This is a genomic window from Streptomyces sp. NPDC050504 (assembly GCF_044458065.1).
GTDB lineage: Bacteria > Actinomycetota > Actinomycetes > Streptomycetales > Streptomycetaceae > Streptomyces.
This window is the reverse complement of sequence record NZ_JBITHO010000004.1, coordinates 551,374-664,946: the sequence shown is the minus strand read 5'-3', so window position 1 is coordinate 664,946 and position 113,573 is coordinate 551,374. Positions and strand designations below refer to the sequence as shown.

General features: G+C 72.5%; 100 protein-coding genes and 2 pseudogenes (2 of these 102 only partly in view). 62 read left to right on the top strand and 40 right to left on the bottom strand.

Annotation, left to right across the window (positions count from 1 at the left end):
• Positions 1 to 251, bottom strand: partial view of an IS5 family transposase gene (locus ACIBNE_RS18240; RefSeq protein WP_399272597.1) — the start only. 532 nt of this gene lie to the left of the window's left edge; the window shows 251 of its 783 coding nt (coding positions 1-251); it begins with the start codon at positions 249 to 251; its stop codon lies off the left edge, out of view.
• Positions 252 to 1,077: 826 nt separating this feature from the next.
• Here ACIBNE_RS18240 and ACIBNE_RS18235 point away from each other — a divergent pair.
• Positions 1,078 to 3,288 (top strand): DEAD/DEAH box helicase, encoded by a 2,211-nt coding sequence (locus ACIBNE_RS18235; protein WP_399272973.1) that lies wholly within the window; start codon positions 1,078 to 1,080, stop codon positions 3,286 to 3,288.
• 98 nt (positions 3,289 to 3,386) lie between these two features.
• Here ACIBNE_RS18235 and ACIBNE_RS18230 read toward each other — a convergent pair whose 3' ends face one another.
• Positions 3,387 to 4,016, bottom strand: coding sequence for a DUF6000 family protein (locus ACIBNE_RS18230; protein ID WP_399272971.1), 630 nt, complete (start codon positions 4,014 to 4,016; stop codon positions 3,387 to 3,389).
• Between the two features lie 38 nt (positions 4,017 to 4,054).
• Positions 4,055 to 4,249: pseudogene (locus ACIBNE_RS18225) on the bottom strand (Uma2 family endonuclease); the annotation flags it as partial.
• Positions 4,250 to 4,314: 65 nt separating this feature from the next.
• Between ACIBNE_RS18225 and ACIBNE_RS18220 the strand changes: the two are divergent.
• Positions 4,315 to 6,603 (top strand): DEAD/DEAH box helicase, encoded by a 2,289-nt coding sequence (locus ACIBNE_RS18220; protein ID WP_399272595.1) that lies wholly within the window; start codon positions 4,315 to 4,317, stop codon positions 6,601 to 6,603.
• Positions 6,604 to 6,671: 68 nt separating this feature from the next.
• Here the strand turns inward: ACIBNE_RS18220 and ACIBNE_RS18215 are convergent, their stop codons facing one another.
• Positions 6,672 to 7,919 carry an MFS transporter gene (locus tag ACIBNE_RS18215; RefSeq protein ID WP_399272593.1) on the bottom strand — a complete coding sequence of 416 codons (1,248 nt, stop codon included), beginning with the start codon at positions 7,917 to 7,919 and terminating at the stop codon, positions 6,672 to 6,674.
• A gap of 158 nt (positions 7,920 to 8,077) precedes the next feature.
• Here ACIBNE_RS18215 and ACIBNE_RS18210 point away from each other — a divergent pair, with 158 nt between their 5' ends.
• The gene (locus ACIBNE_RS18210; RefSeq protein ID WP_399272591.1) at positions 8,078 to 8,587 is read left to right on the top strand and encodes a MarR family winged helix-turn-helix transcriptional regulator; all 510 of its coding nucleotides are present in this window, start codon (positions 8,078 to 8,080) and stop codon (positions 8,585 to 8,587) included.
• A 127-nt stretch (positions 8,588 to 8,714) separates the two neighbouring features.
• On the opposite strand, the gene ACIBNE_RS18205 is transcribed toward ACIBNE_RS18210, so the two are convergent.
• Complete coding sequence (locus ACIBNE_RS18205) at positions 8,715 to 11,303, bottom strand: glycosyl hydrolase family 65 protein (protein ID WP_399272590.1); 2,589 nt, start codon at positions 11,301 to 11,303, stop codon at positions 8,715 to 8,717.
• A 556-nt stretch (positions 11,304 to 11,859) separates the two neighbouring features.
• On the opposite strand from ACIBNE_RS18205, the gene ACIBNE_RS18200 reads away from it, so the two are divergent.
• The 6 genes from ACIBNE_RS18200 (at position 11,860) to ACIBNE_RS18175 (ending at position 19,030) form a co-directional block, all read left to right on the top strand.
• Positions 11,860 to 13,446 (top strand): S8 family peptidase, encoded by a 1,587-nt coding sequence (locus tag ACIBNE_RS18200; protein WP_399272589.1) that lies wholly within the window; start codon positions 11,860 to 11,862, stop codon positions 13,444 to 13,446.
• Between the two features lie 270 nt (positions 13,447 to 13,716).
• Positions 13,717 to 14,469: a GntR family transcriptional regulator gene (locus tag ACIBNE_RS18195; RefSeq protein WP_399272587.1), complete on the top strand. Its 753-nt coding sequence runs from the start codon at positions 13,717 to 13,719 to the stop codon at positions 14,467 to 14,469.
• 217 nt (positions 14,470 to 14,686) lie between these two features.
• The gene (locus tag ACIBNE_RS18190) at positions 14,687 to 14,866 is read left to right on the top strand and encodes an SPOR domain-containing protein (protein ID WP_399272585.1); all 180 of its coding nucleotides are present in this window, start codon (positions 14,687 to 14,689) and stop codon (positions 14,864 to 14,866) included.
• A gap of 101 nt (positions 14,867 to 14,967) precedes the next feature.
• Complete coding sequence (locus tag ACIBNE_RS18185; protein WP_399272583.1) at positions 14,968 to 15,378, top strand: (deoxy)nucleoside triphosphate pyrophosphohydrolase; 411 nt, start codon at positions 14,968 to 14,970, stop codon at positions 15,376 to 15,378.
• A gap of 550 nt (positions 15,379 to 15,928) precedes the next feature.
• Positions 15,929 to 16,336: an ATP-binding protein gene (locus ACIBNE_RS18180; RefSeq protein WP_399272581.1), complete on the top strand. Its 408-nt coding sequence runs from the start codon at positions 15,929 to 15,931 to the stop codon at positions 16,334 to 16,336.
• A 156-nt stretch (positions 16,337 to 16,492) separates the two neighbouring features.
• The gene (locus tag ACIBNE_RS18175) at positions 16,493 to 19,030 is read left to right on the top strand and encodes a SpoIIE family protein phosphatase (RefSeq protein WP_399272580.1); all 2,538 of its coding nucleotides are present in this window, start codon (positions 16,493 to 16,495) and stop codon (positions 19,028 to 19,030) included.
• A 202-nt stretch (positions 19,031 to 19,232) separates the two neighbouring features.
• On the opposite strand, the gene ACIBNE_RS18170 is transcribed toward ACIBNE_RS18175, so the two are convergent.
• From ACIBNE_RS18170 to ACIBNE_RS18140, 7 genes are all read right to left on the bottom strand, one after another.
• On the bottom strand, positions 19,233 to 19,943 hold the full coding sequence (locus ACIBNE_RS18170) for a PspA/IM30 family protein (RefSeq protein ID WP_399272579.1): 711 nt from the start codon (positions 19,941 to 19,943) through the stop codon (positions 19,233 to 19,235).
• A 53-nt stretch (positions 19,944 to 19,996) separates the two neighbouring features.
• Entirely contained in the window at positions 19,997 to 22,102 is a 2,106-nt protein-coding gene (locus ACIBNE_RS18165) for a TPM domain-containing protein (protein ID WP_399272577.1), read from the bottom strand.
• A gap of 100 nt (positions 22,103 to 22,202) precedes the next feature.
• Entirely contained in the window at positions 22,203 to 23,051 is an 849-nt protein-coding gene (locus ACIBNE_RS18160; protein ID WP_399272574.1) for an arylamine N-acetyltransferase, read from the bottom strand.
• Between the two features lie 81 nt (positions 23,052 to 23,132).
• Complete coding sequence (locus tag ACIBNE_RS18155) at positions 23,133 to 23,909, bottom strand: succinate dehydrogenase/fumarate reductase iron-sulfur subunit (RefSeq protein ID WP_399272573.1); 777 nt, start codon at positions 23,907 to 23,909, stop codon at positions 23,133 to 23,135.
• Positions 23,906 to 25,837, bottom strand: coding sequence for a fumarate reductase/succinate dehydrogenase flavoprotein subunit (locus tag ACIBNE_RS18150; protein WP_399272571.1), 1,932 nt, complete (start codon positions 25,835 to 25,837; stop codon positions 23,906 to 23,908). Before ACIBNE_RS18150 ends, ACIBNE_RS18155 begins: the two co-directional genes overlap by 4 nt.
• A 15-nt stretch (positions 25,838 to 25,852) precedes the next feature.
• Entirely contained in the window at positions 25,853 to 26,677 is an 825-nt protein-coding gene (locus ACIBNE_RS18145; protein WP_399272569.1) for a hypothetical protein, read from the bottom strand.
• 17 nt (positions 26,678 to 26,694) lie between these two features.
• Positions 26,695 to 26,961: a hypothetical protein gene (locus ACIBNE_RS18140; RefSeq protein WP_399272567.1), complete on the bottom strand. Its 267-nt coding sequence runs from the start codon at positions 26,959 to 26,961 to the stop codon at positions 26,695 to 26,697.
• A 337-nt stretch (positions 26,962 to 27,298) separates the two neighbouring features.
• On the opposite strand from ACIBNE_RS18140, the gene ACIBNE_RS18135 reads away from it, so the two are divergent.
• The 13 genes from ACIBNE_RS18135 (at position 27,299) to ACIBNE_RS18075 (ending at position 45,145) form a co-directional block, all read left to right on the top strand.
• A complete protein-coding gene (locus ACIBNE_RS18135) occupies positions 27,299 to 29,755 on the top strand; it encodes an ABC transporter family substrate-binding protein (protein ID WP_399272565.1) in 2,457 nt (818 codons plus the stop codon).
• A gap of 429 nt (positions 29,756 to 30,184) precedes the next feature.
• A complete protein-coding gene (gene typA, locus ACIBNE_RS18130; protein WP_399272563.1) occupies positions 30,185 to 32,092 on the top strand; it encodes a translational GTPase TypA in 1,908 nt (635 codons plus the stop codon).
• Between the two features lie 405 nt (positions 32,093 to 32,497).
• Positions 32,498 to 34,138, top strand: a complete 1,641-nt coding sequence (locus ACIBNE_RS18125) for an ABC transporter substrate-binding protein (RefSeq protein WP_399272561.1) — start codon at positions 32,498 to 32,500, stop codon at positions 34,136 to 34,138.
• Positions 34,139 to 34,284: 146 nt separating this feature from the next.
• Positions 34,285 to 35,211 carry an ABC transporter permease gene (locus tag ACIBNE_RS18120; RefSeq protein WP_399272560.1) on the top strand — a complete coding sequence of 309 codons (927 nt, stop codon included), beginning with the start codon at positions 34,285 to 34,287 and terminating at the stop codon, positions 35,209 to 35,211.
• Positions 35,204 to 36,169, top strand: coding sequence for an ABC transporter permease (locus tag ACIBNE_RS18115; protein WP_399272558.1), 966 nt, complete (start codon positions 35,204 to 35,206; stop codon positions 36,167 to 36,169). Before ACIBNE_RS18120 ends, ACIBNE_RS18115 begins: the two co-directional genes overlap by 8 nt.
• An 11-nt stretch (positions 36,170 to 36,180) precedes the next feature.
• A complete protein-coding gene (locus ACIBNE_RS18110; protein WP_399272556.1) occupies positions 36,181 to 37,239 on the top strand; it encodes an ABC transporter ATP-binding protein in 1,059 nt (352 codons plus the stop codon).
• Positions 37,232 to 38,380: an ABC transporter ATP-binding protein gene (locus ACIBNE_RS18105; RefSeq protein WP_399272553.1), complete on the top strand. Its 1,149-nt coding sequence runs from the start codon at positions 37,232 to 37,234 to the stop codon at positions 38,378 to 38,380. The genes ACIBNE_RS18110 and ACIBNE_RS18105 overlap by 8 nt, the downstream gene beginning before the upstream one ends.
• A gap of 63 nt (positions 38,381 to 38,443) precedes the next feature.
• Positions 38,444 to 38,590: a hypothetical protein gene (locus tag ACIBNE_RS18100; RefSeq protein WP_399272552.1), complete on the top strand. Its 147-nt coding sequence runs from the start codon at positions 38,444 to 38,446 to the stop codon at positions 38,588 to 38,590.
• 959 nt (positions 38,591 to 39,549) lie between these two features.
• A complete protein-coding gene (locus ACIBNE_RS18095) occupies positions 39,550 to 41,169 on the top strand; it encodes an ABC transporter substrate-binding protein (RefSeq protein WP_399272550.1) in 1,620 nt (539 codons plus the stop codon).
• 65 nt (positions 41,170 to 41,234) lie between these two features.
• Positions 41,235 to 42,158, top strand: a complete 924-nt coding sequence (locus ACIBNE_RS18090; RefSeq protein ID WP_399272549.1) for an ABC transporter permease — start codon at positions 41,235 to 41,237, stop codon at positions 42,156 to 42,158.
• A complete protein-coding gene (locus ACIBNE_RS18085; protein WP_399272547.1) occupies positions 42,151 to 43,128 on the top strand; it encodes an ABC transporter permease in 978 nt (325 codons plus the stop codon). Before ACIBNE_RS18090 ends, ACIBNE_RS18085 begins: the two co-directional genes overlap by 8 nt.
• Positions 43,129 to 43,137: 9 nt before the next feature.
• Complete coding sequence (locus ACIBNE_RS18080; protein WP_399272545.1) at positions 43,138 to 44,112, top strand: ABC transporter ATP-binding protein; 975 nt, start codon at positions 43,138 to 43,140, stop codon at positions 44,110 to 44,112.
• On the top strand, positions 44,105 to 45,145 hold the full coding sequence (locus tag ACIBNE_RS18075) for an ABC transporter ATP-binding protein (RefSeq protein WP_399272543.1): 1,041 nt from the start codon (positions 44,105 to 44,107) through the stop codon (positions 45,143 to 45,145). The genes ACIBNE_RS18080 and ACIBNE_RS18075 overlap by 8 nt, the downstream gene beginning before the upstream one ends.
• 4 nt (positions 45,146 to 45,149) lie before the next feature.
• On the opposite strand, the gene ACIBNE_RS18070 is transcribed toward ACIBNE_RS18075, so the two are convergent.
• From ACIBNE_RS18070 to ACIBNE_RS18045, 6 genes are all read right to left on the bottom strand, one after another.
• Positions 45,150 to 46,427, bottom strand: a complete 1,278-nt coding sequence (locus ACIBNE_RS18070) for a hypothetical protein (protein ID WP_399272541.1) — start codon at positions 46,425 to 46,427, stop codon at positions 45,150 to 45,152.
• Positions 46,428 to 46,561: 134 nt separating this feature from the next.
• Entirely contained in the window at positions 46,562 to 47,626 is a 1,065-nt protein-coding gene (locus ACIBNE_RS18065; protein WP_399272539.1) for an ABC transporter ATP-binding protein, read from the bottom strand.
• A 13-nt stretch (positions 47,627 to 47,639) separates the two neighbouring features.
• Positions 47,640 to 48,683: an ABC transporter ATP-binding protein gene (locus tag ACIBNE_RS18060; protein WP_399272537.1), complete on the bottom strand. Its 1,044-nt coding sequence runs from the start codon at positions 48,681 to 48,683 to the stop codon at positions 47,640 to 47,642.
• 14 nt (positions 48,684 to 48,697) lie between these two features.
• Positions 48,698 to 49,675, bottom strand: a complete 978-nt coding sequence (locus ACIBNE_RS18055; protein ID WP_399272536.1) for an ABC transporter permease — start codon at positions 49,673 to 49,675, stop codon at positions 48,698 to 48,700.
• An 81-nt stretch (positions 49,676 to 49,756) separates the two neighbouring features.
• A complete protein-coding gene (locus tag ACIBNE_RS18050; protein ID WP_399272534.1) occupies positions 49,757 to 51,562 on the bottom strand; it encodes an ABC transporter substrate-binding protein in 1,806 nt (601 codons plus the stop codon).
• A gap of 45 nt (positions 51,563 to 51,607) precedes the next feature.
• Complete coding sequence (locus ACIBNE_RS18045) at positions 51,608 to 52,642, bottom strand: ABC transporter permease (protein ID WP_399272532.1); 1,035 nt, start codon at positions 52,640 to 52,642, stop codon at positions 51,608 to 51,610.
• Between the two features lie 352 nt (positions 52,643 to 52,994).
• Between ACIBNE_RS18045 and ACIBNE_RS18040 the strand changes: the two genes are divergently transcribed.
• Positions 52,995 to 54,122 carry a hypothetical protein gene (locus ACIBNE_RS18040; protein WP_399272530.1) on the top strand — a complete coding sequence of 376 codons (1,128 nt, stop codon included), beginning with the start codon at positions 52,995 to 52,997 and terminating at the stop codon, positions 54,120 to 54,122.
• 58 nt (positions 54,123 to 54,180) lie between these two features.
• On the opposite strand, the gene ACIBNE_RS18035 is transcribed toward ACIBNE_RS18040, so the two are convergent.
• The gene (locus tag ACIBNE_RS18035) at positions 54,181 to 56,340 is read right to left on the bottom strand and encodes a prolyl oligopeptidase family serine peptidase (protein ID WP_399272528.1); all 2,160 of its coding nucleotides are present in this window, start codon (positions 56,338 to 56,340) and stop codon (positions 54,181 to 54,183) included.
• A gap of 157 nt (positions 56,341 to 56,497) precedes the next feature.
• Here ACIBNE_RS18035 and ACIBNE_RS18030 point away from each other — a divergent pair, with 157 nt between their 5' ends.
• The 8 genes from ACIBNE_RS18030 to ACIBNE_RS17995 all read left to right on the top strand — a co-directional run bounded on the left by ACIBNE_RS18030 (position 56,498) and on the right by ACIBNE_RS17995 (position 64,176).
• Positions 56,498 to 56,692 (top strand): hypothetical protein, encoded by a 195-nt coding sequence (locus ACIBNE_RS18030; RefSeq protein WP_399272527.1) that lies wholly within the window; start codon positions 56,498 to 56,500, stop codon positions 56,690 to 56,692.
• A 94-nt stretch (positions 56,693 to 56,786) separates the two neighbouring features.
• Positions 56,787 to 57,731, top strand: coding sequence for an N-acetyl-1-D-myo-inositol-2-amino-2-deoxy-alpha-D-glucopyranoside deacetylase (mshB, locus tag ACIBNE_RS18025; RefSeq protein ID WP_399272525.1), 945 nt, complete (start codon positions 56,787 to 56,789; stop codon positions 57,729 to 57,731).
• Positions 57,728 to 58,141 carry a DUF6113 family protein gene (locus ACIBNE_RS18020; protein WP_399272523.1) on the top strand — a complete coding sequence of 138 codons (414 nt, stop codon included), beginning with the start codon at positions 57,728 to 57,730 and terminating at the stop codon, positions 58,139 to 58,141. Before mshB ends, ACIBNE_RS18020 begins: the two co-directional genes overlap by 4 nt.
• A 176-nt stretch (positions 58,142 to 58,317) precedes the next feature.
• Entirely contained in the window at positions 58,318 to 60,579 is a 2,262-nt protein-coding gene (locus ACIBNE_RS18015) for a hypothetical protein (RefSeq protein WP_399272521.1), read from the top strand.
• Between the two features lie 135 nt (positions 60,580 to 60,714).
• Positions 60,715 to 61,671 carry an ABC transporter ATP-binding protein gene (locus ACIBNE_RS18010; protein WP_399272519.1) on the top strand — a complete coding sequence of 319 codons (957 nt, stop codon included), beginning with the start codon at positions 60,715 to 60,717 and terminating at the stop codon, positions 61,669 to 61,671.
• Positions 61,668 to 62,408: an ABC transporter permease gene (locus ACIBNE_RS18005; protein WP_399272518.1), complete on the top strand. Its 741-nt coding sequence runs from the start codon at positions 61,668 to 61,670 to the stop codon at positions 62,406 to 62,408. Before ACIBNE_RS18010 ends, ACIBNE_RS18005 begins: the two co-directional genes overlap by 4 nt.
• Positions 62,405 to 63,556: a sensor histidine kinase gene (locus ACIBNE_RS18000; protein ID WP_399272516.1), complete on the top strand. Its 1,152-nt coding sequence runs from the start codon at positions 62,405 to 62,407 to the stop codon at positions 63,554 to 63,556. Before ACIBNE_RS18005 ends, ACIBNE_RS18000 begins: the two co-directional genes overlap by 4 nt.
• Positions 63,553 to 64,176 carry a DNA-binding response regulator gene (locus ACIBNE_RS17995; RefSeq protein WP_399272513.1) on the top strand — a complete coding sequence of 208 codons (624 nt, stop codon included), beginning with the start codon at positions 63,553 to 63,555 and terminating at the stop codon, positions 64,174 to 64,176. The genes ACIBNE_RS18000 and ACIBNE_RS17995 overlap by 4 nt, the downstream gene beginning before the upstream one ends.
• Positions 64,177 to 64,192: 16 nt before the next feature.
• On the opposite strand, the gene ACIBNE_RS17990 is transcribed toward ACIBNE_RS17995, so the two are convergent.
• A complete protein-coding gene (locus tag ACIBNE_RS17990) occupies positions 64,193 to 64,960 on the bottom strand; it encodes a GNAT family N-acetyltransferase (protein ID WP_399272969.1) in 768 nt (255 codons plus the stop codon).
• Positions 64,961 to 65,145: 185 nt separating this feature from the next.
• Here ACIBNE_RS17990 and ACIBNE_RS17985 point away from each other — a divergent pair, with 185 nt between their 5' ends.
• Positions 65,146 to 65,370 carry a hypothetical protein gene (locus ACIBNE_RS17985; RefSeq protein ID WP_399272511.1) on the top strand — a complete coding sequence of 75 codons (225 nt, stop codon included), beginning with the start codon at positions 65,146 to 65,148 and terminating at the stop codon, positions 65,368 to 65,370.
• 35 nt (positions 65,371 to 65,405) lie between these two features.
• Here ACIBNE_RS17985 and ACIBNE_RS17980 read toward each other — a convergent pair whose 3' ends face one another.
• Positions 65,406 to 65,771, bottom strand: a complete 366-nt coding sequence (locus ACIBNE_RS17980; protein ID WP_399272509.1) for a MerR family transcriptional regulator — start codon at positions 65,769 to 65,771, stop codon at positions 65,406 to 65,408.
• A gap of 148 nt (positions 65,772 to 65,919) precedes the next feature.
• Here ACIBNE_RS17980 and ACIBNE_RS17975 point away from each other — a divergent pair, with 148 nt between their 5' ends.
• A complete protein-coding gene (locus tag ACIBNE_RS17975) occupies positions 65,920 to 66,969 on the top strand; it encodes an aldo/keto reductase (RefSeq protein ID WP_399272507.1) in 1,050 nt (349 codons plus the stop codon).
• Between the two features lie 185 nt (positions 66,970 to 67,154).
• Here the strand turns inward: ACIBNE_RS17975 and ACIBNE_RS17970 are convergent, their stop codons facing one another.
• Positions 67,155 to 68,111: a transglutaminase-like domain-containing protein gene (locus ACIBNE_RS17970; RefSeq protein ID WP_399272505.1), complete on the bottom strand. Its 957-nt coding sequence runs from the start codon at positions 68,109 to 68,111 to the stop codon at positions 67,155 to 67,157.
• A gap of 17 nt (positions 68,112 to 68,128) precedes the next feature.
• Entirely contained in the window at positions 68,129 to 69,181 is a 1,053-nt protein-coding gene (locus ACIBNE_RS17965) for a GNAT family N-acetyltransferase (RefSeq protein ID WP_399272503.1), read from the bottom strand.
• Positions 69,182 to 69,296: 115 nt separating this feature from the next.
• Between ACIBNE_RS17965 and fdxA the strand changes: the two genes are divergently transcribed.
• Positions 69,297 to 69,617, top strand: coding sequence for a ferredoxin (fdxA, locus tag ACIBNE_RS17960; protein WP_399272501.1), 321 nt, complete (start codon positions 69,297 to 69,299; stop codon positions 69,615 to 69,617).
• Positions 69,618 to 69,702: 85 nt separating this feature from the next.
• Complete coding sequence (gene dapC / locus ACIBNE_RS17955; RefSeq protein ID WP_399272499.1) at positions 69,703 to 70,803, top strand: succinyldiaminopimelate transaminase; 1,101 nt, start codon at positions 69,703 to 69,705, stop codon at positions 70,801 to 70,803.
• A gap of 122 nt (positions 70,804 to 70,925) precedes the next feature.
• Here the strand turns inward: dapC and ACIBNE_RS17950 are convergent, their stop codons facing one another.
• The gene (locus tag ACIBNE_RS17950; RefSeq protein ID WP_399272498.1) at positions 70,926 to 71,402 is read right to left on the bottom strand and encodes an ATP-binding protein; all 477 of its coding nucleotides are present in this window, start codon (positions 71,400 to 71,402) and stop codon (positions 70,926 to 70,928) included.
• A gap of 305 nt (positions 71,403 to 71,707) precedes the next feature.
• The gene (locus ACIBNE_RS17945; RefSeq protein WP_399272968.1) at positions 71,708 to 72,691 is read right to left on the bottom strand and encodes a hypothetical protein; all 984 of its coding nucleotides are present in this window, start codon (positions 72,689 to 72,691) and stop codon (positions 71,708 to 71,710) included.
• A gap of 31 nt (positions 72,692 to 72,722) precedes the next feature.
• Here ACIBNE_RS17945 and dapE point away from each other — a divergent pair, with 31 nt between their 5' ends.
• Together dapE and ACIBNE_RS17935 are read left to right on the top strand one after the other, a co-directional pair.
• Complete coding sequence (gene dapE / locus ACIBNE_RS17940) at positions 72,723 to 73,802, top strand: succinyl-diaminopimelate desuccinylase (RefSeq protein ID WP_399272496.1); 1,080 nt, start codon at positions 72,723 to 72,725, stop codon at positions 73,800 to 73,802.
• Positions 73,803 to 73,898: 96 nt separating this feature from the next.
• Positions 73,899 to 74,654, top strand: coding sequence for a TIGR00730 family Rossman fold protein (locus tag ACIBNE_RS17935; protein ID WP_399272494.1), 756 nt, complete (start codon positions 73,899 to 73,901; stop codon positions 74,652 to 74,654).
• 157 nt (positions 74,655 to 74,811) lie between these two features.
• Here the strand turns inward: ACIBNE_RS17935 and folP are convergent, their stop codons facing one another.
• Positions 74,812 to 75,672 (bottom strand): dihydropteroate synthase, encoded by an 861-nt coding sequence (gene folP, locus ACIBNE_RS17930; protein ID WP_399272966.1) that lies wholly within the window; start codon positions 75,670 to 75,672, stop codon positions 74,812 to 74,814.
• A gap of 140 nt (positions 75,673 to 75,812) precedes the next feature.
• Between folP and ACIBNE_RS17925 the strand changes: the two genes are divergently transcribed.
• Both ACIBNE_RS17925 and ACIBNE_RS17920 read left to right on the top strand, forming a co-directional pair.
• On the top strand, positions 75,813 to 76,172 hold the full coding sequence (locus ACIBNE_RS17925; RefSeq protein WP_399272492.1) for a hypothetical protein: 360 nt from the start codon (positions 75,813 to 75,815) through the stop codon (positions 76,170 to 76,172).
• The gene (locus ACIBNE_RS17920; protein ID WP_399272490.1) at positions 76,169 to 76,747 is read left to right on the top strand and encodes a DNA-3-methyladenine glycosylase I; all 579 of its coding nucleotides are present in this window, start codon (positions 76,169 to 76,171) and stop codon (positions 76,745 to 76,747) included. The genes ACIBNE_RS17925 and ACIBNE_RS17920 overlap by 4 nt, the downstream gene beginning before the upstream one ends.
• A gap of 16 nt (positions 76,748 to 76,763) precedes the next feature.
• On the opposite strand, the gene ACIBNE_RS17915 is transcribed toward ACIBNE_RS17920, so the two are convergent.
• Entirely contained in the window at positions 76,764 to 77,579 is an 816-nt protein-coding gene (locus tag ACIBNE_RS17915; protein WP_399272488.1) for an enoyl-CoA hydratase/isomerase family protein, read from the bottom strand.
• Between the two features lie 319 nt (positions 77,580 to 77,898).
• Here ACIBNE_RS17915 and ACIBNE_RS17910 point away from each other — a divergent pair, with 319 nt between their 5' ends.
• Positions 77,899 to 78,066, top strand: a complete 168-nt coding sequence (locus tag ACIBNE_RS17910; RefSeq protein ID WP_003966491.1) for a DUF3117 domain-containing protein — start codon at positions 77,899 to 77,901, stop codon at positions 78,064 to 78,066.
• Positions 78,067 to 78,216: 150 nt separating this feature from the next.
• Here the strand turns inward: ACIBNE_RS17910 and ACIBNE_RS17905 are convergent, their stop codons facing one another.
• Complete coding sequence (locus ACIBNE_RS17905; RefSeq protein ID WP_399272487.1) at positions 78,217 to 78,882, bottom strand: O-methyltransferase; 666 nt, start codon at positions 78,880 to 78,882, stop codon at positions 78,217 to 78,219.
• Between the two features lie 143 nt (positions 78,883 to 79,025).
• Between ACIBNE_RS17905 and sigE the strand changes: the two genes are divergently transcribed.
• From sigE to ACIBNE_RS17880, 5 genes are all read left to right on the top strand, one after another.
• Positions 79,026 to 79,793 carry an RNA polymerase sigma factor SigE gene (gene sigE, locus ACIBNE_RS17900; RefSeq protein WP_399272485.1) on the top strand — a complete coding sequence of 256 codons (768 nt, stop codon included), beginning with the start codon at positions 79,026 to 79,028 and terminating at the stop codon, positions 79,791 to 79,793.
• The gene (locus tag ACIBNE_RS17895; RefSeq protein WP_399272483.1) at positions 79,790 to 80,773 is read left to right on the top strand and encodes an anti-sigma factor family protein; all 984 of its coding nucleotides are present in this window, start codon (positions 79,790 to 79,792) and stop codon (positions 80,771 to 80,773) included. Before sigE ends, ACIBNE_RS17895 begins: the two co-directional genes overlap by 4 nt.
• Before the next feature lie 130 nt (positions 80,774 to 80,903).
• Entirely contained in the window at positions 80,904 to 83,063 is a 2,160-nt protein-coding gene (locus ACIBNE_RS17890; protein WP_399272481.1) for a trypsin-like peptidase domain-containing protein, read from the top strand.
• Positions 83,064 to 83,231: 168 nt separating this feature from the next.
• Positions 83,232 to 83,726, top strand: coding sequence for a sec-independent translocase (locus tag ACIBNE_RS17885; RefSeq protein WP_399272479.1), 495 nt, complete (start codon positions 83,232 to 83,234; stop codon positions 83,724 to 83,726).
• A gap of 120 nt (positions 83,727 to 83,846) precedes the next feature.
• The gene (locus ACIBNE_RS17880) at positions 83,847 to 84,497 is read left to right on the top strand and encodes a hypothetical protein (RefSeq protein ID WP_399272478.1); all 651 of its coding nucleotides are present in this window, start codon (positions 83,847 to 83,849) and stop codon (positions 84,495 to 84,497) included.
• A 140-nt stretch (positions 84,498 to 84,637) separates the two neighbouring features.
• Here ACIBNE_RS17880 and ACIBNE_RS17875 read toward each other — a convergent pair whose 3' ends face one another.
• From ACIBNE_RS17875 to ACIBNE_RS17865, 3 genes and pseudogenes are all read right to left on the bottom strand, one after another.
• Positions 84,638 to 85,771 carry an Mrp/NBP35 family ATP-binding protein gene (locus tag ACIBNE_RS17875; protein ID WP_399272476.1) on the bottom strand — a complete coding sequence of 378 codons (1,134 nt, stop codon included), beginning with the start codon at positions 85,769 to 85,771 and terminating at the stop codon, positions 84,638 to 84,640.
• A 44-nt stretch (positions 85,772 to 85,815) separates the two neighbouring features.
• Positions 85,816 to 86,346: pseudogene (locus tag ACIBNE_RS17870) on the bottom strand (DUF1003 domain-containing protein); the annotation flags it as partial.
• Positions 86,318 to 87,592, bottom strand: coding sequence for a magnesium transporter MgtE N-terminal domain-containing protein (locus ACIBNE_RS17865; RefSeq protein ID WP_399272474.1), 1,275 nt, complete (start codon positions 87,590 to 87,592; stop codon positions 86,318 to 86,320). The gene ACIBNE_RS17865 and the pseudogene ACIBNE_RS17870, both read right to left, overlap by 29 nt.
• A 173-nt stretch (positions 87,593 to 87,765) precedes the next feature.
• Between ACIBNE_RS17865 and ACIBNE_RS17860 the strand changes: the two genes are divergently transcribed.
• Entirely contained in the window at positions 87,766 to 88,551 is a 786-nt protein-coding gene (locus tag ACIBNE_RS17860; protein ID WP_399272472.1) for a hypothetical protein, read from the top strand.
• Between the two features lie 75 nt (positions 88,552 to 88,626).
• Here the strand turns inward: ACIBNE_RS17860 and ACIBNE_RS17855 are convergent, their stop codons facing one another.
• Together ACIBNE_RS17855 and ACIBNE_RS17850 are read right to left on the bottom strand one after the other, a co-directional pair.
• Positions 88,627 to 89,145, bottom strand: coding sequence for a hypothetical protein (locus ACIBNE_RS17855; RefSeq protein ID WP_399272470.1), 519 nt, complete (start codon positions 89,143 to 89,145; stop codon positions 88,627 to 88,629).
• Positions 89,146 to 89,177: 32 nt separating this feature from the next.
• Positions 89,178 to 90,293: a magnesium and cobalt transport protein CorA gene (locus ACIBNE_RS17850; RefSeq protein WP_399272468.1), complete on the bottom strand. Its 1,116-nt coding sequence runs from the start codon at positions 90,291 to 90,293 to the stop codon at positions 89,178 to 89,180.
• A gap of 493 nt (positions 90,294 to 90,786) precedes the next feature.
• Between ACIBNE_RS17850 and ACIBNE_RS17845 the strand changes: the two genes are divergently transcribed.
• The 4 genes from ACIBNE_RS17845 to ACIBNE_RS17830 all read left to right on the top strand — a co-directional run bounded on the left by ACIBNE_RS17845 (position 90,787) and on the right by ACIBNE_RS17830 (position 94,241).
• On the top strand, positions 90,787 to 91,371 hold the full coding sequence (locus ACIBNE_RS17845; RefSeq protein ID WP_399272466.1) for a suppressor of fused domain protein: 585 nt from the start codon (positions 90,787 to 90,789) through the stop codon (positions 91,369 to 91,371).
• Positions 91,372 to 91,795: 424 nt separating this feature from the next.
• The gene (locus ACIBNE_RS17840; RefSeq protein WP_399272464.1) at positions 91,796 to 92,431 is read left to right on the top strand and encodes a DUF6758 family protein; all 636 of its coding nucleotides are present in this window, start codon (positions 91,796 to 91,798) and stop codon (positions 92,429 to 92,431) included.
• A 206-nt stretch (positions 92,432 to 92,637) separates the two neighbouring features.
• On the top strand, positions 92,638 to 93,507 hold the full coding sequence (locus ACIBNE_RS17835) for a PHP domain-containing protein (protein WP_399272462.1): 870 nt from the start codon (positions 92,638 to 92,640) through the stop codon (positions 93,505 to 93,507).
• Between the two features lie 125 nt (positions 93,508 to 93,632).
• Positions 93,633 to 94,241 (top strand): MarC family protein, encoded by a 609-nt coding sequence (locus ACIBNE_RS17830; RefSeq protein ID WP_399272460.1) that lies wholly within the window; start codon positions 93,633 to 93,635, stop codon positions 94,239 to 94,241.
• Positions 94,242 to 94,319: 78 nt separating this feature from the next.
• Here the strand turns inward: ACIBNE_RS17830 and ACIBNE_RS17825 are convergent, their stop codons facing one another.
• Complete coding sequence (locus ACIBNE_RS17825; protein WP_399272458.1) at positions 94,320 to 94,472, bottom strand: hypothetical protein; 153 nt, start codon at positions 94,470 to 94,472, stop codon at positions 94,320 to 94,322.
• Positions 94,473 to 94,630: 158 nt separating this feature from the next.
• Here ACIBNE_RS17825 and ACIBNE_RS17820 point away from each other — a divergent pair, with 158 nt between their 5' ends.
• Positions 94,631 to 95,509 carry an NYN domain-containing protein gene (locus ACIBNE_RS17820; protein WP_399272456.1) on the top strand — a complete coding sequence of 293 codons (879 nt, stop codon included), beginning with the start codon at positions 94,631 to 94,633 and terminating at the stop codon, positions 95,507 to 95,509.
• Positions 95,510 to 95,561: 52 nt separating this feature from the next.
• Here the strand turns inward: ACIBNE_RS17820 and ACIBNE_RS17815 are convergent, their stop codons facing one another.
• Together ACIBNE_RS17815 and ACIBNE_RS17810 are read right to left on the bottom strand one after the other, a co-directional pair.
• Positions 95,562 to 96,458 (bottom strand): alpha/beta fold hydrolase, encoded by an 897-nt coding sequence (locus ACIBNE_RS17815; RefSeq protein WP_399272454.1) that lies wholly within the window; start codon positions 96,456 to 96,458, stop codon positions 95,562 to 95,564.
• A 176-nt stretch (positions 96,459 to 96,634) separates the two neighbouring features.
• Positions 96,635 to 98,170, bottom strand: a complete 1,536-nt coding sequence (locus tag ACIBNE_RS17810) for a DEAD/DEAH box helicase (protein ID WP_399272452.1) — start codon at positions 98,168 to 98,170, stop codon at positions 96,635 to 96,637.
• Between the two features lie 460 nt (positions 98,171 to 98,630).
• Here ACIBNE_RS17810 and ACIBNE_RS17805 point away from each other — a divergent pair, with 460 nt between their 5' ends.
• Positions 98,631 to 99,422 (top strand): ferritin-like fold-containing protein, encoded by a 792-nt coding sequence (locus ACIBNE_RS17805; RefSeq protein WP_399272450.1) that lies wholly within the window; start codon positions 98,631 to 98,633, stop codon positions 99,420 to 99,422.
• 17 nt (positions 99,423 to 99,439) lie between these two features.
• Here ACIBNE_RS17805 and ACIBNE_RS17800 read toward each other — a convergent pair whose 3' ends face one another.
• From ACIBNE_RS17800 to ACIBNE_RS17785, 4 genes are all read right to left on the bottom strand, one after another.
• Positions 99,440 to 99,724 (bottom strand): hypothetical protein, encoded by a 285-nt coding sequence (locus ACIBNE_RS17800; protein ID WP_399272448.1) that lies wholly within the window; start codon positions 99,722 to 99,724, stop codon positions 99,440 to 99,442.
• A 152-nt stretch (positions 99,725 to 99,876) separates the two neighbouring features.
• The gene (locus ACIBNE_RS17795) at positions 99,877 to 100,104 is read right to left on the bottom strand and encodes a DUF3107 domain-containing protein (protein ID WP_399272445.1); all 228 of its coding nucleotides are present in this window, start codon (positions 100,102 to 100,104) and stop codon (positions 99,877 to 99,879) included.
• Positions 100,105 to 100,285: 181 nt separating this feature from the next.
• Positions 100,286 to 100,927, bottom strand: coding sequence for a TetR/AcrR family transcriptional regulator (locus ACIBNE_RS17790; RefSeq protein WP_399272443.1), 642 nt, complete (start codon positions 100,925 to 100,927; stop codon positions 100,286 to 100,288).
• A gap of 197 nt (positions 100,928 to 101,124) precedes the next feature.
• On the bottom strand, positions 101,125 to 101,367 hold the full coding sequence (locus ACIBNE_RS17785; protein ID WP_399272441.1) for a hypothetical protein: 243 nt from the start codon (positions 101,365 to 101,367) through the stop codon (positions 101,125 to 101,127).
• 92 nt (positions 101,368 to 101,459) lie between these two features.
• Here ACIBNE_RS17785 and ACIBNE_RS17780 point away from each other — a divergent pair, with 92 nt between their 5' ends.
• The 10 genes from ACIBNE_RS17780 to ACIBNE_RS17735 form a co-directional block, all read left to right on the top strand.
• Positions 101,460 to 102,419, top strand: a complete 960-nt coding sequence (locus ACIBNE_RS17780; protein WP_399272439.1) for an alpha/beta fold hydrolase — start codon at positions 101,460 to 101,462, stop codon at positions 102,417 to 102,419.
• Between the two features lie 8 nt (positions 102,420 to 102,427).
• Entirely contained in the window at positions 102,428 to 103,756 is a 1,329-nt protein-coding gene (locus ACIBNE_RS17775) for a DUF3152 domain-containing protein (RefSeq protein WP_399272437.1), read from the top strand.
• 56 nt (positions 103,757 to 103,812) lie between these two features.
• Positions 103,813 to 103,908: an Ms4533A family Cys-rich leader peptide gene (locus ACIBNE_RS17770; RefSeq protein WP_399272435.1), complete on the top strand. Its 96-nt coding sequence runs from the start codon at positions 103,813 to 103,815 to the stop codon at positions 103,906 to 103,908.
• Positions 103,909 to 104,098: 190 nt separating this feature from the next.
• Positions 104,099 to 105,823, top strand: coding sequence for an ABC transporter substrate-binding protein (locus ACIBNE_RS17765; RefSeq protein ID WP_399272433.1), 1,725 nt, complete (start codon positions 104,099 to 104,101; stop codon positions 105,821 to 105,823).
• 2 nt (positions 105,824 to 105,825) lie between these two features.
• On the top strand, positions 105,826 to 106,815 hold the full coding sequence (locus tag ACIBNE_RS17760) for an ABC transporter permease (protein ID WP_399272431.1): 990 nt from the start codon (positions 105,826 to 105,828) through the stop codon (positions 106,813 to 106,815).
• Positions 106,812 to 107,807 carry an ABC transporter permease gene (locus ACIBNE_RS17755; RefSeq protein ID WP_399272429.1) on the top strand — a complete coding sequence of 332 codons (996 nt, stop codon included), beginning with the start codon at positions 106,812 to 106,814 and terminating at the stop codon, positions 107,805 to 107,807. Before ACIBNE_RS17760 ends, ACIBNE_RS17755 begins: the two co-directional genes overlap by 4 nt.
• On the top strand, positions 107,804 to 109,513 hold the full coding sequence (locus tag ACIBNE_RS17750) for a dipeptide ABC transporter ATP-binding protein (RefSeq protein WP_399272427.1): 1,710 nt from the start codon (positions 107,804 to 107,806) through the stop codon (positions 109,511 to 109,513). The genes ACIBNE_RS17755 and ACIBNE_RS17750 overlap by 4 nt, the downstream gene beginning before the upstream one ends.
• Positions 109,514 to 109,697: 184 nt before the next feature.
• The gene (locus tag ACIBNE_RS17745; RefSeq protein ID WP_399272425.1) at positions 109,698 to 111,320 is read left to right on the top strand and encodes a glycosyltransferase; all 1,623 of its coding nucleotides are present in this window, start codon (positions 109,698 to 109,700) and stop codon (positions 111,318 to 111,320) included.
• A complete protein-coding gene (locus ACIBNE_RS17740) occupies positions 111,317 to 112,612 on the top strand; it encodes a hypothetical protein (RefSeq protein ID WP_399272424.1) in 1,296 nt (431 codons plus the stop codon). The genes ACIBNE_RS17745 and ACIBNE_RS17740 overlap by 4 nt, the downstream gene beginning before the upstream one ends.
• Positions 112,613 to 112,771: 159 nt before the next feature.
• A protein-coding gene (locus ACIBNE_RS17735) for an NAD-dependent epimerase/dehydratase family protein (RefSeq protein ID WP_399272422.1) crosses the window boundary here: on the top strand, positions 112,772 to 113,573 show its 5' portion. Its footprint extends 182 nt past the window's final position; only the first 802 of its 984 coding nucleotides appear in the window; the start codon lies at positions 112,772 to 112,774; the stop codon falls past the right edge of the window.

Below are 113,573 nucleotides of genomic sequence, written 5' to 3'. Positions count from 1 at the left end.
CGCTCCCGCAGCCGGTCGTGGAACTCGGCTGTCCAGCCCTTGTCGCGCCAGCGTCGAAAGAAGGCGTAGACGCGGTCCCACGCGGGGAAGTCCGCGGGCATCGCCCGCCAGGAGACACCGCCCGCGACCAGGTAGCGGACCGCGTCGACCATCTGCCGGTGGCAATAGCCCTCCGGCCGCCCGCCCCGGCCCTCCAGCCATCCCGGCACTGGCAGAGCGGCACGGACCTCGGCCCATTCCACGTCCGTCATATCCGACGGATACCGGGGCTCCCGGCCGGGACGATCACCCGCATTCCCGTACACGTGGGCGAGACAGTCACACGATCGGGAAGACGCAGTGGACGACGCGGTAGACAGCACGAAAGACTGCAGCACCAGGGTCTCCTGACGCTCGGATGGATTCGACACCCACGAGCTGTTCGGGAGGCCCTGCCTTCATGCCCAGACCACCGGAAGATCACCCGGCCGGGCACCCACACTCGAACTCACACCCAACGTGATCGATAGAACAACGGCTTCTTAGAAGACGCCTGCTCCATCCTTTGAGGCTGTGCAGGGTGAATTGCGAAAACGGAGAAGCTCCTGGCTGTGTCCTTGCGGACCGGGGGACGTATATAGGATCCCTGGGCACCCGCGCGGGCCCCGAGGTCCAGACGTTAGATTCTGGGCTGTGGCCGGGCGATGGAGCTGGCCGCCGGTGTCCCAGGAGACATTTGGCGAGCGTGGTGCTGTGCTGCCCTGCGGGGATCAGAGAGGTGGCACCAGCCTGATGTGGCGTGTGAGAGGTTCTGCAGACTTCGGAAACTGTGGGTCATGCCGGGTAGCGTTGGCGCCCCTGGGCCGTTCTTGTACTTTGTCGCGGCTGCCGGTGCTGGGATGGTGCTGGGATGAGCCCGCATTTTCGCAGGTCACAGCCTTGTGGGGTAGTTCCGCTTCAACGTCTGACGTCATGCCGTCGCCTGTGCCCGGCCCGCCTGTTGGTGGGTCGGGCACAGGTGTCTGTCCGCGGTGAGTGCGGCTGGTGACGTGGTGGACGTCGACGGGGGAGAGGACCCATCCGGCGCCGGTCGGGTGGATGCGGGCCGGGTCGGAGGGGGCGGGGAGTGTGGGGCGTGGTGAGCGGGACGTGGTCGCGAGGGGAGCGCGACTGCACGAGGCGGCGCAGGCCGTGGTCGGTGACCACGCAAGGGCGGTGGAGGCGGTACGGGCGGCGCTGAAGCCGATCCACGACGCGGCGGTGAAGCGGGAGCTCGACGCCATTCCCGTCGCCCGGCTCCAGGACGTCACCGAAGGGCGGCTTCGGCTGGGGAGCGTCGAGAAGAGCGGACTGCGCACCCTGGGCAGTGTTCTCGAAGCGGGCCCCTACCGGCTGCGGCAGATCCCCGGCGTCGGGCAGCGCACCGTCGACCAGATGCTCGCCGCCGCCCGCCGGCTCTCCGAGGCCGTGCACGAGACCGTGGCCGTCCACATCGACGTGGACCGGCCGGAACCGCGCACCACCGCGCTCGTCACGACCCTGCACGTCCTGGTGGAGGCCGGTCCGGACGCCCGGCGCGCGGTCGACAAGGCCACCGCCCTGGCGGAACGGCTCGGCCCTTCGCTGGCCGACGCGAGGCCCGCCGCCGGAAGGATCCGGATGCTCCTGGCCGGCCGGGAGAAGAAGGCCCGCGCGTTGGCGGCGGTCGCCGAGACCCGGGCGCTGGTGGACGAGGCGGAGCGGGCCGGCCTGCCGGAGTTGCTCGCCCAGGCGTCGGTTGACCTGCTCCGGGGACCCTCGTCCGACGTCGCCGCCCGGGTGGACTTCGAGCTGCGCTCGGCCGAGTACTACAGCCTGCTCGCCGAGATCTCCGGGCGGCTGCCGGACACGGCGGCCGCAGAGGGCTTCCTGCCGGACGAGATCGCGGAGCGGGTGCGGACCCAGCACCTCGACGACACGCACCGGCGGGTCTCCCTGCGCGGCTACCAGGCGTTCGGCGCACGGTTCGCGCTTGCGCAGCGCAAGGTGGTGCTCGGCGACGAGATGGGCCTGGGGAAGACCATCCAGGCGATCGCGGTCCTCGCGCACCTGGCCGCCGAGGGGCAGAGCCACTTCATGGTGGTCTGCCCGGCGAGCGTCCTCGTGAACTGGACGCGGGAGGTCGAGGCCCGCAGCGCCCTGCGCGTCATGGTGCTGCACGGTCCTGACCGGCACGACGCGTTCGCCGACTGGAAGGGGCGGGGCGGCGTCGGGGTGACCACGTTCGACGCGCTGCGCGGCTTTCCCGCACCGGGCGGCGGGGAGGTCGGGCTGCTGGTGGTCGACGAAGCGCACTCCGTGAAGAACCCGAAGGCCAAGCGGTCCCAAGCGGTCGGCCTGTGGGCGGAGCGTTGCGGGCGCACCCTCTTCATGACCGGAACCCCGATGGAGAACAGGGTCGCGGAGTTCCGCAACCTGGTCCGGATGCTCGACGGCGGCGTCGCGGACTCCCTCGGCGAACGGGACGCGCTGGCCGGATCGGTCGCCTTCCGCAAGGCAGTGGCCCCGGTCTACCTGCGGCGCAACCAGGAGGACGTGCTGACGGAACTCCCGAGCCTTCAGCACACCGACGAGTGGGAAGAGTTGAGCGCTTCGGACGAGGAGGCCTACCGCGAGGCCGTGCGCTCGGGCAACTTCATGGCGATGCGCAGGGCCGCGTACACGAGACCCGGGAAGTCGGCCAAGCTGGAACGGCTGCGGGAGATCGTTCGGGAGGCGGGCGAGAACGGGCAGAAGACGGTGGTCTTCTCCAACTTCAAGGACGTACTGGCCGTGGTGAAGGAGGCCCTGGTGGACGGAGCCGCCGGGGGCGCTCCGGTGTTCGGTCCGCTGACCGGCGGCGTCCCGGCCCAGCGCCGCCAGGAGATCGTCGACGACTTCGCCGCTGTCCGGGGCCCGGCGGTGCTCCTGGGGCAGATCCAGGCGGCGGGCGTCGGCCTCAACATGCAGGCCGCCTCCGTCGTCGTCATCTGCGAACCCCAGATCAAGCCGACCATCGAACACCAGGCGGTGGCTCGGGCCCACCGCATGGGTCAGGTCAGGCCGGTTCGCGTGCACCGGCTCCTCGCCACCGGAGGCGTGGACGAACGCATGGTGAAGATGCTGGAGACCAAGACGCGCCTGTTCGATGCCTATGCCCGCCGCAGTGCCGTGGCCGAAGCCACCTCGGACGCGGTCGACGTGTCGGACACCGAGCTGGCACGTCGGATCGTCGAGGAGGAACAGGCTCGCCTGGGGATGGCGGACGAGAGGCCCGTGTCGGCCGAGTGAGTCGGGCCGAGGGCCGGCCGGGGCGTTGCCCGCAGCGTGGGTCCGCCACCTCTTCGATCTTTTCGAGGCTTCGAGGCTTCGAGGCTTCGAGGGTCCGACTACGGGCGGGTCCAGCCGTTGGCGAAGTCGCACTGGAGGTCCGCCCGGCGGCGCTGTTCGGCGGGGGCGTGGCTGGGGTCGCCGAAGCCTGCGACGCCTTTGGCCCAGTTGTCCCAGAGGCCGTCGTGCTCCGTGAAGCGGTCGGCATGCTGGGTGCCGAGGCGGGCGTCGAGGCGGAGGAGCGCACCGAGGGCGGCCGGTTGGTCGTAGTGGAGGTCGGTGCGGGGCAGGTAGCGGTCGAGGTAGGCGGTGAGGATCTCGGCGTCCGCGTGCGTGCCGAAGCGGGCCAGGGCGAAGCAGTAGGCGCTGCCCGAGTGGCCGACCTCACTGGCCAGGAGCAGGTCGCCGACGCGTGACCGGAACCGTTCGCGGCGGTCGACGCCGATCAGCCAGGCGGCGGTGAGGCGCGAGCGCCATTCGTGGGCGAGGAGCGCTGCCAGTTCCTCGTCGGTGATCGCGGCGGCGTCGTCGATCAGGTGCCGGGTGAAGCGTCTGGTGTGCCACCACCGGGGGCCCAGGAAGCGCCCGCTGTTCAGTACGAGGTAGCGCGGGAGGCCCGAGTACGTCCGTGTCACGTAGCTCTTGACCACGTGTCCGTGGCCGGTTTCCGCAGGGTGCTGGGACGGCATCGGCATCGGCATCGGTATCGGCGTCAGGCTCGGCGCGGCGGAGTCGGGGGCGGGGTCGCGGTCGTCAGGGTGGTGGCGAGGCGGCTGTGTCGGGCCCGCTGCGGCGACAGTGGGGGAACGAGCGCTCCGTCGATCAGCTCGGTGTGGCGCGGGGCCTCGGGGAGGTGGTCCAGGTCCTCCGCGGACCAGCCCTCCGCGCGCGGCGGACGCATCCGGTCGGGCAGTGCGGTCATGGGGCAAGCCTAGCGATTGCCGCGGTCGGTAGCGTGGGGACGACGGTGCGCGGAGGGGGCGGGGGATGCGGGACCGGCTTGAGGTCGTGGCGTGCGGGGCCCGGTTGGACGCTGCCGCTCGGGAGGTGGTTCGGGATCACGAGCGGGCCGTTCGGGCCGTGCGGGACGCGCTCGCGCCGCTTGAGGACGCCGAGGTGCGGCGGCAGCTCGGTGCCGTGCCCGTCGCCCGGCTCCAGGAGGTTTCCCGGGAGCAGTTGAGGGTGGGGAGCGTCGAGCGGGGCGGGCTGGAGACGGTCGGGCAGGTCCTGGACGCGGGGGCGGACCGGCTGCGGCAGCTGCCCGGCATCGGGGACCACAGCGCCGGTCGGATCGTGCGCGCCGCCCGGGAGTTCGCCGACGCCGTGCGCGGGACCGTGGCCGTCCGCATCGACGTCGACCGGCCAGAGCCCGGGACCGACGACCTTCTCATGGCCCTGTACGTACTGGTGGAGGCCGGGCCCGACGCCTGGCGCGCGGTCGGCAGGGCCGTCGAGTTGACGGGGCGGCTCGGGCCGCTGCTCGTCGGGGCGGAGCCCGGTACCGGGCTGCTGCGGATGCTCGTCGCCGGGCAGGACAGGCGGGCCCGTGCCCGCGCCGCGGTCAGCGAGATCCGCTCGCTGGTGGCGGAGGCCGAGCGCGGGGACGCCCGCACGCTGTTCGCCCGGGTGTCGGTCGACCTGCTGCGCCGCCCGCCGGCCGGGATCGCGGCCCGGGTCGACTTCGAGCTGCGCTCCGCCGAGTACTACGGTCTGCTCGCCGAGGTCTCCGGGCGCCTGCCGGACGCCTCCGCCGCCAGGGGGCACCTGCCCGACGAGATCGCCGAGCGGGTCGGGGAGCAGCCTCTCGACGACTCCCACTGCCGCGTCGCGCTCCGCGGCTACCAGGAGTTCGGCGCGCGGTTCGCCCTCGCCCGGCGGAAGGCGATCGTCGGCGACGAGATGGGGCTCGGCAAGACCGTTCAGGCCGTCGCCGTGCTGGCGCACCTGGCCGCCGAGGGCCACCGGCGCTTCCTGGTCGTCTGTCCCGCGAGCGTCCTGGTCAACTGGGTACGGGAGATCGAGGCCCGCAGCACCCTGCGCGCCGTACTGCTCCACGGGCCCGACCGGCACGCCGCGTACGCGCGGTGGCGGGAGCGGGGCGGTGTCGGCGTCGCCACCTTCGACGCGCTGCGCAGCCTCCCGGAAGGGCCTGTAGCGCTCGGGGCGTTCGTCGTCGACGAGGCCCACCGCGTGAAGAATCCCGGGGCCCTGCGCTCCCAGGCCGTCGCCCGCTGGGCCGCGGCCTGCGACCGGGTGCTCTTCCTGACCGGCACCCCGATGGAGAACCGCGTCGCGGAGTTCCGCAACCTGGTCCGGATGCTCGACCCCGCGGTCGCCGAAGTCCTGGGCGGGCACGACGCGTTGGTCGGCTCCGCCGCGTTCCGCAGGGCCGTCGCCCCGGTCTACCTGCGGCGCAACCAGGAGGACGTGCTCGCCGAACTGCCCAGTCTTCAACGCACCGACGAGTGGGAAGAGTTGAGCGCGTCCGACGAGGACGCCTATCGCGAGGCCGTGCGCTCGGGCAACTTCATGGCGATGCGCAGGGCCGCGTACGCGCGCCCGGAGAAGTCGGCCAAGCTGCGGCGGCTCGTGGAGATCGTCCGGGAGGCGGGCGAGAGCGGGCAGAAGACGGTGGTCTTCTCCTGCTTCAAGGACGTGCTGGGGGTGGCGGGGCAGGCGCTGGGCGGTCGACTTCCCGGCGGTACGCCCGTGTTCGGGCCGTTGGACGGGGGCGTCGACGTCGGGCGGCGGCAGCGGACCGTCGACGGGTTCACCGGGACGCGGGGCCCTGCGGTGCTGCTCGCGCAGATCCAGACGGCGGGCCTCGGCCTCAACCTCCAGGCCGCGTCCGTCGTCGTCCTCTGCGAGCCCCAGGTCACACCGACCGCCGAGCACCAGGCGATCGCGCGCGCCCACCGCATGGGCCAGGTCAGACCGGTCCAGGTGCACCGCATCCTCGCCACCGGCGGCGTGGACGCGCGGGTGGTGGAACTGCTGGAGAACAAGGACCGGCTGTTCGACGCCTACGCCCGCAGGAGCGCGGTGGCAGAGGCGGAGGCGGCCCACGGCACGGTCGGCGACTCGGTTCGCGATGCGGTCGGCGGCGCGGTCGGCGGCGCGGTCCACGACTCGGTCGACTCGGTCCACGACTCTGTTCGCGACGCGGTCGACGCGGTCCACGCGTGGGACGGCGGGCTCGCCCGCAGGATCGTCGAGGCGGAACGGGAGCGCCTGGGCGTGGGCGGGCGACCGAAGCCGGGGCCGTACGGACGGTAGGGCGTCAGGCGTCCCAGGGCTGAGCCCCGGGCCTCGGCCCGGGGCTCAAGCGGCGTACGGCCCGTCGGTCAGAGCGTCAGGAGGGCCGCGATCACCGGGCCGAAGGCGCCGCCCAGTTGGTACGCGAGGTTGACCAGGCCGATCGCGGTCGGGCGCTGCGTCGGGTTGGCCGCCGCCTTCGCCGCGTACGAGGAGAGCGTGGCGTTGCCCGCGACCGCCGCGAGGACCGCGGTCGTCGCGACCGGGAGCAGCAGGCCGGGCCAGGGGGTGAGCCAGGCGGTGAGCGGGGCGGCGGCGCCCAGCGCGAGCAGGACGGTCAGCACCGCGCCGCGCGGCATCCGTGCCGAGGCCGCCGAGAGCAGCCAGGAGAGCACGGATCCGGTGAGCAGCGCGAGCAGTTGGGCCGTCGCGATGGTCGTGGTCGACCATTCGGTGCCGGAGGCGAGGAGCCTGGGGACCGCGAAGAGCAGGGCGAAGTACGAGGTGGAGACCGCGCTGGCGAGGAGTGCCGAGGCGAGGAAGGACGGGGTGCGCAGCAGTGCGGTGGGCACGAAGCCGTCCGGGCGGGCGCGCAGGTGGGCGGCGAGCAGGGCGGCGGCGCCGAGGGCGGTGACCGCGCCGGGCAGCGGGGCCGTCGGGATCAGTACGAGGCCGGTCACCAGGGTGACCAGGAGTGCGGCGCCGCGGCCGTCGAACGGCTCGTCGGTGCGCGGGAGTTCGGGGTCGCGGCGGTACACGGCGGGCACCGCGGCGAGCGCCACCGCCGAGGCCAGCAGCGACACCCGCCAGGACGCCGCGTCCGCGAGCGTCGAGCCGAGGAGCGGGCCGGTCGCGCCGAGCACGCCGAAGCCCGCGGTGACGGCGCCGAGCCTGCGCGGCGTACCCGCGAGGTTCATCGCGACGCCGATCAGTGCGGCGCCGCCGAGCGCCTGCGCGGCGCGGCCCGCGACGGCCAGCGGCAGCCAGGGCGCGGTGGCGACGAGCACCGATCCGACGGTCACCAGGGCCGCGCCCAGCTTCAGCGTGGTGCGCACTCCGGCGCGCCGCAGCAGCCCGCCCGCGAGCGGGGTGCCGACGGCCATGGCCCAGGCGAAGACGGTGACGAGCCAGGTCGCGGTGGTGGTGGGGACGCCCAGCGAGCGGGCCATGTCGGGGAGGATCAGGACGGGGGCGTTGGCGCCCGCGGCTATCGGGGTGGCGAGCAGGACCAGCCAGCCGACGGGGACCGGGCGGCGCGGCGCGGCGGGTGCGGCGGCGGCAGGGGCGGCGGCGGGGGTGGAGGTGGGGCGTGACGCGGCAGGGGGTGCGGAGGGCATGGCAGGGCTCCCGTGAGGCAGGCATCGCTCAAGATTGATAATCTCAACGTTGAGATAAAAACAGTCAGGTCTTCTCAACGTCAAGTGTCTTAACGTTGAGAAGACGTACGTTGAGGCATTACGGGACCAGGGATGGCGATGAGGGACCAGGGATGGCGATGAGCGACGCGATCGACGAGATCATCGGGCAGTGGACGGCCGAGCGGCCCGACCTGACGGACGACCTGTGGCCGGTCGAAGTGCTCGGCAGGCTCCAGCGCCTCGGCCGCGTCCTGGACAAGGAGTTCAAGGCGTTCGCCGCCGAGCGCGGCCTGGAGCTGGGCGAGGTCGACGTCCTCACCACGCTCCAGCGTTCCGGCGCCCCGTACGAACTCACCGCGGGGGCCATCCTCAAGGCCTCCATGGTCACCTCGGGCGCCATCACCAACCGCATCGACCGCATGGAGGCCAAGGGCCTCGTCGAACGGGTCCGCGACGGCGCCGACCGGCGCAGCGTCAAGATCCGCCTCACCGACCACGGTCATCGGGTCACCCGCGACTACATGCGCGACCACCTCGCCAACGAGGCCCGCATGCTCGCCGAGCTGGGCGGGCGCGAGGAGGGCGCGCGGCTGGCCGGGATGCTGCGCACCCTCCTCGTCTCCTTCGGGGACACCTCGCTGAAGTAGCCGCCGTACGGTCCGGGGGCGCCGAACCCCACGGTGCAGGGCTCCGCAGCGCCCCCGGGCCGGGCCCCGCACCGCCGAATCCCGCACCGCGGTGCCACCCCCGGGCCGGGCGCCCCCCCCGGCCGCCTCACTCGACCCCGCGCACCGTCAACTCCCGCAGCCCCGCCGGGCCCGAGACCCGCAGCCGCACGTGGCTCACCCGCGCGCCGGGCCGCAGCGGGCCCCAGTGCGCCGCGTCCCGCGACGTCTCCACGGCGTACGCGGCGGGCGCCGCGCCCTTCCACGACGGCGTCACCGACGCGACCGGCACGGCCCTGCCGAGCGCCACCGTCAGCGCGGCGGCCCGCACCGCCCGCGTCCCCCCGGCGCCGCCCGCGTCCGGCCGCCACACCGTCGCCCGGCTGCCGTCCACGGCCGCCTCCGCGTACGCCCCCGGCTGCTCGGAGTCGGCCCGCGCCGGACGGCACCGCGCGAGGTTCGCCGTCGGCGCCAGGTCGGGGCGGCGCGTGGGCAGTTCCAGGGTCCCGGTCAGCTCCTTCGGCCCCCGCGGGGTGTGCACGGTGAACGGCCGCCCGGAGAGCAGCCGCACCCGCGTGGTGCGGGGTCCGATCTCCACCGCGTACGCACTGCCCCGGTACCGCAGCGCGCGCAGCGTCACGCCCGGCGCGAGCTGCGGCGGCAGCAGGGGGTCGAGCGCGATCCCGTCTTCCCGCAGCCGCAGCCCCGTCAGACCCTGGGTGAACACCTGCAACAGGCCGCCCTTCCCGGTCAGGAAGTCCTCGGCGGGGGAGCCCGCCAGGGGGTCGGCGGCGCCCGCCTTCGCGCCGCGCGCCTCCGAGAAGAGCGCGAAGGGCCCGCGCACGAAAGGACGGACGGCCCGCTGGAGGTAGGTGTGCGTGGCGCAGCCCGGCTCCCCGACGGACGCGGCGGCGACCGCGTTCACCGAGTCGGTCATGGCCGGGCCGTCGGGGTCGGTGCGCTCGGCGTAGTGGTCGAGCGTCGCCGCCGCCGCGCCCTTCGGCATGGGCCACCGCAGGGGGTGGATCAGCAGGACGGCGTCGGCCTGCTTGATGACGGAGCCGGAGTAACCCGCGTACTGGAGGTAGACCTTGCGCGCACGGTCGTACGGAATGCGCAGCCGGTCGGCGAGCGCCGGCCACTCGGCGGGCGCCGGCTCGCCCAGCAGGCGCGCCGCGCTCGCCGCGTGCCGCAGTGCCGTGGCGGCCACGGCGTTGGTGTAGACGCCGTCGTCCACGCCGTTGCTGTACTCGTCGGGGCCCGCCACGTCCTTGATCGAGCGGCTGCCGTCCGGGTTCCGCACCGCGCGCGAGGTCCAGAACTCCGCGATGCCCTTCAGCAGCGGCCAGCCGCGCCCGCGCAGCCACGCCAGGTCGCCGGTCGCCTGCCAGTACTGCCAGACGGCCAGCGCGATGTCGCCCTGGAGGTGGATCTGGGTGACGCAGTGCGGCGGGTTCCAGCTCTGGCACTCCGTCCACAGGTCGCCCGCCGAACCGCTCGTCCACGGGTAGAACAGGCCCCGCAGCCCCAGCTCGGCGGCGTTGCGGGCGGCGGCGCCGCGCGTGCGGAAGCGGTAGTCGACGACCGTGCGCGCGAGGTCGGGGCGGGTGGCGAGCAGGGCGGGGAACATCCAGGTCTCGGCGTCCCAGAAGACCATGCCCGCGTAGTTGTCGCTGGTCAGACCCGCAGGGGCGATGCTGTTCGCGGAGCGCGCGCGGGAGCCGGCGAACAGCCCGTACTGCGCCGAGCGCACCCACGTCTGGAGCTCGGGCGCGCCCGGCACGTCGATGCGCGCCCGCCACAGGTCGCGCCAGGCGGCGGCGTTCGCCGCGCTCATGGTCCGCCAGCCGCGCTTGGCCGCGCGCTGGGCCGCGGTGCGGGCGGCGGTGTGCGGGTTCCGCGAGGTCAGGGCGGTGTCCACGCCGACGTACTTGGTGAAGGCGTACGTGTCGCCCGCGCGCACCTGGACCCCGTCGCGCGCCGGGCGCGGCACCAGCACCTGGGCGACCGCGCCCGCCGTGCCCGTGCCCAGGGTGCGGAACGTCTCGGGGCCCGTCCGCTCCAGGCGCCGCGCACCGCGCCAGTCGAGCCCGCCCGTGAGGTGCGCGGTGCCGTTCCAGCGGGGGGTGAGGGTGAGGCGTACGGCTCCGGTGTGCGGGTCGGAGCGGTCGGCCAGGACCTCGTACGTCACGTCGGTCGCGCGGCCGTCGGCGGTCGTCCAGCGGAAGGCGGTGGTGACGGTGCCGGTGCGCAGGTGCAGGGTCTGGCGGTAGCGGGTGAGGCGGGCGGCCGGGCCCGGCGTCTCGCCGTCCACGCTGACGTCGAGCCGCGTCCAGGTGGGGAGGGCGGCGAGGACGTCGCGGCCCGCGGCGGTGGCCGCTTCGCGTCCGTAGAGGCCGGAGACGAAGGCGCCTTCGTAGCGCGGGGTGTAGAGCGGCCAGCCGGTGCGCTCGGCGGACTCGGCGTATCCGGCGCCCAGGGGCGGGACGCGGTGCCCCAGGTAGCCGTTGGCGACGTAGGGGGAGTGACCCCGGGACCCGGTGGGGGAGGTGGCCGTCAACTCCCACGGAGACGGGGACGGTTGGGCTGCCGGTGAGGGGGGTGGTGCGGCGGTGCTCGGTCCCGTCGGGGCCAGGGCGGCGACGGTGGCGAGGGCGAGGGCGAGGCGGGTGCGGCGGGTGCGGCGCGGGATTCTCACCGTACGAAAGTAGGAAGCGCGGCCCGGCGGGCGGGGGCGGCGCGCGGGCGGGTCGCCCGGCCGTGTGGCGCGCGGTGCGGAGTTGCCGGGGGCCGGGCGGGTACGGGGGCGGGGCGTGACGTGCCCACGGGGCGGGGCGCGGCGTGCCCACGTGCCCCGGGCGGCCCCCGCCCCGCCCGCGTGCGGTAGATCCTCTTCGTAACGGCACGGTGAATTGGTGCACGAGACAAGGGACTTGGGATCCGGGACGGGCGTCGGCGTGGCGCCGGTGCGCCGAACGGCGCGGCGGACGGAACAGCGGCAGGTCAGTGCGGTGACGGCCCCGGGGCGCCGTCCGCTGAGCGGACCTCCGTGGCCATGGTCATGTGGATGTCGGGAGTGTGGCTGCCGGATGTCGCCCCTCCGCTGCCTCTTGTGGTCTTCATGGAGGTCCGTCAATCTTTCGCTGGCGGCAGGGTGGACGAGCGGCGAACATCGGCGCACCCGCAGGTCGATGGATTTGTCATGCACCTGCCTCCCCCCACCAGGAGCACCACCGATGAGGAGGATCCCTCACATGTCAGTGCTGCGAATCCACGGCGCACCAGGGCGAAGAGTGACCACGATCGGCGTCACCGCGGCCGCCTTCCTCGCCCTCGGCGCCGTCGGCGCGCTCCCCGCGACCGCGGCCCCGGCCCCCGCCCCGACGGGCGTCGTCGAGAACCTGGGCGCTCCGGGCTCGGTCCCGGGCAGCTACATCGTGACGCTCGACGCCGGTGCTCCCGCCGCGTCGTCGAAGGCGGGCAAGGCGCTCGCCGCCGAGTACGGCGCGAAGATCCAGCGGACCTACGGCGCCGCCCTCAACGGCTACAACGTCCAGCTCTCCGAGGAGCAGGCGAAGCGCTTCGCGGCCGACCCGGCCGTCAAGTCGGTCGTGCAGAACCGGACCTTCACGGTCTCCGGCACCCAGCCCAACCCGCCCTCCTGGGGCCTGGACCGCATCGACCAGCGGGCCCTGCCGCTCAACCAGAGCTACACCTCCCCGGACTCGGCCGGGCAGGGCGTGACCGCGTACATCATCGACACCGGCGTGCGCATCACGCACAGCGACTTCGGCGGCCGCGCCTCCTACGGCTACGACGCCATCGACAACGACAACACCGCGCAGGACGGCCACGGCCACGGCACGCACGTCGCGGGCACGGTCGCGGGCAACGCGTACGGCGTCGCCAAGAAGGCGAAGATCGTCGGCGTGCGCGTGCTCAACAACTCAGGCTCCGGCACGACCGCGCAGGTCGTCGCGGGCATCGACTGGGTCACCAAGAACGCGGTGAAGCCGGCCGTCGCCAACATGAGCCTCGGCGGCGGGGCCGACTCGGCGCTCGACACGGCCGTGCGCAACTCCATCGCGTCGGGCATCACGTACGGCGTCGCGGCGGGCAACGACGGCGCGAACGCCTCCAACTACTCGCCCGCGCGCGTCACGGAGGCCATCACGGTCGGCTCCACGACGAACACCGACGCCCGCTCCAGCTTCTCCAACTACGGCAGCGTCGTGGACATCTTCGCCCCCGGCTCCGGCATCACGTCCTCCTGGAACACCAGCGACAGCGCCACCAACACCATCTCCGGCACGTCGATGGCGACCCCGCACGTCGTGGGCGCCGCGGCGCTCTACGCCGGCCAGAACCCGACCGCGACGCCCGCGCAGGTCGCCAACGCGCTGACGACGGCGGCCACGCCGAACGTCGTCGGCAACCCGGGCACCGGCTCGCCGAACAGGCTGCTGTACGTCGGCGACGGCGGCACCCAGCCCCCCGGCAAGCGCTTCGAGAACGCCGCGGACTACGCGATCAACGACAACTCCACGGTCGAGTCGCCCGTGACCGTCACCGGCATCGCGGGCAACGCCCCCTCGGCCCTCCAGGTCCCGGTCGACATCAAGCACACCTACATCGGCGACCTCCAGGTCCAGCTGATCGCCCCCGACGGCTCGGCGTACACGCTCAAGGGCTTCGGGACCGGCGGCAGTTCGGACAACATCAACACCACGTACACGGTGAACGCCTCGTCCGAGACGGCCAACGGCACGTGGAAGCTGCGGGTCACGGACAACGCCAACGCCGACGTCGGCAAGATCGACCTCTGGGCGCTCCAGTTCTGACGGTCTCCCGGTGAGCGGGCGGTGGGCGGCGCGTGCGATCGCGCCGCCCACCGCTTTCGCGTCCGGTGCTCCTCGCGTCCGACGTCCACGAGGTGACGCCGGGTGACGTCGGGCGATGCCGCGGGGAGGGCCCGGGGTCGGGGGTATACCGCCGGTATCCCCCTGCGTAAAGCACTGTCATCACATCGGGTGAAACTCTGGCCTTCGCTTGCCCGCAACAACCCTCGGTTGCCACGCTGTTGCTGTCTGTCAACCTGTTGGGAGTGGCCAGTGACTTTCGGTGAGCAGCCCGCCTATCTGCGCGTTGCGAGCGAGCTTCGGAAGAAGATCGTCAACGGCACGCTGCCGCCGCACGCCCGTCTGCCCTCGCAGGCCAGGATCCGCGAGGAGTACGGGGTCTCCGACACCGTCGCGCTGGAGGCCCGCAAGGTCCTCATGGCCGAGGGCCTGGTGGAGGGCCGCTCGGGCTCGGGGACGTACGTCCGCGAGCGCGTCGTCCCGCGCCGCATCGCCCGCTCCGGCTTCCGTGCCGCGAAGGGCGCGAGCCCCTTCAGGCAGGAGCAGGCCGACGACGCGGCGCGCGGCACCTGGGAGTCGCGCAGCGAGCAGCGGGAGGCGGACGAGGAGATCGCGGAGCGCCTGGCGATCGAGCCGGGCGAGCGCGTGATGCGCACGTCGTACGTGTTCCGGGAGGCGGGCGAGCCGATGATGCTCTCCACCTCGTGGGAGCCGCTGGCCATCACGGGCCGCACCCCCGTGATGCTGCCCGAGGAGGGGCCGCTGGGCGGCTGCGGGGTCGTCGAGCGGATGGAGGCCATCGAGGTCGTCGTGGACAACGTGGTCGAGGAGGTCGGCGCGCGCCCCGGGCTGGCCGAGGAGCTGGAGGAACTGGGCGGGGTCCCGGGCCACGTGGTGATGGTGATCTCGCGGACCTACTACGCGTCGGGCCGCCCGGTCGAGACGGCCGACGTGGTGATCCCCGCGGACCGGTACAGACTGGCGTACCACCTTCCGGTGAAGTGAGCCCCCTTCCCGCGGAGTGAGTCGTGTGCGGGGGCGCGCCCGCCGGGCGCGCCCCCGCGGGCACGTCCGCCCCGTGGCCGGATGCGTATCTCTTCGTGAAAACACGTATCCGCTGAGTGAAGGTCAGGCGTAAGCTCGGGCATATGCGTACTGCGGTTTCCTGGGGATCTTTAGCCGATTCAGCAGAAGTGCCCGCCGGCCTGGGGAGGGGTGCCCGATGAGCGACAGTGGTGCGGTGCTCGCATGGCTGGTGATACGGCAGGACGACGGCGGCAACCGCTACCGCGTGGGTCGGTACGCGACCAGGGACGAGGCGCAGAAGATCGTCGACAGTCTCGGTGACAGGGCGCACAAGCAGCTCTACTGGGTGGAGCGGATCGGGCAGCCCGCGCGCTGAGCGGGCCGCCCGGGGCCGCATCGGGCGGCCCCGGGGCGTGCCGGGTCCGGGGCGCGCCCCGTGTCGCGCCCCGGACCGCACCCCGCGTTACGCTCCGGCGCATGAGCGATCGTGTCGTGGTGGCCGGAGCCGTGTTCGACCGGGGGCGGCTGCTGGCCGCGCGCCGCAGTGCCCCGCCCGAGCTGGCCGGCCGCTGGGAACTGCCCGGCGGCAAGGTGGAACCGGGGGAGAGCGCCGAGGAGGCGCTGGTACGGGAGTTGCGCGAGGAGCTGGGGGTGCGGACGCGCCCCGTCGAGCGGATCCCCGGGGAGTGGGCGCTGAAGCCGGGGTACGTGCTCCGGGTCTGGACGGCGGTCCTCGCGCCGGGCGAGGGAGCGCCGCGGCCGCTGGAGGACCACGACGAGCTGCGCTGGCTCGGGCCGGGCGAGGTCGACTCCGTGGACTGGCTGGAGCAGGACCGGGAGGCGGTGGCGGAGGCGGCGCGCCGCTTGCGGGAGCGGGAGCGCGACTGAGGGGCGTGGTTCCCTCGCGGGGGTCGGTGCCCGTTGCGCGGGGGCGCCGTTTTTCGCCTGCGGCGGGCAAGTCCCCTCCCCGCGCCTTCCCGAAACCCTGCCGGGGGCTGGGTGGGGTGGCTTGTGGCGAGCCCGCTCGGGGTGGGTGGGTCGGTGCGGCGTGTGCCCCACTCTCGCGCAGTTCCCCGCGCCCCTGGCGGGGCGCACCTGTGCTCGCGCCCGCGCGGCGGAGCCGCACATCGGACACAGCCCCGCGCCCCTAGCGGGGCGCCCCCGGGCTCGCGCCCACGCGGCGGAGCCGCACAGTGGGCACGGCCCCGCGCCCCTGAAGGGGCGCGGGGCCGTGCGCGGCCAGCCCACCACCGGGCCGCAGGTCGGCACCCCGCCCCCGCCCCCCGGAGGGGGAGTCCGGGGCGGGGGATACGCCGTTCGTGCCACCGTGCGCCCACTCGCTCTTTCGCAGGGATATCTGACCCCGAATATCGGGTATGTGCTGATTAACCCCCCGAAATAGGACGCGGTACCCCGCTGCCTCTTCTGGTCTTGGGAAGTGATCGGCGTGATCGACACCGAAGGCGACTGCGCCGAGTGGACCTTCCCCGCTGAGCCGGGCGCGGTCAGGACGGCCCGGCACGCCGTCCGCGACGCCCTCCGGTCGTGGGGCCTCGACGCAGCCGTGGGGGACATCGCGGTCCTGCTGGTCAGCGAGCTGGTGACCAATTCCCTGCGTTACGCGTCGGGACCGATCGGCGTCCGCCTGATGCGCGGCGTCCCCGGCGCCGCGCTCCTCGTGGAAGTCTCCGATCCCCTTCCGGATCCACCCCGCGAACGCGTGGCCGGGCCCGATGACGAGGGGGGCAGGGGGTTGCAGATGGTGGCCTGCTCGTCCCGCCGCTGGGGGACGCGTCGCGGAAAGACGGGCAAGACGGTGTGGTTCGAGCTGGCCCTACCTGGTTAGAAGTGGGGATGGGACATGTCGATCACTTGGATGCGAAGTCTGGCTGAAACAGACTGAGATCGTCCTGTGATCGTGAACGCCGTGCCGGTGGGGGCCGTGGTGCTGAATACTTCGGGCAAGGCCGGTCCGGTGCGGTGAGCTGGAGGGGACGGTCGCGTGAGCGAAATACCTGAGACTGCGGTGGCTGCGGGCGACATCGTGTGGCAGAGCAGCCCACCCGGCTCGATGTACGACTACATCAAGGTCGCCTCCTTCTCGATCGGATCCGACGGACTGGTCGAGCAGTGGAGCAGGCGCGCCGCCGACCTGTTCGGGCTGTCCGCGGAAGAAGTCGTGGGCAAGGACCCGGTCGAGGCGTTCCTGCCCGCCGAGTTGCGCACGGGCGGGCACCGCAAGGTCGCCGAGATCCTGGACGGCAAGGAGTGGACCGGCCTGGTCCCGTTCCGGATGCCGGGCGGCCGCAGGGCGCACGGCGTCGCCGAGGTCTACGTCATGCCGAGCGAGGTCCGCGGCGGCGAGCGGGCCGCGCTCTGCGTCGTCGTCGACGTCAGGGCCCTCCAACAGATCGAGACGGACCTCGCCGCCTCGCAGGCAATTTTCGGCCAATCTCCCTTCGGCTTCCTGTTGTTCGGCCCCGACCTCACGGTCCGCCGCGCCAACCGGCGCTTCGCCACCGTCTTCGGCGGCGACCCCGACGCACACAAGGGCCGCACCGTCCACGACTACCTGCCCCGCCCCGAGGCGGAGCGGATGACCGCCGCGCTCAAGCGGGTCCTGGAGACCGGGGAGGCCGTCAACGACCTCCAGATCATCGGCACGGCCCCTGGCTCCACCGACCGCAGGCACTGGTCGATCAACCTCTACCGGGTGCACAGCGCCTCCGGCCGCGCCATCGGCGTCGCCGGCCTGGGCACCGACGTCACCCGCCGCCAGATCGCCGCCCGCGAGGCCGCGTCCACCCGGCGCAACCTCGCCCTCCTCAACGAGGCGAGCGCCCGCATCGGCAACTCCCTCGACCTGGAGAGCACCGCGCGCGAACTCCTCGACGTCGCCGTGCCCGGCTTCTGCGACCTCGCGTCCGTCGACCTCTTCCAGGGGCTGCTCATGGGCGACGAGGCGCCGCCCGGACGCGTCGACGGCAGCGCCGAACTGCGCCGCGTCGCCTTCGCCAGCGCGGTCTCCGACGTCCCGCTCGCCTCGGCAGGCTGCCCGGACTCCGGCGCGACCGAGGTCGGCGCCGTCCACCGCTACCCCTTCGGCTCGCCCTGCGCCCGCGCCCTGCGCGCCGGGCGGATCAAGGTCGTGCCCGGCGCGGACGGCAGCCTCGTGCAGTCCACGCTCGCCGTGCCGATGGTCGCGCACGACACGGTCGTCGGGCTTGCCCAGTTCTCCCGTACGAAGGGCAGCGAGCCCTTCGGCGAGCGCGACCTCGCCCTCGCCGTCGAACTGGCCGCCCGCGCCGCCGTCTGCATCGACAACGCCCGCCTCTACCGGAGGGAGCACGAGCGCGCGCTGATCCTCCAGCGCAGTCTGCTCCCGCCCGGCGACCCCGAGGCCGCCGGGCTCGACATCGCCTGCCGCTACCTCCCGGGCAACACCGCGACCGAGGTCGGCGGCGACTGGTTCGACGTCATCGAACTGCCGGGCCACCGCACCGCGCTGGTCATCGGCGACGTCATGGGCCGCGGCCTGCGGGCCGCCGTCGCCATGGGCGAACTGCGCACCGCCGTGCGCACCCTCGCCCTCCTCGACCTGGAGCCCGCCGAAGTGCTCTCCGCGCTCGACGAGATCGCCCGCGGCCTCGGCACGCCCGGCGGCACCCAGCAGGCCTCCCGCGTCGCCCGCGGGTCGCGCGACGCCGACCTCTCCGAGGTCTACCTCGCGACGTGCGTCTACGCCGTGTACGACCCCGTCACCCGGCGATGTACGTTCGCCAACGCCGGGCACCTCCCGCCCGTCCTCGTCGAGCCGGGCGAGGCCGCGCTCATGCTGGACGTGCCGCCCGGGATGCCGCTGGGCGTCGGCGGCGAGCCCTTCGAGGAGGTCGAGGTCGAACTCCCCGAGGGCGCGCTGCTCGCCCTCTACACCGACGGGCTCGTCGAGTCCCGCGACCATCCCCTGGACGAGGGGCTGCGGGCCTTCCGAGCCGCCCTCACCGGGCCCGCCGAGCGGCCCCTGGAGGACGTCTGCGACCACGTCCTGAACACCCTCGACACCCGGCACGGCGAGGACGACATCGCGCTCCTCATGGCCGAGGTGCGGGGCATGCCGACGGAGGCCGTCGGGGACTGGCAGCTGCCCCGCGAGCCCCGCTCGGTCGGGCGCGCCCGCGAGCTGTCCCGGGGGCAGCTCATCGCCTGGGACCTGGAGCCGCTGGTCGACACCGTCGAACTGCTCGTCAGCGAACTCGTCACCAACGCCCTGCGGTACGGGGAGGGCGAGATCCGGCTCCGGCTGCTGCGGGACCGGACGCTGGTGTGCGAGGTCTGGGACGCGGGGCTCGTACAGCCGCGGCGGCGGCGGGCGCGGGACACCGACGAGGGCGGGCGGGGACTGCAGTTGGTGGGGCTGTTGAGCGCGGCGTGGGGGGCGCGGAGGACTCCTCGGGGGAAGACGGTGTGGTTCGAGTTGCCGTTGCCCGACGGCGAGGGGTCGGCGGAGCCGACGGTTGAGCAGCTCCTGAGCATGTTCTAGGGCGGCGCCCTGGGGCTGCCCTGGGGCCCCGTTGCGCGGGGTTCTGGGGCGAGCCCGCTCGGGGTGGGTGGGTGTGTGCGGCATCTGCCCCACTCTCGCGCAGTTCCCCGCGCCCCTAGCGGGGCGCACCTGTGCTCGCGTCCGCGCGGCGGAGCCGCACATCGGACACAGCCCCGCGCCCCTGGCGGGCCCAGGGCGACTTCTATGGGTTCTTCAGGGCTGCCAGTCTTGCTGCTACCTCTGCCTCGTCGCCCAGGCCCTCCAGTTCCTCGAACTGGGCGTCCAGGGACGACGACGCCAGTTCCTGGCTGCCCAGGGCCCTGGCCTCCTCCCGTCGGACCTTGTCCTCGAAGCGGCTCAGTTCGCTCGTCGGGTCCAGGACGTCGATGCTCTTGACCGCGTCCAGCATCTGGTTCTGCGCCTCGGCCGACCGCGCGCGGGCCACCAGCTCGTCGCGCTTCGCCGTCAGTTCGCCCAGCTTGGACTTCATGCGGGTCAGGCCCGTCTTCAGCTGGTCGACCACCTCCGTCTGCGCCGCGATCGTCGGCTCCGCCGCCTTCGCCTCGCGCTCGGACTGGAGCTGGCGCTGGAGCGCGACCTTCGCCAGGCCGTCGAACCTGTCCGCCTCCGCCGCCGCGCCCGACCGCCGCAGCTCGTCCGCCTTCCCGCTCGCCGCCAGCGCCTTCTCGCCCCACTCCCGGGCGGCCGCCACGTCCTCCCGGTGGTCCTGCTCCATCAGACGCAGGCCGCCGATGGTCGTCGCCACCGCCTGCTCGGCCTCGCCGATGTTCGCCGTGTAGTCGCGGATCAGCTGGTCCAGCATCTTCTGCGGGTCCTCCGCCTGGTCCAGCAGCGCGTTGATGTTGGCCTTCGCGAGCTGGGTCACACGGCCCAGGATCGTCTGCTTGGTCATCGGGTGGCTCCTTGCGAGCGGTGGGTGGTGAGAACGTGGACGTGGACGTGCCGTCAGAAGCGGCCGCCGCCTCCCAGACGGCCGCGCGTCCCCCCGCCCCCGAAGCTCCCGGGACCGCCGCCGCCCCCGCGTCCCTGTCCATGGCCCCCGCCCCTCCCGCCCCCGTTCAGGAGGCCGCCGAGAATGATTCCGCCGAGGACCGCGCCGTTCAGTCCGCCGCCCGGTTGAAGTACACCGCCCGACCCGTTCGGGTTCCCGAATCCGCGCACCTCGTTCTCGGCCAGCTCCTGCGCCTGCCGGGCCAGGGCGTCCGCCGTCCGGGCGTCGGCCAGCGCCTCCCGCGCGTCACCGGACTCCGGCGCGCCCGACGACCCCGCCCGCTCCAGCCTCCGCTGCGCCTCCGCCAGCCGCGTCCTCGCCTCGCTGCCGACCGCGCCCCGGTGCGTCGCGATGTAGTCCGCCGCCGCCCCGACGCTGGAGCGCGCCGCCAGCAGCGCCTGGTCCAGCAGGTCGCGGGCGCGCCGCTGCCCCTGCTCCCGTTCGCGCGCCCCGGCCAGCGCCTCGTCGAGCGCCGCGTCCGCCTCCTCGACCCTGCGCAGCGCGTCGATCGGGTCGTGCCGCCCCGCGGCCAGCTCGCCGCGCACATCGGCCAGTACGGACTCCGCACGGGCGATCCGGCCCCGCAGGTCCGCCGTCGGCGCGTCCGGTGCCGTCCCCGTCAGCAGCCCGCGCGCGTCCGCCAGATCGGTCTCCGTCTCGGTGAGCGCGCCCGGCAGCCGGTCCGCCGCGTCGGCCAGCTCCCGCGCGCGCCGCTCGACGGCCGCCACGAGCGTGCCCGCCTGGTCGACGGCGCCCTCGACCGCCCGTACGTACACCGCAGCCCTGCCGTTGTCGCCCTCGTCCAGCGCCTGGCGCGCGCTGCCCAGACCGGTCGTCGCGAAGACGAGGCGGTCCGTGGCCTGCTCGACGTCGTCCGCGACGGGCGCCGCCGCCGAGTCCGCGTACCGCTCGCGCATCGCCGCCAGCGTCGAGTCCGCCGCCGCGACCCGCCCCGTCAGCTCCCGGAACGCCGCCTCGGCCGCCGCCACCGCCCGCGGCGCGTTGCGCTCCAGCGCCCGCAGCCGGTCGAAGGCGTCCGACTCGGAGTCCAGGCGGCCGTGCGCACCGGCACACCTGGTCAGGATCTCGTCCAGCATGCGGCGCCGGGTCGCGTCGTCCTCGGGGAACGCGTCGTCGAGCTGCTGGCGCAGCCGGAACGCCGCCGTCAGCTCGCCCTTGGCGTACGCCAGCGCGTCCGTGAACGGCTTCGCCGCGGCCTCCCCGAACTGGGCGGTGGCGAAACCCAGTTCCTCCTCGCTGGTGCGCACCGCGTCGTCGGTCTCCACCAGCGCCGTCCTGGCCCGCCTGTCCAGCTCGGGCAGTGGTTCGAGCGGTTCCCCCGCGGCCGCGGGCCGCCCCCGGGTGCCCCCGGGCGAGCCGTCCGCGCCCTTCTTCCTGCGCCTGCTGTACGCGTACGTCGCGACCGCGCCCGCCCCGCCGACCGCGACCAGCGGCACCACCAGGTCGCCCGCGCCCGACGAGCCGCCCCCGGCGGAACCGCCCGGGTCGGCCTCGCCCGGAGTGATCGCGGGGGCGGGCACCGGCTTCCCGGCGAGCACCGCGCGGAAACCGTCCGCCGCGCCGATCGCCGCGCCCGCCCAGTCGTTCTGCCGCAGCGCGGGCACGATCGCGGCGGACGCGACCTCGTCCAGCCGGGCCTGGGTGAGCGGGCCGCCGGACTCGGCGGAGTAGGCGTAGGTACGGTCGCCCGTGGCGACCGCGAGGAGCACGTCCGCGCGCCCCAGCCCGTTGCGGGCGGCCGTCGCGTCGGCCCAGCTCTGCCCGGGGCGGCCGGAGAAGCTCCGTACGTACACCACGAAGAGCTGGACGCGCCGGTCCTCGTACAGCCGGTCGAGCGCGGCCGCCACCTGCGCCCCGCGGTCGCCGAGCGCGCCCGTCCTGTCGGTGATCTGGCCCTGCTTCGAGAGCGCGACCGGATCCTCCGCGCGGGCCTCGCCGGGCGCGGACAGGACCGTCAGGCACAGCGCGGCGAGCACGGCCGGCAGGAGCCTGAGGGCCAGGGCCGTGCGGGCGCGGAGACTGCCGGGGGCCTGCGTCACATTTCGGAGCCTATGCCGCCGAATCGGGCGCCGCGACCGGGAGGCCGGGCACCCCTCGCCGGGACGGGGGAGGCCCGGTGGCCCGCCCCTCGGCGCGCTCTCAGACCAGCTTCGTCAGGAGCAGCTCCGCGTCCTCGGGCGTCAGCTCGATGCCGAAGACGTCCGCGAGGACCTTGGGCACCTCGGTCGCCTCCAGTTCCCGCCGCTCGTGCGACGGCTCGGCGCCGGGCGCCAGCGTGTAGAGGGTGCGGTTGTCGAGGACGTACTGGCGGTCGGGGTGGATCCGCTGGACGAAGAGGCGGTGGCTGAACGGGGAGTGCGGGTTCGAGGCCACGTAGTGGTTTCCGACGCGGTAGTCGACCGGGTAGTGCGGCGCGAGCGTGAAGGTGTGCCGCAGCGTCCAGCCGTCGCCGGTGTTGTCGGTCTCGCCCTCGCGTGCGGGGTGGTAGAGCGCGTAGCCGTCGGCGCCGGGGGTGATCTCGCGGCGGCGCAGCCGGTAGCGCCAGACGCCGTCCGACACGTCGGTGGAGTCCGTCAGCTCGATCGGCACGAGCGGGCTCGTACCGAAACCGACGTCGCTCAGCCACCGCTTGCCGTCCACCTCGATCAGCAGCATGGCGTGCGTCTTGGGCCTGGCCTGCTCGGCGCCCATCTGCACGCGGCCCTGGATGCCGTGGAACGCGAAGCCGATGCGCTCCAGCGCGGCGGCGTACAGCAGGACGTGCTCGTAGCAGTAGCCGCCGCGCGCGCCGTCGACCAGCTTCGCCTGGAGGCGGTCCAGGGCCAGGTCGACGTCCTGGCGCAGCACCGCGTCGATGTTCTCCCAGCGCAGCGTGAGCACGTGGGCGCGGTGCAGCGCGCGCAGCGTCTCCAGGGTGGGGGTGCGGTCCCCTTCGTAGCCCAGGCGTGCCAGATAGGCGTCCAGATCGAATGCGTCGCCGTGCCACATGGCGGACTCTCCCCGTGTCGTGTCGTGATCCTCAACCGCGCGTACGACACGTGCAGCGCCCGCCGATCCGCCGGTATTCCGTCAGTCGCGGCGCCGCCTGATCTTGTCGCCGAGCCAGACCAGCGGGTCGTACTTGCGGTCCACGGTCCGCTCCTTCAGCGGGATCAGGGCGTTGTCGGTGATCCTGATGTGCTCGGGGCAGACCTCCGTACAGCACTTGGTGATGTTGCAGTAGCCGAGCCCGTGCTCGTCCTGCGCGGTCCGCTTGCGGTCCAGGCCGGTCTCGGCCGCCGCGTCCAGCGGGTGCATGTCCAGCTCGGCGACGCGCATCAGGAAGCGGGGCCCGGCGAAGGCCGTCTTGTTCTCCTCGTGGTCGCGCACGACGTGGCAGGTGTCCTGGCACAGGAAGCACTCGATGCACTTGCGGAACTCCTGCGGGCGGTCCACGTCGACCTGCCGCATCCGGTACTCGCCGGGCGCGACGCCCTCGGGCGGCACGAAGGCGGGGACCTCGCGGGCCTTCTCGTAGTTGAACGAGACGTCGGTGACCAGGTCCCGTACGACGGGGAAGGCCCGCAGCGGGGTGATCGTGACCGTCTCCGCGGGGTCGAAGACCGACATGCGGGTCATGCACATCAGCCGGGGTCTTCCGTTGACCTCGGCGCTGCACGAACCGCACTTGCCCGCCTTGCAGTTCCAGCGCACGGCCAGGTCGGGGGCCTGGGTCGCCTGGAGCCTGTGGACGATGTCGAGGACGACCTCGCCCTCGTTGACGTCGACCGCGAAGTCCTGGAGGCCGCCGCCCTTCGGATCGCCGCGCCACACCTTGAAGGCCGCTCGGTAGGAGGTCCCGGTCACTCGTACAACTCCTCGTCGGCGAGGTACTTCACCAGCTCCTCCTTCTCGAACAGGGAGAGCAGATCGGCACGGATGGGTTCGGTGGTCCTGCGCACGAGCTCGATCTGGCCGCGTACGGGGTCGGTCGCGGCGAGCCCGCCGGTCGGGTCGGCGAGGCGGCAGTGCAGGTTGACCCGCCGCCACTGCCGGTCCATCGCGGGCCGGTCCTCGCGGGTGTGCCCGCCCCGGCTCTCGGTGCGCTCCAGGGCGGCGCGCGCGATGCACTCGCTGACCAGCAGCATGTTCCTGAGGTCCAGGGCGAGGTGCCAGCCCGGGTTGAACTGCCGGTGGCCCTCGACCCCGGCCCGCCTGGCGCGGACCCGGAGCGCGGCCAGCTTCTCCAGGGCCAGCTCCATCTCGGGCTCGCGCCTGATGATGCCGACCAGGTCGTTCATGGCCTGCTGGAGTTCCTGGTGGAGGGTGTACGGGTTCTCCGGCAGCGCCCCCTCGTCGGCGGCGGGCTCGGCGCTGAACGGGCGCAGCGCCTCGGCAGCCGCCGTGTCGATCTGCGTCTCGTCGACGACGGGGCGCACCGGCAGGCCCAGCGCGTACCCGGCGGCGTGCAGTCCCGCCCGCCGCCCGAACACCAGCAGGTCGGAGAGGGAGTTGCCGCCGAGCCGGTTGGAGCCGTGCATGCCGCCGGCGACCTCGCCCGCCGCGTACAGCCCGGGGACGTCCAGGGCGGCCGCGGTGTCGGAGTCGACGGCGATGCCGCCCATCACGTAGTGGCAGGTGGGGCCCACCTCCATCGCCTCGGCGGTGATGTCGACGTCCGCCAGTTCCTTGAACTGGTGGTACATGGAGGGCAGTCGGCGCTTGATGGTCTCGGCGGGCATCCGGGTCGACACGTCGAGGAATACGCCGCCGTGCGGGGAGCCGCGACCCGCCTTCACCTCGGCGTTGATGGCGCGGGCGACCTCGTCGCGCGGCAGCAGTTCGGGCGGGCGCAGGTTGTGGTCCGGGTCCTCGTACCAGCGGTCGCCCTCCTCCTCGGTGCTCGCGTACTTCTCCTTGAACACGTCGGGGACGTAGTCGAACATGAACCGCTTGCCCTCGGAGTTGCGCAGGACGCCGCCGTCGCCGCGCACCGACTCGGTGACCAGGATGCCCTTCACGGACGGCGGCCAGACCATGCCGGTCGGGTGGAACTGCACGAACTCCATGTTGAGCAGCGGCGCCCCGGCGAGCAGTGCCAGCGCGTGGCCGTCGCCGGTGTACTCCCAGGAGTTCGACGTCACCTTGAAGGACTTGCCGATGCCGCCGGTCGCCAGGACCACCGAAGGGGCTTCGAGCACGAAGAAGCGGCCGGTCTCGCGCTCGTAGCAGAACGTCCCGGCGACCCGCTCGTCCTCCTTCAACACCCTTGTGACCGTGCACTCCTGATAGACCTTCAGGTTCGACTCGTAGTCGCCGGTGGCGCGGAAGTCGGCCTGCTGGAGCGCGACGATCTTCTGCTGGAGGGTGCGGATCAGTTCGAGTCCGGTGCGGTCGCCGACGTGGGCGAGGCGCGGGTACTCGTGGCCGCCGAAGTTGCGCTGCGAGATCCGCCCGTCCTTCGTGCGGTCGAACAGCGCGCCCCAGGTCTCCAGCTCCCAGACCCGGTCGGGGGCCTCGCGCGCGTGCAGCTCCGCCATGCGCCACTGGTTGAGGAACTTGCCGCCGCGCATGGTGTCGCGGAAGTGCACCTGCCAGTTGTCGCCCGCGTTCACGTTGCCCATCGCGGCGGCGATCCCGCCCTCCGCCATCACGGTGTGGGCCTTGCCGAAGAGGGACTTGCAGATGACGGCGGTGCGCGCGCCGCGCTCCCTGGCCTCGATGGCGGCGCGCAGTCCCGCGCCGCCCGCGCCCACCACCACGACGTCCCACTGCTGCCGTTCGAGCTGCGTCATCTCAGAGAGCACCCATCAGAAGAGGCGGGGGTCGTCGAAGGCCCCGGTCGCGAGCAGGTACACGTAGAAGTCGGCGGCGGCGACGCTGATCAGCGAGGCCCAGGCGAGCTGTGCGTGACGGCCGTTGAGCACGCCCACCCAGCTCCACAGCCGGTAGCGCACCGGGTGCTTGGAGAAGTGCTTGAGCCGCCCGCCGACGACGTGCCGACAGGAGTGGCAGGAGAGGGTGTACGCCCAGATCAGCGCGATGTTCACCAGGAAGACCAGGGTGCCCAGGCCCATGTGCCCCCACGCGTAGTGCTCGTCGCGGAAGGCGAGCACGGTGTCGTACGTGAGGATCCCGGCGACGGGGAGCGCCGCGTAGAAGAAGTACCGGTGGACGTTCTGCAGGATCAGCGGGAAGCGGGTCTCGCCGCTGTACTTCGCGTGCGGCTCGGCGACCGCGCAGGCCGGGGGAGAGGCCCAGAAGCCCCGGTAGTAGGCCTTGCGGTAGTAGTAGCAGGTCAGCCGGAAGCCGAGCGGGAAGACCAGGATCAGCAGGGCGGGCGAGAGGCCCCACCAGCCGCCGAACACCTCCCAGTTGGGTCCCGAGCGCATCGGCTCGCAGTTCTCGGCGACGCACGGCGAGTAGAACGGCGAGACGTAGGGCGCCGCGTAGTAGTCGTCGTTCGCGAAGGCCCGCCACGTCGAGTAGACGACGAACGCGAAGAGGCCCGCCGCGGTCGCGGCGGGCGCCAGCCACCAGCGGTCCGTCCTGAGGTGCCGGGCGGGCACGGCGGCGCGCGTCGCGCCGTGCACCCCGCCCGCGGTCACGTGAGGGGGTTCGGTGCCTGTCGACAAGGGTCGTCTCCTCGGGCCTAGGGGGCGCGCCGATCGCGTACGCCGAGGCCCTCGTCGTCGCAGGGCCCGGCGGCGGTCCACAGCGAGCTGTCGTACGGGGTGTCGGGAATGGTGACCAGGTCGTCGCGGTGCGGCTGCGCGGGGACGGCGGTCGGCCCGTCGGGCCGGGGTGGCGGCGGGGGCGCGTCGCGCGCCGGGGCGACGCTCCGCTCCAGCCGTTCGACCGCGCGCACCAGTTCGTCCAGGCGGCGCCGCACGTCCGTCAAGTCGTCGTGCAGGGACATGACTTGCCCTCACTTCCGCGGTGGCGGGTGGCAACGCTCATGCGCCTGCGAGTGTCGCGCGTCACATACCTCGTTGTGAAGGGATGTGCACGGATTGCTGATGTGCGGGGTGCGGAACGCGCCCCCCGCGTTCCGCCGGGCCGGGCTCCCCGCGTTCCGCCGGGACCGGCTCCCCGCCCCCGCTGGGCCGTACGGGTGGCGCTTGGGCCGCACGGGTGGCCTTCGTCCGCCGCGCCGCCGTGTCGACGGCCGCTCCCCGACCCCGTCCACTTCAGTGGTGGGTCGATAGGTGTGATCATCGCGAAATGCCACGATCAAGGACGAAGAGGTACAAACCATGTCCCACGTCGGCGCCGACTCCGGGAGAACACGCCCCCGCCCCCGGACCAGCTCCCGGACCCTCAGGTCGGCCGTCTTCCTCGCCACAGGGGTGCTCGCGCTGCCCCTGCTCACCGGCTGCGGCTCGGCCGACGAGGACGCCGCGGCCGCCACCGCGCCCCAGGACATCGCCCCCGCGGGCCGGGAGCTGACCGCCGACGGAGGCACCGTCCGCTGGGCCGTCGACAAGATGCCCAGCACCCTCAACGCCTTCCAGGCGGACGCGGACGGCACGACGGGCCGCATCGCCGGCGCGGTGCTCCCCTCCCTCTTCACCCTCGACGAGCGCGGCAGGCCGCTGCGCAACCCGGACTACCTGGAGTCCGCCGAGGTCGTCGAGCGCGAGCCCAAGCAGGTCGTGCTCTACAAGCTCAACCAGCAGGCCGTCTGGAGCGACGGCCGGGAGATCGGCGCCCCCGACTTCGTCGCGCAGTGGCGCGCGCTGTCCGGCCGCGACTCCTCGTACTGGACCGCGCGCAACGCGGGCTACGAGCGCATCGAGAAGATCGAGCGCGGCGCGAACGACCTGGAGGTGCGGGTCACCTTCGGCAAGCCGTACGCCGACTGGCGCGCGCTGTTCACCCCGCTGTACTCCAAGGGCGTCATGGGCACGCCCGACTCCTTCAACGACGGCGCCCGCGCCACCCTCAAGAACTCGGCGGGCCCCTTCCAGCTGCGCAGCATCGACAAGGACGCGAAGACCACCACGCTGGTCCGCAACCCGCGCTGGTGGGGGCGGCCCGCCAAGCTCGACCAGCTGGTGCTGACCGCGGTGCCGCGCGCGGCCCGCGCCGCCGCGCTCGCCGCGGGCAAGGTCGACGTCGCGGAGATCGACCACGCCGACGCGGAGCGCATCGAGCTGGCCGTGCGGGACTCGAAGCAGGGGACGGGGAAGGGGAAGGCGGGCGGGAACACCGGCGCCGCCGGGCCCCAGGCACTCGACCACGGGCCCGCCGCCGAGCTGACGCCCGCGCAGGCCCTCAAGTCCTGGGCGCAGCTCCACAGCGAGGACGAGGAGGAGGCGGACGCCGCCCGGCTGGCCCGCAAGCGGACCGCGCTGGCCGTCGCCGCGTACGCCACCGAGCAGCGGGCGCTGCGCGGCTTCGTGATCCGCAGGTCCCTGGAGCCCGCCTACACCCAGCTCGCGCTGAACGGCGAGTCGGGGCCGCTGGCGGACGAGCGGGTGCGCCGCGCGGTGGCCCGCGCCCTGGACCGCGAGGAGCTCGCGGAGACCGTGCTGAAGCCGCTCGGCCTGCCCGCGGTCCCGCTCGGCAGCCACCTGGCGCTGGCCGGGCAGGAGGCGTACGGCGACGGCAGCGACGCGCTCGGCAGCCAGGACGCCCAGGAGGCCAGGGCGCTGCTCGCCGACGCGGGCTGGACGCCCGGCGGCGCCCGCAGGACCGCGCGGGGCGCCACCGAGGCGGCGGCGGGGTCCAAGGCGAAGGCGGCCGGGGAGGGCGCGGCGGACGAGGCCAGCGACGAGGGCACGTACATCGTCGGCGACGACTCCAAGCCGGGCGCGGCCCGGCCCGGCGCGGCCAGGCCCGACGACTCCAAGCCCGGCGCGGCGCGGCCCGGCGCGGGGCGGCCCGTCGCCAACCCGGGACCCGACACCGTCGCGGGCACCCGCGTGCTCGCCCCCGCGCCCGCCGCCGCGCTCCAGGGCGCCGCGGTCCTGCGCCAGGCGGACGTGCTGGCCGGGGCCGCGGCCCGGCGCGCGGTCGCCGGCTCCGACGGCACCGCCGCGCGGGCCGAGGGCGCGCCCGTGCGGGAGAAGAAGCCCGGCGGGATGGCGGGCGCCTACGCCCCGGTCGGCACCGCGGCGCCCGGGCCCGCCGCCGGGCCCGCCGCCGGGCCGCTCGGCAAGGACGGCAAGCCGCTCACGCTGCGCTTCGTGCTCCCCTCGTCGCCGGGTTCGCAGACGCTGCGCACGGTGGGCGAGCACATCGTGCGGATGCTCGACGGGGTGGGGATCCGCACCGAGGTCACGAAGGTGGCCGACGACAGCTACTTCAAGGACCACATCGCGTCGGGGGAGTACGACCTGGCGCTCTACTCCTGGCCGGGCACCGCCTACCCGGCGACCGACGCCCGCCCGATCTTCGCCAAGCCGGAGCCCGCGAGCGACGGCTCCCTCCAGGTCGAGCAGAACTACACCCGGGTCGGCACGGACCACATCGACCAGCTCTTCGACCAGGCGCTGGGCGAACTGGACGAGGAGGCGTCCCGCGACCTGGTGCGGAAGGCCGACGCCAGGATCTGGGCGGCCGCCGGGTCGATCCCGCTCTTCCAGCGCCCGGAGCTGGTGGCGGCCAGGCCCGACGTGGTGAACGTGGGGGCGTTCGGCTTCGCGGCACCGCGTTATCAGGACATCGGATTCAAGAAGCCCGAGACGGGGCAGAAGGCGGAGAAGTAGCACTCCCCCCGCGTACGGCCCGTAAGGCCCCGCAAGCCCCCACAAGGCCCTTTAAGGTCGGGTGACCGGGAGAACCCGCAGGTCAAAACCTCAGATGCAGCTCAAGTCCCTTGCCCGCCGACCCCTCGGCGGGCAAGGTCGTGGACAGCCTCCTCAGACCCGGGCGGCAGCGGTGACCGGCAGGCCCCCACAGCCTCGCCGACGTGTGGAACACGGGCGTGACCTCGGTGGACGCCCACCGGAACAGCAGCCCTACGGCAGCTGAAGAACGATCGAAGAGCGGCCGAAGACCGGCGTACGAAAAAGGCCCGGCAAGCCCCTTGCCGGATGGCCACGTACGATGGGACGAGCCGTGGCGTGTCCGCCCGGCGGGCGTTCGAGGACCAAAGTGACGCCTGATCCCACGATCCGAGAGAAGCGCTAGCCAGCATGCCCACGCGCCACGACATCCGTAACGTCGCCATCGTCGCCCACGTCGACCACGGCAAGACGACCATCGTCGACGCCATGCTCAAGCAGGCGGGGGCGTTCGCCGCCCACCAGCTGGAGTCCGTCGACGACCGCGTCATGGACTCGAACGACCTGGAGCGTGAGAAGGGCATCACGATCCTCGCCAAGAACACGGCGGTGAAGTACCACCCCAAGGACGGCGGGGCGCCCATCACGATCAACATCATCGACACCCCCGGCCACGCCGACTTCGGTGGCGAGGTCGAGCGCGGTCTGTCGATGGTCGACGCCGTCGTGCTGCTGGTGGACGCCTCCGAGGGCCCGCTGCCGCAGACCCGCTTCGTGCTGCGCAAGGCCCTGATGCAGCGCAAGCCCGTCATCCTCTGCATCAACAAGACGGACCGCCCGGACTCCCGCATCGACGAGGTCGTCAACGAGACCTACGACCTCTTCCTCGACCTGGACGCCGACGAGGACCAGATCGAGTTCCCGATCGTCTACGCGTGCGGCCGTGACGGCATCGCGTCCCTCACCAAGCCCGAGGACGGCACCGTCCCGGCCGACTCCACCAGCCTGGAGCCGTTCTTCTCCACGATCCTGGAGCACGTCCCGGCCCCGGCGTACGACGAGGAGGCCCCGCTCCAGGCCCACGTCACCAACCTCGACGCCGACAACTTCCTCGGCCGCATCGCGCTGCTCCGCGTCGAGCAGGGCGAGCTGCGCAAGGGCCAGACGGTCGCGTGGATCAAGCGCGACGGCACGGTCTCCAACGTGCGCATCTCCGAGCTGATGATGACCGAGGCGCTCACCCGCAAGCCCGCCGAGGTGGCGGGCCCCGGTGACATCTGCGCCGTCGCCGGCATCCCGGACATCATGATCGGCGAGACGCTGGCCGACCCGGAGAACCCGATCGCGCTGCCGCTGATCACGGTCGACGAGCCCGCGATCTCCATGACCATCGGCACGAACACCTCGCCGCTGGTCGGCCGCGGCGGCTCGGGCAAGGGCGCGGACGCCAAGGCCGCGGTCAAGGACCGCAAGGTCACCGCCCGCCAGGTCAAGGACCGGCTGGACCGCGAGCTCGTCGGCAACGTCTCGCTCCGCGTCCTGGACACCGAGCGCCCCGACGCCTGGGAGGTGCAGGGCCGCGGCGAGCTGGCGCTGGCCATCCTGGTCGAGCAGATGCGCCGCGAGGGCTTCGAGCTGACCATCGGCAAGCCGCAGGTGGTCACCAAGCAGGTCGACGGCAAGACGTACGAGCCCGTCGAGCGCATGACCGTCGACGTGCCCGAGGAGCACATGGGCGCCGTCACGCAGCTCATGGGCGTCCGCAAGGGCCGCATGGACAACATGTCGAACCACGGCTCCGGCTGGGTCCGCATGGAGTTCGTGGTGCCCTCCCGCGGCCTCATCGGCTTCCGTACGGAGTTCCTGACCAACACCCGCGGCACGGGCATCGCCCACTCCATCCACGAGGGCCACGAGCCGTGGTTCGGCACCCTGACGACCCGTAACAACGGTTCGCTGGTCGCCGACCGCGCGGGCGCCGTCACCGCCTTCGCGATGACCAACCTCCAGGAGCGCGGCGTGCTCTTCACCGACCCGGGCACCGAGGTCTACGAGGGCATGATCGTCGGTGAGAACTCGCGCTCCGACGACATGGACGTGAACATCACCAAGGAGAAGAAGCTCACCAACATGCGCTCCTCCTCCGCCGACTCCTTCGAGGCGATCGTGCCGCCGCGCAAGCTCTCCCTGGAGCAGTCCCTGGAGTTCTGCCGCGACGACGAGTGCGTCGAGGTGACCCCGGAGGCCGTGCGCATCCGCAAGGTCGTCCTGGACCAGAAGGAGCGCGGTCGCGCCGCGTCGCGCGCCAAGCACAACTGACGCGCTACTCGCCAGTAGCTCAGGGCCGGGGCCCCCGCAGACGTTGCGGGGGCCCCGGCCTTTCGTCAACCGGGTTTAGCCCGCCCGACGTCCGGTATTCGGTTATCGCTCTCCGGAACATGCGGTAACGGTCCGTTTCGGGGGCGTCTGTCTGTGATCGCTTTGTCCGGATTTCGGGCACCAAGGGGTAGGTGATGTTGTCAAAACGAGACCCTTTAAGTGTGGTTTACGGCCCGGACGTACTTAATAGTTGGCTCCATTGAGCTCGGGTCAATGGGTCACGCACTGTGGGGAGTGCCGACTCACGAGCACACTCGGGGCACCGAACAAGATCGCCGTCAGGGGTGTCGGCTTTCTTCCCTGTGCCCCTCTTGTAGTGACAAGTGGACTCATGAGGAGGAACCCATGCGCGGTGCCAAGAGCGCCAAGTGGGTCGCGGGTGCGATCGTCGTCGCCCTGGCTGCGACCGCCTGTGGTGGCGGCAAGGACAGCGGCAACGACATGAACGAGGGCAAGGCCGACCCGAACGGGATTCTGGTCGCCCAGCTGAGCGAGCCGCAGAACCCGCTGCAGCCGGCGAACGCCAAGGAGAGCCAGGGCAGCCGCGTGCTGCGCGCCCTCTTCTCGGGTCTCGTCGACTACGAGCCGGGCACCGGCAAGCTCCAGATGGTCAACGCCGAGTCGGTGACGCCGAACGCGGACTCGTCCGTGTGGACCGTCAAGCTGAAGCCGGGCTGGAAGTTCCACGACGGCACCCCGGTCACCGCGAAGTCCTACGTGGACTCGTGGAACTGGTCGGCCAACACCAAGAACAACCAGACCAACTCCAGCTGGTTCCAGGACATCAAGGGCTACGCCGACGTCCACCCGGAGAAGGGCGCCCCGAAGAAGACCGAGATGGAGGGTCTGAAGGTTCTCGACGAGAACTCCTTCTCGATCACCCTGAACGGTCCGGTCTCGTACTTCGCGTACAAGCTCGGCTACGACGTGTGGTCCCCGCTGCCCGAGGCGTTCTTCAAGGACCCGAAGGCCGCCGGCCAGAAGCCGATCGGCAACGGCCCCTACAAGTTCGTCTCGTGGGACCACAACAAGCTGATCAAGGTTCGCAAGTTCGACGGCTACACCGGGCCCAACAAGGCCAAGAACGGTGGCATCGACTTCAAGAACTACACCACCGCCGACGCCGCGTACTCCGCGCTCCGCTCGGACCAGCTGGACTGGATCGAGCAGGTTCCGGTCACCTCGCTGAAGAACTACAAGCAGGACCTCGGCGACCGCGCGATCGACCAGGAGTACTCCGCGGTCCAGTCGATCGTCCCGGCGTTCTACACGCCGCAGTTCAAGAACATCAACCCGAAGGTCATCCAGGGCCTGTCGATGGCGATCGACCGTGACACGATCACGAAGACCGTCCTCAACGGCACCCGTAGCCCGGCCGACTCCTACGTCGCCCGCGGCGTCCTCGGGTACAAGGCCGGCGCGCTGGGCGACGTCGTCAAGTACGACCCGGCGAAGGCCAAGGCCCTCATCGCCGAGGGCGGCGGCGTCCCGGGCAACAAGATCTCGATCCAGTTCAACGCCGACCAGCCGCACAAGGCGTGGGTCGACGCGGTCTGCAACTCGATCCGCCAGGCCACCCAGGTCGAGTGCATCGGCGACTCGAAGCCGGACTTCGCGACCGACCTGAACGCCCGTGACGGCAAGAAGGTCAAGTCCATGTACCGCGGCGGCTGGGTGCTCGACTACCCGGTCAACTCGAACTTCATGCGCGACCTGTACGGCACGACGGCGGCCGGCAACACCTCCGGCTACTCCAACAAGGAGTTCGACGCCCTGACGGCCAAGGCCGACAAGGCGAAGACCCTCGAAGAGACCGTCAAGATGTACCAGGACGCCGAGCAGCTCCTGAAGGCCAACATGCCTTCCATCCCGCTCTGGTTCTACAAGGTCAACTCGGGCCAGTCGAAGAAGGTCTTCGGCAAGATCCCGTACGGCCAGGACGGTGACCCGCTCTTCACCGAAGTCCAGGTCAAGGCCAAGAAGTAAGTTTCAGGACCAGCAGGCCGGTGCCGTCGCCCGTGCGAGGACGGCGGCACCGGCCCGCAGGCGTAGGCCCGTCAACTCTCCCCCCACCACCCTGAGGCGGAGAATCCGCGCTGGCCGCCGCCGACCCCTCACGGCATGGAGGCATGATGGGGCGCTACGTCGCTAGGCGACTGCTCCAGATGATCCCGGTGTTCCTCGGGACCACTCTGTTGATTTTCCTTATGGTCCACATCCTTCCCGGTGACCCCATCCGGGCGATGTGGGGTGACAAGGCGGCCGACCCCGCACAGGTCGCGGAGCTGCGTCACAAGTTCGGGCTCGATAAGTCGCTGCCCATGCAGTACCTGGATTACATGGGCAACCTGTTCCAGCTCAACTTCGGCGAGACCTTCGGCGGCCGGCCGGTCTGGGACGAGATGTCCCGGGCGTTCCCGGTCACCATCCGGCTCACCATCGTCGCGCTGGTCATCGAGCTGATCGTGGGCCTCGGCCTCGGCGCCTGGGCCGGCCTCAAGGCGGGCAAGGCCCCGGACACCGGCGTGCTGCTGTTCACGCTGGTCGTCATCTCGATCCCGGTCTTCATCCTCGGCTACCTCGCGCGCTTCTTCTTCGCCGACACACTCGGCTGGGTCGCGCCCAACGTCGAAGACTCGAACGACATCACGCAGCTGTTCCTGCCAGGGTTCGTCCTCGCCATGCTCTCCATGGCGTACGTGGCACGCCTGACCCGCACCACCTTCGCGGAGAACCTGCGTGCCGACTACATGCGCACCGCGCTGGCCAAGGGCCTGCCCCGCCGCCGCATCGTCGGCGTGCACCTGCTGCGCAACTCGCTGATCCCGGTCGTCACCTTCGTGGGCACGGACGTCGGCGCCTTCATCGGCGGCGCGGTCGTCACCGAGGGCATCTTCAACGTCCAGGGCGTCGGCAACCTGCTGTACCGGGCGCTCCAGCAGCGCGAGGGCTCCACCATCGTCGGTGTGGTCACCGTGTTCGTGCTGGTGATCCTGCTGATCAACCTGATTGTCGACCTGCTGTACGCGGTCCTGGACCCGAGGATCCGGTATGCCTGACGTGACCAAGTCCAAGACCGACGCGGCCGTCGACACCGTGGCCCCGCCGAAGGCCGACCCGGCCGCCGCCCCCGCGGCCCCGGAGAAGCAGGGCAAGCCCCGCGGCCTGTGGGGCGACGCCTGGTACGACCTGCGCCACCGCCCGATGTTCTGGGTCGCGGCCTCGCTGCTCGCGCTGCTGCTGCTGATCGCGGCCTGGCCGGGCCTGTTCACCAGCGCCGACCCGCGCGCCGGCGACCTGACGAACCACTACCTGAGCAAGCCGGAGCTGGGGAAGTTCTTCCAGCCCGAGTGGTTCGGCTACGACACCCAGGGCCGGTCGATCTACGCCCGCGTCATCTACGGCACCCGCGCCTCGATCCTCGTCGGCGTCGGCGTGACCATCGCGATCACCCTCATCGGCGGTCTGCTGGGCCTCGTCGCCGGCTACTTCGGCGGCTGGATCGACTCGATCATCTCCCGCATCACGGACATCTTCTTCGGCCTGCCCTTCCTGCTCGGCACGATGGTCGTCCTGAACGCCTTCTCCGAGCGCAAGGTGTACGTGGTGATCGCGGCCCTCGCCTTCCTCGGCTGGACCTCGATCTGCCGCGTGACCAGGGCGTCGGTGATCACCGCGAAGCAGGCGGACTACGTGACCGCGGCCCGCGCGCTCGGCGCCAGCACCAGCCGGATGCTCTTCCGCCACGTGCTGCCCAACGCGCTCGCCCCGACCATCGTCGTCGCCACGATCGCGCTCGGCGGCTTCATCTCCGCCGAGGCGACGCTGTCCTACCTGGGCCTGGGTCTCGCCGACCCGACCATCTCGTGGGGCATCGACATCTCGTCGGGCAGTGAAGAGATCCGTAACAACGTGCATGTGCTGCTCTTCCCGGCCGGCATGCTCAGCCTCACGGTCTTCGCGTTCATCATGCTGGGCGACGCGGTCCGCGACGCCCTCGACCCGAAGCTGCGCTGAGGAGGGCGTACGTGACCACCATCGAAAAGACCAGCAGCGCCCCCTCGCCCGGTGCGGGCGACGACGGCACGCAGCCGCTGCTCGAAGTGCGCGACCTGCACGTCGAGTTCCACACCCGTGACGGTGTCGCCAAGGCGGTCAACGGAGTCAACTACTCCGTGAGCGCCGGCGAGACCCTCGCCGTGCTCGGCGAGTCCGGCTCCGGCAAGTCCGTGACCGCGCAGGCGATCATGGGCATCCTGGACATGCCGCCCGGCAAGATCCCGCAGGGCCAGATCCTGTACCGCGGCGAGGACATGCTCACCATGTCCTACGAGGAGCGGCGGAAGATCCGCGGCCAGAAGATCGCGATGATCTTCCAGGACGCGCTCTCCTCGCTGAACCCCGTCCTCTCGGTCGGCTACCAGCTCGGCGAGATGTACCGGGTGCACCAGGGCCTCTCCAAGAAGGAGGCCAAGGCCAAGGCCATCGAGCTGATGGACAAGGTCAAGATCCCGGCGGCCGCCGCCCGGGTCGACGACTACCCGCACCAGTTCTCCGGCGGCATGCGCCAGCGCATCATGATCGCGATGGCGCTCGCCCTGGAGCCCGACCTGATCATCGCGGACGAGCCCACCACGGCGCTCGACGTGACCGTTCAGGCGCAGGTCATGGACCTGCTCGCGGAGCTCCAGCGCGAGTACAACATGGGTCTGATCCTGATCACCCACGACCTCGGCGTCGTCGCCGACGTCGCGGACAAGATCGCCGTGATGTACGCGGGCCGCATCGTCGAGACCGCCCCGGTGGACGAGCTCTACAAGCGCCCGGCCCACCCGTACACCCGCGGTCTGCTCGACTCGATCCCGCGCCTGGACCAGAAGGGCCAGGAGCTCTACGCGATCAAGGGCCTGCCGCCCAACCTGCTCAAGATCCCCACGGGCTGCGCCTTCAACCCGCGCTGCCCCAAGGCCACGGACCTCTGCCGGACCGAGATCCCGAAGCTGACGCCGGTCACCGAGCAGGACGGCCGTGAACTGCCGGGCCGCGGAAGCGCGTGCCACTTCTGGAAGGAGACGATCCATGGCTGAGCTGAACAAGAAGGACGACGCCGTGGACGCGACCCCGAACGTCACCGAGGTCGAGACGGTCGAGGCCGCCTCCGAGACCGCCGCGATCGCGGCGCTCGACGCCAAGGTCGACCGCGGGGAGCCGATCCTCCAGGTGCGCAACCTGGTCAAGCACTTCCCGCTGACCCAGGGCATCCTCTTCAAGAAGCAGATCGGCGCCGTCAAGGCCGTGGACGGGGTCTCCTTCGACCTCTACCAGGGCGAGACGCTGGGCATCGTCGGCGAGTCCGGCTGTGGCAAGTCCACCGTCGCCAAGCTGCTGATGACGCTGGAGACGGCGACCGCGGGCGAGGTCTTCTACAAGGGCCAGGACATCACCAAGCTGTCCGGGCGCGCGCTGAAGGCGGTCCGCCGCAACATCCAGATGGTGTTCCAGGACCCGTACACCTCGCTGAACCCGCGCATGACGGTCGGCGACATCATCGGGGAGCCGTTCGACATCCACCCCGAGGTGGCGCCCAAGGGCGACCGCCGCAGGAAGGTCCAGGAGCTCCTGGACGTCGTCGGCCTGAACCCCGAGTACATCAACCGCTACCCGCACCAGTTCTCCGGCGGTCAGCGCCAGCGCATCGGCATCGCCCGCGGCCTGGCCCTGAACCCCGAGATCATCATCTGCGACGAGCCGGTCTCCGCGCTCGACGTGTCGGTGCAGGCGCAGGTCATCAACCTGATGGAGAAGCTCCAGGACGAGTTCAACCTCTCCTACCTCTTCATCGCGCACGACCTGTCGATCGTGCGGCACATCTCGGACCGGGTCGGGGTCATGTACCTCGGCAAGATGGCCGAGATCGGCACGGACGCGCAGATCTACGACCACCCGACGCACCCCTACACCCAGGCGCTGCTGTCGGCGGTCCCGGTCCCGGACCCGTCCATGCGCGAGGGCCGCGAGCGGATCATCCTCACCGGTGACGTCCCGTCCCCGGCGAACCCGCCGTCCGGCTGCCGCTTCCGTACGCGGTGCTGGAAGGCGCAGGACAAGTGCGCGGAGGAGATTCCGCTGCTCGCGATCCCGGAGCGGTTCAAGAGCTCGGACTCGCCGGCCGCGCACGAGTCGGCGTGCCACTTCGCCGAGGAGAAGGACGTCGTGCACGCGGCGTAACACCGCGCTGTGCGCGTATCGGTGGGCCGTCGTTCCCTACGGGGAGCGGCGGCCCACCGCCGTATGCGCCTACGCGGCGCCCTCCAGGGCCGTGCGGACTTCGTGGCGGAGAGGAAGAACGACGCGCCCAGCGCGTACACGTCCGCTTCCGGCGTCGGTACGGCGGCCCCGCTCTCCAGGACGCTCCGCGAGATCTCCGGGGCCTCGTAGTGGACCAGGCAGCCCCGGTACGGGAAGGCGTAGGCCGCGGGGACCTCGCCGCCTCGCGCGAGCCCCAGGTCGATGAGGAAGGTTCCGGCGGGGCCCAGGAGGAAGTGGTAGGGCTGCACGTCACCGTGGGTCCAACCCCGTCCGTGCAGGTCGGCCAGTGCGGCGGCACAGGACAGCGCGTCGCCGATGCGGGGGGCCGCCGGTTTTGTCGCGTGCCGGTGGGGCTCCCACAGGGCGTAGAGGGATTCGCCCTCCCGCCACGGCTGCGCACTCGACGTGCCCTTCTCCCACTCGCCGAAGCGGACCTCTTCGGGGATGAGCTGCCGCAGGATCGTGGCTTCGCGAGCGGGGGCGAGGGCAGTCCAGGAATGCGTCCGGGTGGGGTAGCCCAACTTCACCGCGAAGCGGCCGTCGGGAGCCTGTACGTCCCACACGGTGGATCCGTGCCGGTCGACAACGAGCCGCTGGCTCAGGGGTGTTACGGCGCTTCGGACATGGGCGGGGATGTCGAAGGGCCCTTCGTCGGCCATCGGACCGGTCCTCTCGTGGAGAGGGGCCGACCCCTGGTGCGGAAGTCGGCCCCTGCGGATCAGCGCGAGGCTAGCGGTCAGCTGTTGTACGAGCGTCCGTCATCGCCGTCACCGGTCGGCGGGTTCCTGCTGTCCGGCAGCGAGGCCGACGCGGTAGCGGTCGGGGTGGCCCGTGTCGGACCGGGGTGCGCGGCCGAGCCCGCCTCCAGGCGCGGGGCCCCGCCGGGCGGCGGCCTTACTCCGTCCGGCGTACGCGTCCGGCCGCGGCGCGCTTCGTCCGGGCCGTGACGCTCCGGGCGGCCGCCCCGGAGGGCCCCGTGGCCGTCCCGGGCGGCCCCGTGCACGTCCGGGGGGCGTAAAGATGCAGCAACGGAAAGGCGAGGCGATATTGGGCCCTACGTACGACTGAGGACATATGGGAGGAATTCCATGCGTGGAGCCAGGCACGCCAAGTGGGCCGCGTGCGCGGTCGCCGTAGCCCTCGCGGCGACGGCCTGCGGCGGCGGGGACAGCGGCGGCGGGGAGGGGATCGTCAGTTCCTCCTGGGGCGACCCGCAGAACCCCCTGGAGCCCGCGAACACCAACGAGGTGCAGGGCGGCAAGGTCCTCGACATGCTGTTCCGCGGCCTCAAGCGGTACAACCCCAAGACCGGCGCCGCCGAGGACATGCTCGCCGAGAAGATCGAGACGAAGGACGACCAGAACTTCACCGTCACGGTCAAGGACGGCTGGACCTTCTCCAACGGCGAGAAGGTCGGCGCGAAGTCCTTCGTCGACGCCTGGAACTACGCGGCCGACGTCAAGAACGGCCAGAAGAACGCGTACTTCTTCGAGTACATCGACGGCTACGACAAGGTCCACCCCGCCGAGGGCGACCCCAGCGCCAAGACCCTCTCCGGCCTCAAGCTCACCGGGGAGCGCACCTTCACCGTCAAGCTCACCCAGAAGTTCTCCAGCTGGCCGGTCATGCTCGGCTACGCGGCCTTCGCCCCGCTGCCCGAGGCGTTCTTCAAGGACCACAAGGGCTGGCTGTCCAAGCCCGTCGGCAACGGCCCGTACACCATCGACTCGTACGACAAGGGCTCCCAGATGTCCCTGCGCACCTGGGACGGCTACCCGGGCGAGGACAAGGCCCAGAACAAGGGCGTGGACCTGAAGGTCTACACCGACAACAACACCGCGTACACCGCGCTGACCGCGGGCACCCTCGACCTCGTCGACGACGTGCCCGCCGCCCAGCTCAAGAACGTCAAGAACGACCTCGGCGACCGCTACCTGAGCACCCCGGCCGGCATCATCCAGACCCTGTCGTTCCCCTTCTACCGCCCCGAGTGGAACACCCCGGGCGCGGTGAAGGTCCGCAAGGGCCTGTCCATGGCGATCAACCGCCAGCAGATCACCGACACGATCTTCGCCAAGACCCGCACCCCCGCCACCGACTGGACCTCCCCGGTCCTCAAGGAGGAGGGCGGCTACCGGGCCGGGCTGTGCGGCGACGCCTGCGAGTACGACGCGGCCGGGGCCAAGAAGCTGATCACCGAGGGCGGCGGCATCCCCGGCGGCCAGCTGAAGATCTCGTACAACGCCGACACCGGCTCCCACAAGGACTGGGTCGACGCCGTCTGCAACTCCATCAACAACGCGCTCGGCAACGACAAGGCCTGCGTCGGCAACCCCGTCGGCACCTTCGCCGACTACCGCAGCCAGGTCTCCACGCAGAAGATGACCGGCCCCTTCCGGGCGGGCTGGCAGATGGACTACCCGCTCATCCAGAACTTCCTCCAGCCCACGTACTACACCAACGCCTCGTCCAACGACGGCAAGTGGACCAGCAAGGAGTTCGACGACCTGATGGACAAGGCCAACGCCGAGTCCGACACCAAGAAGGCCGTCACCGGCTACCAGCAGGCCGAGAAGGTCGTCGCCGACCAGATGGCCGGCATCCCGCTCTGGTACCAGAACGGCAGCGCGGGCTGGTCCAGCCGGCTGTCGAACGTGGCCCTCAACCCGTTCAGCGTTCCGGTCTACAACGAGATCAAGGTCAACTGACGCCAGGGGCGCGGGCGTCCGGACACCTCCGGGCGCCCGCGCCCCGCTAGCCCCCGGAGCCCTTCATGGGACGGTACGTGATCCGGCGTCTGCTACAGATGATCCCGGTCTTCTTCGGCACGACGCTGCTGATCTTCCTGATGGTGAACGTGATGGGCGACCCCGTCGCGGGCCTCTGCGGCGACCGGCAGTGCGACCCCGCGACGGCGGCCCAGCTCAAGAAGGAGTTCGGCCTCGACAAGTCCGTGTGGCACCAATACCTGACCTACATGGGCAACGTCTTCACCGGTGACTTCGGCACCTCCTTCAACGGACAGCCGGTCACCGAGCTGATGTCCACGGCCTTCCCCGTCACCATCCGCCTCACCCTGGTCGCCATCGTCTTCGAGATCGTCATCGGCATCACGCTCGGCGTGCTCACCGGACTCAAGCGCGGGCGGCCGATCGACACCACCGTGCTGCTGCTGACCCTGGTCGTCATCTCCGTGCCGACCTTCGTCACCGGCCTCGTCGTCCAGCTCTTCCTCGGCGTCAAGTGGGAGGTCATCAAGCCCGCCGTCTCCAACGGCGCCCCCCTGGACGAACTGATCGTGCCCGGCCTCGTCCTCGCCTCGGTCTCCCTGGCGTACGTCACCCGGCTCACCCGCACCTCGGTCGCCGAGAACGCCCGCGCCGACTACGTCCGCACCGCCGTCGCCAAGGGACTGCCCAGGCGCCGGATCATCACCCGGCACCTGCTGCGCAACTCCCTCATCCCGGTGGTCACCTTCATCGGCACCGACATCGGCGCCCTGATGGGCGGCGCCATCGTCACCGAGCGCATCTTCAACATCCACGGCGTCGGCTACCAGCTCTACCAGGGCATCCTCCGTCAGAACACCCAGACCGTGGTCGGCTTCGTGACCATCCTCGTGCTGATCTTCCTGGCGGCGAACCTGATCGTCGACCTCCTCTACGCCGTACTCGACCCGAGGATCCGGTATGCCTGAACCGCAGACACCAGACGACGGCGCCATCGCCGCGACCGGGGCGGGCGCCGCCATGGACCTCGCGACCAGCGAGGCCGAGACGCTCGACAAGGGACCGGGCGCCGGCGGCCAGGGGCCGTCGGACAAGCCCCGCTCGCTCTGGTCGGACGCCTGGCGCGACCTGCGCCGCAACCCGATCTTCATCGTCTCGGGCCTGGTCATCCTCTTCCTGGTCGTCATCTCCATCTGGCCCTCGCTGCTCGCCTCGGGCAACCCGCTCACCTGCGACCTCGGCAAGGCCCAGCGGGGCTCGGAGCCCGGCCACCCGATGGGCTACAACCAGCAGGGCTGCGACGTCTACACCCGGGTCGTGTACGGGGCGCGCGCATCGGTCACCGTCGGCGTCTGCGCCACGGTCGGCGTCGCCCTGCTCGGCTCGGTGCTCGGCGGGCTCGCCGGGTTCTACGGCGGCTTCTGGGACACCCTGCTCTCCCGGATCACCGACATCTTCTTCGGCATCCCGGTCGTCCTTGGCGGCCTGGTGATCCTCTCCGTGATCACCTCCACCACCGTCTGGCCGGTGATCGGCTTCATCATCCTGCTGGGCTGGCCGCAGATCGCCCGCATCGCGCGCGGCTCGGTCATCACCGCCAAACAGAACGACTACGTGCAGGCCGCCCGCGCGCTCGGCGCCTCCGACTCCCGGATGCTGCTGCGCCACGTGGCGCCCAACGCGATCGCCCCGGTCATCGTCGTGGCGACCATCGCGCTCGGCACGTACATCGCGCTGGAGGCGACGCTCTCCTTCCTGGGCGTCGGCCTCAAGCCGCCCGCGGTCTCCTGGGGCATCGACATCTCGTCGGCCGCCCCGTACATCCGCAACGCGCCCCACATGGTGCTCTGGCCCTCCGGCGCGCTGGCGGTCACCGTGCTGGCGTTCATCATGCTCGGCGACGCGGTGCGCGACGCCCTCGACCCCAAGCTCAGGTAGGCGACGCTCATGCTGCTCGAAGTACGCGATCTACAGGTCGAGTTCCGTACGAGAGACGGGGTCGCCAAGGCCGTCAACGGCGTCAACTACTCGGTCGACGCGGGCGAGACGCTGGCCGTGCTCGGCGAGTCCGGCTCCGGCAAGTCGGTGACCGCGCAGGCCGTCATGGGGATCCTCGACGTGCCGCCGGGCCGGATCGCGGGCGGCGAGATCCTCTTCAAGGGCAAGGACCTGCTGAAGCTCAAGGAGGACGAGCGGCGGAAGATCAGGGGCGCCGAGATGGCGATGGTCTTCCAGGACGCGCTCTCCTCGCTGAACCCGGTCCTCAGCGTCGGCGAACAGCTCGGCGAGATGTTCATCGTGCACCGGGGCATGTCCAAGAAGGACGCCAGGGCCAAGGCCGTCGAGCTGATGGACCGGGTCCGCATCCCGGCGGCCAAGGAACGGGTGGGCCAGTACCCGCACCAGTTCTCCGGCGGCATGCGCCAGCGCATCATGATCGCGATGGCGCTCGCCCTGGAGCCGTCCCTGATCATCGCGGACGAGCCGACGACCGCGCTCGACGTGACCGTCCAGGCCCAGGTCATGGACCTGCTCGCGGAGCTCCAGCGCGAACTGAACATGGGCCTGATCCTGATCACCCACGACCTCGGCGTCGTCGCCGACGTCGCGGACAAGATCGCCGTGATGTACGCGGGCCGCATCGTCGAGACCGCCCCCGTCCACGAGATCTACAAGGCCCCCGCCCACCCGTACACCCGCGGGCTCCTCGACTCGATCCCGCGCCTGGACCAGAAGGGCCAGGAGCTGTACGCGATCAAGGGCCTGCCGCCCAACCTGCTCAAGATCCCCGCGGGCTGCGCCTTCAACCCGCGCTGTCCGATGGCCAGGGACGTGTGCCGCACCGACGTCCCGCCGCTCGCGGAAGTGGCCGACGGCCGCCGCAGCGCGTGCCACTTCTGGAAGGAGACGCTCGATGGCTGACTCCGGTGCCGAACCCATCCTTCAGGTGCGGGGCCTGGTCAAGCACTACCCCTTGACCCAGGGCATCCTCTTCAAGAAGCAGGTCGGCGCGGTCAAGGCGGTCGACGGCGTCGACTTCGACCTGGGCGCGGGCGAGACGCTGGGCATCGTCGGCGAGTCGGGCTGCGGCAAGTCCACGGTCGCCAAGATGCTGGTCAACCTGGAGCAGCCCACGGCCGGGGAGATCCGCTACAAGGGCGAGGACATCACCAAGCTGTCGGGCCGCGCGCTCAAGGCCGTCCGCCGCAACATCCAGATGGTCTTCCAGGACCCGTACACCTCGCTGAACCCGCGCATGACGGTCGGCGACATCATCGGGGAGCCGTACGAGATCCACCCCGAGGTCGCCCCGAAGGGCGACCGCCGCCGCAAGGTCCAGGACCTCCTGGACGTGGTCGGCCTGAACCCCGAGTACATCAACCGCTATCCGCACCAGTTCTCCGGCGGTCAGCGCCAGCGCATCGGCATCGCCCGCGGCCTGGCGCTCCAGCCGGAGATCATCGTGGCCGACGAGCCGGTCTCCGCGCTGGACGTCTCGGTGCAGGCGCAGGTGGTGAACCTGCTGGAGAGCCTCCAGAACGAGTTCTCCCTGAGCTACGTCTTCATCGCGCACGACCTCTCGATCGTCCGCCACATCTCGGACCGCGTCGGGGTCATGTACCTGGGCCGGATGGTGGAGATCGGCACCGACGCCCAGATCTACGAGCACCCCACCCACCCGTACACCCAGGCACTGCTCTCCGCGGTCCCGGTCCCCGACCCGCTGGCGCGCGAGCACCGCGAGCGGATCATCCTGACCGGCGACGTCCCCTCCCCGGCGAACCCCCCGTCGGGCTGCCGCTTCCGCACGCGCTGCTGGAAGGCGCAGGCGCGTTGCGAGCAGGAGGTGCCGGAGCTGGCGGTCCCCGCGGAGTTCCGGCTGGCGACGGGCCCGGCCAGACACGACTCGGCGTGCCACTTCGCCGAGGAGAAGCAGGTCGTGCCGGCCGAGTAGGCCGTCAGGCGCGGGGCCGGTCCTGCCGTGCGAACCGGTGCAGCAGGACCGGCAGCCCCACCGCGGCGACGATCCACACCGCGGCCATCAGCCGGTCGCCCTGGCCGGCCACCGGGTGCGCGACCTCGGTGGCGATGCCGGTCGCGCCCGTCGCGAGGGTGAGCCAGCCCAGCACCCGGTCGTGCTTGAACAGTGCCCAGGCCCCGCCCGCCAGGGCGGCGAGCAGCCAGGGGCTGCGGGCCTGCTCCTGGAGCCACTGGGTCCAGAAGTGGCCGTTCAGCTCGGCCAGCAGCGACCAGGGCGCGGCGACGTCGGGGTGCTGGAAGTGGTTCGTGAAGGTGTCCTGGAGGGTCTCCGCGCTGCCGGGCAGGTCGTACGCGGCGCTCAGGAGCCCGATGCCCGCCACGGCGGCCGTCGAGATCGCGGCCACCAGGGCCGTGCCCCGGTGCCGGGCGCCCGCCACGAGGACCAGGCACACCAGCGCGGCGGCGGCGAGCGCGGCGGCGGCGAGGAGCGCGCCGGAGTACTTCATCGCCGTACAGGCCGCCAGCGAACCGGCCAGCAGCAGCGAACCGGCGAGCAGCCGCCGCCGGACCAGCCACCACGCGCCCAGCAGCGCGCCCGTGGTCAGGGCGAGCACGGGCCCCTCGGTCAGCCCGAACCCGCCCCACCAGCCGATCGGGCTGGCGTAGTACACGGCCTGCCCGACCGCCGCGAAGCGCGCGGGCACCCCGGTGCTCCGCAGCAGCGCGAAGACGAGGAGCCCGCCCGCGACGGTGAAGAGCACGGAGACCACCAGCAGCCCCGAGTCGACGCCGACGGCGGCCACGAACGGCACGGCGACGACCGCGAACCCGGGCCTGACCTCGAAGATCCGCTCGTACCTGGGGTGGTCGGGCGCGAGCCCGCCCGCCCACTTCGTACGGCAGGCCCGCGCCCGCTCCGCCGCCGACGGCACCTCGTCCCTGGCCAGCGCGAGCGGATCGAGCTGGACGCGGCGGACCTCGTACCCGGCCTGGTCGCGGCAGTACGCGGCGAGCGCCTTCCGGTGGGCCTGCTCGGGGGAGTCCCCCAGCAGCTCCAGCGAGGCGCGCGCGTAGCGGTAGGTGTCGTTGGCGGGGAGCAGCGAGGGCTTCCCGGCGATCTGGAGGAGTACGTAGGCGACGGCGACCAGGACGGGCAGCACCCACCAGCGGGCGGGCGCGCGCCGCGCGCGGGACGCCCCGGCGCGAACGGGCCGGTCCCCGTCCGAGGGCGGGGCGGCGGGCAGCAGGGTGGTCACGGGGCGGGGCCTTTCTGGGCGTGCCGCCGCGACCGGGACGGCTGCGGGCGCGGCGGGGGAGGTGTGCTCCCGTCAGTATCGCCGCGCTGGCATATGCCAAGGACACTGGCGCCCGCCCGCTCCGCCCACCCCGCCTATTCCGTCCCCTCCGCCGCCCGCAGCGCCGGATCCAGGATCACCTGGGTGTCGCGTTCCGTCGTCGGCTCCTCCGGGTGGTGGCACGCCGTGAGGTGGCCCTCCGCGTTCCCGTCGAGGCGCACCAGCGGCGGCTCCCGGCTCGCGCACAGCTCCGTCGCCTTCCAGCAGCGCGTGCGGAAGCGGCAGCCGCTCGGCGGGTCCACCGGGGACGGGACGTCGCCCGCCAGCCGGATGCGCTCGCGGCCCTCCGTGTCCTCCGCCGCGCCCAGCGTCGCCTCGGGGACCGCCGAGAGCAGCGCGTGCGTGTACGGGTGGCGCGGGCGGCGGTAGATCGCGTCGCGCTCGCCGACCTCCACGATCTTGCCGAGGTACATCACCGCGACGCGCTGCGAGAAGTGCCGCACCACCGCCAGGTCGTGCGCGATGAAGACGAACGCGATGCCCAGCTCCCGCTGGAGCTCCTGGAGCAGGTTGACCACCTGCGCCTGGATGGAGACGTCCAGCGCCGAGACCGGCTCGTCCGCCACGATCAGGCGGGGGGACAGGGACAACGCGCGCGCCACGCCGATGCGTTGGCGCTGGCCGCCGCTGAACTCGTGCGGGAAGCGGTTGTAGTGCTCGGGGTTGAGGCCGACGGTCTCCAGGAGTTCGCGGACCCGTGCCTCGCGTCCGCCCTTCGGGTCGATCCCGTTGATCTCCATCGGGGCCGAGATGATCTTGCCGACCGTCTGGCGGGGGTTCAGCGAGGAGTAGGGGTCCTGGAAGATCATCTGGATCTCGGAGCGGACCGGCGCCAGCTCCTTGCGCCCCGCGTGCGTGATGTCCCGCCCCGCGTACGTGATCTTCCCCGCCGTCGGCTCGGCCAGCCGCGTCAGCAGCCTGCCCGTCGTCGACTTCCCGCACCCCGACTCGCCCACCAGCCCGAAGCTCTCGCCCTCCCGCACCACCAGGTCGACGCCGTCCACCGCCTGCACCGCGCCCACCCGCCGCCGGAACGGAAAGCCGCCCATCACGGGGAAGTGCTTGGTCAGCCCGCTGGCCTCCAGCAACACCTCGCTCATGCTCCGCACTCCCTCATCCCAGCCTCGGCCTGATCCGCTCGTCGAAGAGCGTCCGCTTCTGCTCCGCGCTCAGGTGGCACGCCGCCGACCGCCCCTCCGCCAGCACCGGCCGCTCGCTCGCGCACCGGTCCCCGCCCACCTCCGACACGAACGCGCACCGGGGGTGGAACGGGCAGCCGGGCGGCGGCGCCAGCAGGCTCGGCGGAGCGCCCGGGATCGGCGCCAGCGGCACCGCCACGTCCGACTCCAGGCGCGGCATGGAGGCCAGCAGCCCCCAGGTGTACGGATGCCGGGGCTCGCGCAGCACGTCCCGCACCGTGCCCCGCTCCACCGCCCGCCCCGCGTACATCACCAGCAGGTCGTCGGCCGTGTTGGCGACCACCCCCAGGTCGTGCGTGATCAGGATGATCGCCGAGCCGAACTCCTGCTGGAGGTCGTGCAGCAGGTCCAGGATCTGCGCCTGGACCGTCACGTCCAGCGCCGTCGTCGGCTCGTCCGCGATCAAGAGCCGCGGATCGCACACCAGCGCCATCGCGATCATCGCGCGCTGCCGCATCCCCCCGCTGAACTGGTGCGGATAGTCCTTCGCGCGCAGCGCGGGCTGCGGGATGCCGACCTTCCCCAGCATCGCCACCGCCCGCTCCCACGCCTCCTTGCGGGACGCCCCGGTGTGCTTGCGGTACGGCTCCGAGATCTGTCGGCCCACCGTGTAGTACGGGGAGAGCGCGGTCAGCGAGTCCTGGAAGATCATCGCGACCTTGTTGCCGCGCAGCCGCTCCAGCGTGCGTTCGGTCGCGCCGGTCATCTCCTGCCCGTCCAGCAGGATCTCGCCGCGCGTGTGCGTGGTGCGCGGGTCGTGCAGGCCGAGCACGGACAGGTTCGTCACGGACTTCCCGCTGCCGGACTCGCCGACGATCCCCAGCGTCCGCCCGCGCTCCAGGTCGAAGGAGACCCCGTCGACGGCCCTGACGAGACCGTCCTCGGTGTCGAAGCGCACGTACAGGTCGCGTACGGAGAGGAACGGCCCGGCTCCCGGGTCCCCGGTGGTCGTGGTCATGTCGGTGCCGCCCCCTAGGCCAGCCGCACGCGCGGGTCGATGAATGCGTACAGGGCGTCGACGACGATGTTGGCCAGCACGATCGCCGTACAGCTGACGAGCATCACGCCCATCAGCATCGGCAGGTCCTTGTCGGTGACCGACTGCACCGCGAGCCGCCCGAGCCCGTGCAGCGTGAAGGTGAACTCGGTGATCATCGCGCCGCCGAAGAGCGAGCCGATGTCGATGCCGAGGATCGTGACGATCGGCGCCATCGCCCCGCGCCAGGCGTACCGGAAGAAGACCGTCCGTCTGCTCATCCCCTTCGCCCGCGCCGTGCGCACGTGCTCCTCGCCCAGCTGCTCGACCATCTGGGAGCGCGTCATGCGGCTGTAGTTGGCGACGAAGACGATCGAGATGATCAGCCAGGGCAGCAGCATCCCGGAGAACCACTTCACCGGGTCCTCGGTGATCGGGGTGTACGCGGGCCTGCTGAGGATGCCCGTCGAGTCGACCAGCAGCCACAGCGCGATCGTGCCGACGAAGTAGATCTGCAGGGAGTTGGCGACCAGCGAAAGCGAGGAGAACGTCTTGTCGACGAGCGTGCCGCGGCGCGCCGCCGCGATCATGCCGATGCCGACGCCGACGACGAGGAAGACGACGGCCCCGCCGACCGCGAGCGAGAGCGTCGTCGGATAGCGGTCGACGATGGTCTCCCAGACGAGGTTCTGGTCCTTGAAGGAGTAGCCGAGACAGGGCGCGGGGCAGTCGCCGAGGTCGAAGTCGCGGCCCGCGAAGATCCCGACGAGGTAGTGCCAGTACTGCACGGGCACCGGGTCGTCGAGCCCGAGGTTCCGGTTGATGATCTCGATCGCGGCCGGGTCGCAGTTCTTGCCGCAGGAGAGCATCGCGGGCTGCGAGGGCAGCGCGAAGAAGAGGAAGAAGGTGATGGCGCTGATCAGCAGGATGATGACGCTGGCGCCGAGCGTCCTGCGGACGAGGAATCGGAGCATGCGGCGGGGTTCTCCCGGTCCGGGGTGCCGCCCGCCGGATCCGGCGGGCGGCACCGCTGCTGCACGAAGGGCGGACGCCGGCTACTTCACGAAGACGGACGTCGGATCGGCCGTGCCGTAGACGGAGTGGTACTTCACCCCGCCGAGGCCCGAACCCCAGATCGAGTACTGCTGGTTGTAGAAGATCGGCACCGCGGGGACGTCCTCGGTGAGGATCTTCTCGGAGAGCTTGAACCACTGCGGCGCCGCCTGGTCGACGTCCTGCACCGCGTTGATCCGGTCGATCTCCTTGTTGACCTCGGGGTCGTTGAGCAGCCAGTAGTTCTGCGAGCCGTCGGTGATGAACCGGCCGTCGAACAGGGGCGGTACGACGGTCGAGCCGACCGGCCAGTCCGCGCCCCACGAGGCCCGGTGGATGTCGATCTTCTTGTCGACCTTGGAGATCTCGTCGCGCAGGTTGTCCCCGTCGATCTCCTTCTTCTCCACCTTGAACCCGGCCCGCTCCAGCGCCTGCGTGACCACCACGGAGACCTTCTGGTAGATCTCGTCGTTCTTGTACGCGTAGACCAGCGTGGTGCCGACCGCGTTCGCCTCCTCCAGCAGCTTCTTGGCCTTGGCGATGTCGCCGCCGGGGAACTTCTTCTTGCCGAACGGGTCGGTGTCCTGCCACCCCGCGAGCGAGGGCGACATCAGGTTGCCCGCCACCACGCCGCCGGTCCTGCCGCCGACCTGCGCCAGGATCTGTCCGCTGGGCAGCGCGTACGCGATGGCCTGGCGCACCCGCTTGTCCTTGATCCGCCGCGTGTTGATCGCCATGTAGTCCTCGTACGGCTGGATCTCCTGGAACGTCCGGGACTTGGCGGCCTTGTCGGCGAGCACGGCCTGCGCGGTGTCCGTGGTCACCGCGTTGGAGAAGGACATGGCCGTCTTGTCGGAGCCCCGGTCGGCGAGGATCCGCCGCGTCATGTCGGACTCCTGGATCCCGAAGTCGATCTGGAACTCGTCGACGTACTGGTGGCGGATCGGGTCCGTCTTGGGGTCCCAGTTCTCGTTGCGCACCAGGGAAATCGTTTTGCCGGGCTTGATCTCGGCGAACTTGTAGGGCCCGCTCGCCATCGGCCGGTTGTTGTACTTCACCCCGGTGTCCTTGCCGGGAGCGGCGGGCACGGCACCGATGTTGGGCATCGCCATCGCGTACGGGGCGTCCGGGTGCGGGGCCTTGAAGTGGAAGACCACGGTCTGCGGGTCGGGCGTGTCCAGCACGGACGCGGGCAGGTGCCTGCCCTTGGCGGGGCCGCCCGGCAGCGCCTTGCGGAACTCCTGGCCGGCGCCGGAGAGCCACTGCGGCACGTACATCGGGCCGTCCGACGCCCAGTCGGCGTACAGCCGCTCCACGCTCTGGCGCACGTCGGCCGAGGTGATGGGAGTGCCGTCCTCCCACTTCAGCCCCTTCTTCAGGGTGTACGTCCAGGTCCTGCCGCCGTCCGACGGCTTGCCCGGGTCGGTGGCCAGGTCGCCGACGAGGGTCACCCTGCCCTTGGCGTCGATCTTGTAGCCGGTGAGCGAGCGGTTGTAGAGCAGCGAGTGGGTGAGGGTGTCGGCGTAGTAGATCTCGGCCGGGTCGAGGTAGTTGAAGGCGTCGAGTTGCAGCACGTTGACCGTGCCGCCCTTCTTGGCGCCCGCGAGCTCGGGCGCGGGGCCCGTCGAGTCGGCGGCGTTGCCGATGCTGTAGTTGGCGGCCTTGTTCTTGTCGGGGCCCGTGGCTCCGCTGTCCTTGTCCTTGTCGCCGCCCCCTCCGCCGCTGCTGCACGCGGAGAGCGCCAGGGCCCCCGCGGCCAGGGCGACGACGGCCAGCCGCCCCCGGTTCCCGATTGATGCCGTACGCATGACTGGACACCTGCCTGTTCCGTCGGTGTTTCGCGAACGTGCGGGTCAGGAGCGGGACTTGGGGTCGAAGGCGTCCCGGAGCGAGTCGCCGAGCAGATTGAAGGCGACCACGAAGACCACCATCGCGATGCCCGGGAAGAACATGTAGGTGATGTCGTCCTGGTAGTAGCGGGCGCCGTCCTTGAACATCCGGCCCCAGTCGGGGGTCGGCTCGACGATGCCCACGCCCAGGAAGGAGAGCCCGGCCTCGATCGTCACGAAGGCGGGCAGCATCAGCGTCGACTGGACGAGGATCGGCGTCCACAGGTTCGGCAGCAGCTCCTTGCGGATGATCCGCCAGGGCGAGGCGCCGGAAATCCGGGCCGCCTCGATGAACTCCCGTTCGCGCAGGCTGAGCACCTGCCCGCGCAGCAGCCGCGCGAGCGCCATCCAGCCCAGCGCCCACATCACGATGATCAGCGTGACCACCCGCAGATACGTGGGGGTCTCGCGTTCCGAGCTGACGAAGAGCGCGTACACGACGGGCGTGAAGGCGACGAAGGAGAGCTGGGCGGGGAAAGCCATCAGAAGATCGATGAACCGGCCCAGGAAGTAGTCCGTGCGACCGCCCAGGTATCCGGCGGTCACCCCGACCAGAATTCCGGTGACCACACAGAGCACGGTGGTCACGGTGGCGATCGCCAGCGAGGTCCTTATTCCGTAGATCAATTGCGTGAAGACGTCGCGCCCGAGCGTCGGTTCCAGGCCGAACCAGAATTCCCCGTCGATGCCGCCGTTGGGTTTGACGGGATAGAAGAACTCATTGAGCAGCCCGGGTCTGTCCAGGCCGTAGGTGGTGGTGGGGTTCTTCCCGTACGCCCAGGAGATCACCGGGGCGAGTGCGGCGACCGCGAGGAAGAACAGCACGACACCGGCGGAGACCACTCCGGTTCGATCGCGTTTGAAGCGGCGCCACATCAACTGCCCGGGGGAGCGGCCCGCCAGTTTCTCGGCGTCCTTTCCCGCGGGGTCCGGCACGAGGCCGGGACCGGTGGATGATGCATCAATTCCCGTTGCCGCAGCCTGAGACGGACTGGTCATCGTGGAAAGTCCCCCGCCCGTAGTTGTTCGGGATGAATGGACTGTGTCGACGGCGCTCCGCGCGAGTCAAGAGCCAGGAACGGGAAGGCGGCGGACGCCTGCGCATCTTGAGCGAAGATTGTGCGGATCGTCGTGGTCGCGTGCTTGACCGACGGGCGGACCGGTCGGCATTTCTCGACTTATCCGTATCAATATCGTTAACGTGCGGGCAACTTGATCGACTCGGTACCGATATGCGGACCGGCGGGGCTGGACAGCGTACGGCCGTGCTGGTCGCTCCGCGCCGCCGCCCGGTCGCGATCGGTCACCGCGGGGGTTGTTGAACACGCGTCACGCGGGGAGGATCTGACCCGTGATACTCACACGGGGTGCTCGAACGACCGGATCAATCATCTGTGCGGCACTGGCCGCGATATCGGCGGGCTGGATCGTCCGGGACCTGTCGGAAGTCGACGGACTCGACGAGCTGTTCTGGTTCTGGGCCGGTGACGTACGGCGCATGGAATCGCTCCAGGCACTGCCCGCCACGTCCGTCGTCGAACCGGCCCTCCTGCTCGTGTACCTGGGCGTCGCCGTCGCCGCCGTCCGCTCGACGGTCGCCGCGTCCGCCCTCGTCGCCGCGGGCGCCGTCACCGTCGCGCTGCGGCTGCCGGGCCTCTGGAACATCAGCTCGTCGTGGATGGAGCGCCGGGCGGCGGACGACCTCCGCAGCACCGCGCTGATCTGCGTGTTCGTGATGCTCGCCGGAGGAATCGCGTTGATCGTCACCGGCATGGGCGGACGCAGGCCGGCCTTCGACTCCTACGAGCGGCCGCCGACCCGGCCGAGCCAGGGCGTCGCGGCCCTCGGCCTGCTGCTGCTCGGCGCGCTCGCCCTCGTGCGCGTCGCCTGGGAGGCGTACTCCCTCTACCTCTACGAGGACAGGTACGAGGGGCGCCTGGACTACGGCGACCGCCTCTTCGGCGGCGAGTCCAGCGTCCAGACGCTGCTCCAGCCGCCCTTCGGCTGGGCGACGATCGCACTGGCCGCGCTGTGCGCCGTCGCGGCGGTCGGCAGCGCGCGGCGGGCCTCCTTCTCGCGCCCGCTGGGCATGGTCGCGGCGGTCGTCGTCCTGCTGGACGGCATCGTCTCGGTCTCGCTGTACACGAAGTACGAGGTGTTCGACCACTTCGGGGAGGCCGACACCTCGCTCCAGCTGAGCGTCGCCACCTCGTTCTTCTACGTCGTGGCGGGCGGGCTGCTCCTGCTGGCGCTGGGTCGGCCCGGCGAGGCGCCCTACCAGGGGCCCGGCGGCTACGGCGGCTTCGGCGGTGGGTACGGCGGTGGGTACGGCGCCCCCGGCGGGTACGGCGCTCCCGGCGGATACGGCCCGAGCCCGGGGTACGGCTACCCGCCGCAGGCCCCGCCCGCCCCCGGCTACGGCCCCGGCGGCGGCCACGGGGCCCCGCCGCCGCCCTCCTCGCCGCCGCCGGGCTGGTAGCGGCGAGGCGGACGGCGGACCGTCGGGTCCGTCAGGTCCGTAAGTTCCGTAAGTTCCGTCAGCCCGTCAGGCCCAGCGAGCGCTTGAGGAAGTCGGCCTGGAGCAGGAGCAGGTTCTCCGCGACCTGCTCCTGCGGCGTCATGTGCGTCACCCCCGACAGCGGCAGCACCTCGTGCGCCCGGCCCGCCGCGAGCAGCGCGGAGGAGAGCCGCAGCGTGTGCGCCATGACGACGTTGTCATCGGCGAAGCCGTGGACCAGCATCATCGGCCGGGCGGGCTCCGCCGCCTCCGTCAGCCGCCCGTCCCGCACCAGCGAGCTGCGCGCGTAGACCTCGGGCCGCTCGTCCGGCATGCCGAGGTACCGCTCCGTGTAGTGGGTGTCGTACATCTCCTGGTCGGTGACCGGCGCGCCCACCACCGCTGCGTGGAAGACGTCGGGCCTGCGCAGCGCCGCGAGCCCCGCCAGCCAGCCGCCGAACGACCAGCCCCTGATCGCGACCCGCGACAGGTCCAGCGGGTACCGCTCGGCCAGCGCGCGCAGCGCGTCGACCTGGTCGTCGAGCACCACCGTCAGATCGTCCTTGATCGCCTTCTCCCAGCCGGGGGAGCGGCCCGGGGTGCCCCGGCCGTCCGCGACGACCACCGCGAAGCCCTGGTCCGCGAACCACTGGGAGGTGAGGTGCGGATTGTGCGCGGCCAGCACGCGCTGTCCGTGCGGGCCTCCGTAGGGGTCCATCAGCACGGGGAGCGGGCCGTCCGCCTCCGCGTACCCGCGGGGGAGCAGCACGGCGCACGGAATCCGCCGTGCGCCCCCCTCGGTGAGTTCGAGCCGGGGAGAGATCACCGGGGTCTGGGCGTACGAGGCGACGAGCGCGACCTGCTTGCCCTCGCGCAGCACCCGCACGACCGGACCCGGCCGGTCGGGCGTCGCGGAGGCGAGCACCGTCACCGCTCCCGACCGGACCGCGGAGTGCACGCCCGCTCCTTCCGAAAGGCGTTCCACGCCGAGCTCGTTGACTCGGTACACATGGATTTCGCCGGTCTCCGGAACCACCGCGTCCGCACCCGCGGACGCTTGGATCAAGACATCATTTTCGCCAATGTCGAGGACCGACCGCAGGTGCAACGAGCCTCCGGTGAGGGCCCTGTCGCCCACCGCGAGCACCCTGGCGCCCCCTTCGTCCGCGATGCGGACGAGTTTTCCGTCGGGTGCCCAGGCCGGTACTCCGGGGAAGAGATCGAGCCATACCGGGTCCTCGTCCACATGGACCGTGCGCGTCGCGCCGGTCTCCGTGTCGACCGCGAGGAACAGCTGACTGCGCTGGTCGCGCGCTTGGACCAGCAGCAGCGGCGCCCCGGACGCGGACCAGTGGACCTGGGCGAGATAGGGGTAGCCCTCCCGGTCCCAGTCGACTTCAAGCCGCGATCCGTCGAGCCCGATGAGCACCAGCCGCACCTCGGCGTTTGCCGTACCGGCAGCCGGGTACGCGATCTGCTGCGGCGCCCGGTCCGGGTGCGCCGGATCCGCGATCCACCACCGTTGGACGGGGCTGTCGTCCACCCTGGCGGCCAGCAGCCGATCGGACTCGGGCGACCACCAGAACCCCCGCGAACGCTGCATCTCCTCCGCCGCGATGAACTCCGCGAGCCCGTAGGAGACGTGCTCGTCCTCCGGCTCCGCGAGCGCCCGGTCGCCGTCCCCCGCGCTCGCCCCCGAGGCGTCCACCACCCGCAGCGCACCGCCCGTCACGTACGCCACGTGGCGCCCGTCGGGCGACGGCCTGGGGTCCAGGACCGGCCCGGGAACCAGCAGCTCACGAGCCGTCCCGGCACGCAGCTCCGCCACGTACAGCCGCCCCGAGAGCGCGAACGCGGCCAGCTCGACGGCCGCGTCCACGGCGTAGCCGACCACCCCCGCGGACCCCTCGCGGCTGCGCTCGCGGCGCGCCCGCTCCCGCGCGGAGAGCTCCTCCGCGACCCCGCCGAGGAGCATCCCGGGATCCGCGACGACGCGTTCGACGCCGCCCTCGCCACCCGCCGCGCCGCCCACGAGATCGAGCACCCAGAGGCGGTTCGCCCGGTCCGTGCCGGACGCCGACCTCAGGAAGACCACGCGTTCGCCGTCCGGCGAGACGGTGAACGAGCGGGGAGCACCGAGGGTGTAGCGCTGGGTCCGCGCGAACTGGACCGGGAACGTGAGCTGATGGCTGGAGGTCATGCGTGGAAACCTAGCTCTCGTGCGCCCCTCGTGCTGCCGTGCTCCGATCAATGCGTTCGCACGGATAGTTATGATCCGTAGCGCTCGGTGGGTATGAACCTGCTGGCGTCATGTGCGCTGCCCGAACGACCGACCGTACTGATGGAGGTGAACCGCCGTGGCACTCTCGATTTCGGCGGTGGTGCTGCTGGCGATCATCGTGTTCCTCCTCGTCAAGAAATCAGGGCTGAAGGCAGGACATGCGGTGGTCTGTGCGCTTCTCGGTTTCTATCTGGCCAGCTCGTCCGTGGCGCCGACCATCAGCGAGCTGACGACGAACGTCGCGGGCATGATCGGCGACATCAAGTTCTAGGAACGGGTGCTTCCAGGGCCGGTGCCTCCGGGGCCGGCCCGGTCCGAGTGCTGCCCTGCCCGGTCCGCGCGGGGCGGCCTCGTAGGCTGTCCCCATGACGGACCTCCCCTCCCGTCGTCTGCTCCTGGTGCACGCGCACCCCGACGACGAGTCGATCAACAACGGCGCCACCATGGCCAAGTACGCCGCCGAAGGCGCCCTGGTCACGTTGGTGACCTGCACACTCGGCGAGGAGGGCGAAGTCATCCCGGCGGAGCTCGCGCACCTGGCCCCGGACCGCGAGGACCGGCTCGGCCCGTACCGCACCGGTGAACTTGCCGCCGCGATGAAGGAGCTGGGCGTCACCGACCACCGCTTCCTCGGCGGCCCCGGGCGCTACCGCGACTCCGGGATGATGGGCGCCGAGCAGAACCGCCGGCCGGGCGCCTTCTGGTCGGCGGACGTCGACGAGGCGGCCGCGCACCTCCTGGAGGTGATCCGCGAGGTCCGGCCGCAGGTGCTGGTGACGTACGACCCCGAGGGCGGTTACGGCCACCCCGACCACATCCAGGCGCACCGCGTCGCGACCCGCGCCGCCGAGCTGGCGCGCGAGGCGGGCGCGGGGATCGAGAAGGTCTACTGGAACCGCGTGCCGCGCTCGGTCGCCGAAGAGGGCTTCGCCCGGCTGCGGGCCGCGGGCGGCGCGGGCTTCCCCGGCACCGCGGAGATCGGCGACGTGCCGGGCGTGGTGGACGACGCGGAGATCACCGCGGAGATCGGCGGCGCGGGCGAGGACCCCGCGTACGCGGCGCGCAAGGCCGCGGCGATGGCGGCGCACGCGACCCAGGTGACGGTGGAAGGCCCCTTCTTCGCGCTCTCCAACGAGCTCGGACAACCCCTCTTCGCCACCGAGTACTACCAGTTGGTCCAGGGCGCGTCCGGCGCCGCACCCGGCGAGCGCGAGTACGACCTCTTCGCGGGGACCGCGGGGACTGTGGAGACCGAGGGCCCCGCGCGGGCGGCGGAAGCGGCGGAAGCGACAGAAGGAGACACGGCATGAGCGGCTCCTCCCAGCAGCCCGGCGCGTGGCTGGCGTCGCCGTTCAAGCCCGGCAGGATCGCCGTGTACCTCGTCCTCGCCCTGCTCGGCGCCGTCGTCGGCGCCGCGGGGGCGCTGATCCAGGCGGCCTGGTTCCCCGGCGGGCTGCTGCTCGCGCTGTTCGGCACGGCCGGGCTCTTCTACGCGGGACGCGTCCTCACCGGTACGGGTATGGGCGCCGGAGCCCCCGCGGCGGGCTGGCTCGGCGCGATCGTCCTGCTGCTGAACGGCCGCCCCGAAGGCGACTACGTGTTCGGTGAACTCCTCGGCCTGACCCTGTTCCTGCTGGGCGGTGCGGCGGCCGCTGTGATGTGTGCCACCATGTCGCGGTTGCCGCAACCGGACACCGAACCCGGCCGACTTGGCAAGTGATGTGCCACTTTCCGGTACCGGCCAGGCCCCGTTCGCGGGGGTAGGCGGGGCGCCGCTTCCCATGGCCGCCCGGTGCCCGTCGGTGCCGGACAGTATGGTGGTGCGCGCGCCGAGCCGTCCCCTGGCCTGCGGCATGGGGGAAATACGGGCGGCGGAGCCAATCGGGAGACCTTGCTTTGAGTCGTGAAACTGACAGTTCGTCCTCCGGGCCCCAGGGGCGCGGCGGAGCCGCGTACCCCTCGGGTACCCCGCCGTACGGATCCCGCCAGTATCCGTCTCCGGCGGACGCCGAAGAGGCGGCGGCCGAGCCGCGGCCCGAAGAGCCCAGGACCGAGACGACGCTGACGACGCGCATCCGCATCAACATCCCGGGGTCTCGCCCGATCCCGCCCGTCGTGATGCGCACGCCGGTGGGAGACGCCGACGCGGTGCCCGCCGAGCCCCAGGCGCCCGGCGCCCCGGCGGCCGGGCCCGCGCAGGACCGCGCCGCCGAGCGGCCGCGGAAGAAGGCACAGGGTGCCGCCGCGGGCGCCCAGGCCGCCGGATCCGGCGGCGGGAAGCCCGCGGGCGAGAAGGAGAAGCCGAGCGACTGGTTCGCGCCGCGCAAGAGCGGACCCGCCGCGGGAGCGGGCCAGGGCGAGCAGGACGCGCCCGCGAACGGCTCCGCGCCCGCCGGTGCTCCGCAGGTCCCCGGTCTGCCGTACTTCTCGGACGCGGACCGGCCCGCGGGCGCCCCGGGCGCCGCCGGGGTCGACACCCGGCCGCCGCTCCCCGAGCGCCCCGTCGGGCCCACCACGGGACCCGCGGCCGGCACGTCCGCGCTGTCCCCGAGGTCCGGCGACTTCGGCCCGGCGGGCGCGGGCGGCACCAACGGGGCCGGCACGAGCATGGACGGCTTCGCGGCGGGCGCCCCCCGCAAGACGGCCCAGGCGCAGGCCCAGGCCCCCCAGTCGCAGGGCTACGCCCCGGCGCCGTACGACACCGACACCGGCGCGCACGACACCGGCACCCACGGCGTGGGCGCCCACGGGCCGGGCGGCCACGGCACGGGCGGCCACGACACCGGCAGTCACAACATCGGCAGCCACGGCACCGGCAGTCACGACACGGGCGGCCACGACACCGGCAGTCACAACATCGGCAGCCACGGCACCGGCAGCCACGACACGGGCAGTCACGACACGGGCGGCTTCCACACCCCCGCGGGCGGCTTCCCGCTGACCAGCACCCCGCCCGCCGGGACCCCGGCGGCCACCGTCCCGCGCCTGTCGGACGACACCGCCGTACTGACCCCGCAGCGCCTCGTCCCCGACGCGGGCGGCGCTCCCGGCTCCCACGTCTCGGGCGCGACGCTCACCAGCGGCGTCCCGGTGGCCCAGCCGACCGGCCCCGACCTCACGCCCCGGCTGCCCGACGCCCCGCACGGCCCCGGCTCCCCGGCCGGCCCGCCCGCGCCCCCGGCGCAGGCCAAGCCCGCCTCCCCGGCACCGGCCCGGAAGAAGAAGGGCCGCTCCAAGATCGCCCTGCTCGGCGTGGGCGTCTTCGTCATCGCGGGCGGCGCGTACGGCGCCGGACTCCTGCTCAACCACTCCGACGTCCCCAAGGGCACCACGGTGCTCGGCGTGGACATCGGCGGCAGCACCCGCGACGAGGCCGTCAACAAGCTGGACACGGCCCTCGGCAAGCGCGCCTCCGCGCCCATCCAGCTGACCGTGGGCGGCAAGAAGGAACAGCTCTCGCCGGACAAGGCGGGGCTGAAGTTCGACGCGCTGGAGACGGTCAGGGCGGCGGCGGGCAGCGACTACAACCCCGTCTCGGTCATCGGCTCGCTGTTCGGCGGCGCGCGCGAGGCCGACCCGGTCATCCCGGTCGACGAGGAGAAGCTGGGCGTCGCGCTCACGGACCTCGCGGGCGCGTCGGGCTCCGCGACCGAGGGCACGATCAAGTTCGAGCCGAACAAGGTCGTCGCCGTGCCCGGCAAGGCGGGCAAGGCGCTCGACGTCCAGCGCTCGATGCAGGCGGTCAAGGACGCGTACCGGGCGCAGGTCGAGACCGGCAGGCAGACGCCGGTCGAGCTGCCCGTCGGGTCCAAGCAGCCCACGATCGGCCAGGCCGAGCTGGACCGCGCGATGAAGGAGTTCGCGGAGCCCGCGATGTCCGACGTCGTGTACATCAACGCGGGCGGCAAGCAGATCAAGTTGGGCCCCGGGCGCTCCTTCCCGAAGATCCTCTCCATGAAGCCGGTGAACGGGCGGCTGGTGGAGTCCTACGACAAGAAGGCGATCGAAGAGCTGTGCGGCAGCACGTTCGACGGGGTCTTCGTCGCGGGGGACGGGGGCAAGCGGAAGCTCGGGCCCGACGACGTGGTCAAGGCGTTGAAGAAGGCCGTACGGGGCAAGACCCCCGCGGACCGAACGGTGACCATCGAGACGGCGTAGCCCTCCGGAGGGTGGGGCCCCGGGCACCGGGCCCCACCCCGCGCCGTCGCGCACCGGCCCCATGACACCTGTCATCCCCAAGCCCCGCCCCCCGACACTGCCCGGCTCCCCGCCCCCTCCGACAAGCTGGTTCCCATGAGCCCAGCAGTCGTCAGCTTCCAGAACGTGAACAAGCGCTACGGCGCCGTTCGAGCCGTGGCCGACCTCACCCTCACCCTCGCCCCCGGCGAGACCGTGGCGCTGCTCGGTCCCAACGGGGCCGGGAAGTCCTCCACGCTCGACCTCCTCCTCGGGCTGCGCCCCGCCGACTCCGGCACGGTCAGCCTCTTCGGCACCACCCCGCAGCAGGCCATGGCGGAGGGCCGGGTCGGGGCGATGCTCCAGAGCGGCGGGCTGATGGAGGAGGTGCGGGTCCGCGAGCTCGTAGGGCTCGCGTGCGACCTGCACCCCAACCCGTACCCCCTGGGACAGGTCCTCGCCCGCGCCGGGATCACGGACATCGCCGACCGCATGGTCAACAAGCTCTCCGGCGGCCAGGAGCAACGCGTCCGCTTCGCACTCGCGACGGCGGGCGCGAACGACCTGATCGTGCTCGACGAGCCGACGACCGGCATGGACGTCACGTCCCGCCAGACGTTCTGGGCGACCATGCGCGACCAGGCCGACCAGGGCCGTACCGTCCTCTTCGCCACGCACTACCTGGAGGAGGCGGACGCGATCGCGGACCGCGTCCTGGTGCTCCACAGGGGCAGGCTCCTCGCCGACGGAACGGCCGCCGAGATCAAGGCGCGGGCCGGGGCCCGCCGCATCTCCTTCGCGCTGGAGACGGAGATCGACGCCGTCACCGCGACGGCCCTGCACGCCCTCCCGCACGCGTCCTCGGTGGACGTCTCGCCGCACGCCGGTACGGTCCGCATCCAGTCGCACGACGCCGACGCGACCGTCCACGCGCTCTACGCGCTCGGCCTCTACCCCCGCGACCTCGAAGTCGCGGGCCTCGGCCTTGAGCAGGCGTTCGTCGCCATCACCACGGCCGAAGAGGCCAGGACCGGCCAGGAGACCAGGACCGCCGAGGAGGCCAGGACCGCATGAAGACGCTGACCAAGCTGGAGATCCTCCGCACCCTGCGGAACAAGAAGTTCATGTTCTTCTCGGTGCTCTACCCCTCGATGATCTACCTCCTCTTCTCCACCACCCAGGACACCGACGCCGACGTCCCCGGCACCACCCTCACCGTCCAGGCGTTCCTGATGGTCTCGATGGCCTCCTTCGGCGCGCTGACCGCCGTCCTCATGGGCCAGAGCGAGCGCATCGCCAAGGAGCGGGAGAAGGGCTGGGTGCGCCAGCTGCGGCTCACCGCGCTGCCCGGCAGGGGCTACGTCCTGGCGAAGATCGCCAGCGCGGCCGTGGTCACGCTGCCCTGCATCGTCGTCGTCTTCGCGGTCGCCGCCCTGTTCAAGGGCGTACGGCTGGACGCCTGGCAGTGGCTCGCGCTGACCGGCGCCATCTGGGCCGGCAGCCTGGTCTTCGCCGCGCTGGGCGTCGCCATCGGCTACCTCACGAGCGGCGACGCGGTCCGCCCCGTCACAATGATCATCTACTTCGGGCTCTCCATCCTCGGCGGCCTGTGGATGCCGTCGGGCACCTTCCCGCGGTGGCTCCAGGACATCGCCGAGTGGCTGCCCACCCACGCGTACGCCGCCATCGGCCAGGCCATCGAGATGGGCCGCGCCCCCGGCGGCCAGGACGTCGCGATCCTGGTCGGGTACTTCGCGCTCTTCTGCGCCGCGGCCGCCTGGCTCTACCGAAAGGACACCCTGAAGGCATGACCACGGCGATCGGCAGGCCCCCGGAGAACCGCCGCCAGGCGCTCGTCAAGTTCGCCTGGATCGGCATCTGGCTGGCCTTCATGGGCGCGCCGGTCTCCGACCTGCTGGGCGACGAGCACAGTAGGTGGGCCGACGCACTGGGCGCACTCGGGCTCGTCGTCTTCGTCGCCGTCTACTTCGGCCTGGTCTTCCGGCACACCGCCCGCCCCCTGCCCCGCACGCGCGTCGCCGCCGTCCTCGGCGTGCTCCTCGCGCTCGCGCTGGCCCTCTCCCTCACCCTGGGCCCGCCCTGGCTGGTCCTCTTCGTGTACGTCTCCGTCTCCATCGGCGCGACCCTGCCGATGAGCGCCGCTCGCTGGCTGATCCCGGCGGTCACGGCGACCATGGTGGGCGTCGCGCTCACCCACGAGAGCCCGCGCGAGATGATCACGGCCCTGGTGGTGCCCGCGCTGCTCGGCGGCTTCGCGATGAGCGGGGTGCGCCAACTGGTGCGCACGACGATCGAGTTGCGCGAGGCACGGGCGACCGTGGCCCAGCTCGCCGCCAACGAGGAGCGGCTGCGCCTCGCCCGCGACCTGCACGACCTGCTGGGCCACTCGCTCTCGCTGATCACGCTCAAGAGCGAGCTGGCGGGTCGGATGCTGCCCGACAGCCCCGAGCAGGCGGCCCGCCAGGTCGCCGACATCGAACAGGTCAGCCGCCAGGCGCTGATCGACGTGCGCGAGGCGGTCACCGGCTACCGCCGCCCCACGCTCCCCGGCGAACTGGCCGGCGCGCGCACCGCGCTGGCGGCGGCGGGCATCACGGGCAGCGTCCCCGACTGCCCCTACGACGACGTCCCCGAAGAGCGGGAGGCGGTCCTGGCCTGGGCCCTGCGCGAAGCGGTCACCAACGTCGTGCGCCACAGCGGCGCGCGCGGCTGCACGGTCGCGCTCGCCCGCTGCGAGACGCTGAATGGGCCCGTGCTGGAACTCGTCGTCCGCGACGACGGCAGGGGCGCGTCCGCCCCGCCGGGCAACGGCCTGACCGGGCTCGCCGAGCGGGTCGGCGCGGTGGGCGGCACCGTCGAGACGGGGCCGGGCGCGGGCAGGGGGCAGGACAAGGGCTTCGTACTGACCGTGCGGGTCCCGCTTAAGGTGACCGGGTGAACCGAGAGAACCGTGTGAGGATCCTCCTCGCCGAGGACCAGTCGATGGTGCGCGAGGCCCTGGCCGCGCTGCTCGGCCTGGAGCCCGACATGGAGGTCGTCGCGCAAGTGGCGCGCGGCGACGAGGTGCTGGCGGCGGCGCACGCGAGCGACGGACTCGACGTGGCGCTGCTGGACATCGAGATGCCCGGCATGACCGGCATCGAGGCCGCCGCGCAACTCGCCCGCGAGGTGCCCGCGTTGAAGGTGGTGGTCCTCACCACCTTCGGCCGCCCCGGCTACCTGCGGGCCGCGATGGAGGCGGGAGCGGCGGCCTTCCTGGTGAAGGACGCCCCGGCGGCCCAACTCGCCGACGCCGTGCGCAAGGTGCTCGCCGGGGAGCGCGTCATCGACCCGACCCTGGCGGCGGCGGCCCTCGCGGACGGCGCGAACCCGCTGACCGACCGCGAACGCGACGTGCTGCGCGCGGCGGCGGACGGCTCCACGAACGCGGAGGTCGCGGCGGAACTCCACCTCTCGCACGGCACGGTCCGCAACTACCTCTCGACGGCGATCCAGAAACTGGCGGCGCGCAACCGCGCGGAGGCGGTGCGGATCGCCCGCGAGAAGGGGTGGCTGTAGGGAGGGGCGGGCGCGGCTACCGCGCGGCCTCGTACACGTACGGCGTCGTCACGGCCAGCCGTACGAACCCGAGGCGCTCCAGGATGGGGCGGCTGAACTCCGTCGCGTCCACCTGGAGGTACTCCACGCCGCGCTCGGCCGCCAGCCCCGCGCGCCAGGCGAGCAGCGCCCGGTAGATGCCGCGTCCCCGCCACTCGGGGTCGGTGCCGCCGCCCCACAGGCCCGCGAACCCCGTCCCGTCCTGGAACTCGATCCGCGCCGAGCTGACCGGCACGCCGTCCGCGACGACCACCGCCATCCGTACCGACCCGTCGCCCAGCATCCCCAGCAACTGCTGCCGCAGCCGCGTGCCGTCCGTGCCGAACGCGCGGTCGTGCACGGCCATCACCAGCTCCACGCCCGCCGCGTCCGTCACGGGCCGCAGCTCGACGCCGTCCGGCAGCACCACGTCCGTGGCGAGCCCGGCGACGGCCCGCACCATCACCGACTCCGGCTCCTCGGCCGTGAAACCGGCGGCCAGGAGCCGGTCGCCCAGGTCGGCGGGCTCGTCGTGGGCGTACAGCTTCCACTCGAAGTCGAAGCCCAGAGCGCCGAAGTAGTCGATCTGCTCGGCGATTACCGCGTCGACCTCCGGGCCCGGGAGCCCGTCGAGCCCGGACCACACCACGCCGCTCCAGTCGCCGGCCGTCCGCCCGACCTCGCGCACCACGGCGCCGGCCCGTACGCCGGGCGGCCCCTGGCGCAGCTGCCGGTCGAACAGCGCGAGTGCGGCCTTCTCGTCCATGCCACTGCCGTTGTCGTCGTTCATGCGCGCACTTCAGCACGGGTGCGAGGGGCGGGCAATCCGTTTTCCCGCGCGCGGGCGGGGCCGCCCCGTGCGCCCTCCGCGGGGGTGATTCATGTTTGCGGACACATCCCTAACCTCGGGACAGGTTAGTGGATTTCCCACGAAACTGAGGGGTGTTGAACATGCTCGGAAAGCTCGCCGCGCTCGGGTCGACGGTCGCGCTCTCGGCGGCGCTGCTCTTCTCCGGTACCGCGCCCGCGGCGGCGGAGACGAGAGACGCGGCCGAGGTGTACGTCTCGGCGTACGTCTGCATGGACGGCGGCGGACGCGTCGTCTTCTACAACGACGGCTACGTCCAGTACTACTGGTGCTCGGGCGGCTACTGGAACGGTGCGTTCGTGCACTGACGCGGCGCGCGCGTACGAGGACCGTGCGGCGCGCCTCACCGGCTCTCCAGGTAGTCCTCGTACACCGCGACCTTGTGGCGGATCAGCTGGAGGCAGCGGCCGAGTTCGGCGATCTGCTCGCCGACCCGCGCCTCGTGCGCGCGCAGCAGGGCGAGCCGGTCGGATTCGGTGCCGCCCTCGCGGTTCAGCTCGGTGTAGCGGCGGATCTCGGGCAGCGGCATCCCCGAACCCCGCAGCACGACGCAGAGGTTGAGCCAGGCGACGTCGTCCTCGCCGTAGACCCGGCGGCCGCCGGAGTCGCGCCGCACGGGGCTGGTCAGCAGGACGCCCTCGCTCTCGTAGAACCGCAGCGTGTGCACGCTCAGTCCGGTCCGCTCCGCCACTTGTCCGATGCTCAGCACCGCACCCCTCCCGTCCTCGCGCCGGGGCGGTCCCCGGTCCCGCCCCTCGATCATCCCTTGATCTAGAGACGGCTCTAGGTCCTAGGGTCGCGCCCGTCGGGGCAACGCGCCCCGGCGGACCACCGCGAACCCAGCGAAGGACACGGCCATGCGCTATCGCACCCTCGGCGGCACCGGCATCGAGGTGAGCACCCACTGCCTCGGCACGATGATGTTCGGCGCGGTCGGCAACCCCGACCACGAAGACTGCGTACGCATCGTGCACGCCGCGCTCGACGCGGGCGTCAACTTCGTCGACACCGCCGACATGTACGGACAGGGGGAGTCCGAGACGATCGTCGGCAAGGCGCTCAAGGGCCGCCGCGACGACGTCGTGCTCTCCACCAAGGTGCACTTCCCGATGGGGGAGGGCCGCAACCGCGGCGGCAACTCGCGGCGCTGGATCGTCCAGGAGGTCGAGGAGAGCCTGCGGCGTCTCGACACCGACCGGATCGACCTCTACCAGGTGCACCGCCCCGACCACACCACGGACATCGAGGAGACGCTGGCCGTCCTCGGCGACCTGATGACCCAGGGCAAGATCCGCGCGTTCGGCTGCTCGTCGTTCCCCGCGGAGGAGCTGGTCGAGGCGCACCACGTCGCCGAGCGGCGCGGGCTGCGGCGGTTCCGTACGGAGCAGCCGCCGTACTCGCTGCTGGCGCGCGGCATCGAGGCGAACGTCCTGCCGGTCGTGCAGCGGCTCGGGATGGGCGCGCTGACGTACTCGCCGCTCGCGTTCGGCTTCCTGACCGGGCGCTACCGCAAGGGGCGCCCGATCGACCTCGCCACGGGGCGCCCCGCGATAGCCCCGGCCCGCTTCGACCCGGAGCTGCCGGTCAACGCGGCGAAGCTCGACGCGGTCGAGGGGTTCGTGGCGCTCGCGGACGACCTCGGGCGCACGTTGCCGGAGCTGGCGACGGCGTTCCCGCTGGCGCACCCCGCGGTGACGTCGGTCATCATCGGGCCGCGCACGATGGAGCAGCTGGCGGCGTCGCTGAAGGGGGCGGACCTCGTCCTGGACGACGAGGCGCTGGACCGGATCGACGGGATCGTGCCGCCGGGGACGAACGTGTACCACCCGGACGGGGCGTGGACCCCGCCGTCCCTGCGGGACGCGAAGCTGCGCCGCAGAGCGCCCGGAGACCGGGCGGCGGCGTAGGGGGTACGGAGTGGGGGGTGCGGGTTCTGCTGCGCGGGGGTGGGGCACACGCCGGGCGTGCCCACTGCCCCGCAGGGCCCCCGGAGGGTCTCGGGAAGGGGCGGGGCGGGGTGTGGCCCGCCGCAGGCGAAAAGCGGCGCCCCCCGGGCAACGGGGCCAAGACAGGCGCGCCCGCCCCGCGCCCCCTAGTTGAGCAACGCCCGAGTCGCCCGCGCCCGCACCCGGATCGCCTCCGCCGCCACCGGCTCCACCCCCGCCACCACCTCCGCGTACTCCTCCATCGCCGCCGCCCCGCGCAGGAAGTCCCCGCGCTGCACCAGCAACTGCGCCCACTCGTACCGCAGCCGCGCCGGATGCGAGGGCAGCAGCAGCGAGAGTTCCACCGCGCGCAGCGCCACGTCCGTCCGCTCGGGCCGTGCCGCCGCCCACGCCCGTACGTTGTTCAGGATCCGCTGCACGATCCCCAGCGGGTCCGCGGGCTCCAGCAGCGAGGGGTCGACGCCCACCCCCGTCAGCTGCGCCCCCGTCGCCCCCGCGACCAGCAGTTCCGCGTCCGCCCCCGTCAGCACCCGCCCCCCGGCGAACGGATCCACCAGGACCGGCCCGCCCCCGTCGGGCCCCGCACCCCCGCTCCCGCTCCCGCTCCCGCCTCCGGCGGCCCCGGCCGCCCCCGCACCCGTCCCCGTCCCCGCCTCGCCGAAGCCGACCACGAAGTGTCCCGGCAGGGCCACGCCGTACACCGGGGCGCCCGCCCGCCGCGCCACCTCGATCCACACCACGGACAGCAGGATCGGCAGCCCCCTGCGCCGCCGCAGCACCTCGTGCAGCAGCGACGATTCGAGCCGCTGGTAGTCCGCGGGCGCGCCCCGGAAGTCGAGCCGCCCGCCCAGGAGTTCGGCCAGCGCATCGGCCCAGGCCCGCGCCCCGCGCCGGCCGTGCGGCAGCATCCCGGCGAGCCGGTCCAGCTCGATCTCCGCCGCGTCCAGCGCGGCCCGGCCCGCCTCCGGGGTGAGGTCCGGGTTCAGCTCCGGAACCAGTTCCGGGTCCAGCTCCGCCCCGAGCAGCAGACACAGCCGCGCCAGGTCGGGCCGTTCGGCCCGTGCCTCGGCGGCGAACTCCGCACGCCAGTCCAGCCTGTCCATACGCGCCTCGTACCCGCTCAGGGAGATCGGAAGTGGTGGTAGCTGTGATGGGCCGCGAAGCCCATCCCTTCGTACAGCGCCCTGGCTCCCGTGTTGTCCGCCTCGACCTGGAGCCACGCCGCCGACGCGCCCTCGTCGAGCGCCTGCCTGGCCAACGCTCCCATGATCAGGCCCGCGAGGCCCCGGCGGCGCCGCTCGGGGGCGACCTCGACGGCCATGAAGCCGGCCCACCGCCCGTCCACCACGCACCGCCCGATGGCCGCGGGCACGTCGCCGCCGCCCGTGCCGTCCCGCGCGTCGTCCCCGGCGTCCTCCCCGGCGGCAGGCACCGTCGCGAACCACACCGAAGGCCCCGCCTCCAGCACCTTCAGGACCTGCGGTCCCGGCTCCCCGGTCCGCTGGTAGCGCCGCAGCCAGGCCGTGTCCACCGACCGCGTCAACCGCACCGGCGCCGCGGCGCCCCCGGAACCTGGCAGCCCCAGCTCGCCGACCGGCGCCAGCGCCCCCGTCCACACCTCGGCGGTGACCTCGCGCACCCACCCCCGCGCGGTCAGCTCCGCGCCGAGCACCTCCTGGGTGCCCGCGGCGCCCGTGGCGACCTGGACGTACGGAGGCAGCCCGCGCTCCCCGTACCACTCCCGCACCCGTGCGAGCGCCCCGTCCAACGGCACCCCGGGATCGCCCACCGGCAGCACTGAGTTGGCCCGCCGCGTGAAGCCGCCCGCCGCCCTGAGCGTCCACCCGCCCAGCGCCTCGCTCTCCACCGGCTGCCACGCCCGCGCCGCGACCCGCGCCAGTTCGGCGAAGTCGGCCGCGGGGCCCCGGCGCCTGGCGGGCGCGGCGGGCACCACCTTTCCCGCGACGAGCGCGCGCTCGTCGATCTCCACCGCCTCACCGTTCCGTCGCGTCACGCGGAGCACACCCGATGTCCAGGATGTGAGCACTCCGACGGTGTCGGTGAACTTCCCGGCGCTCTCTCCACCATCGATCAAGCGCCGGACTGATACCCGTTTGCCCACGTCGGAAGGGGTGATTCTGACCTCAAGCAGTCCGCCGCCGGTGAATTCCATCGCTCTGTCCGCCCCTCTTGTTCGGATCGCGCCCGAGACCGGAGATACTAGGGGCGGGCATCGACGACGCCGCGCTCCCGCGCAAGCCAAAGCCCTATCGAGGAGGAACGACAGCGTGACCTACGTCATCGCGCAGCCTTGTGTCGACGTCAAGGACAAGGCATGCATCGAGGAGTGCCCCGTCGACTGCATCTACGAGGGCCAGCGGTCCTTGTACATCCACCCGGACGAATGCGTCGACTGCGGGGCTTGTGAGCCGGTCTGCCCGGTCGAGGCCATCTTCTACGAGGACGACACCCCGGAGGAGTGGAAGGACTACTACAAGGCGAACGTCGAGTTCTTCGACGAGCTCGGCTCGCCCGGTGGTGCCTCCAAGCTCGGCCTGATCGAGCGGGACCACGCCTTCATCGCCGCGCTCCCGCCGCAGAACGGCTGAGCCGGCCGAGCGTGCGCTTCCGGTCCCGTACGGTTCGTCGACCGTGCGGGACCGAGGCGTTTTCCGATACGAGAAAGTGAGCACCGTGTCCGCACTCTCATCGCGCCTGCCGGCCTTCCCGTGGGACAAGCTGGAGCCCTACCGGGCGACGGCCGCGGCCCACCCGGACGGCATCGTGGACCTCTCGGTCGGCACGCCCGTCGACCCCGTCCCCGACCTCATCCAGAAGGCCCTGGTCGCGGCGGCCGACAGCCCCGGCTATCCGACGGTGTGGGGCACCGCCGAGCTGCGCGACGCGATCACGGGCTGGGTCGAGCGGCGGCTCGGGGCGCGCGGCGTCACGCACCGCGACGTGCTGCCCGTGGTCGGTTCCAAGGAGCTGGTGGCCTGGCTGCCGACGCAGCTCGGCCTCGGCGCGGGCGACCAGGTCGCCTACCCGCGCCTGGCGTACCCGACGTACGAGGTGGGCGCGCGGCTCTGCGGCGCCGAGCCCGTCGTCTACGACGACCCGGTCGCCGACCTGGACCCGGCCCGCGTCAAGCTGCTGTGGCTCAACTCCCCGTCCAACCCGACCGGTCGCGTCCTGCCCAAGGACGACCTCGTGCGGATCGTCGCCTGGGCGCGCGAGCACGGCGTGCTGGTCTTCTCCGACGAGTGCTACCTGGAGCTGGGCTGGGAGGCCGAGCCGGTCTCCGTGCTGCACCCCGACGTCTGCGGCGACGGCTTCGACGGCGTCGTCGCCGTCCACTCGCTGTCCAAGCGCTCCAACCTGGCGGGCTACCGCGCCGCGTTCGTCGCGGGCGACGCGCGCGTGCTGGGCGAGCTGCTGGCGATCCGCAAGCACGGCGGCATGATGACGGCGGCGCCGGTCCAGGCCGCGACGGTCGCCGCGCTCGGCGACGACGCGCACGTGCGCGAGCAGCGCGAGCGGTACGCGGCCCGGCGCGCCGCGCTGCGCGCCGCCCTGGAGGGCCACGGCTTCCGGATCGAGCACAGCGAGGCCAGCCTCTACCTGTGGTCGACGCGGGACGAGCCGTGCTGGGACACCGTCGGCCACCTCGCGTCGCTGGGCATCCTGGTGGCGCCCGGCGACTTCTACGGCACGGCGGGCGGGAAGTTCGTACGGGTCGCGCTGACGGCCACGGACGAGCGCGTCGCGGAAGCGGTACGGCGCCTGGGCGCCTGACGCGCCGCGGGCCCGGGACGCACCCGGGCCCGTACGCGCCGGAGGGGCCCGCGGGAGTACGCACTCCCGCGGGCCCCTCCGGCATTCCGCGCGCCCGGCCGGTGACTACGCCCGGCCGGTGACTAGCCGAGCGGCAGGCCCTTCAGCGGCAGCGCGTCCGTGCTGGGGAGGCCGTCGGTGGGCAGCGAGCCCGTGGGGAGCGAGCCCGTGGGCAGGGAGTCGGTGGGCAGTCCGCCCTCGGCCACGGAGCCCGCGGTCCCGCCGACGATGTCGCCGGCGCTGCCCGCGGTCTCGCCCGCGGCCTTCTGGGCGGCCGGGGTGGCCGTCTTGCCCGCCGTGCCGACGACCTTGCCCGCGGCGGGCACGGCCTTCTTGACCGCCGTGCTGCCGGTGTCGCCCGCCACGTTGGACGCCTTCTGGGACGCGCCGTCGACGGCGTTGCCGAGACCGTCGCCGTCCAGGGCGGTCAGGCCGCCGAGGTTCGGGGTCTGGGAGAGGTCCACGGCGCTCGCGGAGCCGGCCGCACCGACCGCGGCAGCTGCACCGGCGGCACCGAGCAGTACGGCACGGGCGATCCGACGGGTCAGGGGGAGGGACATGGTGCTCCTTTGACGGGAGAGGTCGTTGGCCGTCCGCCGACGGGGCCGGTCGGACGCAGTGACAACCGCTCGGGGGGCGGGAGAGGTTGCGGTGGCCAAAGGTAAAGAGTTGGCAATGCGTCGCATAATCACCCATGGATAAAACCGGGCAAAGGAGCTGCCTCCGAAAGGCCCGAAGAACCGTCACTCCCCTTTGTTCACAAGGGAGTTGGGAGACGTGTCCATGACGGGCCGCGATCGGCCCGGAATTCCGGGCGCGCGGCGCGGGGCGATGCCCCTTCCGGGGGAGCCGCCGTACTCCTGAACTACTTCTGTACGAGGCGAATTCGGACGTCGCCCCCGCGCGCCGGGGCCCCGTCGGGCGCCGCGCTCCACCCCGTACCCCCGGCGCCGTCCTCGTCCGCCCGCCAGACCCGGCCCGCGTACGACACCTCGGCGATCCGCAGCGAATCGGCCCGCGCCACCGCCCAGTGCGCCAGCTCCCAGCCCCGCCGCACCCCCGGACCGCCCGACGGGCCTCCTGTCGGCGCGGCGGCCGCCGAGGCCGCCGCGGGCACCGGGACGGCGATCTCGTCCGGCGGCCCCGCCGCGCCCCGGCCCGGCTTTTGCCCCGCGTCGGGCCCGAACGCGCGCGCCAGCTCCGCCCGCACCTTCGCCGCGTCACCCGCCCCCCGCTTGCCGCGCTGCGCCCCGCAGGCCAGCGAGGCGGGCGCGCGGCCCGTCAGCGAAGCGGCCAGCAGGGCCGCGTCCGGCTCGTGCTTGGCGTAGGCCTGCGGGAAGCCGCTGCGCTGCACGCGCTGCGCGGCCACCGTCAGCGGCAGCCGGGAGTAGCCGGGGATCTCGGCCAGCCGCTCGTAGAACCGCCCGGCGGCGTACACCGGGTCCGTGATCTGCGCGACCGTGCCCCAGCCCTGCGAGGGGCGCTGCTGGAAGAGGCCCTGCGAATCCCGGTCGCCGTGCCGGATGTTGCGCAGCCCGGACTCCTGCATGGCCGTCGCGAGCGCGATCGTCACCGCGCGCTCGGGCAGCCCCCTGCCGGTGCCGACGGCCGAGATCGTGGCGGCGTTCGACGCCTGCTCGGGGGTCAGCTCGTACGCGCCGCCGTCCGCCGAGGTGACGGTGCACAGCGCGCCCCGGCCGGCCGTGACCGCCTGGAGCGTCACGTAGCCCGCGAGGGCCGCGAGCACGGCGAAGCCCGCCGTGAGGCGCCGCCGCCGACCGCGGCGAGCGGGGAAGGGAGCGGCGGAGGGGGCGGGCGACGACGAGGCGGAGCGGGGCACGCGGCCCACCGTACTGGAGCCCTCGGATAGGCTCGCGGCCATGCCCGAAACCGCGCTTGACCTCACGCTGGAGGGCCCGGCGCTGACCGCCCGGCTCGTCGACTTCCCGTCGGTAAGCGGCACCGAGAAGCCGCTCGCCGACGCCATCGAGCAGGCGCTGCGCGCACTGCCCCACCTCACGGTCGACCGCCACGGCAACAACGTCGTGGCCCGCACCCGGCTCGGCCGGGCGGAGCGCGTGGTGCTCGCCGGGCACATCGACACCGTCCCGATCGCGGACAACGTCCCGTCCAGGCTGGACGAGAACGGCGTCCTGTGGGGCTGCGGCACCTCCGACATGAAGTCCGGCGTCGCGCTCCAGCTGCGCATCGCGGCGACGGTCCCCGAGCCCAACCGCGACCTGACGTTCGTCTTCTACGACAACGAGGAGGTCGCGGCCCACCTCAACGGCCTCGGCCACGTCGCCGAAGCCCACCCCGACTGGCTCGAAGGCGACTTCGCGGTGCTCCTGGAGCCCTCCGACGGGCAGGTCGAGGGCGGCTGCCAGGGCACGCTCCGGGTCCACCTGCGCACCGAGGGCGAGCGCGCGCACTCCGCGCGGGCCTGGATGGGGTCGAACGCGATCCACGCGGCGGCCCCGATCCTGGCGCGCCTGGCGGCGTACGAACCGCGCCGCCCGCTGATCGACGGCCTGGAGTACCACGAGGGCCTCAACGCGGTCCGGATCGAGGGCGGCGTCGCGAACAACGTCATCCCCGACGCCTGCACGGTGACGGTGAACTTCCGGTACGCCCCCGACCGCACGCCCGAAGAGGCTCAGGCGTACGTGCGGGAGTTCTTCGCGGACTGCGGGATCGCCGAGTTCGTGGTCGACGACCACACGGGCGGCGCGCTGCCCGGCCTCTCGCACCCGGCGGCCGAGGCGTTCATGGCGGCGGTCGGCGGCACGGCGCAGCCGAAGTTCGGCTGGACGGACGTCTCCCGCTTCAGCGCGCTCGGCGTGCCCGCGGTGAACTACGGCCCCGGCGACGCGCTGTACGCGCACAAGCGGGACGAGCACGTGGCCGTCGCGAAGATCGTCCACTGCGAGGCGAAGCTCAGGGAGTGGCTGACGTCCTGAAATCCGGCCCTGCGACGACCGGAATTTCCCCCTTGGTAACGATCGCCGACCTACCCTGACGGGACGAGAGATCTTCGAGTGATGGGAGCAGTCGCGATGAGCAACGCCAACCCGGAGGGTCTTCGGGCGCTGGAGGAACAGCGGCTCGGTCCCGTACTGAGGCGCAGGGACCAGGTGCAGCCCGGCACCACGGACCAGAGGCTGCTCGACTCCGAGGGCGACTCCGAGTGGGTGCACACCGACCCGTGGCGGGTCATGCGCATCCAGTCGGAGTTCGTCGAGGGCTTCGGCGCCCTCGCGGAACTCCCCGGCGCGATCAGCGTCTTCGGCTCGGCCCGTACGCCGGTCGACTCGCCCGAATACGAGGCGGGCGTCCGCATCGGCCGCGCCCTGGTCGACGCGGGCTTCGCGGTGATCACGGGCGGCGGGCCCGGCGCGATGGAGGCGGCGAACAAGGGGGCGCGGGAGGCGCGCGGCATCTCGGTGGGCCTGGGCATCGAGCTGCCCTTCGAGCAGGGGCTCAACCCGCACGTCGACATCGGCGTGAACTTCCGCTACTTCTTCGTCCGCAAGACGATGTTCGTGAAGTACGCGCAGGGCTTCGTGGTCCTGCCCGGCGGCCTCGGCACGCTGGACGAGCTGTTCGAGGCGCTGACCCTGGTCCAGACGCAGAAGGTCACCCGCTTCCCGATCGTGCTGTTCGGGACGGAGTACTGGAGCGGCCTGGTGGAGTGGCTGAAGAACACGGTGGTGGCGCAGGGGAAGGCGAGCGAGAAGGACCTCCTGCTGTTCCACGTCACGGACGACGTGGACGAGGCGGTCGCCCTGGTCACGAAGGAGACGGGGCGGTAGGAGGGGTTCCCCAGCCCCCGTTTTCGCGCAGTTCCCCGCGCCCCTTTGAGGGGCGCGGGGAACTGCGCGAATCTTTTGGCGCCCCCGGCAGGGTTTCGGGAAGGGGCGGGGTGCGGCCTGCCGCAGGCGCAAACCCGTGCGCCGGCGCCCGCAAGGGCTATGCGAGCCCGCGCCGGGCGACCGCGGGCGCCCGGTGCCCGGCGATCGACGCCACCATCTCCAGCACCTGACGGGTCTCGGCGACCTCGTGCACCCGGTACACCCGCGCGCCCAGCCACGCGGACACCGCGGTCGTCGCGAGCGTCCCGATCAACCGCTCCTTCACCGGCCGGTCCAGCGTCTCGCCGACGAAGTCCTTGTTGGACAGGGACACCAGCACCGGCCACCCGGTCTCCGCCATCTCCCCGAGCCGCCGCGTCGCCTCCAGCGAGTGCCGGGTGTTCTTCCCGAAGTCGTGCCCGGGATCGATCATCACGGACTCCCGGGGCACCCCCAGGGCCACCGCGCGCTCGGCGAGCCCCACGGTCACCCGCAGGATGTCCGCCAGCACGTCCTCGTACCCGATCCGGTGCGGCCGGGTCCGCGGCTCCGCGCCCCCGGCGTGCGTGCAGACGATCCCCGCCCCGTACCGCGCCGCGACCTCCGCGAGCTTCGGGTCGACGCCGCCCCACGCGTCGTTCAGCAGGTCCGCGCCCGCCTCGCAGACCGCTTCGCCCACCTCGTGCCGCCAGGTGTCGACGCTGATGACCACGTCGGGGAACATCCGCCGCACCTCCGCGACGAAGCCGACGGTCCGCCGCGCCTCCTCCTCGGCCGACACCTCCTCGCCCGGCCCGGCCTTCACCCCGCCGATGTCGATGATGGCCGCGCCCTCCGCGACGGCCTGCTCGACGCGGGCGAGCGCGGGCTCGTCCCGGAACGTCGCCCCCTGGTCGTAGAACGAGTCGGGGGTCCGGTTCACGATCGCCATGATCACCGGCTCGTGGGGCCCGAACTCCCGCCGTCCCAATCGCAGAATCCCGCTCTGGTCCCCGCTGCTCATCCTCATATTTCCTCTCGCACGGGCCGCACTGGGCCGCCTGCGACCCTAACCGTCGTACCCGCGTGGCACGATCGGGACCGGACACATTCCAGTCGGTGCCGGGGAGAGGTTCGCTCGTGTTCTTGTTCTTGCTGATCGCGATGGTCGTGGTGGTCGCCGCGGTCACCCTCGCGGTGATCGGCGGCGGCGACAGCGACAGTACGGTCCTGCCGGACGTCCCCCCGGAGCAGCTGGTCGACCCGCTTCCGATCACCAGGCCCGTGACCAGGGCCGACATCGAGGCGGTGCGCATCCCGGTCGCGCCGCGCGGCTACCGCATGGCGGACGTGGACGACATCCTCGCCCGCCTCGGCGCGGAGGTCGCCGAGCGCGACGCGCGCATCGCGGAGCTGGAGTCCGCGCTGGCGGGCGCCCAGGCGGCCGCGGTCGCGGGCCCCGACCTGTTCGAGAAGCGCGGAGAGGAGCAGGACGGATGAGCGGGGCGACGGCCGGGCCCGACGGGCTCGCGCGCTGCGCCTGGGGCCTGTCGACGGAGGACTACACGCCGTACCACGACACGGAGTGGGGCCGCGCGGTCCACGGCGACGACGCCCTCTTCGAGCGGCTGTGCCTGGAGGCGTTCCAGTCCGGCCTGTCCTGGATCACGATCCTGCGCCGCCGCGAGGGCTTCCGCGCGGCCTTCGCGGGCTTCGAGATCGCGTCGGTCGCCCGGTTCACGGACGCCGACCGCGACCGCCTCCTCGCCGACCCCGGCATCATCCGCAACCGCGCCAAGGTCGACGCGACCATCGCCAACGCGAAGGTCCTCGTCGACTGGGCGCCGGGCGAGCTCGACGCCCTGATCTGGTCGTACGCGCCGGACCCCGCGACCCGCCGGGCGCCCCGCACGCTCGACGACGTCCCGGCGGTCACCGACGAGTCCACGGCCCTGGCCAAGGCCCTCAAGAAGCGCGGCCTGCGCTTCATCGGCCCGACCACGGCCTACGCCCTGATGCAGGCGTGCGGACTCGTCGACGACCACCTCGCGGAGTGCGCCTTCCGGACCTCGTAGCTCCGGACGCGGGCCCTCAGCGGCCCAGGTACTTGGGCTTCTCCTTGTCCAGGAACGCCCGCACCGCGATCGTGTGGTCCTCGGACGCCCCGGCCCGCGCCTGGAGCTCGTCCTCCTTGTCCAGCGCCTCGTCGAGCGTGTGCCCGGCGCCGTACGCCAGGGACTCCTTCAGCGCGGCGTACGCCAGCGTCGGGCCCTCGGCCAGCGCGCGGGCCGTCTTCAGCGCCTCGGCGGCCAGCTCGGCCGCCGGGACCAGCTTGTTCGCGATGCCCAGCTCGTACGCCTCTTGGGCGCCGATCGAACGCGGGAAGAACAGCAGGTCGGCGGCGCGGCCGGGGCCGACCACCCGGGGCAGGGTCCAGGAGACGCCCGAGTCGGCGGTGAGCGCGACCCCGGCGAAGGACGTGTTGAACGACGCGGTGTCCGCGACGACCCGGTAGTCGGCGGCGAGCGCGAAGCCGAAGCCCGCGCCGGCCGCGACGCCGTTCACCGCCGCGACGACCGGCTTGGGCATCGAGGCGAGCGCCCGTACGACGGGGTTGTAGTGCTCGCTCACGGTGCTCATGACCTGCCCGCCGCCACCCGCCTCGCGGTTCTGCGTCAACGTCGCGACGTGCTCCTTGAGGTCCTGGCCCACGCAGAAGGCCCGGTCGCCCGCCGCGGTGAGCAGCACGGCCCGTACGGCGCCGTCGGCGGCGGCCTCCCGGGCGGCGTCGCGCAGGGCGACCTTGGCCTCGGTGTTCATCGCGTTCATGGCCCCGGGCCGGTTGATCGTGATCGTCGCGAGCCCGTCGCTCACCTCGTAGAGCACGGATGCGGCCGTGTCAGCCATGTTCGGATCCCCATTTCTCCGCCGGTGTTCCGGTGACGTGCAGCCCAGCATGGCGGAGATCGCGGGGAGCGGACATGTGACCTGCGTCAAACAATTTCGGTGCCGTGTCTCGCCCGGGGCGGCGAAGTATCGCAGGCGGACCACCGAATTGAGGCGTTTTGAGAGAGCGCGTTGCGCAAGCGATGCCGACCGATGTTGGTCATCGGGTCCCGCGATGCGGGATAATGACCTGGAAGCAATGTGTTCGATGCCGGTGACGCGTGCCCATCCCGGGTGGCTGTCGGCTGACGATGAGCTGGTTTCAGGAAGGGGAACGAGCATGGCGGCCATGAAGCCGCGGACGGGCGACGGCCCGCTCGAGGTGACCAAGGAGGGGCGGGGCATCGTCATGCGCGTTCCGCTCGAAGGCGGCGGTCGACTTGTCGTCGAGCTGACTCCGGACGAGGCCGACGCTCTCGGCGACGCCCTCAAGAAGGTCGTGGGCTGACGCGTACGCGCTCACACTTTTCGCTGCCCCCTGCATCGTGTGCGAACACGGTGCAGGGGGCAGCGGCATGTACGGGCATTGGCATGTACGGGCAGCGGCACGTACGGACGGAAAGCGCCGCCCGGGGGCCGGCCGGGCCCCCGTCGGGGCTCAGCCCCTGCGCACCGCGCACAGCAGGCCGTCGCCGACCGGCAGCAGCGTCGGCAGCAGCTCCTGGCTCTCGCGCACCGCGCGCAACAGCTCCCGCACGCGCAGCACCTCCGCGGGCTGCGCCGCCGAGTCCACCGTGCGGCCGTCGGAGAAGACGCCCTCGAAGCACACCAGGCCGCCGGGCCGCAGCAGGCGCAACGATTCAGCCAAGTAATCCAGCGATTCCAGCCGGTCGCCGTCGCAGAGGACCAGGTCGTAACCGCCGTCCGCGAGGCGGGGCAGCACGTCCAGGGCGCGGCCGGGGATGAACCGGGCGCGGTTCACGGCGAAGCCCGCGGCCCGGAACGCCTGCCGGGCGAACTGCTGCCGCTCCGGCTCGGGGTCGACCGTGGTCAGCACGCCGTCGGGCCGCATGCCGTGCAGCAGGTAGATCCCGGAGACCCCGGTGCCGGTGCCGATCTCGGCGACCGCCTTCGCGTCAGCGGTGGCAGCGAGGAGTCGCAGCGCGGCGCCGGTTCCCGGGGACACCGAGCGGAGGCCGGCTTCCCTGGCCCGGTCGCGGGCCCAGCGAAGTGCCTCGTCCTCGGCGACAAAGGCGTCGGCGAACGCCCAGCTCGTCTGCCGGTTGGCGGTAATGGCCCTCTCCTGTCCCCGTAGTTGGCGCAACGGTGACTGTATCCGTTGGGGCCGGGAACCCGCAGATGGGACCGGACGTTGTGAGAGGGCAGGGGGGACGCATGGATCACGACGGGCAGCGGGACCCAAATTCTCGTAAAGATGCTTATCCGGAGCTAACGGGCGAGGTGGCTATGGTAGGGGCTCCACTGGACACCACCAGAGCCGACAGGGGAGGTGCGGCTGCGCCTGTGGATCGGGGAGGAGTGTCGCGGTTGCGACGCTTTCTCAGGTCGGCGGGTGAGCCGAAATCCGTGACCAACACCGCTGACCGTGCCATGACCGCCGACTCCGCACAGACCGCGACCTTTGCCGCCGACGCGGAATCCGCAGCCTGGACTCCTCCGACCTGGGAGGAGATCGTCAGCACGCACAGCGGCCGCGTCTACCGCCTCGCCTACCGACTGACGGGCAACCAGCACGACGCCGAGGACCTCACCCAGGAGGTGTTCGTCCGCGTCTTCCGCTCGCTGTCCACGTACACGCCGGGGACCTTCGAGGGCTGGCTGCACCGCATCACCACCAACCTCTTCCTGGACATGGTCCGCCGCAAGCAGCGCATCCGCTTCGACGCGCTGGGCGACGACGCGGCCGAGCGGCTGCCCAGCCGCGAGCCGTCCCCGCAGCAGGTCTTCCAGGACACCCACTTCGACGCGGACGTGCAGCAGGCGCTGGACACCCTCGCGCCCGAGTTCCGCGCCGCCGTGGTCCTCTGCGACATCGAAGGGCTCTCCTACGAGGAGATCGCCGCGACCCTCGGCGTGAAGCTCGGCACCGTGCGCAGCCGCATCCACCGCGGCCGCTCGCACCTGCGCAAGGCGCTCCAGCACCGCTCGCCCGAGGCCCGCGCCGAACAGCGCGCGCTGGCGGGTGCGGCGGTCGGGGAGGGCGGACTGGCGTGAGCGGCACAGGTCCGTCCACCCCCGCGGAGGAGCACTTGGGGGACCGTCTCGCTGCCCTGGTGGACGGCGAGCTGAAGCATGACGCCCGCGAGCGCGTGCTCGCCCATCTGGCGACCTGTCCGAAGTGCAAGGCGGAGGCCGACGCGCAGCGTCGCCTCAAATCCGTCTTCGCCGAGTCCGCCCCGCCGCCGCCGTCCGAAGGCTTCCTCGCCAGGCTCCAGGGCCTGCCGGGCGGCCCCGTGGACCCCGGGACCCCCGGAGGTGACGACGACGGGCGCGGCGGACCTCTCGGCGGTGGAAGACGCTTCGCCGACGGAGTCTTCCCCGTAGCCGTCGACCCGCGGCCGAGCTTCGCCTTCGCCCCTGCGGCCCTCCCCGGCGGCACGGACTCGGGCTTCCGCATCCACCCCGTCGGCAGGCCGGGACGCGCCGAGGCCGAGCGCCCGCCGTGGATCGGCCGCAGGTTCGCCTTCGCCGCGGCCGGTGCCGTCTCGCTGGCCGCGCTCGCCCTCGGCGGCGCGCTGCCGCTCGACGGAGGCTCGGGCAGCGTCTCGGCGCGCGGCACCGCGGGCACCGGACGCAACGTCACCCCGCTCGGCACGTCGAGCCCCACGGCCGGCGGCCAGCTGGGCGGGGGAGCGACGGGATCGGCGGGAACGGTCAGCACGGAGGCCCACCGCAGGTACGGCGGGGGCAACGGCATCATGCGCTCGGTCGACCGCCCGGCCGCCGCCGCGCCGCCCGCCCCCGGTCTGCTCGCGCCCGCGACCCGGGCCCCCTCGGCCCACGCCCCCCGGGTTCCGCTGCTGGTCACCCCGCTCGCCGCGAGCTCGCTCGGCTCCTTCCCGGCGCCGCCGAAGCCGCCGCTGCCTCCGCTGATACGCCCGTCCGCCCCGGCGTTCCAGTCGGCGGCGACGGCCCTGCCCGCCCCGACGGCCTTCTCGACCACGCCGGTGGCGCCACCCGCGTCCCGCCGCTGAGGATCCGGCCACAGGGTCCGAGAGTCCGCCTCTGCGGCGCACCACCTGCCGGGAGCCGGGGAGAACCTGGTTGAATCCATGGGCAGGGGTGCGCCCGCGTGGGTGCCGACTGGCCAGTTGCGGGGAGAGCATGGACGACGGGAAGCCCACCGGACCGAGGGCGAAGTGGTGGAGCCGTCCCAGCAGGGGGCGCGCGGAGTCGGCGCCGGAGGCGTCCGAGGACTACACGGTGGACCCGCCCGCGACACCGGGGCAGGCCCCGGTGGACGCGGTGCCGGGGCAGGCCCCGGCGGACCCGGAAGCCCCCACACCGCTGTCGAAGCCCGCCCCGGCCGACGCCCCCGCCCAGGCGACGGAGCCCGCCCCCGCGGATGCCCGGATGAGCGCCCGGCCCCCGACGGCCCCGGCCGACGCTCCCGCTGAAGCCCCGCAGGCTGCCGCCCCGACCGCCGAGGACGCCCAGACCCCGACCGGTGCGCAGGACCCGCTCTACGCCCGGTCCTCGGGCGACGCCTCGGTGCCGGAGAGCGAGTCGCACCCGGCCGACGTGTCCGTCTCGGCAGGCACCCCGACCGACGCACTGGCCCCGACCGACGCACTGGCCCCGCTCGACGCTCCGGCCCCGACCGACGCACTGGCCCCGCTCGACGCTCCGGCCCCGTCCAGCGCCCACGCCCCGACCGACACCCAGGCTCCGCTCGACGCCCCGGCCTCGGCCGACGGCTCGGTTTCCGTGGATTCCTCCGCCCACGCGCGGCCCAAGCCGTTGCACGAGCCCGACCCCTACGGCACCCCGCCCTACGGCGACCCCGGCCCGTGGGCGCCCGCGCCCCCCGTACAGCTGCCGACCGCTCCCGTGCCCCCGGGGAGCCAGCCGCCCGCCTACGGGACCCCGCAGCCCGCGCCCGGCGGGACCTACGCGGGGCAGCCGCACCCGCAGCACGCCCCGCAGCCCCCGCACGCCCCGCAGCCCCAGCCGTACCCCCAGCCCCAGGCCCAGCCCGCTCCCCAGCAGGCCCCTCAGCACCAGCCCCAGCACCAGCACCAGCCCGCGCCGCAGGCCGCGCAGGGGCATCCCGTCGACAGCACCCAGTGGCTCCGCTACGACCCCTGGGGCGCGCCCGGCGGCGCGGGGCACCAGCAGCAGCTGACCCACATCGGCGAGCCGCCGCGCGGGAAGAGCAGGCGCGGCGCGCTCCTCGTCGGCGGGCTCCTGCTCGCCCTCGTCGCGGGCGGCATCGGCGGCGGCATCGGCGCGTACGTCGAGCGCAACGGCGGCATCACCCAGATCGAACTTCCGCAGGCGTCCGGGCAGAAGACCGACCGCGCCCCCGACAGCGTCGCGGGCATCGCGGCCAGCGCGCTGCCCAGCGTCGTCACGCTGCACGTCAGCGGCGGCGGCGAGAAGGGCACGGGCACCGGCTTCGTCCTCGACAAGCGGGGCCACATCCTCACCAACAACCACGTCGTCGACGCGGCGGCGAACTCCGGCGACATATCGATCACGTTCAGCAGCGGCGAGACGGCCAGGGCCGAGCTGGTCGGCAAGGACGCCGGGTACGACCTCGCGGTGGTCCGGGTCACCGGCGTCTCCGGCCTCAAGCCGCTGCCGCTCGGCAACTCGGACAACGTGCAGGTCGGCGACCCGGTCGTGGCGATCGGCGCGCCCTTCGACCTCCAGAACACCGTGACCTCCGGCATCATCAGCGCCAAGGAGCGGCCGATCACCGCGGGCGGCGAGAAGGGCGACGGCACGGACGTCAGCTACGTCAACGCCCTCCAGACCGACGCCCCGATCAACCCGGGCAACTCGGGCGGCCCGCTCGTCGACGGCCGCGCCCAGGTCATCGGCATCAACAGCGCGATCCGCGCCGCCAGCGGCGGCTCGGACGGCGAGGGCGGCGGCCAGGCGGGCTCCATCGGCCTCGGCTTCGCGATCCCGATCAACCAGGGCAAGCGCGTCGCGGAAGAGCTGATCAACACAGGCAAGGCCACCCACCCGGTCATCGGCGTCACGCTCGACATGAAGTACTCGGGCGACGGCGCGCGCGTCGGGGACAAGGCGACGGGCGGCAAGCCGTCGGTCTCCCCGGGCGGCCCCGCGGCGAAGGCCGGGATCAAGCCGGGCGACGTCATCACCAAGGTCGACGGCCGACGCGTGCACAACGGCGAGGAACTGATCATCAAGATCCGTTCGCACCGTCCCGGCGACCGGCTGAGCCTCCAGCTGACCCGTGGAGGTAAAGAGATGACCATGACTTTGACGCTCGGCTCGGCGAGCGGCTCGTGACCAGCGGGTGAGCGCCACGCGTGCGGCATGCAAGCTGCACGCAACGGTCATCGGAAGGTACCGCCAGGACAGTTTCGCCGGGTACCGTGGATCGGAACCCAGACCTTCCACCCCGGACCCGACCAGACCTGTGCGGCCGCGGAGAACGCGAACACGAGGAGCAGCAAGGTGTTCAATGACATAGGCGCACTAGAGCTGCTCACGCTCATCGTCCTCGCCGTGCTCGTCTTCGGCCCGGACAAGCTGCCGAAGGTCATTCAGGACGTCTCCGGCTTCATCCGCAAGATCAGGGCGTTCTCGGAGAGCGCGAAGGAAGACATCCGCACCGAGCTGGGGCCGGAGTTCAAGGACTTCGAGTTCGAGGACCTCAACCCCAAGACGTTCGTGCGCAAGCAGCTCATGGACGGCGACGACGACGCGCTGGGGCTCAAGGAGATCCGCGACAGCTTCGACCTGCGCAAGGACCTCCAGGAGGTCACGGACGCCGTGAACGGCCGGGAGACGACGTCGGACGACGACTCCTCCGCCGCACCGGCGAAGAGCGCGGCGGGCGCGTCGGCGAACGGCTCCGCGGGCAAGACCGACCTGCTCAAGAAGGACGCGCCCGCGGCGCAGGCCCCCGCGAAGGACGACCGGCCGCCGTTCGACGCGGACGCCACCTGATCCGGCCCTGAGCCGTCGCTCCGCGGTCGTGGGGCTATCCTCCGTCTGTCCGGGAGTCAGGGACGCCCGAGGGGGGCGGGCCGCTCCGGACGCTGCGGAGTCGAGGAGGCGGTCGGCCAGATGGAGACGACGAGTCGCGCGGGGGCGCAGACCCGGTCCGCCGAGGGCGCGCCCGCGGCCCGGCGGACGGTCGAGGGCTACCTGCGGGCGGAGTTCCCCTGGTACGGCCTCGACGAGGCGTTCACCGGGGCGCGCTGGCTGATGCAGGTCGGCACGGCCGCCGACGGCACCGTCCAGCACGGCTCCACGGGCCACGGCGACGTGCCGTCGGTGCGCGGGGCGTCGGAGGACGGCGAGAAGGAACGGTTCGCGGTCGTGGTGACGGTCGTGAACAGTCCGGTGCGGCGCAGCGGCGACGGTACGGGGGTGCTGGAGGCGACCACCGTGTCGTCGGCGGCCTGGCTGGCCGGATCGGGGCTCCTCGCGTACACCTGGCCCGCGCAGCTCGACCACTCGCTGCGCGACGACTGGCTGGACCAGCAGACCGAGACCGCCTTCGAACTGGCGGACGACCTCGAAGGCGGGGCGTGGTCGACGCTGTCCCTGCCGGTGGACGGCGTGCCCGTCGCCTTCCGCTACCGCGAGTCGGAGTTCGGGTGGGTGCTGGCGGGGTCGGCGGACGGGGTGCACATCGGGGCGTACGGGCGTGGGATGAGCGCGTACGGCCTGGCGTTCTCGGCGATCCAGGACCTTGAGGGGTACGCGGGGTAGGTCGCGCCGCCCCGGGGCGCGGGTGGTGGCCTGCTCGCGCAGTTCCCCGCGCCCTTAGCGGGGCGCGGGGAACTGCGCGAGGGTGGGGCACACGCCGGGCGTACCCACCCCGCGCAGCGGGACCCGTACCCCGGACGTCCTCAGAACTTGTTGCGCGGGGTGATGCCCAGGGACATGCCCGACAGGCCGCGCTGGCGGCCGCCCAGCTTGCCCGCGATCGCGCGCAGCGCGGTCCCCGCGGGGGAGTCCGGGTTCGACAGGACGACCGGGCGCCCGTCGTCGCCGCCCTCCCGGAGCCGTACGTCGATCGGGATCTGGCCGAGCACCGGCACCGTCGCGCCCGTGGTCCTCGTCAGGCCGTCGGCCACCATCTGGCCGCCGCCCGTGCCGAACACGTCGACCATCTCGTCGCAGTGCGGACACGGCAGCCCGGACATGTTCTCGACGACGCCCACGATCTTCTGGTGCGTCTGGACCGCGATCGACCCGGCCCGCTCCGCGACCTCCGCCGCCGCCTGCTGGGGCGTCGTCACGACGAGGATCTCCGCGTTCGGCACGAGCTGCGCGACCGAGATCGCGATGTCGCCGGTGCCCGGGGGCAGGTCGAGCAGCAGGACGTCCAGGTCGCCCCAGTACACGTCGGCGAGGAACTGCTGGAGCGCGCGGTGCAGCATCGGCCCGCGCCACACCACGGGCGCGTTGCCCGGGGTGAACATCCCGATCGAGATGACCTTCACGCCGTTCGCGGACGGCGGCATGATCATGTTCTCGACCTGCGTCGGACGCCCGTCCGCGCCGAGCATGCGCGGCACGGAGTGGCCGTAGATGTCGGCGTCCACGACGCCGACCTTCAGCCCGTCGGCCGCCATCGCCGCGGCGAGGTTCACCGTCACCGACGACTTGCCGACGCCGCCCTTGCCGGAGGCGACCGCGTACACCCGGGTCAGCGAGCCCGGCTTGGCGAACGGCACCTCGCGCTCGGCCGTGCCGCCGCGCAGCGCGCCCGCCAGCTCCTTGCGCTGCTCGTCGCTCATCACGTCGAGCTCGACGGAGACCGACGTGACGCCCTCGACCGCCGACACGGCGTCCGTCACGTTCTTCGTGATCTGGTCCCGCATCGGGCAGCCCGCGACGGTCAGGTACACCGCGACGGCTACCGCCCCGTCCGCGCCGATCCCGACCGATTTGACCATCCCCAGCTCGGTGATGGGTCGGTGGATCTCCGGGTCGTTCACCGTCGCCAGCGCCTCGCGCACCGCGTCTTCCGTAGCCATAGGGTCGATGGTACGGCGCTCACCGCACCCCCCGGGAAGCACGGTCAACGGTCGTCTTCGTCACTCCGGCCGCCCGCCCCCGACGGGAATACGGCCCGCCTCTCCTCCATCTCCTTCACCAGGTCCTGGAGTTCGGAGCGGATCCAGTCGCGCGTCGCGACCTCCCCGAGGCCCATCCGCAGCGCCGCGATCTCCCGGGTCAGGTACTCGGTGTCGGCGATGGAGCGCTCGTTCTGCGCCCGGTCCTGTTCGAGGTTGACCCGGTCGCGGTCGTCCTGCCGGTTCTGCGCGAGCAGGATCAGCGGGGCCGCGTACGACGCCTGGAGCGACAGCGCGAGCGTGAGGAAGATGAACGGATACTCGTCGAAGCGCACGGCCTCGGGCGCGAAGATGTTCCACAGCACCCACAGGATGATGATCAGCGTCATCCAGACGATGAACCGCCCGGTGCCCAGGAACCGCGCGATCCTCTCGGACACGCGCCCGAACGCCTCGGGGTCCCACTCGGGCAGCAGCCTGCGCCGCGGCGCCTTCGGCTGGTCGAGCCTAGCCATGCGTCGCCTCCTCGCTGCCGTGCAGGTCCCGCTCGCGCCAGTCGTCGGGCAGCAGGTGGTCCAGTACGTCGTCCACGGTCACCGCGCCGAGCAGCGAGCCGCCCTCGTCCACCACGGGCGCCGCGACCAGGTTGTAGGCCGCGAGGTAACTGGTGATCACCGGGAGCTGAGCGTCGGGGGAGAGCGGCGCCAGGTCGTTGTCGACGATCGACGAGACGAGCGTGAAGGGCGGGTCGCGCAGCAGCCGCTGGAAGTGGATCGTGCCCAGGTACTTGCCGGTCGGCGTCTCGTCCGGCGGCCGGCAGACGTAGACCTGCGCGGCGAGCGCGGGGGAGAGGTCCTGCTGGCGCACCCGGGCCAGCGCGTCGGCCACCGTCGCGTCCGGCCGCAGCACGATCGGCTCGGTCGTCATCAGACCGCCCGCGGTGCGCTCCTCGTACGACATCAGGCGCCGCACGTCCGCCGCGTCGTCGGGGCGCATCAGGGTCAGCAGCCGCTCCTTGTCCTCCTCGGGCAGCTCGGAGAGCAGGTCGGCGGCGTCGTCCGGGTCCATCGCCTCCAGGACGTCGGCGGCCCGCTCCTCCTTGAGCTTGCCGAGGATCTCGACCTGGTCGTCCTCGGGCAGCTCCTCCAGGACGTCGGCGAGGCGGTCGTCGTCGAGGGCCGCGGCGACCTCGGCGCGGCGCTTGGGGGAGAGGTGGTGCAGCACGCCCGCGACGTCGGCGGGGCGCAGCCGCTCGAAGGTGGCGACCAGGCTCTCCGCGCCCTGCCCGTCCTCCTCCAGGGAGAAGCCGGAGACCGCCGACCACTCGACGGTCAGCGTCTCGCCCGTACGCCGCCGCAGGGCACCGGCCTTCCCCTTGCGCACGAAGACCTTGTCGACCTCCCAGTCGCGGCGGGCGGGCAGCTGCTGGATGGCGACGTCCAGCACCGTCACCTCCTCGCCGGTCTCGACCAGCGTCACCCTGCGGTCGAGGAGTTCACCCAGGACGAGGCGTTCGGTGGGGCGCTGCTCGAAGCGGCGCATGTTCACCACACCCGTGGTGATCACCTGGCCGGAGTCGACGCCCGTGACGCGGGTCATGGGCAGGAAGATCCGGCGGCGGCTGACCACTTCCACGACCAGCCCGAGCAGCCGCGGCGGCCGTCGGCCCACGCGCAACATGGCCACCAGGTCGCGCACGCGCCCCACCTGGTCGCCGTTCGGGTCGAAGACCGCGACTCCGGCGAGGTGCGAGACGAAGACGCGGGAGGGGCCTGAAGCCATGTGGTGGGCCTCCCTTCCGCTCAGTGGCTTTACTGATCTTGTACCTGGTTCAGGCTAGCCCGTCCCGGTCACGACCGGCTCGGTGGAGGCGCCCGTACGGCTCTGGGTCAGGCTCTCTGCGGGGCGGTGTCCACTGCCCGGGTACGCTGCCGTCTGCCACCCACGACACGCAGATGAGAGGCAGTGCGCCCGTGATCCGAATGCCGTCGGCCGCCGCCCGGACCCTCGCGCTCTGCGCGGGGCTGGCCCTGGCCCTCTCGGCGTGCTCCGCCGACGAGGACCCGGACGAGGGCACCAACGGCGTCGGCAAGCTCTCCGCGACGCAGATCGAGGAGAAGGCGCGCGCGGCGGCGGACGGGGCGGACGCGGTGCGGCTCTCCGGGACGCTGGTCAGCAAGGGCGGCACGTACAAGCTGAACATGCGGCTCAAGGAGGCCGGCGCGACGGGCTCGGTGGCGTCCAAGGACGCGACGTTCGAGCTGCTGCGGATCGAGGACGAGCTGTACCTGAAGGCGGACGCGGCGTTCTGGACGCACCAGGACGAGGGCGGTTCGGGCGCAGGTCAGGACGAGGGCAAGGGCGGGCCCGAGGCGGCGGACAAGCTGGACGACAAGTACGTGAAGGTGCCGGAGGACGATCCCGCGTACAAGCGGTTCCGCGGCTTCACCGACAAGAAGGCGCTGCTCGCGGGGCTGCTCGATCTGCACGGCGAGGCCGAGAAGGGCGATCGCGGGGAGCTGGGCGGGGTCCGCACCATCCAGGTGAAGGGCGGCGAGGAGGGCGACGGCGGGACGCTGTCGGTGGCCCTGGAGGGCATCCCGTACCCGCTCCAGTTCGCGCGGGGCGGGGGCGCGGGGGTGCTGCGGCTGTCGGATTGGGCGCTCGATTTCCCGCTGGCGGCGCCGCGGGAGGACGACACGGTCGACTACGAGGACGAACTCCCCAAGTCGAAGGGGTGAGCAGCCTCCCGGGGGGCGCGGGTGAGCACGCGCGGCGTGTGCCCCGCCCCCGCCCCAGCTCCCTGCCCCCGCCCCCTACCTCCGTCGCTTCCTGCGGAACAGCAGGCGCGGCAGCGCGTCCGGCACCGGCTCGCGGGTCGTCGCGGGGCTCGCCACCGGCCGCGCCGCCAGCGAACCAGAGGGCAGCTCCGTGTGCGCCGTCACCGGCGCGAGCCGCAGCACGCGGCACTCGGCCGCCCACCGCTCCACGACCCCCTCGCCGTCCGGCGCGTTCAGCCGCTTGCCCTTCAGCTCGGCGACCGCCGCCTCCCACGCTTCGGAGCGCGGCGCGGGCTCTTCGACGAGAGCCGTCCACTCCACCACGCGCCCGCCCTTGTCCTTGCTGCGCACGCTCACCTCGGCCCGCGCGCCCGCGGCCAGCCCCTCGGGGAACGGCTGCTCGACGGGCCCGTCGCCGACGAGCCACGCCGCGCCCTCGTGCCAGACGTGCCAGAGCGGACGGGCCGTGCCGCCGTCGGCGCCCCGTACCCAGATCAGGCCGGACTTCTTGGTGGCCTCCTCGGCGAGGGCCCCGGCGAGCAGAGGTTCAGTCATGGGCGAAGCCTAGAAGGCCGCGCCGGGGTCTGTCACAGCCAGCCGTTGCGCTTCAGCGTGCGGTGGATGGTGAAGCAGATCCCGACGATGGCGGTGAGCACCATCGGGTACCCGTACTTCCACTTCAGCTCCGGCATGTGCTCGAAGTTCATGCCGTACACCCCGCAGATCATCGTCGGCACGGCGACGATCGCCGCCCACGAGGTGATCTTGCGCATGTCCTCGTTCTGCGCGACGGTCGCCTGCGCGAGGTTGGCCTGGAGGATCGAGTTCAGCAGTTCGTCGAAGCCGACGACCTGTTCCTGTACCCGCGCCAGGTGGTCGGCGACGTCCCGGAAGTACTTCTGGATGTCCGGGTCGACCAGCCGCATGGGCCGCTCGGAGAGCAGTTGCATCGGCCGCAGCAGCGGCATCACTGCCCGCTTGAACTCCAGCACCTCGCGCTTGAGCTGGTAGATCCGGGCCGTGTCGGTGCCGCGCGTCGCGCCCTTCGTCGGCGCGGAGAAGACGTCGATCTCGATCTCGTCGATGTCGTCCTGCACGGCGTCGGCGACCGCGATGTAGCCGTCGACCACGTGGTCCGCGATGGAGTGGAGGACGGCGGACGGGCCCTTGGCGAGCAGTTCGGGGTCGTCCTGGAGCCGGTGGCGCAGCGCGCGCAGCGAGCCCTGCCCGCCGTGCCGCACGGTGATGACGAAGTCGGGGCCGGTGAAGCACATCACCTCGCCGGTCTCCACGACCTCGCTGGTCGCGGTGAGTTCGGCGTGCTCGACGTAGTGGATGGTCTTGAAGACGGTGAAGAGGGTGTCGTCGTACCGCTCCAGCTTGGGCCGCTGGTGGGCGTGGACGGCGTCCTCGACGGCGAGCGGGTGCAGCCCGAACTCGGCGGCGATGCCGGCGAATTCCTCTTCGGTCGGCTCGTGCAGGCCGATCCAGGCGAAGCCGCCGCCGTCGCGCACCCGGCGCATCGCCTCGCGCGGGGTGAGGCACGCCTCGTCCTTCACGCGGTGGCCGTCGCGGTAGACCCCGCAGTCGACGACGGCGGTGGAGGCGGACGGGTCGCGGGTGGCGTCGTAGTTGCTGTACTGGGCGGGGGCCTTGCGCAGGGAGGGGCGCACGACCGCACGCAGGTCACGGATCATCGACATGGCTGGCTCCTTCACGGAGAGGCCGTCGACGCGGGCACGCGTGGCACTGCCCGGAATGGAGACGTGGCGACCGTACGGCGGTGGCTGCCTACGTCCACAAAGCGGGCGGCACCGCCGGGTTGCTCGCGGTGGCGGCGTTCGCTACGGACACGGTTCGAGAGAGAAAGGTGAGAACGGGGAGCTCTTCCGTCCCGTCACATGCCATGGGGCCCGCGAAACGCGTCCGGAGGGTGCCCGGAGCGGGGTTCACTGGGAGAACGCGGGTCAAAAACCCCGTGCGGAAGAGCTGTTGGTACTGCCAGGACGACTTCGATCCACCGCAGTCCCACCTCCTCCGGCCGGTCCCCCTTGAGGGACGACGTGATGTCGGAACCGGAGAGCAACGCCTCTGCGTACTGCCTCGCGTACTGTCCCGACCAGCGGCCAAGACTATCAGCCGACAACAGCCCAATCCCTTACTTTGCCCGTTCCTTTACGGATCTATGCTCCAGGGATGGGAGAAGTTCTTGCACTGGTGGAGGCCCGGCTCCGTACGGCTCTCGGCGAGCCGGACGCGCGAGCGGCCGTGACGTTCCTGGGTACCGACCGCATCGAGGTGCTGCGCTTCGTCGACGGCGACCTCGTCAGGTACGCGACGCTCGGCATGTCGGCGGCGCCGATGGCGGACCCGACGTCCGCGCTGGCCGATCCGGTGAAGGGGCCGCGCGCGGAGCTGGTCCTGACGGTACGGGCAGGGCTGGCCGACACCGACCGGGTGCTCCGCCCCCTGGCGGTGCTGGCCGCGTCGCCCCAGGTGGAGGGTCTGGTCGTGGCCCCCGGCGCGTCGCTGGACGTGGGCGATCCGCTGTGGCCGGGGGCGCCCTTCAGCTCGGTGCTGGTGGCGGAGTCGGGCGGGCTCGTGGAGGACCTGGAGCTGGACGCGCCGATGGATCCGGTGCGGTTCCTGCCGCTGCTGCCGATGACGCCGAACGAGGCGGCGTGGAAGCGGGTGAAGGGGGCGGGGGCGCTTCAGGAGCGGTGGCTTGAGCGGGGCACTGACCTGCGGGACCCGCTGCGGGGCTCGGTGGGGCTGGAGTAGCCCCGGGGCGGGGCGGTCTTCGGCGGGATTCCGGGGCGGGGTGGGTGCGCGCGGCGTCTGCCCCACCCTCGCGCGGTTCCCCGCGCTCCTGAAGGGGCGCACCTGCGCCGAGCGGACTCGTCCGGCACATGGCCCCGTTCATGGGCGCGCTATGGGCGCGGGGAACCGCGCGAGCAAGGGCCGCCGGGCCGCAGGCGATCGCCCGGCCCCGAGCGGGCTCGCCACTCCTCCTCTTCTTCTTCCCGCTTTGCGCCCCCCGACAGGGGTGCGCCCGGACGTGGCGGCGCCGGATCGGTGCGCTATGCACGGAATCGGTCGGGCGGGCTGATGGATGTAGGCCGCATCTGATTTTGGCCGACGGGAGCCACACCGGACGGGTGATCGTCCTTGACGGGGCGGCGGCCGGGGAGGACCGTTGACCGCTATGAGGGGCGAACCCAGTTGCCCGAAGTGTGGTGGCCGGGTCAGGGCGCCCGGTCTCTTTGCCGACTCCTGGCAGTGCGCCGTGCACGGCACCGTCCACCCGCTTCAGCCAGTGATCCCGCCCAGCGTCGAAGCCCTGGGCGTGGTGGTCCACCGGGCGCGGGTGCCGGTGTGGATGCCGTGGCCGCTGCCCGTCGGCTGGCTGTTCACCGGCGTCGCGTACGCGGGGGACGACCGCAGCGGGGGCCGCGCGACCGCCGTCGCCTGCTCGGGTCCCGGCCCGCTCGGCGGACTCGGCGAGCTGCTGCTGGTCGCGGAGGAGCTGGGCGTCGGCCTCGGCGCGCGCTACGCGGGCATCGACGGCCCCGACCCCGGCTCGGCCATCAACGTGGACCGCCCCCCGCAGGCCAAGGTCCACGCGGCGGGCAGGCCCACGCCCCTGTGGCACGTGAAGGGCACGCCCGACGACCGCGCGGTCTTCGCGGGCGAGGCGCGCGGGCTGTGGCTCTGGGCGATCGTCTGGCCCGAGCGGTCGGGGCTGCTGATGTACGAAGAGCTGGTGCTCACGGACCTGCGGGACGCGGGCGCCGAGGTCGAGCTGGTGCCCTGCGGAGCGCTGACGCCACGCCTGCTGTGAGGGCCCGTGCCGCGGATCCGTACCGGGCCGGTGCCGTGGACCCGTACCGGGCCGGTGCCGTGGACCCGTACCGGGCCCGGGTCGTGGACCCGTACCGGGCCCGGGGCGCGGTCCGGTTCCGCCCCACTCGGTGTGAGCTGGGGTGTTCGAATCCCAGTTATCCTTGAACGTCCCTCTGCCCGTCCCGAGCCCCGGAGTCCCGCGTCGTGCGCATCGATCTGCACACCCACTCCACGGCATCCGACGGCACGGACACCCCGGCCGAGCTGGTCCGCAACGCGGCCGCCGCCGGACTCGACGTCGTGGCGCTCACCGACCACGACTCCACGCGCGGCCACGCCCAGGCGATCGCCGCGCTCCGGGACCTCGACAGGGACCTGACCCTCGTCACCGGCGCCGAGCTGTCCTGCCGCGTCGACGGCGTGGGCCTGCACATGCTGGCGTACCTCTTCGACCCCGACGAGCCCGAGCTGGCCCGCGAGCGCGAGCTGGTGCGCGACGACCGGGTGCCGCGCGCCCGCGGCATGGTCGCCAAGCTCCAGGAGATGGGCGTGCCCGTCGAGTGGGAGCACGTCGCCCGCATCGCGGGGGACGGCTCCGTGGGCCGCCCGCACATCGCGTCCGCGCTGGTCGAGCTGGGCGTGGTCCCGACGGTCTCCGACGCCTTCACCGCCGACTGGCTGGCCAACGACGGCCGGGCCTACGTCGACAAGCACGAGCTCGACCCCTTCGACGCGATCCGTCTGGTCAAGGCGGCCGGCGGGGTCACCGTCTTCGCGCACCCGCTCGCCGTGAAGCGCGGCAGGACGGTGCCGGAGAGCGTGATAGCCGACCTCGCGGCGGCCGGTCTCGACGGCGTCGAGGTCGACCACACCGACCACGACGGGCCGACCCGCGCCCGGCTGCGCGGCCTCGCCGCCGAGCTCGGCCTGCTGACGACCGGCTCCAGCGACTACCACGGCAGCCGCAAGACCGTACGGCTCGGGGAGTGCACCACCGACCCCGAGATCTACGGCGAGATCACCCGGCGCGCCACGGGAGCCTTCCCGGTGCCCGGCGCGGGCGGAACCCGGTAGCTCCCCGCACCTCTCCGCTCCTTCTTCTTCCACGCGCCTCCTCGCGCCTCTGCGCGGACGCACGCCGCGACGCGTCGTGCGCCGTCGCGCGCACGCCCGTACCACTTCTCCCGCAAGGCACCACCGTGTTCGAGTTCGCCACGTTCAGTTCGCTCTTCCTCCTCCTCTTCGTGATCATGGACCCGCCCGGGATCACGCCGATCTTCCTCGCGCTCACCGCCGGGCGCCCCGCCAAGGTGCAGAAGAAGATGGCCCTCCAGGCGGCGGCGGTGGCGCTCGCCGTCATCACCGTCTTCGGCCTCGTCGGGCAGAAGCTCCTCGACCGGCTGCACATCAGCAACGAGGCGCTGATGATCGCGGGCGGTCTGCTCCTGCTGCTCGTCGCCCTCGACCTGCTCACCGGGAAGACCGAGGAGCCCAAGGCGGCCAAGAAGGACGTCAACGTCGCCCTCGTGCCGCTGGGCATGCCGCTGCTGGCCGGGCCCGGCGCCATCGTCCAGGTGATCATGGCCGTGCAGAACAACGACACCGTCGCGGGCCAGATCTCCGTCTGGTCGGCCATCCTGGCGATCCACGTCGTGCTCTTCCTGGCGATGCGCTTCTCGCTGGTGATCATCCGCGTCATCAAGGACAGCGGCGTGGTGCTGGTCACCCGGCTGGCGGGCATGATGCTCGCCGCGCTCGCCGTGCAGCAGATCATCAACGGCGTCACCCAGGTCGTCCGGGGCGGCTGAGCCGCCCGGAAACCACGGCGCCCCCGCCGGGAACGGAAGTTCCCGACGGGGGCGCGTCGTCTTGCGGCCCCGTACGTCCTACGAGGCCGAGCTTTCGGCCGGGCGGATGTAGATGCGCTGGCCGATCGAGGCGGCCTGCTGCACGATCCGGTTGACGGAGGCGGCGTCCACGACGGTGCTGTCCACGGCGGTGCCGTCGACGTCGTCCAGGCGCATGATCTCGAAGCGCACGGCTTCTCCCTTCGTCTGATCCTCCTGATGGAGAACTGTGTGTCTGTTCCTGATGGGTACAACGGGTTGCCCATCTCAAACATTCCCTACGCTAAAGAAAACTTTCGAGTACCTAACTACTGGCGGGTAGGGGAGGCGGGCGGGACAATGGGCCCCGTATGAACGATCTTGAGCACACCAACGAGCTGCTGCGCCGCATCCTCGCCGAGGTCGCCAAGACCCCGTCGACGCACGCGATCTTCGTCGACGCCGGTTACGTCTACGCCGCCGCGGGACTGCTGGTGACGGGCAACGAGGACCGGCGGAGCTTCGACCTTGACGCGGAAGGGATCATCGACGCCTTCATCGACAAGGCGCGGACGATCTTCGCGGACAGCAGGCTGCTCCGCGTCTACTGGTACGACGGCGCCAGGCGCCGCATCCACACGCCCGAGCAGCAGGCCATCGCCGAGCTGCCCGACGTCAAGGTCCGCCTGGGCAACCTCAACGCCAACAACCAGCAGAAGGGCGTCGACTCCCTGATCCGCACGGACCTGGAGTCGCTCGCCCGGCACCGCGCGATCAGCGACGCCGCGCTGGTCGGCGGCGACGAGGACCTCGTCTCCGCGGTCGAGGCCGCGCAGGGGTACGGGGCGCGGGTGCACCTGTGGGGCATCGAGGCGGGCGACGGGCGCAACCAGGCGGAGCCGCTGCTCTGGGAGGTCGACTCCACGCGCACCTTCGACCTGGACTTCTGCCGTCCGTACGTCACCCGGCGCCCCGTCACCACCTTCGAGGAGCCCGAGGACGCCGCGCCGCCGCCCGCGCGCGAGGAGGTGCGCTTCCTCGGCGCGCAGATCGCGGCGACGTGGCTCGCGGAGCGCGGCAGCCGCGCGCTGATCGAGCTGCTGCCGGGCCACCCCTACCTGCCTGGCCCCGTCGACCAGGAACTCCTGGTCGAGGCGGAGAAGCGGCTGGGGCGCTCGCTGCGGGGGTACGGGAAGTTGCGGCGGGCGCTGCGGGACGGGTTCTGGCAGCACCTCCAGGGGCAGTTCTGAGCCTGCCGCGCCTGCCCATCGCAGAGCCCGTGCCCGGTTCGGACACCGGCTCTCAGCGGGGCAGCGAGTCCCAGAACGCGAGCAGGGCGCGGGCCGTCTCGGCCGGCCGGTCCGTGTTGGGGGAGTGCTCGGCCCCCGCGACGACGGTGCGGTGCGCGCCCAGCCGCTCGGCCATCGCGTCCAGCAGCGGTACGGCCCAGGTGTCGTCGCGCTCCCCGGACAGCACGTGCTTCGGCAGCGGTACGGCGGCCAGCTCGTCGACCCTGTCGGGCTCGGTGGCCAGCTGGCGGCCGGTGGCGACGAGCTGCGCGGGGTCGCCCAGCAGCCAGCGCCTGCGCAGGTCGTCGGCGTCGTCCCGGGGCGCGGCGGCCGTGGCCGTGTCTTCGGGGGCGGGCGGTTCCATCGCCTGGATGGCGTCCCACACCCGGTCCATGGACATCACCGCGAGCGCGTCGCCCAGCAGCTTGAGCTTCTCCCGCTGGAGCGGGGCGACCTCGGCGGGGCCCGACGACATCAGGGTGAGCGACGCGAAGGGGGCCGGGTCCAGGAGGAGCGCGGCGCGGGCGATCTGGCCGCCGAGGGAGTGGCCGAGCAGGTGCAGGGGGGTGGCGGGGGAGCCCTCGTCGTCGGCGCGGACGGCCGCGGCCTGGGCGAGGACGTCGCGGGCGAGTTCCCGCTGGGCGTAGGCGGTCGGGTCGGGCTCCGCTGGGCCCGGGGTCTCGTACTGTCCGCGTCCGTCGACGGCGATCGCACGGTATCCGGCGGCCGCGAGGGGTTCGAGGAGGGAGACGAAGTCCTCCTTGCTGCCGGTGTACCCGGGCAGGAGGAGGACGGTGCCGCGGGGGCTGCCGGTGGGGGCCGCGTCCAGCACGGCGAAGGCGCCGCGGGCGGTGTCCAGGGGGCGGGGGCGGGCGCACGGGGGCGGCGTGAAGGTGGCGGGCCTGCTCATGCCCAGAGCCTACGGCGAGGGGGGCGACGCGTCGCCCGGGGAGGACGGTGCGCTGTCGCGGGTCCGGGGGCGCCGCCTTCGCCCGCGCGGCGCGTGCCCCGCTCACGCGCGGTTCCCCGCGCCCCTGAAGGGGCACGGGGAACCACTGCGCGATCTCTTGGCGTCCCGGTGGCGGGTTACGCCTCCGTGGTGCGGGTGCGCGTGCGGGTCCGACGCCGCCGCGGCTTCGCGGGCTCCGCGTCGTCCGAGGAGACCGGAGCGGCCTCCGCCGGAGCCGAGGCAGAAGCCGAAGCCGGAGCAGTGGCCGAAGCCTCCGTACGCGTCCGCGTCCGCCGGCGCCGCGGCGTACGCGGCTCCTCGGCCTCCGCGGCCGAGGGCTCAGACACGGACACGGCCGCGGCCGCCTCCGCGCCCTCCGCCACCGGCGAGCCGCCACGCGTGCGCCGACGCTGGCGCGGGGTGCGCGTACGGGCCGGGGCCTCTTCCTTCTTCGGGGCCGTGCGCGACGCACCGCGCCCGCCCGTCTCGCCCAGGTCCTCGATCTCCTCGGCGCCCAGGCCCGCCCGCGTGCGCTCGGCGCGCGGCAGGATGCCCTTGGTGCCCTCGGGGATGCTCAGCTCCTCGTAGAGGTGCGGGGACGTGGAGTACGTCTCCACCGGGTCGTTGAAGTCCAGCTCCAGCGCCTTGTTGATCAGCTGCCAGCGCGGGATGTCGTCCCAGTCGACCAGCGTGATCGCGGTGCCCGAAGCGCCCGCGCGGCCGGTGCGGCCGATGCGGTGGAGGTAGGTCTTCTCGTCCTCGGGGGACTGGTAGTTGATGACGTGCGTCACGCCCTCGACGTCGATGCCGCGCGCGGCGACGTCGGTGCAGACCAGCACGTCGACCTTGCCGTTGCGGAACGCGCGCAGCGCCTGCTCGCGGGCGCCCTGCCCGAGGTCGCCGTGGACGGCGCCGGAGGCGAAGCCGCGCCGCTGGAGCTGCTCGGCGATGTCGGCCGCCGTGCGCTTCGTGCGGCAGAAGACCATCGCGAGGCCCCGGCCGTCGGCCTGGAGGATGCGCGAGACCATCTCGGGCTTGTCCATGTTGTGCGCGCGGTACACGTGCTGCGAGATGTTCGCCACGGTCGCGCCCTCGTCGTCCGGCGCGGTGGCGCGGATGTGCGTGGGCTGCGACATGTAGCGGCGGGCGAGGCCGATGACGGCGCCCGGCATCGTCGCGGAGAAGAGCATGGTCTGGCGCCGGGGCGGCAGAAGATTGATGATCTTCTCCACGTCCGGCAGGAAGCCCAGGTCCAGCATCTCGTCGGCCTCGTCCAGGACGAGCGCCTTGACGTGCGAGAGGTCGAGCTTCTTCTGGCCCGCGAGGTCCAGGAGGCGGCCCGGGGTGCCGACGATCACGTCGACGCCCTTCTTGAGGGCCTCGACCTGGGGCTCGTACGCCCGGCCGCCGTAGATCGCGAGGACCCGCACGTTGCGGACCTTGCCCGCGGTCAGCAGGTCGTTGGTGACCTGGGTGCACAGCTCGCGGGTGGGGACGACGACCAGGGCCTGCGGGGCGTCGGTCAGCTGTCCGGGCTGGGCCCGGCCCGCCTCGACGTCCGCGGGGACGGTGACCCGCTCCAGGAGCGGGAGGCCGAAGCCCAGGGTCTTGCCGGTGCCGGTCTTGGCCTGGCCGATGACGTCGGTGCCCGAGAGGGCGACGGGGAGCGTCATCTCCTGGATGGGGAACGGGGACGTGATGCCGACGGCCTCAAGGGCCTCGGCCGTCTCGGGAAGGATCCCGAGGTCTCGGAACGTAGTCAGGGTGCTGCCTCTTCTGTGGACGCGAAACGAGGCGAACGCCGGGGGTCGTACCGTGCCGTAGGTCGTCCGGCCGCCTTGGATGGGCGGGCGGGTGGCACGGGACCACTGCCGTCGCTCAAGCGCTCGTGTCGCTGAGGGTCCCTCATCCGCGGTCGTACGCCTGCGTACGGACCGGCCAGAGGGCTGTCGGGTCGGAGCCGATCGGGCCACCGACCGGGCATCCTCATTCGTGACGGCCCGCCGATACACACTTCGGCAAGCCCTTTACCACTGTACCCCGGATTCGCGCATGTGTGTTGGGAGAATTCGTAGGAACGATGTGGTGGGCGTGCTCGCCCTGGGCCTTACACCTGCCCGGGAGCGGGCTATTGTGCGCTTCATGGAGACGCCTGACACCGCCGCTGACACCGCCCCCGAACCCGCTGCCGAGAGCACCCCCGAAGCCGCCGCCGAGCACACCGGGATCGCCGCCCTCGACTGGGCCGCGGCCTCCGCCGAGCCGCAGTACCGGGCCGCGGTCGTGGACCTGCTGGGCGCGCTCGCCTACGGCGAGCTGGCGGCCTTCGAGCGGCTCGCCGAGGACGCCAAGCTGGCGCCGACGCTGGGCGACAAGGCGGAGCTGGCGAAGATGGCCTCCGCCGAGTTCCACCACTTCGAGCGGCTGCGCGACCGCCTCTCCGCGATCGACGCCGAGCCGACCGTCGCGATGGAGCCGTTCGCCAAGGCGCTGGACGACTTCCACCGCCAGACCGCCCCGTCCGACTGGCTGGAGGGCCTGGTCAAGGCGTACGTGGGCGACTCGATCGCCAGCGACTTCTACCGCGAGGTCGCGGCCCGCCTCGACTCCGACACCCGCTCGCTGGTGCTCGGCGTGCTGGACGACACCGGTCACGGGAACTTCGCGGTCGAGAAGGTGCGAGCCGCCATCGAGGCCGAGCCCAGGGTCGGCGGGCGGCTCGCGCTGTGGGCCAGGCGGCTGATGGGCGAGGCGCTGTCGCAGGCCCAGCGGGTGGTCGCGGACCGCGACGCGCTCTCCACGATGCTGGTCGGCGGCGTCGACGGGATGGCGGCGGGCTTCGACCTCGCCGAGGTCGGACGGATGTTCTCGCGGATCACCGAGGCGCACACCAAGCGCATGGCCGCGCTGGGCCTGGCCGCCTGACGCGCGCACCCGCGGCCCTACACGCGGGACGGGCTGGAGAAGCCAGCCCGTCCCAGTCGGCGGCCCACGGGCCGCACCAGCAGCGAGAGCGACACGGCTCCGACGGACACCGCGCCCACGAGAGCGGCCGTCAGGTGTCCGGGGCCGAGCGCCGCATGGGTCAGATAGGCACCGAAGAGCGCGCCCGCCGGGCCGGTGGCCAGGACCACGCGGGGCGCGGGCAGCCGGTCGGGCAGGCGGTGGGACGCGGTCCAGCCGAGGGCCAGTCCGATGAGCATGGAGCCGAGGAATTCCCAGATCACTGCGGTCACCTCGCGAGTTGCGGGGCGGGCGTCGGTCGTAGCCCGTACTACCCGGCGTGCGCGGAACGCAACCCTCCCCGCACCCCGCGCACCTGAACGGCCCGGTGACAACAGTCACCGGGCCGTTCGGGTTTCGGAGCGTGTTCCGCGGGCTACAGGGCGCCGAAGCCCACCCTGCGCTGCGCCTGCTCGCCGATCTCCACATAGGCGATGCGGTCGGCCGGTACGAGGATCTTGCGACCCTTCTCGTCCGTGAGGCTCAGCAGCGCCGCCTTGCCGGCGAGTGCCGCCGCGACCGCGCTCTCGACGTCCTCGGCAGACTGCCCGCTCTCCAGAACGATCTCCCGGGGTGCGTGCAGCACACCGATCTTGACCTCCACGGCTATGTCCCTCCGACCTCAGTCTCCGCGCGGTGAGCCGCGCCGTACGCAGCCACATTAGCCCGGTGCGGGGAGGTGGCCGGGGTCGGAACCGAACGCCAGGAGCGAACAGGACCGGGAATGAACCGGGAAACGCGCGGGAACGGGGGTGCGGCCGGGGCGGGGCGCGCCGGGGCGAACGTCAGTGCGCGTCGGTCGGGTGCAGCGGGAAGCCCGCGATGCCCCGCCAGGCGAGCGAGGTGAGCAGCTGCACCGCCTTGTCGCGCGGGATCGACGAGCCGCTGGAGAGCCAGTAGCGGGCGACGACCTGCGAGACGCCGCCGAGGCCCACCGCGAGGAGCATCGACTCCTCCTTGGACAGGCCGGTGTCCTCCGCGATCACGTCGGAGATCGCCTCGGCGCACTGGAGCGACACCCGGTCCACGCGCTCGCGCACGGCGGGCTCGTTCGTGAGGTCGGACTCGAAGACGAGGCGGAAGGCGCCGCCCTCGTCCTGGACGTACGCGAAGTAGGCGTCCATCGTCGCGGCCACGCGCAGCTTGTTGTCGCTCGTCGACGCCAGCGCCGTGCGGACCGCGAGCAGCAGCGCCTCGCAGTGCTGGTCCAGCAGCGCGAGGTAGAGCTCCAGCTTGCCCGGGAAGTGCTGGTAGAGCACCGGCTTGCTGACTCCGGCGCGCTCCGCGATGTCGTCCATGGCCGCCGAGTGGTAGCCCTGCGCGACGAAGACCTCCTGCGCCGCGCCCAGGAGCTGGTTCCTGCGGGCTCGGCGGGGGAGACGGGTGCCCCGCGGGCGCGCCGCCTCGGTCTGCTCGATGGCTGTCACGCCGCCTCCCACGTTCGTTGTGCGCTGATGTGCCGCGTGCGCCATCGTACTTTTGAGTAACCCGAACGTGCGCGGTGCGGGACGCAGAATTTCACGAAGGCGCCCTCAGCGGTAGTCGTGTCTCAGCAGTCAGGCGCCCGTACGGGGGGTGGTCCGCGTGCGACCGGGACGCGGCCGACAACGGCCGGAAGCGGTGCTCAGCGGTAGTCGTCCTCGTCCAGGTCGACCACTCTGGCCTGCTCCGCGACGTCCGCGACGTCGGCCGCCGCCGGGTCGTAGCCGACCACGGGATCGTCGTGGTGCGGCTGGAGTTCCGCGTGCTGCTCGACGGCGTCCGCCTCGGGGGTCTCCGCGTCCAGCTCGGCGACGGTGCCGTCAGCGCCCTCGGCGTACTCGGCGTACTCGTCGAAGGTGCTCGGGTCGGTGGGGTCCACTGTCATGGCGTCTCCCTGTTTCCCTTGTTCCCTACGAGTATGCGATCTGTGACGGCGAACACACAAACCGCCGCGTGATCGTCTCGTAACATTGGCGCATGTCTTCGACCGAGCTGCCGGGAACCCTCGCTGCCACGGTGGCGCCCAAGGTGGGCGCCGTCAGGGTCGCGGAGGGGGAGCGGCTGCGCTCCGTGGCGCTGCCGGGACTGACGCTCACCGTGCGGTCCCGCCCCCCGGTCGCCGACGGCCTCGCCCCCGCCCTCTACGTGCACGGCCTCGGCGGTTCCTCGCAGAACTGGTCCGCGCTGATGCCGCTGCTCGAAGACGTCGTCGACTGCGAGGCGGTCGACCTGCCGGGCTTCGGGGACTCCCCGCCGCCCGCCGACCGCGACTACTCGGTCACCGCGCACGCCAGGGCCGTCATCCGCCTCCTCGACGCGAGCGGGCGCGGCCCGGTCCACCTGTTCGGCAACTCGCTGGGCGGCGCCGTGACCACCCGGGTCGCCGCCGTGCGGCCCGACCTGGTGCGCACGCTGACGCTGGTCTCGCCCGCGCTGCCCGAGATCAGGGTGCAGCGCACGGCGGTGCCGACGGGCCTGCTGGCCGTGCCCGGCGTCGCCCCGCTCTTCGGGCGGCTGACGAAGGACTGGACGGCCGAACAGCGGACCCGCGGAGTCATGGCACTCTGTTACGGGGACCCCGCGCGGGTCTCCGACGAGGGCTTCAGGGCCGCCGTCGAGGAGATGGAGCGGCGGCTGGGGCTGCCGTACTTCTGGGACGCCATGACGCGCTCCGCGCGCGGGATCGTCGACGCCTACACGCTGGGCGGGCAGCACGGCCTGTGGCGGCAGGCGGAGCGGGTGCTCGCGCCGACGCTGCTGGTGTACGGGGGCCGGGACCGGCTCGTCTCGTACCGCATGGCGCGCAGGGCGTCGACGGCCTTCCGCGACGCGCGGCTGCTCACGCTGCCCGACGCGGGACACGTGGCGATGATGGAGTACCCGGAGACGGTCGCCACGGCCTTCCGGGACATGCTGGACGAACGCGGTAGGAGCTGATCCCGGGCGTGGGACGACACAGCCGAAAGAGCCCCGCGCCCCAGGGCGCCGACCAGGGCGTGCGCCCCGGCGGCAGCGGTGCGCAGGGCGGCGGTACGCACGGCGAGCCGACGGCCGCGGTCTCCGTGGCGCCCGGCAGCGGCCGCCGCAGGCGCGGCGCGCCGCCCGCCCCCCGGGTGTCCGACGTCCCCGTCTCCCACGAGCCCTTCTCCGGATCCGGCGCCGACGTGCGCGGCGGCCACCCCGAGGGGACGGCGCCCGAGGCCCCGGCGCCCGAGCGGTACGCGCCCTGGCAGGGCGGATCCCGCGCCCCGCGCCCCGCGGCCTCCGGCGCGGCCCGGATCCCCGGCCCCCGCACCGCACCCGCCGCGCAGGCCACCGCCCCGCCCGGTTCGTCCGGCCCGTCCGGCTCGTCCGCAGGGGCCGCCCCCGCGCCCCGCGACCCCTACGCGTCGGTCACCGAGTGGGACGCCGAAGCGGAGTTCGACGGGCCGACGGCCCCCGGGCGGCGCAAGGCCGCCAGGCGCGGCGGCCGGGGCCGCCTGTACGTCGGCGTGGCCGCCGCCGTGGTCACCGCAGTGCTCGCCGCCGTCGTGGCGGGCCAGGTGGAGGACGGCGGCGACGGCAAGGCCGGAGCGGCGGCCGCGGGCCCCGTCGACCGGGACACCATCGGCACCTCGCGCCACCAGGAGCGGCCCGCGCCCGCCGCCCCTCCGGTCCGGACGCCGGTGCTCACGTACGAGCAGAAGATGGAGCGGCCCTACCCGCTCGCGGCCAGGCTCACCGGGTCCGGCAAGTTCCAGACGGTGCCGGGCGCCGACAAGGCGCCGGGCGCCGGGGAGAAGTACCGCTACCGCGTCGACATCGAGAAGGGGCTCGCGCTGGACGCCGCGCTGTTCGCGGAGGCCGTCCAGAAGACCCTCAACGACCCCAGGAGCTGGGCGCACGGCGGCAAGGTCACCTTCGAGCGGATATCGAAGGGCGAACCCGACTTCGTGATCACGCTCGCCAGCCCCGGGACCACCGGCGTCTGGTGCGCCAAGTCCGACCTCGACACGGTCCAGATGAACGTGTCCTGCGACTCGGCCGCGACCCCGCGCGTGATGATCAACGCCTACCGGTGGGCGCAGGGCGCCGAGCCCTACGGCCTCGGCAAGCAGATGTTCGTCTACCGCCAGATGCTGATCAACCACGAGGTCGGGCACCGGCTCGGGCGCGACCACGAGGGCTGCCCGAAGAGCGGCGCGCTCGCTCCCGTGATGATGCAGCAGACCAAGACGCTGGAGACCGACGGGGCGAAGTGCAGGCCCAACGCCTGGCCGTTTCCCGGTAATTGAGACTGGTGTCTCATATCGCGTTGACTTATGCGCGGACATCGTCCATATTTCTCGGCATGTCGCACCGCCACACCACCTTCACGAGCGCCGCCATCGAGCTGGCGCTCATCGGTGTGACCGGGCACAGCGTGGCCGACATCCACTGTCGCTGACGCCTGCCCGGAGCGACGAGCCTTCTTCACCTCGCCGCGCCCTGGGCACTTCCCGCCCGCAGGCGCGGCATTTCGCATGTACGCATGCCCACCAGGTACCCAGGACCCTCCCGGTCCCTTCCGGTGCGCCCACGCCTGCGGGAGATCCGTCTCCCTCCTGCCGTGCAGTACACCGAGAGGTACTTCTCCGATGCGTCGACCGTCGTCCGTCATATCGCGCCGCGTGGCCGCGGCCTCCGTCAGCGTCGTTCTCGCCGCGGGCGCCGCAGCCTGCGGTCCCGAGGACAGCGGCGCCAAGTCCACCGGCTCCGCCGACGGCAAGCCGCAGCGCGGCGGCACCCTCACCATCCTCAACTCCAGGCCGCAGGAGGACTTCGACCCCGCGCGGCTCTACACCTCGGGCGGCGGCAACGTCCCCTCGCTGGTGTTCCGCACGCTGACCACCCGCAACCGGGAGGACGGCGAGGCCGGCGCCAAGGTCGTGCCCGACCTCGCCACCGACCTCGGCAAGCCCAGCAAGAACGCCACCGTCTGGACGTACACCCTCAAGGAGGGGCTGAAGTACGAGGACGGGACGCCGATCACCAGCGCCGACGTCAAGTACGGCATCGAGCGCTCCTTCGCCGCCGAACTCTCCGGCGGCGCCCCCTACTTGAGGGACTGGCTGATCGGCGGCGCCGACTACCAGGGCCCGTACAAGGACAAGAAGGGCCTCGCCTCGATCGAGGTGCCCGACGCCAGGACCATCGTCTTCCACCTGAACAAGCCCGAGGGCGAGTTCCCCTTCCTGGCGACCCAGACCCAGACCACGCCCGTGCCCAAGGCCAAGGACACCGGCACCAAGTACGAGCAGCACCCGGTCTCCTCCGGCCCCTACAAGGTCGTCAAGAACGAGGGCGACGGGCAGCGCCTGATCCTGGAGCGCAACCCGCACTGGTCGGCCGCCACCGACGCCGAGCGCAAGGCCTACCCGGACCGCGTCGACGTCCGCTCCGGGCTCGACTCCGCCGTCATCAACCAGCGGCTCTCCGCCTCGCAGGGCCCCGACGCCGCCGCCGTCACCACCGACACCAACCTCGGCCCCGCCGAGCTGGCCAAGGTCAACGGCGACAAGAGCCTCGCCGCGCGCGTCGGCACCGGCCACTTCGGCTACACCAACTACCTCGCCTTCAACCCGAAGGTGAAGCCCTTCGACAACCCGAAGGTGCGCCAGGCGATCTCCTACGCGGTGGACCGCACCACCGTCGTCAACGCGGCCGGCGGCTCCTCGCTCGCCGAGGCCGCCACCACCTTCCTGCCCAACCAGAAGTCCTTCGGACACACGCCCTACGACCACTTCCCCGCGGGCAAGTCCGGCGACCCGGAGAAGGCCAAGCAGCTGCTGAAGGAGGCCGGGCACCCGGGGGGCCTCACCATCACGCTGACCCACTCCAACGCCCAGGACTTCGAGACCAGCCCGGAGATCGCCACCGCGCTCCAGGACGCCCTCAAGAAGGCCGGGATCACCGTCAAGCTCCAGGGCCTGGAGGAGAACGACTACTCCGACAAGGTGCACAGCGCCAAGGACGAGCCCGGCCTCTTCCTCGCCCACTGGGGCGCCGACTGGCCCTCGGGCGGCCCGTTCATCGCGCCGATCTTCGACGGCCGCCAGATCGTCAAGGACGGCTACAACTTCAACTCCGCCTTCCTGAACGACAAGGCGGTCAACGACGAGATCGACGAGATCAACAAGCTCACCGACCTCGAAGCCGCCGCCGCCCGCTGGGGCGCGCTCGACAAGAAGATCGGCGAGCAGGCCCTGACCGTCCCGCTCTTCCACCCGGTCTACAAGCGGCTGTTCGGCAAGAGCGTCAAGAACGTCGTCATCAGCAACTGGACCGGCGTCCTCGACGTCTCGCAGGTCTCGGTGAAGTGAGCGTGAGCCAGGCCCTGTCGGCCACGGAAGCGGGGGCGGCGCAGGCCGTCGCCCCCGCGTCCGGGGCCCGTCTCTTCTGGCGACGGCTGCGCGCCCAGCGCGCCGCCGTCGCCGCGGGCGCCGTCGTGGCGCTCCTCGTCCTCGTCGCGCTCGCCGCGCCGCTGCTCACCGCACTCTCCGGGCAGGACGCCACCTCGTTCCACCCGGACCTCGTCGACTCGGCCGCCGGCGGCGCGCCGCTCGGCGACTGGGGCGGCATCTCGGGCGACCACTGGCTCGGCGTCGAACCCGGCACCGGACGCGACCTGTTCGCCCGGATCGTCTACGGCGCCCGGGTCTCGCTGGCCGTCGCGCTCGGCGCGACCGTCGTGCAGGTGCTCATCGGAGTCACCGTCGGCCTCGCCGCCGGACTCGGCAACCAGCTCGCCGACCGGCTGCTCAGCGGCATCGCCGACGTCATCATCGCGATGCCGCTGACGGTGATGGCGCTCGCGCTGCTCACCGTCGTACCGGGCGACTTCCCCCGCCCGGTGCTGGTCTCGCTGATCATCGGCCTCGTCGCCTGGGGCAGCATCGCCAAGATCGTCCGGGCCCAGACGCTCAGCCTGCGCGAACGCGACTACGTGTCGGCCGCGCGGCTCAGCGGGCGCGGCACGTTCTCCATCGCCCGCCGCGAGCTGCTGCCCGCGCTGGCGGCGCCGGTCATCACCTACTCCGCGCTGCTCGTCCCGCAGAACATCGCCATCGAGGCGTCGCTCTCCTTCCTCGGCGTCGGCGTCAAGCCGCCCACGCCGTCCTGGGGACAGATGCTCACCGAGGCCGACGTCTGGTACCAGGCGGCGCCCACCTACCTGCTGCTGCCCGCAGGGCTGCTGTTCGTGACCGTGCTCGCCCTCACCGTGTTCGGCGACGGGGTGCGCACCGCGCTCGACCCGCGCGCGGCCTCCCGGCTGAAGGTCGGCACGGGACGCAAGAGGGAGGCCAAGGCATGAGGGCGCTCCTCTTCCTCGCGCGCAGGCTCGCCGGAGCCGCCTTCGTCCTGCTGGTGCTCTCGGTCTTCGTCTACGCGGTGTTCTACGTCGCCCCGGGCGACGTCGCCCAGCTGGCCTGCGGGCCGCGCTGCTCGCCCGCCCAAGTGGCCCAGGTCCACGAGCAGTTGCAGCTCGGCGACCCGCTGTACGCGCAGTACTGGCACTTCCTGGAAGGACTGGTCGCCGGACGCGACTACTCCTCGGGCACCGGCACCGAGCACTGCGCCGCGCCCTGCCTGGGACTGTCGTACCAGAACGACCAGCAGGTCGCCGGGATCATCTGGGACAAGCTGCCCGCGACGGGCTCGCTCGCCCTCGGGTCGATGGTGCTGTGGCTGGTCATCGGCGTCGGCACGGGCATCCTCTCCGCCTGGCGGCGCGGGCGGCCCACCGAGCGCCTCCTGACGGGCCTGACGCTCGCGGGGACCGCCACTCCGGTCTTCGTCATCGGGCTGATGCTGATGATCGTGGTGTGCGGGTACGCGCAGCTGCTGCCGTTCCCGATGTACGTGCCGTTCACCGAGGACCCCGAGCAGTGGGCGTGGAACCTGCTGCTGCCCTGGCTGACGCTGGCGCTGGCGGAGGCCGCGAAGTACGCGCGGCTGACCCGCGCCGCGATGCTGGAGACGCTCGCCGAGGACCACGTGCGGACGTTTCGCGCGTACGGCGTCGGTGAGCGGGCCATCGTCGGACGGCACGCGCTGCGCGGGGCCGTGGCCCCGGTCGTCTCGCTGAGCGCCGCCGACCTCGGCTCGCTCTTCGGCGGTGCGCTGCTGGTCGAGGCGCTGTTCGGAATCCCCGGACTCGGCCACGAACTGGTGCACGCGGTCAAGGTGGTCGACCTGCCGGTGGTGGTGGGCGTGGTGCTGGTGACGGGCTTCTTCGTGGTCGTCGCCAATGTGGTGGCCGACGCGGTGTACGCGTGGGCCGATCGACGGGTGGTGCTGGCATGAGCGGGACGACTTCCGACAGCGGTACGGCCACCGGGGGCGCGTCCTTCGACGGCTCGGCGCTGGTCGAGGTCGAGGGGCTGTCCGTGTCCTTCGGGGACGTGCGGGCCGTCGACGGGCTCTCCTTCCGGCTGGAGGCCGGTGCGGCGCTGGGCGTCGTCGGTGAGAGCGGGAGCGGCAAGAGCGCCTCCGCGTACGCCCTGCTGGGGCTGCACCGGGGGACCGGCGCCGTCGTCGAGGGCTCGGTGCGGGTCGCGGGCGTGGACGTCGGCGCGGCGGACGAGGCCCAGCTGCGGCGGCTGCGGGGCGGGAAGGCGGCGATGGTCTTCCAGGACCCGCTCTCCTCCCTGGACCCGTACTTCGCGGTCGGCGACCAGATCGCCGAGGTGTACCGGGTGCACACCCGCGCCTCGCGGCGGGCCGCCCGCGCGCGGGCCGTCGAGGTGCTCGACCGGGTCGGGATCCCCGACGCGGCACGGCGCTCGCGGTCGCGGCCGCACGAGTTCTCCGGCGGCATGCGGCAGCGGGTGCTGATCGCCATGGCGCTGTCCTGCGAGCCCGCGCTCCTGATCGCCGACGAGCCGACGACCGCGCTGGACGTGACCGTCCAGGCCCAGGTCCTCGACCTGCTGCACGAGCTGCGCACCGAGACCGGGATGGGGCTGCTGCTCGTCACCCACGACGTGGGGGTGGCGGCCGAGTCGGTCGACGAGGTGCTGGTGATGCGGGGCGGACGGGAGGTCGAGCGCGGGCCGGTGGCCCGGGTGCTCGGCGCGCCCCAGGAGACGTACACCAAGGAGCTGTTGGCGGCGGTGCCGAGGGTGGACCGGGCGTCGTCCGGCGCCGTCGCCCCCGGCAGGTCTTCGGTCCCGCTCCTGAAGGACGCCGCAGGGCGCGAGGGCCCGGACGAAGCGCCGCCCCCGCTCATCGAAGTGAGGGGACTGGGGCGCGAGTTCGGGCGCGGGAGGCAGAAGCTGACCGCCGTGGACGACGTCTCGTTCACGCTCGACGCGGCGCGGACCCTCGGCATCGTCGGGGAGAGCGGCAGCGGCAAGACCACGCTGGGGCGGATGCTCGTACGGCTCCTGGAGCCCACCTCGGGGGAGATCCGGTACGAGGGGAGCACCGCGCCGCCGCCCCCGCGCGCCCTCCAGATGGTGTTCCAGGACCCCGTCTCCTCGCTCAACCCGCGCCGCAGCATCGGCGAGTCCGTCGCCGACCCGCTGCGCGCCGCCGGGGTCAAGGAGGAGGAACTGGTCCGGGAGCGGGTCGGCGGACTGCTGGAGCGCGTCGGGCTCGACGCGGGCCGCTACGACGCCTATCCGCACGAGTTCAGCGGCGGCCAGCGCCAGCGCATCGGCATCGCCCGCGCGCTCGCCGCCGAGCCCAGGCTCATCGTCTGCGACGAGCCGGTCTCCGCGCTCGACGTCACGACGCAGGCCCAAGTCGTCGCGCTGCTGCGGGAGTTGCAGCGCGAGATGGGCATCGCGCTGGTCTTCGTCGCACACGACCTCGCCGTCGTGCGCGAGGTCAGCGACCGCGTCGCGGTGATGCGGCAGGGCCGGATCGTGGAGCAGGGGAGCGCCGACGAGGTGTACGGTGCGCCGCGCGACGCGTACACGAGGAAGCTGCTCGCCTCCGTCCCCTCGCTCGACCCCGGCGTCGCCGCCGAGCGCAGGGCGGCGCGACGGAAGCTGGCCGTGGCCTGACTCTCCGTCACGGGTGTTCTCTTTAGCGCGACGGAACGCCACCCGTGCGGGAAAGTTACGTCTATTCACCCCTTTCGGTGGCGCGATGGACAACCGTCCATCGCGCCACCGGCATGTCCGCATACGTTCGTCCCGCTGAACGCCACCGGCACAACGGTGGCCGTCCACAAGGGAGATCGGGGGTGTGCTCGTGCGGATCGGACTGCTCACGGACGGTGGCTATCCGTATGCCACGGGTGAGTCCAGGCTCTGGTGCGACCGGCTCGTGCGCGGGCTCGCGCACCACGAGTTCGACGTGTACGCCCTGAGCCGCAGCGCCGCGCAGGAGGAGCGCGGCTGGGTCGCGCTGCCGCCGCAGGTGCGCGAGGTGCGCACCGCCCCGCTCTGGGCCCCCGCCGACGACGGCCGCTCCCTCGGACGGCGCGACCGGCGCGCGTTCGCCGCGCTCCTGCGCGAACTCCTCGACGGCGACTTCGCCACCGGCCTCTACGGCCTCGCCGAACTGGGCCGCGAGCGCGGCGGGCTCCGCGCGGCGCTCCGCTCCGAACCCGCCGTGCGCGTCATGGAGGCCGCCTGCCGCGCGCCCGGCGCGCCGCGCGCCGTGCGGGGCGCCACCGTCCCCGACCACCTGGTCTTCGCCGACCGCCTGGAGCGCGCCCTGCGGCCGCTCTCGCTCGACTGGTACGGCGCGGGGGACGCGGCCGGGGAAGGGCTCGGCGGCGTCGACCTCTGCCACGCGGCGGGCGGCGGGTCCGCCGCGCTGCCCGGTCTGTTGGCCAAACGCTTCTTCGGGGTTCCGCTGCTGGTCACGGAGTACGGCGTGCGGGTGCGCGCGCACTACCTCTCGGCCGCGGGCGAACCCGGCCCCCTGCGCGGCATGCTCGCCGGGTTCCAACGGCGCCTCGCCGCCGAGGTGTACGCGGCGGCCGACCTCGTCACGCCGGGCAACGCCCACGCGCGCCGCTGGCAGGAGCGGTGCGGCGCCGACCGCGCCAAGCTGCGCACCGTCTACCCCGGCATGCCCGCCGAGCGCTTCGCCACCGTCGGCGAGAGCGGCGACGGCGGCGACCCGGACACACTGGTGTGGGTCGGCAGGATCGAGCCCGCCAAGGACCTGATCGCGCTGCTGCACGCCTTCGCCGAGGTCCGCGCGGAGGCGCCGGGCGCCCGGCTGCGGATCATCGGCGCGCCCGCCCACGGGCCCGGCTCCGCGACCTACCTCGCCCACTGCCGCGCCCTCGCCGAGCGGCTCTTCCCCGCCGAGGCGGCCGGGCCGCACGCCGTCGGTGAGGACCCCGTCTCCTTCGAGGCGATCGGCGACCCCGAGGTCCCCGACGCGGCCGACGCCTACGCGGCGGGCGGCGTGGTCGTCCTCTCCAGCGTCGTCGAGGGGTTCCCGATCAGCCTCGTCGAGGCGATGCTCTGCGGCCGGGCCACCGTGTCGACGGACGTCGGGGCCGTCGTCGAGGTCATCGGCGGCACCGGCCTGGTCGTACCGCCCCGCAACCCGCGCGCCCTCGCCGACTCCTGCCTCGCCCTGCTGCGCGACCCCGAGCGGCGCGAGCGGCTGGGCGCGGCGGCGCGGGCCAGGGCGCTGGAACTGTTCACGGTCGAGCAGAACACCGCGGCGTTCCGCGCGATCTACCTGGAGCTGATGTCCAGGTCCCCGGTGCGCCGCGAGGCCCTGGACGACGACGGCACGCCACTGCCCTTCGCCACCCCTCCCGAGGCCCACGTCGCGGGCCGCTGGACCGCCGCCGACGCCCCGCGCCGGTCCGCCGCGACCGCGACGGGAGCCCGCGCATGAGCGCCCCCGCCTCCGGCCGCCGCGCTTCCGGCCGGGGCGCGCGGGCCCTCGGCGCCGGCGTCCCCGCCCCCGCCCCTGTCCCGGCCCCCGCCCCGGCCCGCGACGACCTCGAACCGGATCTCGGACCAGCTCTCGAACCGGATCCCGCTGCTCCCCCCGCTCCCGCCGGTGAAGTCCCCCCGGCCCCGGGCGGATCCGTCCCCGACGGAGCCGCCCCCGCGCCGACCCCCGCTCCCACGGGGCGCGGCCCCGCCGACCCCGTCAAAGCGCTGCTGCACCGGCACCGCGCGCTGTGCGAACGCGCCGTCGACCCCCTGGAGATCGCCGCCGGGCTCGAAGCCCACGGCATCACCGACCGCACCGCCGCCCGCTTCCGGCACCGCGACGTCTTCTCGCTCGCCGAGGAGCTGTACGCCCGCGTCCAGCACCGCGCCGAGCCGGCCGACGGGGCCGGGGCGAAGGGCGACGGAAGCGACAACACTCCCGTGCCCGCCGTCAGTTGGCCCGTCCTCACCCTGCTGCCCGGCGCCGCGGCCGCCCTCGCCGCCCTCGCGCCGCGCCTCGCCGACGGCCCGCTCCCCGTTCCCGGCGCCCACGCCGTCGGGGGCACGGCCGCACTCCTGGCGGTCGGCTGCCTGTGGCCCGCGCTGCGCCACGGACCGCTGCGCGCCCCCGGTCGTACGGCCCCGGCCGCCCTGCCGTGGACCTGCTGGCTGCTCGCCTTCGCGGTGTACGGCGACGGGCTCGTCGCCCAGGTCGGCAGCGGCGGGCCCGACGGCTCCTGGCCCGCCAGGACCGTCCCGCTCCTGGGCCTCGCCCTCGCCGTGGCCCCCGCCGCCTGGTGCGCGCACCTGTTCTCCGTACGCGCCAGACGCAGGCTCACCGGCAGCAGGGGCCTGGCGGAGTTCGCGGCGGGCGCCCGCCCCCTGCTGCTCTTCGTCGTCGCGCTCTTCGTCCTCGCGCTCACCGCGATCCTGGTCCCGCTCGGCGCCCCCGCGTCCGCCGTCGCCCTCGGGGCGCTCCTCTTCCTCGCCCGCCTGCTGACCGTCCACGGCTTCCCCGGCACCGCGGCCGCCGGGCTCGCCGCCGCCTGCGCCGCCGAGGCGGCCGTCCCCGCGCTCCTGCTGGCGGGCCGGCTCCCCGGCTGCGACCCGCTCGCCGCCCCGGCGGACGCCGTCACGCAGGCCTGGGGCGTCGGCGCCGTACAGCTCGCCGCCTGCGCGGCGGCCGCCGCCTGGCTGCTCGGCCACGCCGCGGTGAAGCTCTCGCGCGCATCGGCCCACACGGGCTGAGCGGCCAGGTCCGCACCCCGCGGGCCGCCCACCGACCACCGCGGAAGCCGACTCCGCGTGGACCCGCACCACCCACCACCCTCAAGGAGTAAGAGAGATGACCCCCCAACCCCTGCTGCCCTCCCGACCTTCCCGTCGGCACCGAGGAGGAGACGCGCGATGAGGGTGCTGCTTCTCGGTGCCAATGGATTCCTCGGCCGCTTCGTCGCCGACCGGCTCCTCGCCGACCCCGCCGTCCACCTCACGGCCCTCGGCCGGGGCGACGACGCCGACGTCCGCTTCGACCTCGCGACCGGCAGTCCCGGAGCCCTGACGCGGTTCCTGGACGCCGTCCACCCCAACGTCGTGGTCAACTGCGCGGGCGCCACCCGGGGCGGCGCCCGCGAGCTGACCCGGCACAACACCGTCGCCGTCGCCACCGTCTGCGAGGCGCTGCGCCGCTCCGGCTGCGGGGCGCGGATGGTCCAGGTGGGCTGCGCCTCCGAGTACGGGCCGAGCCAGCCGGGCTCGTCCACCCCGGAGGACGCCATCCCGCGCCCCGGCGGCCCCTACGGCGTGTCCAAGCTCGCCGCGACCGAACTGGTGCTGGGCTCCGGGCTCGACGCCGTCGTGCTGCGGGTCTTCTCACCGGTCGGCCCCGGCACCCCGGCGGGCTCCCCGCTCGGCAGGCTCGCCGAGGCCATGCGCCGCGCGATGCAGGCGGGCGACGGCGAGCTGAAGCTCGGCGGGCTGACCGTGCAGCGCGACTTCGTGGACGTGCGGGACGTGGCGCGCGCCGTGCACGCCGCCTCGCTCTCCGCCGCGCAGGGCATCGTCAACATCGGGACGGGCCGCACCGTACGGCTCCGCGACGCGGCGGCGGTCCTGGCCCGCGTCGCCGGGTACACGGGCGTGCTGCACGAGCTGGACCCGGCGTCCGCCCCGCCGCCCCCGCAGATGCGCTCGGTGATCGGCCCGCCGC

Bases quoted from the DNA above. Each gene is read 5' to 3' on its own strand.
- ACIBNE_RS18235 (WP_399272973.1), top strand. From the start codon at position 1,078: ATGCGGGCCGGGTCGGAGGGGGCGGGGAGTGTGGGGCGTGGTGAGCGG.
- ACIBNE_RS18230 (WP_399272971.1), bottom strand. From the start codon at position 4,016: ATGCCGTCCCAGCACCCTGCGGAAACCGGCCACGGACACGTGGTCAAG.
- ACIBNE_RS18220 (WP_399272595.1), top strand. From the start codon at position 4,315: ATGCGGGACCGGCTTGAGGTCGTGGCGTGCGGGGCCCGGTTGGACGCT.
- ACIBNE_RS18215 (WP_399272593.1), bottom strand. From the start codon at position 7,919: ATGCCCTCCGCACCCCCTGCCGCGTCACGCCCCACCTCCACCCCCGCC.
- ACIBNE_RS18210 (WP_399272591.1), top strand. From the start codon at position 8,078: ATGAGCGACGCGATCGACGAGATCATCGGGCAGTGGACGGCCGAGCGG.
- ACIBNE_RS18200 (WP_399272589.1), top strand. From the start codon at position 11,860: ATGTCAGTGCTGCGAATCCACGGCGCACCAGGGCGAAGAGTGACCACG.
- ACIBNE_RS18190 (WP_399272585.1), top strand. From the start codon at position 14,687: ATGAGCGACAGTGGTGCGGTGCTCGCATGGCTGGTGATACGGCAGGAC.
- ACIBNE_RS18185 (WP_399272583.1), top strand. From the start codon at position 14,968: ATGAGCGATCGTGTCGTGGTGGCCGGAGCCGTGTTCGACCGGGGGCGG.
- ACIBNE_RS18170 (WP_399272579.1), bottom strand. From the start codon at position 19,943: ATGACCAAGCAGACGATCCTGGGCCGTGTGACCCAGCTCGCGAAGGCC.
- ACIBNE_RS18160 (WP_399272574.1), bottom strand. From the start codon at position 23,051: ATGTGGCACGGCGACGCATTCGATCTGGACGCCTATCTGGCACGCCTG.
- ACIBNE_RS18150 (WP_399272571.1), bottom strand. From the start codon at position 25,837: ATGACGCAGCTCGAACGGCAGCAGTGGGACGTCGTGGTGGTGGGCGCG.
- ACIBNE_RS18140 (WP_399272567.1), bottom strand. From the start codon at position 26,961: ATGTCCCTGCACGACGACTTGACGGACGTGCGGCGCCGCCTGGACGAA.
- ACIBNE_RS18135 (WP_399272565.1), top strand. From the start codon at position 27,299: ATGTCCCACGTCGGCGCCGACTCCGGGAGAACACGCCCCCGCCCCCGG.
- typA (WP_399272563.1), top strand. From the start codon at position 30,185: ATGCCCACGCGCCACGACATCCGTAACGTCGCCATCGTCGCCCACGTC.
- ACIBNE_RS18125 (WP_399272561.1), top strand. From the start codon at position 32,498: ATGCGCGGTGCCAAGAGCGCCAAGTGGGTCGCGGGTGCGATCGTCGTC.
- ACIBNE_RS18120 (WP_399272560.1), top strand. From the start codon at position 34,285: ATGGGGCGCTACGTCGCTAGGCGACTGCTCCAGATGATCCCGGTGTTC.
- ACIBNE_RS18115 (WP_399272558.1), top strand. From the start codon at position 35,204: ATGCCTGACGTGACCAAGTCCAAGACCGACGCGGCCGTCGACACCGTG.
- ACIBNE_RS18105 (WP_399272553.1), top strand. From the start codon at position 37,232: ATGGCTGAGCTGAACAAGAAGGACGACGCCGTGGACGCGACCCCGAAC.
- ACIBNE_RS18100 (WP_399272552.1), top strand. From the start codon at position 38,444: ATGCGCCTACGCGGCGCCCTCCAGGGCCGTGCGGACTTCGTGGCGGAG.
- ACIBNE_RS18095 (WP_399272550.1), top strand. From the start codon at position 39,550: ATGCGTGGAGCCAGGCACGCCAAGTGGGCCGCGTGCGCGGTCGCCGTA.
- ACIBNE_RS18090 (WP_399272549.1), top strand. From the start codon at position 41,235: ATGGGACGGTACGTGATCCGGCGTCTGCTACAGATGATCCCGGTCTTC.
- ACIBNE_RS18085 (WP_399272547.1), top strand. From the start codon at position 42,151: ATGCCTGAACCGCAGACACCAGACGACGGCGCCATCGCCGCGACCGGG.
- ACIBNE_RS18080 (WP_399272545.1), top strand. From the start codon at position 43,138: ATGCTGCTCGAAGTACGCGATCTACAGGTCGAGTTCCGTACGAGAGAC.
- ACIBNE_RS18075 (WP_399272543.1), top strand. From the start codon at position 44,105: ATGGCTGACTCCGGTGCCGAACCCATCCTTCAGGTGCGGGGCCTGGTC.
- ACIBNE_RS18065 (WP_399272539.1), bottom strand. From the start codon at position 47,626: ATGAGCGAGGTGTTGCTGGAGGCCAGCGGGCTGACCAAGCACTTCCCC.
- ACIBNE_RS18060 (WP_399272537.1), bottom strand. From the start codon at position 48,683: ATGACCACGACCACCGGGGACCCGGGAGCCGGGCCGTTCCTCTCCGTA.
- ACIBNE_RS18055 (WP_399272536.1), bottom strand. From the start codon at position 49,675: ATGCTCCGATTCCTCGTCCGCAGGACGCTCGGCGCCAGCGTCATCATC.
- ACIBNE_RS18050 (WP_399272534.1), bottom strand. From the start codon at position 51,562: ATGCGTACGGCATCAATCGGGAACCGGGGGCGGCTGGCCGTCGTCGCC.
- ACIBNE_RS18045 (WP_399272532.1), bottom strand. From the start codon at position 52,642: ATGACCAGTCCGTCTCAGGCTGCGGCAACGGGAATTGATGCATCATCC.
- ACIBNE_RS18035 (WP_399272528.1), bottom strand. From the start codon at position 56,340: ATGACCTCCAGCCATCAGCTCACGTTCCCGGTCCAGTTCGCGCGGACC.
- mshB (WP_399272525.1), top strand. From the start codon at position 56,787: ATGACGGACCTCCCCTCCCGTCGTCTGCTCCTGGTGCACGCGCACCCC.
- ACIBNE_RS18020 (WP_399272523.1), top strand. From the start codon at position 57,728: ATGAGCGGCTCCTCCCAGCAGCCCGGCGCGTGGCTGGCGTCGCCGTTC.
- ACIBNE_RS18010 (WP_399272519.1), top strand. From the start codon at position 60,715: ATGAGCCCAGCAGTCGTCAGCTTCCAGAACGTGAACAAGCGCTACGGC.
- ACIBNE_RS18005 (WP_399272518.1), top strand. From the start codon at position 61,668: ATGAAGACGCTGACCAAGCTGGAGATCCTCCGCACCCTGCGGAACAAG.
- ACIBNE_RS18000 (WP_399272516.1), top strand. From the start codon at position 62,405: ATGACCACGGCGATCGGCAGGCCCCCGGAGAACCGCCGCCAGGCGCTC.
- ACIBNE_RS17990 (WP_399272969.1), bottom strand. From the start codon at position 64,960: ATGGACGAGAAGGCCGCACTCGCGCTGTTCGACCGGCAGCTGCGCCAG.
- ACIBNE_RS17985 (WP_399272511.1), top strand. From the start codon at position 65,146: ATGCTCGGAAAGCTCGCCGCGCTCGGGTCGACGGTCGCGCTCTCGGCG.
- ACIBNE_RS17975 (WP_399272507.1), top strand. From the start codon at position 65,920: ATGCGCTATCGCACCCTCGGCGGCACCGGCATCGAGGTGAGCACCCAC.
- ACIBNE_RS17970 (WP_399272505.1), bottom strand. From the start codon at position 68,111: ATGGACAGGCTGGACTGGCGTGCGGAGTTCGCCGCCGAGGCACGGGCC.
- ACIBNE_RS17965 (WP_399272503.1), bottom strand. From the start codon at position 69,181: ATGGAATTCACCGGCGGCGGACTGCTTGAGGTCAGAATCACCCCTTCC.
- ACIBNE_RS17950 (WP_399272498.1), bottom strand. From the start codon at position 71,402: ATGTCCCTCCCCCTGACCCGTCGGATCGCCCGTGCCGTACTGCTCGGT.
- dapE (WP_399272496.1), top strand. From the start codon at position 72,723: ATGCCCGAAACCGCGCTTGACCTCACGCTGGAGGGCCCGGCGCTGACC.
- ACIBNE_RS17935 (WP_399272494.1), top strand. From the start codon at position 73,899: ATGAGCAACGCCAACCCGGAGGGTCTTCGGGCGCTGGAGGAACAGCGG.
- ACIBNE_RS17920 (WP_399272490.1), top strand. From the start codon at position 76,169: ATGAGCGGGGCGACGGCCGGGCCCGACGGGCTCGCGCGCTGCGCCTGG.
- ACIBNE_RS17915 (WP_399272488.1), bottom strand. From the start codon at position 77,579: ATGGCTGACACGGCCGCATCCGTGCTCTACGAGGTGAGCGACGGGCTC.
- ACIBNE_RS17910 (WP_003966491.1), top strand. From the start codon at position 77,899: ATGGCGGCCATGAAGCCGCGGACGGGCGACGGCCCGCTCGAGGTGACC.
- sigE (WP_399272485.1), top strand. From the start codon at position 79,026: ATGGTAGGGGCTCCACTGGACACCACCAGAGCCGACAGGGGAGGTGCG.
- ACIBNE_RS17890 (WP_399272481.1), top strand. From the start codon at position 80,904: ATGGACGACGGGAAGCCCACCGGACCGAGGGCGAAGTGGTGGAGCCGT.
- ACIBNE_RS17880 (WP_399272478.1), top strand. From the start codon at position 83,847: ATGGAGACGACGAGTCGCGCGGGGGCGCAGACCCGGTCCGCCGAGGGC.
- ACIBNE_RS17875 (WP_399272476.1), bottom strand. From the start codon at position 85,771: ATGGCTACGGAAGACGCGGTGCGCGAGGCGCTGGCGACGGTGAACGAC.
- ACIBNE_RS17865 (WP_399272474.1), bottom strand. From the start codon at position 87,592: ATGGCTTCAGGCCCCTCCCGCGTCTTCGTCTCGCACCTCGCCGGAGTC.
- ACIBNE_RS17860 (WP_399272472.1), top strand. From the start codon at position 87,766: ATGAGAGGCAGTGCGCCCGTGATCCGAATGCCGTCGGCCGCCGCCCGG.
- ACIBNE_RS17855 (WP_399272470.1), bottom strand. From the start codon at position 89,145: ATGACTGAACCTCTGCTCGCCGGGGCCCTCGCCGAGGAGGCCACCAAG.
- ACIBNE_RS17850 (WP_399272468.1), bottom strand. From the start codon at position 90,293: ATGTCGATGATCCGTGACCTGCGTGCGGTCGTGCGCCCCTCCCTGCGC.
- ACIBNE_RS17845 (WP_399272466.1), top strand. From the start codon at position 90,787: ATGGGAGAAGTTCTTGCACTGGTGGAGGCCCGGCTCCGTACGGCTCTC.
- ACIBNE_RS17840 (WP_399272464.1), top strand. From the start codon at position 91,796: ATGAGGGGCGAACCCAGTTGCCCGAAGTGTGGTGGCCGGGTCAGGGCG.
- ACIBNE_RS17820 (WP_399272456.1), top strand. From the start codon at position 94,631: ATGAACGATCTTGAGCACACCAACGAGCTGCTGCGCCGCATCCTCGCC.
- ACIBNE_RS17815 (WP_399272454.1), bottom strand. From the start codon at position 96,458: ATGAGCAGGCCCGCCACCTTCACGCCGCCCCCGTGCGCCCGCCCCCGC.
- ACIBNE_RS17810 (WP_399272452.1), bottom strand. From the start codon at position 98,170: ATGACGCTCCCCGTCGCCCTCTCGGGCACCGACGTCATCGGCCAGGCC.
- ACIBNE_RS17785 (WP_399272441.1), bottom strand. From the start codon at position 101,367: ATGACAGTGGACCCCACCGACCCGAGCACCTTCGACGAGTACGCCGAG.
- ACIBNE_RS17780 (WP_399272439.1), top strand. From the start codon at position 101,460: ATGTCTTCGACCGAGCTGCCGGGAACCCTCGCTGCCACGGTGGCGCCC.
- ACIBNE_RS17770 (WP_399272435.1), top strand. From the start codon at position 103,813: ATGTCGCACCGCCACACCACCTTCACGAGCGCCGCCATCGAGCTGGCG.
- ACIBNE_RS17765 (WP_399272433.1), top strand. From the start codon at position 104,099: ATGCGTCGACCGTCGTCCGTCATATCGCGCCGCGTGGCCGCGGCCTCC.
- ACIBNE_RS17755 (WP_399272429.1), top strand. From the start codon at position 106,812: ATGAGGGCGCTCCTCTTCCTCGCGCGCAGGCTCGCCGGAGCCGCCTTC.
- ACIBNE_RS17750 (WP_399272427.1), top strand. From the start codon at position 107,804: ATGAGCGGGACGACTTCCGACAGCGGTACGGCCACCGGGGGCGCGTCC.
- ACIBNE_RS17740 (WP_399272424.1), top strand. From the start codon at position 111,317: ATGAGCGCCCCCGCCTCCGGCCGCCGCGCTTCCGGCCGGGGCGCGCGG.